This is a genomic window from Pseudomonas sp. PA-1-6B (genome assembly GCF_021609545.1).
Lineage (GTDB): Bacteria > Pseudomonadota > Gammaproteobacteria > Pseudomonadales > Pseudomonadaceae > Aquipseudomonas > Aquipseudomonas fluorescens_BV.
This window is the reverse complement of the sequence record NZ_WJZM01000008.1, coordinates 1-112,778: the sequence shown is the minus strand read 5'-3', so window position 1 is coordinate 112,778 and position 112,778 is coordinate 1. Positions and strand designations below refer to the sequence as shown.

Sequence of the window (112,778 nt, the reverse complement as noted above, 5' to 3'; positions counted from 1 at the left end):
CCCCGCCCGGACAGGACACCTGCGCCAGCACCTATGCCTTCCTGAACGCGGGCAACGATTTCGCCAAGACGCCCCTGGGCCAGATCGATCCGGAACGCGTATATGAAATCGACTATCTGCTTGCCGAAGCCAACCAGAACCTGGTGAGCCGTTGGGGCCATAGCATGTTGCGCCTGGTGATTTGCGCTCCAGGCCGCCCGCGTGGCCCGGATTGCCGACTGGACCTGGACCGGCATCTGGTGCTGTCTTACCGCGCCTTTGTCGGGGACGTACAGCTGTCGAGCTGGGATGGCCTGGTGGGCAAATACCCGTCGCGGCTGTTCGTACTGCCGCTGGCCCAGGTCATTGATGAGTACACCAAGACCGAACTGCGTGGCCTGGCGTCGGTGCCGCTGAAGCTCAGCCGCCAGGAAATCAACGACACCGTCGAACATGCGGCTCAGATGCACTGGAGCTATGACGGCAACTACTTCTTTATCTCCAACAACTGTGCGGTCGAAAGCCTGAAACTGTTGCGCAGCGGCAGCGCCAACCCGCAATTGACCGGCCTGGACAACATCACCCCCAACGGTTTGCTGGAAGTGCTCAGCGCCCGCGGCCTGGCCGATACCAGCGTATTGAATGACAAGCGCGAGGCACTGCGGCTGGGGTATCACTTCGACTCGTTCCGCGAGCGCTACCAGGCCATGTTCGATGTGCTGCGCAAGCAACTGCCGATCAAGCAGACCCAGGTCGAAGACTGGTTGTCCCTGGACGCGCAAGCGCGTCGCCAGTGGTTCAGCCAGGCCGACCTGCGCACCAGCGCAGCGCTGTTGCTGCTGGAGCAGGCCAGCTATCGCAAACAACTGATGCTCGCCCAGGATGAGGTCAAACAACGCTACCTCAATGCCCGCGAGCTGAAATACGGTGGCATGGAGAAAGCCAACAACACGCTGCAACAAATTCTCGCCAACAGCGGCTTCCTGAGTCGCCCGGCCGAGTTGCTGGACAGTGGGGGTTATGGCCTGCCACAGCCTTCGGAAGCCAAGCGCCTGGAATCAGAAAGCGCCGAACGCCAGAAGCAGTTGCAGTCGTTGACCGGCGAGCTGGATAAAGAGGTGAGGGCGCTGCTCGATCCATCCCGCGCCGCCGAGATTGCCGCGTGTGAAACCAACCTCAAACAGGTGGGTGAGCATTTGCGGGCCTTGCACAAAGCCGCTGGCGGCCTGGAACTACCCTGATATTCTGGCAGCGACCACTCTCCAAATGTGGGAGCTGGCTTGCCTGCGATGACGGTGTCACAGCCATAAGAGATGTTGGCTGATACACCGCCATCGCAGGCAAGCCAGCTCCCACATTTTGTTCTTCGTCAACCTGAAGAACGGGTGCCTGCCCTTCATCAGCTGTTTTCTCAGCGAAAGCTGGCTGAAAGCTTCCCCGTCTAGGATCGCCCTCACTGCCGGCAACAGACCGGCTGTTAACAACAACAATGGTGATTCCCGATGTCCGCTCGTACCCGCCTGTTTGCACCAACTCCACCCGTACGCCTCGTGCCTTTCGTTCTGCGCTGACCGCCACTCGGTCCGCCATTCCCTAGCCGCGCTACGCCTGGAGTATTCCTATGCTGACTTTCCTTGGCTTTGCCATGGTCATCACGTTCATGTTCCTGATCATGACCAAGCGCCTGTCCGCGCTGATCGCCTTGATCATCGTGCCGATCCTGTTCGCGCTGTTCGGCGGTTTCGCACCGAAGATCGGCCCGATGATGCTCGAAGGCATCACCAAGCTTGCGCCGACCGGCGTGATGCTGATGTTCGCCATCCTATATTTTGCCTTGATGATCGACTCCGGCCTGTTCGACCCGGCCGTGCGCAAGATCCTCAAGATGGTCAAGGGTGACCCGCTCAAGGTGTCGGTCGGCACCGCGGTACTGGCCCTGGTGGTCTCTCTGGACGGTGACGGTGCCACCACCTATATGATCTGCGTCGCGGCCATGCTGCCGCTGTACCAGCGCATCGGCATGAGCCCAAGAATCATGGCCGGCCTGATCATTCTCGCCGGTGGCGTCATGAACATGACCCCCTGGGGCGGCCCGACGGCGCGCGCCGCCAGTGCGCTGCATGTAGACCCGTCGGACATCTTCGTACCGATGATCCCAGCCATGGCCGCCGGTGTGGTGGCGATCCTGGTGATTGCCTACATGTACGGCAAGCGCGAACGTGCGCGCCTGGGTGAATTGCACCTGCAGGGCGACGAGATCGACCACAGCGAAATCAGCGTGTCGCAATTCCCCGACGCCCGCCGTCCGAAATTGATCTGGTTCAACGGCGCCCTGACCCTGGCGTTGATGTGCACCCTGATTGCCGGCCTGTTGCCGCTGCCGGTGCTGTTCATGGTGGCGTTCAGTATCGCCATGATCGTCAACTACCCATGCCTGCAGCAGCAAAAAGACCGCGTCGCGGCTCACGCCGGTAGCGTATTGGCGGTGGTGGGCTTGATCTTCGCCGCCGGTATCTTCACGGGCATCCTGTCGGGCACCGGCATGGTCGATGCCATGTCCAAGAGCCTGTTGGCGGTCATCCCAGAAGCGATGGGCCCTTACCTGGCGGTGATCACCGCGCTGGTAAGCATGCCGTTCACCTTCTTCATGTCCAACGACGCGTTCTACTACGGCGTACTGCCGGTACTGGCCGAAGCTGCCAGCCATTACGGCATCACCGCGGTGGAAATGGCGCGGGCGTCGATCGTCGGGCAACCCGTGCATTTGCTCAGCCCACTGGTACCCTCGACGTACTTGTTGGTTGCTCTGGCGGGTATCGAATTCGGCGATCACCAGCGCTTCACACTCAAGTGGGCAGTGTTGGTGTGCCTGTGCATAATGTTCGCCGCATTGCTGATGGGGATTTTTCCGCTGTTCAGCACTCTATAATCGTACCGACTCACTCACCGCGCGGCGCTACAGCTTGCGCGGTTAACACTTGCTCAAAGGAATACACATGGAATGGCTGACCAATCCGGAAATCTGGATTGCCTTCTTCACCCTGACGGCCCTTGAGATCGTCCTGGGCATCGATAACATCATCATGATTTCGATCCTGGTCAGCCGCATGCCCAAGCATATGCAGGCACGCACTCGGATCTTCGGCCTGGCGTTGGCCATGGTCACGCGCATCCTGTTGCTGCTGTCGATCACCTGGGTCATGCAACTGACTGCCGACCTGTTCGTGGTGTTTGGCCAGGGCATCTCGGGTCGTGACCTGATCCTGTTCTTCGGTGGCCTGTTCCTGCTGTGGAAAAGCTCCCAGGAGATGTACCACGCGCTGGAAGGTGAAGATGAAACCCACGACGAGCCCAAAGGCGCCGGTGGCAAGTTCATCTACACCATTATCCAGATCGCCATCATCGACATCGTGTTCTCCCTGGACTCGGTGATTACCGCCGTCGGCATGGTTTCCCACGTGCCGGTGATGGTTGCCGCCATCGTCGTTGCGGTATTGGTGATGATGCTGGCTGCCGGCACTATCAGCGAGTTCATCGACAAGCACCCGTCGCTGAAAATGCTGGCGCTGTCGTTCCTGCTGGTCGTGGGCACCGTGCTGATCGCCGAATCCTTCGACGTGCACGTACCAAAAGGCTACGTCTACTTCGCCATGGCGTTCTCGCTGGCAGTGGAAGCGGTGAACATCAAAATGCGTACCGCCATCGCGAAAAAGAAGAAGCAACAGGATCCAGTGAAACTGCGTAAAGATATTCCGGGTCAATAAACCTGACCCGCTGCTGAAATGGGGCGCTTGCGCCCCATTTTTTCGTCTGTCAAAAAGTTGATTTCATGACAGTTTTGTTTCAATCCCGAGTTTAGCTATGCGATGCTGGCGCAGAGCCCATTCGCCAACTACAGCTTAAGTACAAGACGTAGAACGGCACGCGGTAACTTTCCTTCGCTCCTATTGGAGCGCACCCACACGGGGGGCCGAGCATGCTGACCTTGCTCAATCTGCTTTCCGCCGTGACCCTGCTGATCTGGGGCACGCACATCGTCCGAACCGGCATCCTGCGGGTCTACGGTTCCAACTTGCGCCAAGTCATCGGGCAGAACATGTCCAAGCGCTGGCTGGCATTTGTCGCCGGTATCCTGGTGACGGCCATGGTGCAAAGTAGTAACGCCACCGCGATGCTAGTGACTTCGTTTGTCGGCCAAGGGCTGATGAGCCTCACGCCGGCCTTGGCCACCATGCTTGGCGCCGACGTCGGTACGGCCTTGATGGCGCGAGTGCTGACGTTCGATTTGTCCTGGCTGTCGCCGCTGCTGATCTTTCTCGGGGTGATTTTCTTCCTGTCGCGCAAACAGACGCGGGTAGGGCAGTTGGGCCGGGTGGGGATCGGCCTTGGGCTGATCATTCTCGCGCTGCAATTGATCGTTGAAGCCGCCGGGCCCATCACCCATGCCCAGGGCGTCAAGGTGATCTTCGCCTCGCTGACCGGCGATATCTTGCTCGACGCCCTGGTCGGGGCACTGTTCGCGATGATTTCCTACTCCAGCCTCGCCGCCGTGCTGCTCACGGCCACCCTGGCCGGTGCCGGCGTGATCGGCTTGCACGTGGCCATCGGCCTGGTGATCGGCGCCAACATCGGCAGCGGTGTACTGGCCTTTCTCAGCACCAGCATGCAAAACACTGCCGGTCGCCAAGTGGCCCTGGGCAGCCTGTTGTACAAATTGATCGGTCTGTTGCTGATCATCCCGGTGCTCGACCCGCTCGTAGGCTGGATGGACGGCCTGGACTACAGCGTCCAGGGCATGGTCATCACCTTCCACCTGCTCTACAACGTCAGCCGTTGCCTGATCCTGTTACCCACCATCGGTCCCATGGCACGCCTGTGCGAATGGCTGCTGCCGGAACGCCCCGAAACCAATGGCAAGGCCAAGCCACGCCATCTGGACCTGGCCTCATTGAATACCCCAAGCCTGGCCCTGGCGAACGCCGCCCGCGAAACCCTGCGCCTGGGTGACCTGATCGACAATATGCTCACTTCGATGCAGGAAGTGCTGCGCGGCAACCAAACCGCAATCACCCAGCAAATGCGTAGCCTCAGCGATGACGTCGAGGCGCTCAACAGCGCGATCAAACTCTACTTGGCGCAAATGCCCCGTGAAGACCTGAGTGAACAGGACAACCGCCGCTGGGCAGAGATCATCGAGCTGTCGATCAACTTGAAATTGGCCGGTGACCTGATCGAACGCATGCTGCGCAAGGTCCAGCAACAGAAGACCTCGCAGCGCCGGCAATTTTCCGAAGTGGGCCTGGAGGAACTCAGTGGCCTGCACAGCCAGTTGATCGCCAACCTGCGCCTGGGCTTGTCGGTGTTTCTAAGCGGCGACCCGGAAAGCGCCCGCCAATTACTGCGCGAAAAGCGCCGCTTCCGCGCCCAGGAACGCCGCCTGGCCCACGCCCATGTCAGCCGCCTGCAGCGCAAGATCGTGCAGAGCCTGGAAACCAGTTCCCTGCATCTGGAACTGATTGCCGACATGAAACGCTTGAACTCGTTGTTTTGCAGCAGTGCTTATGTAGTGTTGGAAACGTCCGACACTGGCGCGCTCTCCGCCGAAAGTATTGCCGACATCACCCATTCGCCCTGAACGTACGCCCGCGAGCGAAGTCAGTTAACAATGGACCTCATTCGCCAGGAAGCTTGTTATGCGCCGCCTGTTACTCGCCTGCCTGCTCTTGGGCTCGGTACACGCCTTTGCCTTTGACCGCCTGCAAGTCGAGGGCTACACCTTGCCCAATGGCTTGCAACTGCTGCTCAAACCGGGCACCGAGCGTGGGCATGTCGCTATTCGCCTGGTGGTTGGTGTGGGCCTGGACGATTTCAGTTGCGAAGAAAAAGAACTGCCGCACTTGTTCGAGCACTTGCTGTTCAGCGGTATCGACGGCGGCAGCGAAGGCGACCTCGAAGACCGCATGCAAGCCCTGGGCGGCGAGTGGAACGCCTACACCAGCAACGCCGACACCACCTTCGTGATCGAGGCGCCCGCGCAGAACCAACGCAAGGTGCTGGACCTGCTGCTGGCAATCCTCACGCGCACGCAACTGACCGACGCCCATATCAATGCCGCCAAGCAAGTGGTGGAGCGCGAAGACGGTGGCCATTATTCACACTTGCAACGCCTGCTGGATCGCCAGGACCTCGGTCACAGCGCCAGTAACCAATTGGCCGTCGAGCTGGGCCTCAAGTGCGCCGAACGCGCCGAGGTCAGCCACCTCACCCGCGACCAGTTGGAGAAGCTGCGCAAAGAATGGTACGCGCCGAACAACATGACCCTGATCGTCGTCGGCGATCTCGACAAACTGCTGCCCGCCTACCTGGAACGCACCTATGGTCAACTCGACCCAGTGGAGCCGAGCGAACATCGCCCCCTCCCGGAAATCCAGCACACCGCCGCCAGCCACCGCGACCTGATCCGCGGCTGGGTGGGCGATGGCGCCAAGCTGCACTGGCTGTTCCCAGAGCCTGTACTGGACGACCAGCATGATGAAACCTACAACCTGCTCAAGGACTACCTCGACTGGGCGCTTTACCGGCAACTGCGCCTCAAGCACGGTTTGTCCTACGGCCCGTGGGTGGAACGCGAAGTGCTCGGCGGCGTTGGGTTCCTCAGCCTGAATGCCGACCTTGAGCGAGAAAACCTCCCTGAAGCCGAGCAGGTCTTGCAAGACCTCAAGGCCCAGTTGCTCAAGGATGGCCTCGACCCAATAGTATTCACACGCCTGCAACAAGCCGCCATTGCCCGCCAAGCCTGGGCAGTGCAAGGCAACAGCGCACTGGCCGACTATTACTGGAGTGCGGCCGGCGACTACTCCAATGGACGTTTCAGCGACCCGGTCAAACGCATCAAGGCCGTGAGCCTGGCGCAAACCAACCAGGCCATGCGCGAAGCGTTCCAGCAGCCGGGCTACTGGCGCATCGAAAAACCGCTGTTGAGTTATGACGCCTTGACCTGGATCGGTGCGGGCGTACTGGGCCTGATCATCCTTGTTTTGATCGGCCTGAGGCTTTATCGCAAACCTGTTGAGTAATGAGGCGCAGAATATCGGGCCAAGGCGTTATTCTGTCTGAGATTTTTCCCACAACCAGTGAACCGCCCATGCCGAACTTGCCGCCCCTCATCCAGCGCGTTATAGAACTGATCAAGCGCTACCCAGGGGTGATTGCACTCGGCGGTTTCATCTCGGGGGTGGGCAGCTTCATCCTGGTAGACCGCCAGCAGGGCATGGCCAGCTGGATTGCGGTGATCATGCTGGTGAGCTGGTTGTGGCTGATGCTGGAGAACAGTTTTACGCAACTGTTCACCAAGGTCTTCAATCGCGAGATCCCTGAACCGCTGCTGCGCTACGCCACCCAGATGATCCACCAGGAAAGTCTGTTCTTCGTCCTGCCGTTCTTTTTCGTCACCACCGCCTGGAACAGCGGCCAATCGCTGTTCACTGGCCTGCTGGGTGCGGCGGCGCTGGTGTCGATCATCGACCCGCTGTATTACAAATGGCTGGCGCCCAAACGCTCGCTGTTCCTGGCCTTGCACACCCTGACCCTATTCGCCGCGTTGCTGACCGCGCTGCCGATCATCATGCACCTGACCACCGCCCAGAGTTACAAACTGGCGTTGGGTGTGGCCATGGTCTTGTCGATCCCGAGCCTGGCCGTCAGCCTGCCGCTGCGCAGCCTCAAGGGCTGGGCCATGCTGCTGGGGGTAACGGCCGCCATCGGCTGCGCCGGCTGGTTCCTGCGCAGTTGGGTACCGCCCGCCACCCTGTGGATGACCGAAGTCGCCATCAGCACCCAACTGCAAGACCGCACGCCGGGCGACGACCTCAAGCAAGTCACCGCCGCCCAATTGCGCAGTGGTGGGCTGTATGCGTACACCGCGATCAACGCGCCACGCGGGCTGGATGAGCGGATCTACCATGTATGGAAATTCAACGGCCAGGAAGTCGACCGCATTGCCCTTGACATCCATGGTGGGCGCAAGGAGGGCTATCGCGCCTGGACCCACAAGCAGAATTTCCCGGGTGACGCCGTGGGGCGCTGGCAAGTGCAGGTGCTCACCGAAGACGGCCAGGTCATCGGCGTTCTGCGCTTCAAGGTGATAGACACAGCACAAGCGGACAACCCAAAGTAAGCCGGATCGTGCTATTACGTAGCAATTGTGGATAGCCAAACAAGCTCGGAGCTTATGACCACTCGCACGACGGCCGGCGCGGCCCATCTTGATACGTCCAGCACCCCGCCTTCGCTACGGATTACCGGCGACTGGACGCTGGCCCACTACGCCCACCTGAAGAAGCTGTCGGCCACACTCGACGGCCAATACGACGCCGGCGCCCGCATTGACCTCAACGGCCTCGGTGCGCTGGATACCGCCGGCGCCTCGCTGCTGGTGGAGCTGCTGGGCCCTGCGCGCATCGAACATTCTGCCGAACAGACTGATTGCACCCTGGCAGCCGCCGACCGTGCCCTGCTCAAGACCGTCTACCGCTCCCTGAATGACTTTTGCGTACCGATCAAAGAGCCGGAAGAGGCCGCCGGTATTCAAGTGTTGGCTCGCATCGGCCGCGCAGTAGACACGGTCTGGCAAGACGCAATGAAGCTGTTGGGCTTTATCGGCCTGATCCTCGAAACCTTCGCCCGCGGTATTTGGCGGCCCAAGCGCTGGCGCCTGACGCCCATGGTCGCCCACATCGAACAGACGGGCCTGGATGCTGCGCCTATCGTCGCGCTGCTGACCTTTCTGGTAGGCGCCGTCGTGGCCTTCCTCGGCGCCACCGTGCTCAAGAGCTTCGGCGCGACGATCTTTACCGTGGACCTGGTGGCGTTCTCCTTCCTGCGTGAATTCGGCGTGTTGCTCACCGCAATCCTCATCGCCGGCCGTACCGCCAGTGCATTCACCGCGCAAATCGGCTCCATGAAAGCCAACGAAGAAATCGACGCCATCCGTACCCTGGGCCTGGACCCCATGGAGCTGTTGGTATTGCCGCGCGTGCTGGCGCTGCTGGTGGCGTTGCCGATGCTGACCTTCCTGGCGATGCTCTCGGGGATCGTCGGCGGTGGTGTGGTGTGTGCGGTGGCCCTGGATATTTCGCCGGCGATGTTTCTTTCGCTGCTGCAATCGGACATTGGCGTGCAGCACTTTCTGGTGGGCATGGTGAAGGCGCCGATCTTTGCCTTTTTGATCGCGGCCATTGGCTGCCTGGAAGGTTTCAAAGTCAGCGGCAGTGCCGAATCAGTCGGCGCGCATACCACGTCGAGCGTGGTGCAATCGATCTTTGTGGTGATTGTGCTGGATGCGGTCGCAGCGATGTTTTTCATGGAGATGGGCTGGTGAGTCGTCTACACCGTGCGCCCACCGAGGCGGTGATTGAAGTGCGTGGCTTGTGCAATCGCTTTGGCAGCCAAAGCGTGCATGAGAACCTCGACCTGGATTTGTACAAGGGCGAGATCCTGGCGGTGGTGGGGGGCTCTGGCAGCGGTAAATCCGTGTTGTTGCGCAGCATCGTTGGCCTGCGGCGCCCCAGCGAAGGCGAAGTGCGGGTGTTCGGCAAAAACCTGCCGAGCCTGCCTGAACATGAACGCTCACTGGTAGAACGCCGCTTTGGCGTACTGTTCCAGAAGGGCGCGCTGTTTTCCTCGCTGACGGTGACCGAGAACGTGGCCCTGCCATTGATCGAGCACGCCGGCCTCAGCCGCGCCGATGCCGAGCACTTGGCGGCGGTCAAGCTGGCCCTGGCAGGGTTGCCGCTGTCGGCGGCCGATAAATACCCGGCCTCGTTATCCGGCGGCATGATCAAACGCGCGGCCCTGGCCCGCGCACTGGCCTTGGACCCGGACATCCTGTTCCTGGACGAACCCACCGCCGGTCTCGACCCCATTGGCGCGGCGCAATTCGACCAACTGATCCTCACCCTGCGCGATGCGCTGGGCTTGAGTGTGTTCCTGGTCACCCACGACCTCGACACGCTGTACACCATCACCGACCGTGTGGCGGTGCTGGCGCAGAAGAAAGTGCTGGTGGCCGACGCCATCGATGTCGTTTCGGAAACGAACGACGCCTGGATTCACGAATATTTCCACGGCCCCCGGGGCCGCGCGGCATTGGATGCCGCTCAATCGCTCAACGAGGTATGACATGGAAACCCGAGCCCATCATGTGATGATCGGACTGTTCAGCGTAATTGTGGTGGTCGGCGCGATGCTGTTTGGTCTGTGGCTGGCCAAGTCCAGCGTCGATACCGCCTTCCAGGATTACGAAGTGATCTTCAACGAAGCGGTCAGCGGCCTGTCCCAGGGCAGTGCGGTGCAGTACAGCGGCATCAAGGTGGGCGATGTCATCAGCCTGCGTCTGGACCCCAAAGACCCACGCCGCGTCCTGGCGCGCATCCGCCTGGCCGGGCAAACGCCAATCAAGGAAGACACCCAGGCCAAACTGGCCCTGACCGGTATCACCGGCACCTCGATCATCCAGCTCAGTGGGGGCACCCCGCAGAGCCCGGAGCTCAAGGGCAAGGACGGCAACCTGCCGGAAATCATCGCGTCGCCATCGCCTATCGCACGCCTGCTCAATAACAGCAACGACCTGATGACCAGCGTCAACCTGCTGCTGCACAACGCCAACCACCTGTTCTCACGGGAAAACGTCGAACGCCTGAGCAACACCTTGGATAACCTGCAACAAACCACCGGCGCCATTGCCGAGCAACGCGGCGACATCAAGGTGGTGATGCAGCAATTGATGCAGGTGAGCAAACAGGCGGGCGCGGCGCTGGAGCAAACCACGGTGCTGATGCGCAGCGCCAATGGTTTGCTCAGTGAACAAGGCAAGCAAGCCTTCGGCAGCGCCGAGCAGGCGATGAAATCCCTGGAGCAAAGCACCGCTACCATCAATACCTTGCTGACCAATAACCAGGACTCGGTGAACAGCGGCATGCAGGGCCTTAACGAGCTGGCGCCAGCCGTGCGCGAGCTGCGTGAAACCCTCGGCTCGCTGCGCGCCATCTCTCGCCGCCTGGAAGCCAACCCCAGCGGTTACCTGCTGGGCAGTGACAAGAACAAGGAGTTCACGCCATGAAGCGTGCTTACCATATGATCGTCCCCATGGCCCTGGCACTGGTCAGCGCGTGCTCAATCCTGCCCAAGCCGGACCCATCGGACGTGTACCGCCTGGCGTCCGCCCAACCGGCCAGCCAAGGCACGCCGGTGAGTTGGTCGCTGCGCGTGACCAAGCCGCAGACCAGCGAGTTTCTCGATAGCCCGCGCATCGCCGTAGTGCCAAATGGCAACTTGATCAGCAACTACGCGAATTCACGCTGGAGCGACCCGGCGCCGGTGCTGCTGCGTAATCGCCTGCTGGATGGCTTCCAGCGCGACGGGCGCGTGACATTGTTGAGTACCGACGAGACCAACCTGCAAGCCGACTATGAACTGGGCGGGCAGTTGCAGGCGTTTCAGAGTGAGTATCGAGGCAAAGCGGTGGAGGTGGTGATTCGCCTCGACGCACGATTGGTGCGTGGGCGTGATCAAAGGATTATCGCCAGCCGCCGGTTTGAAGTGAGGCAGCCGGTGAGTGACGCCAAGGTGCCAGCGGTGGTGGCTGCTTTTGGCCAGGCTGGGGATCAGTTGAATACGCAGGTGGTGGATTGGGTAGTCAGTCAGGGCAATACCGCTCTGAAACCTTGAAGGCCTCATCGCAGGCAAGCCAGCTCCCACATTTTACTGTGTTCACACATCAAACTGTGGGAGCTGGCTTGAACTGCGATAACGATTGTGGCCTTAACCAAAAAACCAGTAGCACACCGAAATAGCCGCGACCACACCAGCAAACTCCGCGAACAACGCACATCCCACCGCATGCCGCGCCCGCTGGATGCCTACCGAGCCGAAGTACACAGCCAGCACATAAAACGTGGTTTCAGTACTGCCCTGTATCGTCGCCGCCACCAACGCCGCAAAGCTGTCCACTCCCTGGGTCTGCATGGTCTCGATCAGCATCGCCCGTGCCGCACTGCCGGAGAACGGCTTGACCATTGCGGTCGGCAGAGCGTCGACGAAGCGCGTATCCAGGCCAGTCCAGGCCACCACATGGCGAATCCCTTCCAGGCCGAACTCCAAGGCGCCCGAGGCACGCAACACGCCAACCGCACACAGCATCGCCACCAGATAGGGCAGTAGGTTCTTGGCCACGTCGAAGCCTTCCTTGGCACCTTCGACAAAGGCCTCGTACACCTTGACCTTGCGCAACGCACCGATCACCAGGAACAGCATGATCAGGCCAAACAGCGTGAGGTTGCCCAGGATCGACGACAAACCGGCCAGCGCTGTGGCAGACAGGGTCGCCAGCAGCGCCATGAAGCCACCCAGTATCAACGCGCCGGGGACCAGATAGGCCAGCACCACAGGGTCCCACAGCCGCAGACGCTGCATCACCGCCACCGACAGCAGGCCCACCAGGGTTGAGGCGCTGGTGGCCAGCAGGATCGGCAGGAACACCAGCGTCGGGTCCGCGGCGCCTTGCTGGGCGCGGTACATGAAAATGGTCACCGGCAACAGCGTCAGCGAGGACGCGTTGAGCACCAGGAACAGGATCTGAGCGTTGGTCGCCGTATTGGGGATGGGGTTGAGTTCTTGCAGCGCCTTCATGGCTTTCAGGCCGATGGGCGTGGCGGCATTATCCAGGCCCAGGCCGTTGGCGGCAAAGTTGAGGGTGATCAAACCGATCGCGGGGTGCCCCGCGGGCACTTCCGGCATCAGGCGGCGAAACAGCGGGCCGAGGGCCTTGGCCAGCCAATCGACGATCCCGGCTTTTTCGGCAATCCGCAGAAAGCCCAGCCATAACGTCAGGGTACCGAACAGCAGCACCATGACTTCCACCGACAATTTGGCCATGGCGAAAATGCTTTCGACCATCGCCGCGAAGATCCCGGCGTTACCGCCCACCAGCCATTGCGCCAGTGCTGACACCATTGCCACGACAAAGAAGCCAAGCCACAGGCCATTGAGCATCAGATAAGTCCCCCGAAAGATGGGGCGAATGATAACGGGGCTGGCAGAAACGACAAACCCCGGAATTTTCCGGGGTTTGTTTTCGATCAATCTGCAATCAGCTACGGGTGGCTTGTGCCGTAGGCAGGGCTTCCTTGCTGCGCCAGTGCGGCAGGGAATTCCAGTAGCGCTCGCCCTTGGCGTCGTCGTACATGCCTTCCCACCGGGAGATAACCAGTACGGCCAAGGCATTGCCGATCACGTTCAGGGCGGTACGCGCCATGTCCATCACACGGTCGACACCGGCGATAAACGCCAAGCCTTCCAGTGGGATGCCCACGCTGCCCAGAGTCGCCAACAACACCACGAAGGACACGCCCGGCACGCCGGCGATACCTTTGGAGGTCACCATCAGGGTCAGTACCAGCATCAGTTGCTGGCCGATCGACAGGTCGATGCCATACAACTGGGCAATGAAGATAGCCGCGATGCTCTGGTACAGAGTCGAACCGTCGAGGTTGAACGAATAGCCGGTCGGCACCACGAAGCTGCAGATCGCTTTCGGCGCGCCGTAGGCTTCCATCTTCTCGATCACACGCGGCAGCACGGTTTCGGAGCTGGCGGTGGAGTAAGCCAATACCAACTCATCTTTGAAGATGCGGATCAGCTTGAGGATCGAGAAGCCAAACAGGCGTGCGATCAAACCCAGGACCGCGAAGGCGAAGAACAGGATCGCGACGTAAACCAGGATCACCAGCTTGGCCAGCGGCAGCAGCGAGGCGAAGCCGAAGTTGGCGACCGTCACCGCGATCAGTGCAAATACACCGATAGGGGCGTACTTCATGATCATGTGGGTGACTTTGAACATGCTCTCGGACACGCCCTGGAACATGGTCACCAGCGGTTCGCGCAGTTCAGGCTTGAGGCTCGACAGACCCAGGCCGAACAACACCGAGAAGAAGATGATCGGCAGCATCTCGCCTCGGGCGACTGCGGCGAAGATGTTCGAGGGGATCAGGTTGAGGATGGTCTCGATGAACGCATGTTCATGCTGCACTTCGGCGGCAGTCGCCTGGTACTTGGAGATATCGACGGTACCCAGGGTACTCATGTCGATGCCAGCGCCTGGGTGGAACAGGTTGGCGAGCAACAGGCCCACCACGATGGCGATGGTGGTGACGATTTCGAAGTAGAGGATGGTTTTGACGCCGATACGACCGAGCTTTTTCGCGTCGCCTACACCGGCAATGCCGACGATCAGCGAAGAAATCACAATCGGGATCACGATCATCTTGATCAGGCGGATAAAGATATCGCCCGCCGGCTGCAACACATTGCTGATCCACCAGGCCTTTTCAGCACTGAAATGGTTGAGCACGGCACCGATTGCAATGCCCAGTACCAAACCGATGAGGATCTGCCAGGCGAGGCTTAGCTTTGCCTTCTTCATGTCATTACCCTTGCTTCAAGTGGACTTACGGCAAATGCGCCAGCTGCAACGCTCGAAAGCGAAAAAGTGTGTGCATCTGCCTCCATGGAAGGTCACCGCAGCGTGGCCGAAATGGCTTACTGGCAGGCGAAAAAAGGCGCAACTATTCCCATGCAAGGGAGCGACGTCTAATGCCGTAAACGCCTACCCTATGCCGAATCGGCATGGGTTTTTTTGAAAATATTTGTCCAAACGGTCAGTTCGTATCCGCCATTCGAGCGGGTGAATATGCCGTTAAGCAGCCAAATCAGGCTCGCGCAGAGATACTGGACGACTTCGATTGGCTGGCAGAAATGTCTGAGAAATCCATCACCTAGGACCGGAAAGATCCTATAGCGCGATTGAAAAATTCTCGATAGATGGTCACGCCGACATACCCAGTAATGGTTGGCCAGACGCAAAAAACAAAACTGCGGCTATAGGCGGCATGAAACGCGGGAATGAGAGTCGTAAGCCCGCCGCAAGTTCAGCAAGCTTGAGGTCTTGTGAACTTGCGTCGCAGCTTTTCGCCTGACCCGGCCCTTGCGCAGGTACTCCCTGTACCCGTAGGTCACGCCGATCCTGATCGATCAGAGCAACCCGGCCCCCTGGTCATGCATCACTCAAGGAGCGATGCAAACAGAAAGAAGCACAAGGGCTTCCTTCTATGGACGCCGGCTCCGTCAGACGGAACCTAGTACCAATTCGGATCTTTCTTGAGCTGTTCCATCAACAGCTTTTGCATACCCTCGTCCGGCTTACCGAGAAAACGGTAGTCGGCGTGCCGTGTCGGGGACTTGTCCGCTGGCAAACCCGCCGGGACCTCCACCAACATGGCGTAGGCATCTTCCTTGTCGAGGCTGAAGGCGACGATCAGGCGCTTGTTCAGGCAGGTGTCTGCGGTTTCGCAGAGCGGCCCGACCAAGTACTTGTCGCCATCTTCCTCAACGGCATTCATTTGCTCAGCCGTGCCCGACAGGTTCATCACCCATTCAGGCAGGCGTTCCTCTTTCTTCACCACGTCTTGCCAGGTTTCACGGTACTGCGGATCTGCGCTGAGCAATTCGTTAGCCCGGGATTGGCCGTCGTTGGCGGCCATGGCCAGGCCGCTGCCGCCCAACAGCAGGGCGGCAGCAAGGGTTTTAAAAGGCAGGGTGACCATATTCAACCTCGGCCTTTGCGACCAAAGAAGAACGAAGCGATAAACATCACCAGGAAGACCACAAACAGGATCTTGGCGATGCCGGTGGCGGTGCCAGCGATACCACCGAAGCCTAGGACTGCAGCCACAATGGCGATGATCAGAAATGTGATTGCCCAACTCAACATGGTGATTCTCCTTATGCTTCTATAGGGGTAACAGCGGTGATACCGTGCAGCCGCTCAACACGAGCGACGTTTTTGCCTAGAACACCCAACGGTCATGGGCCGGCAGTTCGTCCAGAGTGGAACCCTGGTCTACCAGGCTCAATTGCGGGGCAGTCACATCGACGCTGGCGCTGCCAATGGAACGGAAATGGGTCTGAGTCATGACGGGACGTTCAAATTGCGGGGCTGGCTGCGCACGCTCCTGCCAATGCTGCAACTGCTGGCCGGCAACCAACGTGACCATCAAGGCCAGGCTGGCGAACAGGCCCTGCTGCAAGCGCAGCGGCGATACACGCAATTGGCTGAGGCTTTGGCGAGTCATGCTGCATTACTCCCGCATTCTGATTATTCGTTCATGACGCTCTTGGGGGAGATATTGCAGAGTGCATGCCAGCTTTATTGCAAAATAAAACACAATAAAATCAAGCATTTAAACTTTCTCGATAGATTCGTCGCCTAGCATCCTGCACGATGCCTCCTTGCGGGCCGTGCGAAATGCACGATGGTCGGGGGTCGGAACCAGACACCCAGCGCATACATCGAAGGATCGAAGGGTGAAAGGAAGGGAAAATGCCCTCAGACGTCGTCTGTAGGAAGGCGCGCAGATAGCTGCACGAAGAAGCCTTTTATGAATCAGAATAAACCATGCAACTTGCCCGATTATTCCGGGACTAAACACCATCACATTTATAGTTAAGGAGTGCGGGACAGATGGATTCAGCCAAGGAACTTCAAGGCCGCATTCTTTTAGTGGATGACGAATCCGCGATCCTGCGCACCTTCCGCTATTGCCTGGAAGATGAGGGCTACACCGTCGCCACCGCGAACAGCGCCGCCCAGGCCGATGCCCTGATGCAGCGTCAGGTGTTCGACCTGTGCTTCCTCGACCTGCGCCTGGGCGAGGACAATGGCCTGGACGTGCTGGCCCAGATGCGCGTGCAGGCTCCGTGGATGCGCGTGGTGATTGTGACCGCCCATTCGGCCGTGGATACCGCCGTGGACGCCATCCAGGCTGGCGCCGCCGACTACCTGGTCAAGCCTTGCAGCCCCGACCAACTGCGCCTGGCTACGGCCAAACAGCTGGAAGTGCGTCAGCTCTCTGCGCGGCTGGAAGCGCTGGAAGGCGAGGTGCGCCAGCCCAAAGACGGCCTGGACTCCCATAGCCCGGCAATGATGGTGGTGCTGGAAACCGCGCGGCAGGTGGCCGGGACGGACGCCAATATCTTGATTCTCGGCGAGTCCGGCACCGGTAAAGGTGAGTTGGCCCGGGCGATACACGGCTGGAGCAAGCGCTCGAAGAAGTCCTGCGTGACCATCAACTGCCCGTCACTGACCGCCGAACTGATGGAAAGCGAACTGTTCGGCCATAGCCGCGGCGCATTCACCGGCGCCAGTGAGAGCACTCTGGGCCGAGTGAACCAGGCGGACGGCGGTACGCTGTTTCTCGACGAGATCGGCGATTTCCCCCTCACGTTGCAACCCAAGTTGCTGCGGTTTATCCAAGACAAAGAGTATGAGCGCGTGGGCGACCCGGTCACCCGCCGCGCTGACGTGCGCATCCTCGCAGCCACCAACCTGAACCTGGAAGACATGGTGCGCGATGGCCGTTTCCGTGAAGACTTGCTCTACCGTCTGAATGTCATCACCTTGCACTTGCCCCCGCTGCGCGAACGCAGTGAAGACATCCTGACCCTGGCTGACCGCTTCCTTGCCCGCTTCGTCAAGGAATACGCACGCCCGGCGCGCGGCTTCAGCGATAATGCCCGCGAAGCGCTACTGAACTACCGCTGGCCCGGCAATATTCGTGAACTGCGCAACGTAGTGGAGCGCGCCAGCATCATCTGCCCCCAGGAGAAGGTTGAGATCAGCCACCTGGGGATGGCTGAGCAACCGGCCAACAATGCACCGCGTATCGGGTCGGCTTTGAGCCTTGACGAGCTGGAGAAAGCCCATATCGGCGCCGTACTTGCGACCAGCGACACACTGGACCAAGCGGCCCGCACACTCGGCATCGATGCGTCGACGCTGTACCGCAAACGCAAGCAGTACAACCTTTGAACAGGACCTTATGAAGCTCGCGATGAAACTGCGCACCCGGTTATTCCTGAGCATCTCAGCCTTGATTACCGTGGCTTTGCTGGGGTTGGTCCTGGGCTTGGTCAGCGTCATGCAAATGGCCAAGACCCAGGAATCGCTGATCCGCAGTAATTTCATCACCCTGGACCTGGGGCTCAAATTGCGTCAGAGCCTGGGCGACCAGTTGATCATGATGCTGGAGAAGCGTCCCGACCCAGACGCCCTGCAAGCCTCCAAGCAGCATTATTTCGATCTGTTGGACCAGGGCATCGCCCATGAGCAGGTCGACGGCAAAAACCATGGTTTCAGCCAGGCACGCTCGGACTACCAGAATCTGCTCAAGGCGTTTGACCAATCCCAGCAGACATCACCGCCTGCGGGCAGCAAGGAAAAACTCACCGAGACCTTCAACATACTGCGCAACGGCTTGATCGCCGACCACAAGCGGGCCCTGGAAAATATCAGTACCAGTGAGCATAAATCCCGTGAGCGCGCCCTGTTGATAGCGGGCCTGCTCGGGCTGGTAGGGCTCGCGGTGCTGATCATCGGTTTCGTCACGGCCCATGGCATCGCCCGGCGTTTCGGTGGTCCCATCGAGGCCCTGGCCAAGGCCGCCGACAAAATCGGACAGGGCGACTTTGAAGTCACGCTGCCGATCTCCTCCGCAGCGGAAATGAACCTGCTGACCCGCCGTTTCGGCATCATGGCCGAAGCGTTGCGCCAACATCAGGCTACTAACATCGATGAGCTGCTGGCCGGCCAACAGCGCCTGCAAGCGGTGCTCGACAGTATCGATGACGGCCTGTTGATGATTGATCGCCAAGGCTGCCTGGAGCACCTCAACCCTGTAGCGCAGCGCCAATTGGGTTGGGATGAGGAGCGGCTGGGTCAAGGCCTTGGTGAAGCCATGGGTCGTGCGGAAATGGATGAACAGCTGCAACTGGTGCTGCGCGGCGGCAACCTGGAGCGGGCCCCGGACGATCTGGAGGTGGAAGTCGAGGGTGAGTTGCGCCTGCTGACCTACAGCCTGACCCCGGTCAGCCATACACAGGGGCACATTCTCGGGGCCGTGATGGTGCTGCATGATGTGACTGAACAGCGCGCCTTCGAACGGGTGCGCAGCGAGTTCGTGTTGCGCGCCTCCCATGAGCTGCGCACGCCGGTTACCGGCATGCACATGGCCTTCGGCTTGTTCCGTGAGCGGGCCAAGTTCCCACCGGACTCCCGCGAGGCGGACCTGCTGGATACGGTGAATGAAGAAATGCAGCGCCTGATGCAGTTGATCAACGACCTGCTCAACTTCTCGCGCTACCAGAACGGCCTGCAAAAACTCACCCTGGGCACGTGCGATGTCACCGACTTGCTGGAGCACGCACGGGCTCGGTTTGCTGAGCCTGCGAACGCCCAGCACATTGAGTTGCTGGTAGAAGCTCAACCTGAGTTGCCACGGCTGTATGCCGACCAAGTGCAACTGGAGCGGGTGCTCGACAACCTGCTGGGCAATGCCCTGCGCCACACCGCCGAAGGCGGGCAGATTCGTCTGCAGGCACGACGGCATGGCGAGCGGGTGATTATCAGCGTCGAGGATAACGGCGAAGGCATTGCCTACGGCCAGCAAGGGCGGATCTTCGAACCCTTTGTACAGGTGGGCCGCAAGAAAGGCGGTGCGGGCCTGGGGTTGGCACTGTGCAAGGAAATCGTGCAATTGCACGGCGGCCGCATGGGTGTGTACTCACGGCCAGGGCAGGGTACGCAGTTCTATATGGCATTGCCCCTGTAGGAGCGAGCTTGCTCGCTCCTACCTGTACACCATCAGCGGTGATTCAAGGCCCTCAGGATCGCGGCGCTTTCAGCATCTGGGGTGCCGTCAAACAATGACGGGCGAAAGCGCATCTGGAACGCAGCGATGACGTGCCTTGTGGCCACATCCAGCTCACCGGTCTGCGGCGTCTGATAGCCCAGGCGCGCCAGCTCTTCCTGGAACCAGGTAATGCTCGGCAACTGCGCGGCGTACTGCACCTGGAACCGGGCCACTGCCTGGGCATCCGGCCACACGGCCAGACCTTCTGCCGCCAAGCGCTTCCAGGGGAACAAAGGGCCTGGGTCCAGCTTGCGCAGTGGGGCAATGTCGCTGTGCCCGATGATGTTCTTGGGGTCGATGCCATTGCGCTTGCTGATGTCCTTGAGCAGCACGATCAGCGACTGCACCTGCGCTTCGGAATACGGGTACCACACACGCCCAGTCGGCGTATCACTGAACCCTGGGTTGACGATCTCGATGCCGATGGAGCTGGAGTTGAGCCAGGTGCGCCCCATCCACTCGCTTTGCCCGGCGTGCCAGGCGCGCTGGCTTTCATCTACCAGCTTGTAGATGGTGCCGGAGGCGTCGTCGCCGATCAGGTAATGGCTGCTGACCTGGCCATGGGTCAACAGCGCCAGGGAACGTTCAAGGTTGGTCGAGGTGTAATGCACCACAACGAACTGCACGCGGTTGTCGTGGTTAACCGAAGGATGGCTGGTGTTCAGGCGCGGGCCACTGGCGCAGCCGGCGAGCAGAAGAAACGCTAAAGCGATATACAAGGATTTCATGGCGAGAGGCATTACACTGAAAGACGATAATGCAACAGTGTAACGTAAGGTTCATGGCTAGGCGGTCAAATCACAAAATGGAACATCTTTTATGCCGCCTGCACCTGATTACGCCCCGCAGCCTTTGCCCTGTAGAGTGCCTCGTCGGCACGCTTGAGCGCCAGGTCACTGCGCTCGCCGGCCTGAAACTGCGCCACGCCCATGGACACCGTGATCGTTACCGGCTCGCCCTTGAAGTGGAACGGGCACGCTGCAATGGCCTCACGCAATACTTCACCTACGGCCAGGGCATCCGCCAAAGCTGAGTCGGGCATGAGCAGCACAAACTCTTCACCCCCAAAACGCGCGATGAAGTCCGTCGGCCGCAGGCGCTTGCTCAGCACATTGGCGATGATCTTCAAGACTTTGTCCCCTGCCAGGTGACCGTAGCCGTCGTTGATGCGCTTGAAGTGGTCCAGGTCGAGCATGGCCAGCGACAGGCTGTTACCCCGCTGATGCCAGGCGTTGACCTCGTAATCGAGGCGTTCGCTCCACGCCGCACGGTTGGGCAGCCCGGTGAGCGGATCGATCAAGGCCTTCTGGCGCTGCACCTCCAGGTGCTCGCGGTAGCCCTGGGCCTCCTGCTCCATATGGGCCACGCGTTCAGCCAGGCCTTTGAGGCGTGCGGCCACTTCCTGTTCGCGCAGGTCACGCTGTTGCTGGTGTTCATCCATGGTGCCGAGCAAGCCTTCAAGGTGGCTTTCGAGCACCTGCTTGAGGCTGTCCAGGTCGGCGGCGTCCTGCACGCTGCTTTGCAGGCCGTCGACCTGCTCGCGAATCTGTGTGTCCAGCTCCCGTGCGGCCAGGCTGCTGTCGGCGTGCCCCTCGCTGGCGACCTGCAGATGACCCTGGAATGCCTCGAGACGCTCGTTGAGCTGCTTGAGATAAGCCTCGAACTCATGCTGGCCACTGTCGGTGACCGCCAGCATCAGCACGGCCAGGTCATCCAGGATCGGCAGCAGTTCGTACCAATTCAAACCATGGGCGAGACGCTCACGCATCGCCTCGGCCTGGGGCTGGTGACGTTCGGGCAGGGAAAGATCTTCCAGCAGGCCGAGCAAAGTGCCTTCAATGTGCTTGGCCACCGAGCTGTAGGACGGTTCAGGAGAATCGGGCAGGGCGTAGGCGCCGTCCGGTTGCAGTTCGTCGGGCTCGGGGCTTTCCAGCACAGGGGGCAGCGACAGGCTGCCGATGGTGGTCTCATCCGGTGTTTCGACTGGAGCCGGCGGCGGTTCGATAAAGGCAGCGAGTGCGCTTTCGTGAGCAGGCTCCGCAACCGGTGGCGCCTGCACGTCGGGCTCCGGTAATTGCGCAGGCGCAATCGACAGCAGCTCTGGAGCGTCGAATACCGGCGTTTCGCTGGCGACCTCTTGCCCTTCGGCCGCTGCAACAGGCGCAGCCTTCAAGGCCACGGGTGTGGGTGACAGCGGTGCAAAGGCACGCAAGGCTTGGGTCAGCTCTTCCGATTGCGCAGGTTCTTCCGGTTCGGGTGCGGGTTTGGGCGCTGCAGGCTTTGGCGCTGCCAATTGCATTGCCGGCAGTGGCTCAGCGTCAACCGGGAGTGCTTCACTGGCGGCCTCCTTACTACCGAACAGGCGTTGCAACAGGCCCGGGCCTGGGCGTGCGGTATCGCCTTCAGGCTCCAGATTATTCAGCGCCTGCCCCTGCAGGCTGCTCAGCTCACTGAGTAGCAGGGGCATCTCCCGCGCTTGTGCCACGCGACCATCGAGTTGCTTGGCGAAGGTTTTCAGCGGGCGAGCCACCTCGCGGGGCAACGGCAGCTTTTGCAACTGGGTGACCAAGGCGGTGAGCGCGGTGCTGATCTGGTCGACACGGGTTTCGCGGCGCTGCTCCGAATCCAGCACGGCCTTTTCCAGGCGCGGCAGTAAAGCGGCGAGGGCAGCATCCATGTCGTCCGTGCGCACGACATCGCGCATTTCCTTCATGCATTGATCGACGGCGCGGTCGGTGCCTTCGGCGGCCAGCGTGCTGCGCACCAGCCCGCGGCGCAGCAAATCGAGGCGGGCAGCCCAGCGGCGTTCGAGTTTGTCTTGTTGCTCGATGCTCTGGAGGTATTTCTCTTTCCAGCGCTGGGCGTCGTCGCTCATGCAAGGGGTCCGCGAGGGCCTGGGCTCAACGCGGGTAATGCATCAGCCGTGAGCGAACCCGGCAGACGAATCTCTACCGCGACCGGCAGGTGATCGGAAATGGGCTGCGCTAGCACCTGCACACTTTCCAGTGTGAGGCTTGGGCTGAGCAGGATATGGTCAAGACAGCGCTGCGGGCGCCAGCTGGGAAACGTGGCTTCGACTTGCGGCGCCAATAACCCCAGGTCGCGCAGCGGAGAATTCTGCAGCAGGTCGTTGGCATGGGTGTTCATGTCACCCATGAGCACCTGATGCTTATAGTTGCCAATCAATTCACGCACGTAGGCCAGTTGCAGGTTGCGCGTACGCCCCCCGAGGGCCAGATGCATCATCACCACCACCAAGGCTTCCGGGCCTTCGCCAAAACGCACAAGGATCGCCCCGCGCCCTTTGGGGCCTGGCAGGGGGTGATCTTCAATTGCAGTGGGTTTGAGACGGCTGAGCACGCCGTTGCTGTGCTGTGCCAGGCGCCCTAGATTACGGTTGAGTTGCTGATACCAGTATGGAAAAGCCCCCAACTGAGCCAGGTGTTCCACCTGGTTGATATAGCCGGAGCGCAGGCTGCCGCCGTCGGCTTCCTGCAGGGCGACCAAGTCGAAGTCACTTAGCAGGTCGCCGATTTTCTGCAGGTTACCGGTACGCCCCTTGTGGGGCAGCAGATGCTGCCAGCCACGCGTGAGGTAGTGCCGATACTTCTCGGTACTGTTGCCCACCTGGATATTGAAGCTGAGCAGGCGCAAGCGGCTGTCTGCCGGCAGGCCCGTGGACTCCAGGTGATGCTCGTTGACCTGCGGTTCATGCAGGCCAACGACACGCTCGGTACCCCAGCGGCGCATGGCGAGCCCCTTACTTGGCAGCGCGTTCTTTGGCAATCAGTTGGTCAGCAACGTTCAGGGTCGCTTCAGGACCACCGGTGCTGCCCAGGTCGAAACGGTATTTGCCGTTGACGATCAGAGTTGGAACGCCTTGCACGCCGTACTTCTGCGCGAGTTCCTTGGCCTGTTTGATCTGGCCCTGGATAGCGAAGGAGTTAAAGGTCGCCAGGAACTTGTCCTTGTCGACACCTTGAGTAGCAACGAAGTCAGCCATTTCGTCCGGCTTGGTCAGGCGCTTGCCTTGTTTCTGGATCGCTTCAAAGACAGCGTTGTGGACCTTGTGCTCAACACCCATGGCTTCCAGGGTCAGGAACAGTTGGCCGTGGGCGTCCCATGGGCCACCGAACATGGCAGGAATGCGACGGAAGTTAACGTCCTTGGGCAGCTTTTCAGCCCATGGGTTGATAGTCGGCTCGAAGGCGTAGCAATGCGGGCAGCCGTACCAGAACAGCTCCACCACCTCGATCTTGCCGGGTACCGCAACCGGAACCGGGTTAGCCAGTTCAACATAGGTTTTACCGGCTTCAAGCGGCACATCGGCAGCTTGAGCGGTCATGCCGAAGAGGCTGGCAGTGACGAGAGCGGCGCTGAGGATCAGATTACGCATGCTTTACTCCTGGACAAATAAAGTCGCCTCACGCGACCTTTGTTGTGACAGGTCTACGCGGACATGAGTTCGTTAGTGTAACGGCAGCGGCCACAAAAAAGGGCGGCCTGAGCCACCCTTTTTATGCTTGCATCGCGGGATTAATCGAGCGTTAACGCCCAGCCCCGTCAATGCAGGCCCTGGATATAACTGGAGAGGGCTGCGATGTCTTCGTCGCTCAGCTTGCGAGCGATAGTGCGCATGGTCATGGCGTCCCCATCGTTGGCCCGGCCGGCTTCTTCTTTGCGGAAGTCGGTCAACTGTTTGGCGATGTAGGTGGCATGCTGGCCGCTCAGGTGCGGGAAGCCTGCGGCAGCGTTGCCTGCGCCATTGGGCGAGTGGCAACCGGTGCAGGCGGGCAAGCCTTTTTCCAGGTTACCGCCACGGAACAACTGCTCTCCGCGGGCGACCAATTTAGGATCGGCAGCTCCCACGCTACCCTTCTGGCTGGCAAAATATGCCGCAAGGTCCGCCAGGTCCTGATCGTTGAGATTGGTCAGCATGCCGGTCATTTCCAGCACCGTGCGCTTGCCGTCCTTGATGTCGTGCATCTGCTTGCTCAGGTAGCGTTCACCCTGGCCGGCCAGTTTGGGGAAGTTCGGCGCCGGGCTGTTACCATCCGGCCCGTGGCAGGCACCACACACGGCGGCCTTCGCTTGACCGGCAGTGGCATCACCTTTGACGGGGCCCTCTGCAGCGACGGCAGCGCCTGTGATGCCCAAGGTCAACAGCAGACTCACGATCAGTTTGTTCATCAGCTAATCCAACTACGGCTAAGGGTTTAAGAGTTATCTACCGGGTTTACTCACCATCAAATCAATGACGGCCTGGTAATCCTCAGTACTGCAGTCCATGCACAAACCACGCGGCGGCATTGCCTTGAAACCCTGGGTCACGCACTGCGTCAGCCTGACCATGCAAACTCGGTTGATCCTGTGTAGCCTGAGCGCCGTAAAGCGGAATCAGGGCAGCAGAAGCGAGCAACCGTCGGTCCATACATCGACCTATTCAGGGTTTGAGAGCGTTTTGCGTTCTAATGCGCAATAAAGGTCTTTCGCTCCCGTGAACCTCATCCTTCGCTGGGACAAAGCACACACAAAATCTGCGGCATTATATACTGGCGCTACTGAAACGGAAACGACACCGCTTGCCGCACCCTTTCTCGGCACCGCCCACATCGGAAATCTCATGCAACTCAAGAACCCCATCCTCGGCCTGTGCCAACAGTCCACCTTCATGCTCAGCGCCGCCAAAGTGGACCAATGCCCCGATGACGAGGGCTTTGAAGTCGCCTTTGCCGGCCGTTCCAACGCCGGTAAATCCAGCGCACTGAACACCCTGACTCACGCCAGCCTGGCGCGCACCTCGAAAACCCCGGGCCGCACGCAACTACTCAATTTCTTCAAGCTAGACGATGATCGGCGTCTGGTCGACCTGCCGGGCTACGGTTATGCAAAAGTACCTATCCCGCTGAAGCTGCATTGGCAGCGTCACCTTGAGGCTTACCTGGGCGGTCGCGAGAGTTTGAAGGGTTTGATTCTGATGATGGATATCCGTCATCCAATGACCGACTTCGACTTGCTGATGCTCGACTGGGCTGTCGCCAGCGGCATGCCGATGCACATTTTGCTGACTAAGGCCGACAAGCTCACCTACGGCGCAGCCAAGAACACGCTGCTCAAAGTGCAGTCCGAAATCCGTAAGGGCTGGGGCGATACCATCACGATTCAGCTGTTCTCTGCCCCCAAGCGCATGGGCCTGGAAGAAGCCTACACCGTACTGGCCGGCTGGATGGAATTGGCGGACAAGGGCGCAGAAATCGCCGAGTGACCTTTCTGCGGGCAAAAAAAACCCCGGACTTCTTTTGGGGAGGGGAAGTTCGGGGTTCAAGTTCCGGACCGCTAGGGCGGGGTCCAGAATTATCTGCCAACACTTAACACAACATAGGAGCATTGAAGGGCTTCACCACCCATTCAGTAACTCTGAGTGGCAGTTCACAGGTTAAGTTCCGACAGGCTCAAAAAACTATTGGAAATAACTGACGACGGTTTCCGATCTAAACCGCTTCGCCACCACTGACGGTGATGGCGAAGCCGCGGAATCAGTGCGCCTCGTCCCAGTTATCGCCCACGCCTACGTCCACCACCAACGGCACGTCCAACTGAGCCGCTGCGCTCATATGCTCGCGAATCTTCTCGCTGACCTGCGCGACCAGGTCTTCACGCACCTCCAGCACCAATTCGTCGTGCACTTGAAGGATGACCTTGGCATCCAGGCCCGACTCGGTCAGCCAGTTATCCACCTGCACCATGGCTTTCTTGATGATGTCCGCCGCCGTGCCCTGCATCGGCGCGTTGATCGCTGTGCGCTCGGCCGCCGCGCGCTCCTGGGGCTTGTTGGAGTTGATATCCGGCAAGTACAGGCGCCGCCCGAAGAAGGTTTCGACATACCCCTGATCCGCCGCCTGGGCGCGGGTGCGCTCCATATATTCGCGCACCCCTGGATAGCGAGCGAAGTACACATCGATGTAAGCCTTGGCGGTCTTGGTATCGACGCCGATGTCCTTACCCAGCTTCTGGGCGCCCATGCCGTAAATCAGGCCGAAGTTGATCGCCTTGGCGCTGCGGCGCTGGTTGGACGTGACCTCATTCAACTCGACCTTGAACACTTCGGCCGCCGTGGCCGTGTGCACGTCCAGGTCATTGCGGAAGGCGTTCATCAAGCCTTCGTCCTTGGACAAATGCGCCATGATCCGCAGCTCGATCTGCGAATAGTCCGCCGCCAGCAGCTTGTAGCCCTTGGGCGCGACAAACGCCTGGCGAATGCGCCGCCCCTCGGCGGTACGCACCGGAATGTTCTGCAGGTTCGGATCGCTGGAGGACAAGCGCCCGGTCGCCGCGACGGCCTGATGGTAAGAGGTATGAATACGCCCGGTACGCGGGTTGATCTGTTCCGGCAGGCGGTCGGTATAGGTACTTTTGAGCTTGCTCATGCTGCGGTACTGCATCAGTACCTTGGGCAACGGAAAATCATCTTCGGCCAGTTTGGCCAACACTTCCTCAGCGGTGGATGCCTGGCCCTTGCCGGTTTTTTTCAGCACCGGCATGCCGAGCTTCTCGTACAGGATCGCCCCGAGCTGCTTGGGCGAGCCCAGGTTGAATTCTTCACCGGCGATCTCGTACGCCTGGCGCTCCAGCTCGACCATCTTGTTACCCAGCTCGATGCTCTGGATGCCGAGCAGGTCCTTGTCCACCAGTGCGCCCTGGCGCTCGATGCGTGCCAGCACCGGCACCAGCGGGATCTCAATGTCCGTCAGCACACTGGCCAGGCTCGGGATTGCCGTCAGCTGCGCGTACAGGTGCTGGTGCAAGCGCAAGGTCACATCGGCATCTTCGGCCGCGTAAGGGCCGGCTTGCTCAAGGGCAATCTGGTCGAACGTGAGTTGCTTGGCACCTTTGCCGGCGATGTCCTGGAAACTGACCGTGTCGTGGTCCAGGTATTTCTTCGCCAGGCTGTCCATGTCATGCAGCGTCGCGGTGGAATTGAGCACGTAGGATTCGAGCATGGTGTCGAAGGCGATGCCGCGCACGGTAATGCCCTGTGCAGGGTCGCCGCCAATGGCGCAGTTGGCCAGGATGTTCATATCGAACTTGGCGTGCTGGCCCACCTTGAGTTTGGTCGGGTCTTCCAGCAGCGGTTTCAGGGCCAGCAGAACGGTGTCGCGGTCCAATTGATCCGGCGCGCCGATATAGGAATGGGTCAGCGGGATGTAGGCGGCTTCATGGGGCTGCACAGCAAACGAGACCCCGACCAATTGCGCCTGCTGGGCGTCGATGCCGGTGGTTTCGGTGTCGAAAGCAAACAACGGCGCATCGTGGAGTTTTTTCAGCCACACGTCGAAGGTAGCCTGGTCCAGAATAGTGGTGTAAACCGCCTCTACCGGTACTGATACAACAGCCTCGACCGGCATTTCGGCGGCAGGCGCAACCTCGCTCGCCGACTTGAGCTCGACACGCTTGGCATCGCGCTGGATTTCGTCGTACCAGCTCTTGAACTCAAGCAGCGTGTACAGCTCCAGCAGCTTTTCGCGATCCGGTTCGATCAGGTGCAAGTCATCCAGCCCGATATCCAGCGGCACATCGATCTTGATCGTCGCCAACTGATAGGACAGGAATGCCATCTCCTTGTGCTCCTCCAGCTTGGCCGGCAGGGTCTTGGCCCCACGGATAGGCAGGGTCGGCACAATATCCAGCTGCTCATAAAGCTCTTTGAGGCCGCCATTGACCCCTACCAGCAAGCCGGAGGCGGTCTTGGGGCCAATGCCCGGAACGCCGGGAATGTTGTCGGACGAATCCCCCATCAACGCCAGATAGTCGATGATCTGCTCCGGAGCGACGCCGAATTTCTCCTTAACGCCCTCGATGTCCATCGAGCTACCGGTCATGGTGTTGACCAAGGTAATGTGGCCGTCCACCAGCTGCGCCATGTCTTTGTCACCGGTCGAGATCACCACCGGGCGGCTGGCGGCCGCGCTGCTGCGGGCCAGGGTACCGATCACGTCATCGGCCTCGACGCCCTCGACGCACAGCAACGGGAAGCCAAGAGCGATCACGCTTTGATGCAGCGGCTCGATCTGCAGGCGCATGTCATCAGGCATGCTCGGGCGGTTGGCTTTGTATTCGGCGTACATCTCATCGCGAAAAGTCCCACCCTTGGCGTCGAAAACCACCGCAAATGGGCTGTCCGGGTACTGCTTGCGCAGGCTTTTGAGCATGTTCAACACGCCCTTGACCGCACCGGTGGGCAGGCCTTTGGAGGTGGTCAGCGGCGGCAGCGCGTGGAAGGCGCGATACAGATAAGAAGAACCGTCCACCAGGACGAGGGGCGCTTGGCTCATGAGCAGGATCAACCTTTTCGGCGGGTCAGGCGCTAGAATAGCCGGACCAATGAAAACAAAGGGACAAGGTTATCATGCGTACATTCAATCGCCTGCTGTTGACCGGTTTGATTGCACTCGCTCCGATGGCTGCCATGGCGGCAGACAGTGCCCCTGGAGGTGATCCGGAAGTTACCATTCGCACGGAAGGCGACAAAACCATCCAGGAATACCGCCAAAACGGCTTTCTGTACGCGATCAAGGTCACCCCGAAGGGCGCACCACCGTACTTTCTGGTACGTGCGGACGGCACCGACGCGAATTTCATCCGCTCTGACCAGCCGGATATGCTGATCCCGTCATGGAAGATCTTCGAATGGAAATGATTTCTTAATTTTAACCGGCGCTGCCCACCGTAGCGCCCGTAACGGCAGTTTTAACCATGTCTGTGTTCACCCCCCTGGCTCGGCCCGAGCTGGAAACCTTTCTCGCCCCTTATGGGCTCGGCCGCCTGCTTGATTTCCAGGGGATTGCCGCCGGCAGCGAAAACACCAATTTCTTTATCAGCCTGGAGCAGGGCGAGTTCGTCCTGACCCTGGTTGAGCGTGGCCCGGTGGCAGAAATGCCGTTCTTCATCGAACTGCTCGACGTGCTCCACGACGCCGACCTGCCTGTGCCGTACGCCCTGCGTACCACCGACGGCATCGCTTTGCGCGAACTCAAGGGCAAACCGGCCTTGCTGCAACCGCGCCTGGCGGGCAAGCACATCAAGGAGGCCAATGCACAGCATTGCACCCAGGTTGGCGAACTGCTCGGCCACCTGCACTTGGCCACCCAGGGCGAAAAGGTACTTGAACGCAAGACCGACCGCGGCCTGGATTGGATGCTCTGCGAGGGCGCGCAACTCATTTCGCACCTCAACGAGGCCCAGCAACGCCTGTTGCGCGATGCGCTGGCCGAGATCGACGCCCACAAGGCCGACATTCTCGGCCTGCCGCGGGCGAATGTGCACGCCGATCTGTTTCGCGATAACGCGATGTTTGAAGGCACGCACCTGACAGGCCTGATCGACTTCTACAACGCCTGTTCGGGGCCGATGCTCTACGACGTGGCCATCGCATTGAATGACTGGTGCTCGGATGCCGATGGCGTGATTGACGGTCACCGTGCCCGGGCGCTGCTGGGCGCTTACGCGGGGCTACGGGGGTTTACCGCGAAGGAAGCCGAGCTATGGCCGACCATGCTGCGCGTGGCGTGCGTACGGTTCTGGCTGTCCCGGCTGATCGCGGCCGAATCATTTGCAGGGCAGGATGTGTTGATTCATGACCCGGCTGAGTTCGAGCACCGCTTGGCGCAGCGTCAACAGGTCACGGTCCACCTGCCGTTCGCACTTTAAAAGACCGACTCGGCCAATGTGGGAGCTGGCTTGCCTGCAATAGCAGTATCGACTGACACTGCGCTATCGCGGGCAAGCCCACTCCCACAGGGGTTTTGTGTTACCTGTTAGAGCGACTCCAGGCAACCGGCCAGATCATTGCCGAGCTTTTCCAGCACCTGCTCATAACCCTGCGCGGTAGCCGGCGTATAGCCACCCAACGCATCCAATTCCGCCAACTTCACCGGCAACCCGGCCACCAGGGTTTCGGCCAACCTCGGTCGCAATGGCGGCTCGCTGAACACGCAAGTCTTGCCCACTTCCTGCAAACGCGCGCGCATCGCCGCTACGTGCTGCGCGCCCGGCTGCACTTCGGCGGCCACGCTGAACACGCCAGCATGCTTCAAACCGTACGCCTCTTCGAAGTAGTCAAAGGCTTCGTGAAACACGAAATAAGGTTTGCCATCAACGCCCGCCAAACGCTGCTTCAGGCGCGCATCCAGCGCGTTCAGGCGTTCTTCGAAGGCCTTCGCATTGCTCTGATAACGCTCGGCATTGGCTGGGTCGGCAGCGCTAAGATCGGCCGCCATCCGAATGGCGATCACACGTGCATTGACCGTGGACAGCCACAGGTGCGCATCCACACTGCCTGGGCGGTGATCGTGATCATGTTCGTCGGCTTCATCGGCATGAGAGTGGCTATCTTCGCCGAAAATGCGCAGTTTCATACCTGGCAGGTCCTGCACGGCCACCGTTGGCGCCGTACGGCCTTTGAGCACACGCGGCAAAAACGTTTCCATGTCCGGCCCGATCCAGTACAGCAGGTCCACCGACTGCACACGCCGTACGTCGGATGGGCGCAAAGCGAAGTTGTGCGGCGACGCCCCCGGCGGCAGCAATACCTCCGGAACAGCCACGCCGTCCTGCACGGCAGCGGCAATCAGTTGCAAGGGCTTGATGCTCGTCAGCACCTTGACCTCGGCCTGAGCGGCACCCGCAACGAACAAACTGGTGACAAATACGACAAAAACGGGAAAAAGTCGGGACACGATGACCACTCGATGGCGTAGGAACGGGTAACATAATAACGTCTCTATCAAATATCTGTCGCCGCTCATGCCTAAAACACCGCTTGCCAGCCGTCCCCACGACCACTCTCACTGCGTGCACACCGCATTGTCAGAGGCCGACACCCTGTGCGCAAAGAAAGGCTTGCGCCTGACCGCCTTGCGTCGCCGGGTGCTGGAGCTGGTGTGGCAGAGCCACAAGCCTTTGGGCGCGTACGACATTCTCGGCGTCCTCAGCGAGCAGGACGGCCGCCGCGCCGCGCCGCCCACCGTTTACCGTGCGTTGGATTTCCTGCTGGAAAACGGCCTGGTGCACCGTATCGCCTCGCTTAACGCCTTTGTCGGTTGCAACCACCCGGAGCACGCGCATCAGGGCCAGTTCCTGATCTGCCGCGAGTGCCACGCCGCCATTGAGCTTGAACAAAAAAGCATCAGCGACGCCATTATCAAAAGCTCTGCCGACGTCGGCTTCAAGGTCGAAGGGCAAACGGTCGAAGTGGTCGGCCTGTGCGCAGGCTGCCAGGGGGTTTGATGAGCAATGCGTTAATCCGCCTGGAGCAGGTCGGGGTCACGTTCGCCGGGCAAAACGTGCTGGAGAACATCGCACTGAGCGTGGAACCGGGGCAAATCGTCACCCTGATCGGCCCCAACGGCGCCGGCAAAACCACCTTGGTGCGCGCCGTGCTCGGGCTGCTCAAGCCCCACAGCGGCACGGTTTGGCGCAAGCCCAAGCTGCGCGTGGGCTATATGCCGCAAAAGCTGCATGTGGACCCGACATTGCCGCTCTCCGTATTGCGCTTCCTGCGCCTGGTGCCTGGCGTAGACCGCGCCCGCGCCCAGGCTGCGCTTAAGGAAGTCGGCGCCGAACACGTCATCGACAACCCGGTGCAAAGTATTTCCGGCGGCGAAATGCAGCGCGTGCTGCTGGCCCGCGCCTTGCTGCGCGAGCCCGAGCTGCTGGTACTCGATGAGCCCGTGCAAGGCGTCGATGTCGCCGGCCAGGCCGAGCTGTACAGCCTGATCACCCGCCTGCGCGACCGCCATGGTTGCGGCGTACTGATGGTCTCCCACGACTTGCACCTGGTCATGAGCACCACCGACCAAGTGGTCTGCCTCAACCGCCACGTGTGCTGCTCCGGCCACCCGGAACAGGTCAGTGGCGACCCGGCGTTCGTGGAACTGTTCGGCAAGAACGCCCAGAGCCTGGCGATCTACCATCACCACCATGACCACGCCCATGACCTGCATGGCGCCGTCGTCGATACCCCCCACGTTCATGGAGATAGCTGCAAGCATGGCTGATTTTCTGCTCTACGCCCTGCTGGCAGGCTTGGCTTTGGCACTGGTGGCGGGCCCATTGGGCTCGTTCGTGGTCTGGCGACGCATGGCCTATTTCGGCGACACCTTGTCCCATGCCGCCTTGCTGGGCGTGGCCATGGGCTTTCTGCTGGATGTAAGCCCGGCCATCGCCGTGACCGTCGGCTGCCTGCTGCTAGCCGTACTGCTGGTGACCCTGCAGCAACGCCAGCCACTGGCCTCCGACACCCTGCTGGGCATCCTCGCACCCAGCACCTTGTCCCTGGGCCTGGTGGTGCTGAGCTTCATGCATGAAGTGCGCATCGACCTGATGGCCTACCTGTTCGGTGACCTGCTGGCGATCAGCCCGACCGACCTGGCCTGGATCCTCGGCGGCAGCGCTGCGGTGCTGGTGTTGCTGGTGGCCCTGTGGCGCCCGTTGCTGGCGATCACCGTGCATGAAGAACTGGCCAAGGTAGAAGGCTTGCCCGTCGCAGGCCTGCGTATGGCCTTGATGTTGCTCATCGCCGTGGTGATTGCTGTCGCGATGAAGATTGTCGGCGTATTGTTGATCACGTCGCTGCTGATCATTCCAGCCGCCGCCGCCCAGCGCCACGCTCGCTCTCCGGAGCAGATGGCGATTGGCGCCAGCCTCCTGGGGATGCTTGCAGTGTGTGGTGGCCTGGCGCTGTCCTGGTTCAAGGACACACCGGCCGGGCCGTCGATTGTGGTTACGGCGGCCGCCCTGTTTCTGCTGAGTTTTGTCCTGCCCCGTCGAGGGGTGTAGACTTGCTCGCTTTTTGCGCAAATAGAGAGTCGCAGGAATGAAGCCGTTCACCTCCCGTTATCTGCTCCTTGCCGCATTTTCACTGCTGCTGGGCGCCTGCCAAAGTACGCCGCCCGCTGCCCCCCAGGCTCCGGATCCGCGGGCTGCGGCCATCGCGCAGCTGGAACAAAACCTGGCCAGCAGCGAATTGGCCACCGCCGAAGACCAACTGGCTGCACTACAGGCCCAATCGCCCAGCGACCCGGCACTAGAGGCCTACCAGCGTCAATTGGCCGAAGCCTACCTGCAGCGCAGCCAGATCGTGCTGCAAAAAGGCGACGTCAACGCGGCCGCCACGGCCCTGAGCCGTGCCCGCGCCCTGATGCCCAAGGCGCCTGCGCTGACCGGTGGCGTCAACAGCGCCATCAGCCATGCGCGCAAAGCCGAATTGGACCAGGCAGAAGCTGCGTTGAAAGCCGCTGAGGCCAAGCCTGCCGCCAAGGTCATCGACCCGGCAGCGCCAAGCACCACCGTGGCGCTGAACCTTGCGGATGTTGAAGACATGCGCCATCAGTTGGACGCCATCGCCACCGATGTGGTGAATTACCAGTGCGACGTCAGCATCCAGGTGCCACGCACCCAGGATTACCCGTGGCTGGCCACGTTACTGACCAAGCGGGTCAAGCGGATTGATTCGGGGTATGACCTGAAGATTCACCGGCAAATCCTGAAACATATTCCGGCGCAGGTTGTGCTGATTCCGCGCAAGGCGGATTAAAAGCATCGCAGGCAAGCCAGCTCCCACATTTGAGCGGTGTGGGAGCTGGCTTGCCTACGATGACGATCTAACAAACAACCGATAAGTTAAGCCGGAATCGCCTTGGATTTCGGCTCACGCTCCCACACTCGATGCTGGGCAATGGCCGCAAAGAAGGCCTTGAACGCCTTGGCATCCGCGCCCACGATCAACCCCGCATCCGCTTCCAGCTTCAGCAGGTCCAGCAACGGCTTCACATCGCTGGCTACCGCAATCGCCTTCAGGTGTTTGTAGGCTTCCAGTACGTAATGCAACGCCACGCCATCACCGCTCAGCGCCTTCACGGACTCTTTGCCACCCGGGATAAACACTGCGTCGAAGGCAATGGACGGCATGCCTTCCATCGAGGCGTCGACCGGCAGCGTCTTGCCCTGCGCGGTGGTCACCGGCGCCGAAGTAGGCCCCAGCAACTTGGCATGGGCACCTTCAGCTTCAAGCGCGGCTTTTAACGCGTCAATGGCCGCACCATCAACGCCGTTGGCTGCCAGAATCGCCACTTTGCGCGTTTTGATATCGCCCGATAGCAAATTCACCTGGCTCAAGGCTGGCGATTCTTTCAACGAGGTTTCACGGGCAGGCACGGTGCCCTTGGTCGGCGCCGGCAAGCCCAGGTTCTGCGCAACGCGCTTGGCCAGCTCCAGGTCGATATTGGCCAGGATCTCGTTGACCTGGCGCGCACGGATGAACTCGCGCTCCACCTTGCCCAGCTCAAAACTGTAGGCCGCGATAATGTGCTCTTTCTCGTGGTGGCTCATGCTGTTGTAGAACAGCGTCGCCTGGGAGAAATGGTCACCGAAGGATTCGCTGCGCTCACGCACTTTGTTGGCATCGACGCGCTCGTAGTAGGACTCAAAGCCACCATCGGTAGGACCAGCAGGGGTTTCTTTCGGCCAACCACCATCAATAGAGTTTGGCTCGTAGGACGCACGACCCTTATCAATCACGGTGCGATGCTGAGCGTCGCGCTGGCCGTTATGAAAAGGCACGACAGGCCGGTTGATTGGAATCTCATGAAAGTTCGGCCCGCCCAGTCGGCTGATCTGGGTATCGGTGTAGGAAAACAGACGGCCCTGCAGCAATGGGTCGTTGGTGAAGTCGATGCCCGGCACGATGTGGCCCGGGCAGAACGCAACCTGCTCGACTTCAGCGAAGAAGTTGTCCGGGTTACGGTTGAGCACCATTTTGCCCAGCGGCGTGATCGGCACCAGTTCTTCTGGAATGATCTTGGTCGGGTCGAGCAAGTCGAAATCAAACGTGTGCTCGTCTTCTTCGGCCACGATCTGTACGCCCAGCTCCCACTCGGGGTAATCGCCGCTTTCAATCGCTTCCCACAGGTCACGACGGTGGTAGTCCGTATCTTTACCGGCCAGCTTTTGCGCCTCATCCCATACCAGCGAGCAGGTGCCGACTTTTGGACGCCAGTGGAATTTCACGAAGCTGGACTTACCTTCGGTATTGATCAAACGGAAGGTGTGTACCCCAAAGCCCTGCATGGCGCGCAGGCTTTTTGGAATGGCGCGGTCGGACATGGCCCAGATCACCATGTGTGCGGATTCCGGTTGCAGCGAGACAAAGTCCCAGAACGTATCGTGGGCCGAACCGCCGGTAGGAATCTCGTTATGAGGCTCGGGCTTCACCGCGTGGACGAAGTCAGGAAATTTGATCGCATCCTGGATGAAGAACACCGGCATGTTGTTGCCCACCAGGTCGAAGTTGCCTTCGTCGGTGAAGAACTTCACGGCAAAACCGCGCACGTCACGCACGGTGTCGCCGGAACCACGCGGGCCCTGCACCGTGGAAAAACGTGCGAATACCGGAGTTTTATGCTCAGGCGTGCGTAGAAAACCGGCCTTGGTCAGTGCCGAATGGTCGCCGTAACTCTGGAAATAGCCATGGGCCCCCGTACCACGGGCATGCACGATGCGCTCGGGGATACGCTCATGGTCAAAGTGCGTGATCTTTTCACGCATGATGAAGTCTTCCAGCAGCGAAGGGCCGCGGGCGCCGACTTTCAGGCTGTTTTGGTTGTCGGAAATCTTCACGCCCTGGTTGGTGCGCAGGGCCTGGCCGGTTGCATCAGAACGGAATTCTTCCAACGCCTGCAGTTTGGCGTTGGTATTCCCTCGGTCCAGGGTATCAGTGCCCGCGAGTTCACTCTTCGGCGGGGTGGCTGGCTTCTTGGTACTCATCAGTCAAAACTCCTTAGTCAAAGTGGCCAGAGCGGTCCCCGGCTCGTTTGAGCGAAACCCCAGGCACGGCACCCGGGACATCGAATTGCTTATGTAGTGACTGATGGGGTTTTGGGCCGTTCCTTTTTTATGACCTTTGGTCTCGTTATTGCCAAATCGCTGGATGGATACGAAATAAATGCTAAGAAACACTAGATGGACAGGCTAAAATGCGCGCCCGGCTAACCGCTGATCCCTTTTCAATGCGCCCCACAAGGTTCGCTACGTGATCGAGTTTCAAAACGTCCATAAAACCTACCGCGTCGCCGGTAAGGATATCCCCGCCCTGCACCCCACCAGCCTGCGCGTCGAGAACGGCCAGGTGTTTGGCCTGATTGGCCACTCGGGTGCCGGTAAAAGCACCCTGTTGCGCCTGATCAACCGCCTGGAAGAGCCCAGTGGCGGCCAGATCAAGGTGGATGGCGAAGAAGTCACTGCGCTGGACGCCAACGGCCTGCGGCGCTTTCGCCAGCAGGTCGGGATGATCTTCCAGCACTTCAACTTGCTGGCGTCCAAAACCGTGGCCGACAACGTCGCGCTGCCGCTGACCCTGGCCGGTGAACTGTCGCGCAAGGAAATCGACCAGCGTGTGGCTGAGCTGCTCGCCCGCGTCGGCTTGTCGGACCACGCCAAGAAGTACCCGGCGCAGTTGTCCGGCGGCCAGAAACAGCGCGTCGGCATAGCCCGAGCCCTGGCGACCAAGCCAAAAATCCTGCTGTGCGACGAAGCCACTAGCGCCCTCGACCCGCAAACCACGGCATCGGTCCTGCAACTGCTGGCCGAGATCAACCGCGAGTTGAACCTGACCATCGTGTTGATCACCCATGAAATGGACGTGATCCGCCGCGTATGCGACCAGGTCGCCGTGATGGACGCCGGGGTGATCGTCGAGCAAGGCTCGGTGGCCGACGTGTTCCTGCACCCCAAGCACCCGACCACCAAACGCTTCGTACAAGAAGCCGAACAGGTGGACGAAGGCGAGCAGCGCGACGACTTTGCCCATGTGCCAGGCCGTATCGTGCGCCTGACGTTCCAAGGGGACGCGACCTACGCGCCACTGCTGGGTACCGTCGCACGGGAAACCGGGGTGGACTACAGCATCCTTGCCGGTCGTATCGACCGCATCAAAGACATCCCTTACGGGCAACTGACCCTCGCCGTCACCGGCGGTGACATGGAAGCTGCGTTTGCACGCTTCACCGCCGCCGACGTTCACATGGAGGTCCTGCGCTGATGGACGTGTTCCTGAGTTTCTTCGCCAATATCGACTGGTCTGAAATCTGGCTCGCCACCGGCGACACCATGACCATGCTGTTCGGCTCGCTGTTCTTCACCGTGCTACTGGGGCTGCCCCTGGGCGTGCTGTTGTTCCTGACCAGCCCGCGCCAGCTGTTCGAACAAAAAGGCCTGTATGCACTGTTGTCGTTGATCGTGAATATCTTGCGCTCGCTGCCGTTCATCATCCTGTTGATCGTGATGATTCCGTTCACGGTACTGATCACCGGCACGTCGCTGGGTGTTGCCGGTGCGATCCCACCACTGGTCGTCGGCGCTACGCCATTCTTTGCGCGCCTGGTGGAAACTGCCCTGCGCGAAGTGGACCGTGGCATCATCGAAGCCACCCAGGCCATGGGCGCCACCACCCGCCAGATCATCACCAATGCCCTATTGCCCGAGGCCCGCCCTGGCATCTTCGCGGCGATTACGGTGACGGCGATTACACTGGTTTCCTACACCGCGATGGCTGGTGTGGTCGGTGCTGGCGGCCTGGGCGACCTGGCAATCCGTTTTGGCTACCAGCGCTTCCAGACCGATGTGATGGTGGTCACTGTGGTGATGCTGTTGATTCTGGTGCAAATTCTGCAAACCGTCGGCGACCGGCTGGTGGTGCACTTTTCTCGTAAATAACGGCCATTGCCGGCACATAGCCGGCAGATGCCCGAACAAGGAGCTTGCTGGATGAAAAAACTACTGGTTGCTTTCGCCGCCGTGGCTGCGTTTTCCGCCCACGCCGAGACCATTACGGTCGCTGCTTCGCCGGTGCCTCACGCCGAAATCCTCGAATTCGTGAAGCCTGCCCTGGCCAAAGAAGGCGTGGATCTGAAGGTCAAAGTCTTCACCGACTACGTGCAGCCGAACGTACAGGTGGCTGAAAAGCGCCTGGATGCCAACTTCTTCCAGCACCAGCCGTACCTGGATGAATTCAACAAGGCCAAAGGCACTCATCTGGTGAGCGTCGGCGCTGTGCACCTGGAACCTCTGGGCGCTTACTCCAGCAAGTACAAAAAACTGGCCGACCTGCCTGACGGCGCCAACGTGGTGATCCCGAACGACGCCACCAACGGCGGCCGTGCGCTGTTGCTGCTGGCCAAGAACGGCCTGATCACCCTGAAGGACCCGACCAACATCCTGTCGACCATCAAGGACATCACCGGCAACGATAAAAACCTGAAATTCCGCGAACTGGAAGCCGCCACCCTGCCGCGCGTGCTGACCCAGGTCGACCTGGCGCTGATCAACACCAACTACGCCCTGGAAGCCAAGCTTGACCCATCCAAGGATGCCCTGGTGATCGAAGGCAGCGATTCGCCTTACGTGAACATCCTGGTAACCCGCGAAGACAACAAGGATGCGGACGCGGTGAAGAAGCTGGTTGCAGCCCTGCACACGCCTGAAGTGAAGAAATTCATCGAAGAGAAGTACAAAGGCGCGATCAAGCCGGCGTTCTGATTTCGACCTGATAGACCGATCTCCTGCTTAATGGAGATCAATAAATGTGGGAGCGGGCTTGCTCGCGAATGCGGTAGTTCAGTCAATATTTTCGGCGACTGACACCCAACTTTCGCGAGCAAGCCAGCTCCCACATTTGTCTCGCCTTGACTCTATTTGCGCTGTAGCAAACCCGGCAACTGCGCCACCAGTTTCTTGTTGTTCAACGGCGCGCGAATAAACCCACGCTGAGTACCATCCGGGCCGATCAGTGCCAGGTTACCGCTGTGGTCGACGGTGTAGTTCGGCTTGCTGGTATCCGCCGGAATGAAGGGAATGCTCACCGCATTCGAGACCTTCTGCACATCCTCCACGTTCGCGCCAGTCAGGCCTTGGAATTGTGGGTCGAAGTAACCCAGGTACTGCTTGAGCTGCGCCGGGGTATCGCGGTGCGGATCGACGCTGACCAGGATCACCTGCAACTTGTCCACAGCCTCTTTGGGCAGCTCACCCTTGATCTGGCGAAGCTGGGCGAGGGTGGTCGGGCAGATATCCGGGCAGAAGGTGTAACCGAAAAACAGCAGGCTCCACTTGCCCTTCAACTCATTGACCACCACCGGCTGGCCTTCCTGGTCGGTCATGGTCACCGCTGGCAACTGGCGGCTTTGCGGCAGCAGAATGATGCCGGCGTCGATCAGCACAGTAGGATCGCCCTGGCCTTTGCCCGAGAGCACTTTGTTGACGGTCAGGCCCATGATCAACGCCACCAGGGCCACAAGGATGAAGACGGTTTTTTGAGTTCGAGTCATAGGTTCAACAATAAGTAGTGGTCTACGAGCAGGGCGATAAACAGCAGCAGCAAGTACCAGATAGAGTACTTGAACGTGTTGATCGCCGCGTGCGGCTGGCTGCCACGGTACAACACCCAGGCCCATTGCAGAAAGCGCGCACCCAATACCAGCGCACAGCCCAGGTAGAGCAGCCCGCTCATGTGGATAACGTAGGGCATCAGGCTCACCGCCAGCAGGGCGAAGGTGTACAGCAGGATATGCACCTTGGTGTAGTGCTCGCCATGGGTGACCGGCAGCATCGGGATGTCGGCCTTGGCGTATTCCTCTTTGCGGTGAATGGCCAGGGCCCAGAAGTGTGGCGGGGTCCAGGCGAAGATGATCAGCACCAGCAGCAAGGGTTCGGCACTCACATGCCCAGTGACAGCCACCCAGCCCAGCAGCGGCGGCGCCGCACCGGCCAGACCGCCGATGACGATATTCTGCGGCGTCGCTCGCTTGAGAAAGCCGGTATAGATCACTGCATAACCCAGCAGCGAAGCCAAGGTCAGCCAGGCCGCCAGCGGGTTGGTGAACGCCAGCAGCAGGGCCAATCCTGCAATAGCCAGGAACAACGCAAACGCTAACGCCGCCATCGGCGAGACACGCCCCTCAGCCATCGGCCGCTTGTGAGTGCGCGCCATCACGGCATCAATCCGTCGATCGACCACATGGTTCACCGCCGCCGCGCCGCCGGCACACAGGGCAATGCCGAGGTTGCCGAACACCAGCACTGTCCAGGGCACCCCGGCGCGGGTGGCAAGGAACATGCCCACCAGCGAAGTAATCAGCATCAGTACCACTACTTTGGGCTTGGTCAGCTCTAAATAGTCACGCCAGATGGCCCGGTCGCGACGTGCGCTGATCACGGTCGCCATGGCAGCTCTCCTTTAAGGGTGATGAGGCCCGACACCTGTTTGCGCGGGATAAAACGCCAGCCGAACAGGCGCGGGTGACGCACCCGAACCAGGCTGGTGCGCGCGTGATAATTGACCAGCACCAGCGTCATCAACAACGCTGCCCCGCCGGCGTTGTGTGCGACCGCCACTGGCAGCGGCAGGCCGAACGCCACGTTGCTCACCCCCAGGCAGATCTGCGCAGCCAGGGCGATCAACAGCAGGCCGGCCAGGCGCGTCATCCCCACTGCTCGCAGTTGCCAGGCCAAACCGAGCAGCACCAGCGTGACCAGCACGGCGCCGATGCGATGCGTCAGGTGGATGGCAGTGCGCGCTTCGCTGTCGAGCTGGCCCCCCAGGTAATTGGGGCCGATGTGCTGGGTCAGGTGAAAACCATTGGCGAAGTCTGCCGTCGGCCACCATTGGCCATGGCAGGTGGGCAAATCGACACAGGCCACCGCCGCGTAGTTGGAGCTGACCCAGCCGCCCAGGGCGATCTGCCCGATCACCAGCACCAGCCCCGCCGTCGCCCAATATTGCAGGCGCTTGGGCACGACCAGCGCCGGTAGTACGCCGGACAGCCGCAGGGTCAGCAGAAACAGCAGGCTCAAGGTCGCAAAGCCGCCCAAAAGATGCCCTGTGACCACTTGCGGCCAGAGCTTCAAGGTCACGGTCCACATGCCAAACGCCGCTTGGGCGAACACCACCGCCAGCAGGAACAGCGGTAGCTTCACGGGCTGGCCCGGATCACGTCGATGACGCCACGAACGCGCCGCCAGCAGCGCGATCAACAGGCCCAGGCTGCCCGCGAAGTAGCGATGGGTCATCTCGGCCCAGCCTTTGTCGGCCTCCACCGGCGTGTCGGGAAAGTGCAACTCGGCATGGGCCAGTTGGGCTTCGCTTTGCGGCACGCTGATAAAGCCATAGCAGCCCGGCCAGTCCGGGCAGCCGAGGCCGGCGTGAGTCAGGCGGGTATAGGCGCCGAGCAGCACGACAAACAACGCCAGTAACGTGGCAAACAGCGCGAGGCGAAATCCAGGCTTGGCCATGAGAGTGCCCTTATCCGATGTTCGACAGTTTCAGCAGCAAGCGCAGGTCGTTGAGCAAGTCCTTGCCCTTGACCTTGGCGTCGTAGCGCAGCACCAGATTGCCGTGGGGGTCGACGATCCACAGTTGTGCCTCACCGGGCGCGGCAGCGTTCCTGGTAAAGGTCGACACATCCAGCGGGTAGCGCTGCAGCTGTGGATATTCGGCCTTGAGCTTGGCCTCGTATTCGCTGCTCAACGGTTGCGCGCCGGCCAGGGCATGGCTGGCACGGGATGCATCCCGGCCAAGGCTGATCTGCAACTGGCGCGCCAGGTACACCAGTTGCTGGCAATCAGCGGCACAGGCGGTGGGGGCGGTGACCAGCAGTTGCCAGCGCTGTTCATCGGCCTGCACGCCGATGTCGGCACGGGTCTGGCCGTTGCCGATCAGTTCGCCGTGATAGCTGCGGCTGTCCGGCACCCAGAACTGCAATTTGTACATGAAGGTGGCCAGCGCCATCGGGCCGATCACCATCATCAAGATCAAAATCAGCTGCCAGCGCCCCTTGCGCCGATCAGGCGTGTCAGGTGTGCTGGGTGGATTCATGGCCGCTCCCATGGGGCTTCTCCTTTTTGTTATGCCATCCGAGGTAGAGGTAAAGCGCCAGCAACGCCATGGCCATGGCGAACCATTGCACAGCGTAGGCCAGGTGTTTTTCCGGGCCCATGGCGACGACGGGCCAGGTGGTTTCGTAGGTGCCGGGGCCCGCTTCGGCACGCAATTCATAAGCAAAACCACTGCGCCCCAGTTCGCCCCACAGGGCGGCAGGGTGCAGCGCGGTAAGCAGGCGCGGCCATTGCGTGCTGGCCGGGTCGGCATGCAGTTGGAAGGTCTCGCCGGGGGCGACGTACACCCAGGCGTCGAGGTTCAGCGTCTGTTCAGGGGTAGTAAAGGCGGGCGCGATACGCCGGTCTGGCCAGGGCAGCCAGCCGCGATTGAGCAACAGCCACAGGCCGCTGGCCTGATCATGAAAGGGTTGCAGCAACTCGACACCGGCCTTGCCGTCACGCATGCGGTTATCCAGCAATACGCTGTGTTCACCATCCAGTTGCCCGCGAAGGTGAACACGACGGAAGGCTGGATCAGCCATGTCATTGAGTTGCGCACTGCTGACCGGCTCGGCGGCGCGGCGCTCGGCATAACGGTCTACCAACAGTTGCTTTTCGTGCCCGCGGGACAATTGCCAAAACCCCAGGCCCACCATCAATGGCAGCAACACCAGTACCACCAGCGTCGGCGCGATGCCCGGACGAAAGCGTTGCATGGCACTGGCTATACTCGATCTCATCGCCCCTCCCCAATTAGCCCGGAGCCAGACCATGCTCAAAGCCGCCATTGCCCTGATGCTGATCGCGACCGTCGTGAGCCTGTTCAGTGGCTTGTTCTTCCTGGTCAAGGACGAGGGCAACTCCAACCGCCTCGTCACCGCCTTGACCGTGCGTGTCACGCTGGCCGTGATCACCGTGGGCTTGATCGCCTGGGGTTTTTTCAGCGGCCAATTGGTCTCTCATGCGCCGTGGTAACCGGCGTCACAGCACATAGACAAAGAAAAACAGCCCGATCCACACCACGTCCACAAAGTGCCAATACCAACTGGCCGCCTCGAAACCGAACTGGTGCTCGGCATTGAAATGCCCGCGCAGGATGCGCATCAGCATCACAAACAGAATGATGGTGCCGATGGTCACGTGGGCGCCGTGAAAGCCCGTGAGCATGAAGAACGTCGCGCCGTACACGCCCGAACCCAGGGTGAGGCCCAACTCTTTGTAGGCGTGGATGTATTCCTCGGCCTGGAACCCAAGAAACGCCAGGCCCAGCAGCACGGTGATCGCCAACCAGAGTTTCAGCGCACCACGATGGCCTTTGCGCAGGGCATGGTGGGCAATGGTGATGGTCACGCTGGAACTCACCAGCAGGATGGTGTTGACCAATGGCAGGCCCCAGGGGCTGATGGTGCCTTTGGGCGCTGGGTAGAGCTTGGGGTCGGGGTTGTTCAGCAGGGGCCAGGCAAACTCGAAGTTCGGCCACAGCATATGGGCAATGCCCTTGGGCCCTTCGCCCGCCAACCAAGGCCCAGCCCAGACGCGCACGTAGAACAGCGCACCAAAAAAGGCGATGAAGAACATCACCTCCGAAAAGATGAACCAGGTCATGCCCCAGCGGAACGAGCGGTCCATCTGGGCGCTGTACAGCCCGGCGCGACTTTCCTTGATCACCGCGCCAAACCAGCCAAACAGCATGTAGGCCAGCAACAAACCGCCGACGAAAAAGACCCACGGCCCGTGGGATTCGGGGCGCGCGGCCTTCAAGTCGTTGAACCACACGGCCAGGCCATACACGGTGACCAGCAGGCCAATCGTGGCAATTATTGGCCATTTGCTTTGCGCTGGTACGTAGTACGTATCATGAGTCGACATGTATTCGCTCTCCTGATTGAGGGGGCAAACAGTAGCTAGCCCCCGGTCCTGACGGCCATGGGCGGCTGGCGCGCAGTGATATCGAACAGCGTGTACGCCAGGGTCAAATGCTTCACATCCTTGGGCATCGCGCGGTCGACGATGAAACGTACGGGCATCTCAATGCGCTCACCGGGCTGCAACACTTGCTGGGTGAAGCAAAAGCATTCGGTCTTGTGGAAGTACATCGCCGCTTCGGCCGGGGAAATACTGGGTATCGCCTGGGCGGTCATCGGCTTATCAGTGGGGTTGTAGGCCACGAACAGCATCTCGTTGACTGCTCCGGGGTTGACCACAATCTCATCGGCCTTGGAGTGAAATTCCCAGACCATGTCGATGGCGTTGGTGGACAGAAACTGCACCCGCACTTGGCGAGAGGGGTCAACCATTTGCTCACCCTCGTACTGCCCGGCGGTCTTGCCGTTGATGCCGAACGCCTTGCACATCACGTCGTAGATCGGCACTAGGGCGAAGCCGAAGGCGAACATTGCCAGCACCAGGATCAGCAGGCGGGTGACCAGGCGCTTGAGCGGTACGGAGTCAGCCATAGCGCCCACCTGGCTTTGGACTTTCTGTGGGAGCTGGCTTGCCTGCGATGAGGATCTCAACGCCGGTAGATTCAGCGCCTGACATACCGCCATCGCGGGCAAGCCCGCTCCCACAGGGGGAGTATAGGGAGGGCTTCATTTGACCTCCGGCGGCGTGGTGAAGGTGTGATACGGCGCCGGCGAGGGCACGCTCCATTCCAGGCCTTCGGCGCCATCCCACGGTTTGGCCGGCGCAGGCGGGCCGCCACGGATGCACTTGATGACAATGAACAGAAAGAAGATCTGCGTGGCGCCGAACATGAAGGCACCAATGGACGAGACCATATTGAAGTCAGCGAACTGCAGGTTGTAGTCCGGCACCCGGCGCGGCATACCGGCCAGCCCCACAAAGTGCATGGGGAAGAACGCCATGTTCATACCCACGAAAGACAACCAGAAGTGCAACTTGCCCAAGGTTTCGTCGTACATGTGGCCGGTCCATTTCGGCAGCCAGTAGTAAGCCGAAGCGAAGATCCCGAAGATCGCGCCGGGCACCAGTACGTAATGGAAATGCGCCACCACAAAGTAGGTGTCGTGGTACTGGAAGTCCGCCGGGGCAATCGCCAGCATCAGCCCGGAGAAGCCGCCGATGGTGAACAGGATCACAAAGGCCACCGCAAACAACATCGGCGTCTCGAACGTCAGTGAGCCTTGCCACATGGTGCTGACCCAGTTGAACACCTTCACCCCGGTGGGCACGGCGATCAGCAGGGTGGCGTACATGAAGAACAGCTCACCCACCAGCGGAATGCCCACCACAAACATGTGGTGCGCCCACACGATGAACGACAGGAACGCGATGCTCGCGGTGGCGTAGACCATCGAGGTGTAACCGAACAGCGGCTTGCGCGAGAAGGTCGGGATGATCGAGCTGACCGCGCCAAAGGCCGGCAGGATCATGATGTACACCTCGGGATGCCCGAAGAACCAGAACACATGCTGGAACAGCACGGGATCGCCACCACCGGCCGCACTGAAGAAGCTGGTGCCGAAGTGGATATCCATCAGCATCATGGTCACGCAGCCCGCCAGTACCGGCATCACCGCGATCAGCAGGAATGCGGTGATCAGCCAGGTCCATACGAACAGCGGCATTTTCATCAGGGTCATGCCCGGCGCACGCAGGTTGAGGATGGTGGCGACCACGTTGATCGCGCCCATGATCGAACTGATGCCCATCAGGTGGATGGCAAAGATAAAGAACGTCACGCTTTCCGGCGCATAGGTGGTGGAGAGCGGGGCGTAGAAGGTCCAGCCGAAATTCGGCCCGCCGCCGGGCGTGAACAAGGTGGACACCAGCAGCAGGAACGCCGCCGGCAGCAGCCAGAAGCTGAAATTGTTCATGCGCGGCAGGGCCATGTCCGGCGCGCCGATCATCAGCGGGATCATCCAGTTGGCCAACCCGACAAAGGCAGGCATCACTGCGCCGAATACCATGATCAACCCGTGCATGGTGGTCATCTGGTTGAAGAACGCCGGCTGCACGATCTGCAGGCCCGGCTGAAACAACTCGGCGCGGATCACCATGGCGAACGAGCCGCCGAGCAGGAACATGGTGAAGGCGAACCACAGGTACATGGTGCCGATGTCTTTGTGGTTGGTGGTCAGCACCCAGCGCATCAGGCCCTTGGCGGGGCCGTGGGCGTGGTCGGCATGACCATGGTCGATCACAGTGCTCATGGCCGTTCTCCTGCAAGCGAGTGAGCGGGACGATTCAGGGCATTGGCAATGAAAGTCGTCATTTGCTTTCCGCCTGTTTCAGAGCCAGCACGTCTTTGGGCGTGACCATGTCGCCTTTGTTATTGCCCCAGGCGTTACGCTCATAGGTCACCACAGCGGCGATATCCACTTCCGAGAGCTGCTTGCCGAAAGCTGCCATCGCGGTGCCGGGCTTGCCGTGATACACGATGCTCAGATGGTCTTTGGCCGGCCCCGTGGCGATTTTCGAACCCTTGAGCGCCGGGAACATCGGTGGCAAGCCTTGGCCCTCAGCCTGGTGACAGGCCACGCAAGTGGTGTGATAGACCTTGTCGCCACGGGCCACCAGTTCGTCCAGCGTCCACTCCTTGGAGGTCAACTCCTTGAGCTTGGCGGCCTCCTCCTTGCGCTCGCCCAGCCAGGTGTCGTAGTCGGCCTTGGACTTGACCTCCACCACGATGGGCATGAAGCCATGGTCCTTGCCACACAGTTCAGCGCACTGACCACGGTAGATGCCGGGCTTCTCGACGCGGGTCCAGGCCTCGTTGACGAAGCCAGGGATAGCATCGCGCTTGACCGCAAAGGCCGGCACCCACCAGGAGTGGATCACATCGGCGGCGGTAACGAGAAAGCGCACCTTGGCGCCCACCGGCAATACCAGCGGCTGGTCGACTTCCAACAGGTAGTGCTCGCCCTTGGTGGCCTGGTTATGGATCTGCTCGGCGGGTGTGGCCAGGTTGCTGAAGAACTCCACATCCTGGCCCAGGTATTTGTAGTGCCACTTCCACTGATAGCCGGTGACCTGGATATCGATATCCGACTCACTGCTGTCGTAGATGTTGATCAGGGTCTTGGTGGCCGGAATGGCCATGGCCACCAGGATCAGCAAGGGCACCACGGTCCAGAGGATTTCCACGGTGGTACTTTCGTGGAACTTCGCCGCTACCTGGCCCGTGGACCGGCGGTGCAGGATCATCGACCAGAACATCGCGCCAAACACGACGATGCCGATTACCACACAGATCCAGAAAATGGTCATGTGCAGGTCAAACACAGCGTGGCTGACTTCAGTAGCCCCTGGCGCCATATTCGTAGTCCAGGCGGCGTGCGCCTGGCCGAATACCGACCACAACAGGAGGCCCATCCAAACGTGTGGATGTCGCGTCATTGCGGGTTCCCCTTTATGTTTCTTGTTATCCCGCCGGTTTGCACCTGCGGCGAAGGGAGCGGCTTCCATACTGCTTACAACCGCCAAGCCTTGCCTGCGTCATGCAGTTGGGCGTCATCAGCTAATTGCGTACAAAATCGAGTATAGACAGCCGTAGCAACCCCGCAATGTGTGGGGGCAAATGAATAGAAACAGACAGACGGAGCCCGTAAAATGGGCGGCGGAATCGTTTATCCGACGAACGATGGCATTTCGATATAACCCCTGCCTATAACCATGAAATAATTATGACAAATGCGTCTTAGGCGCTCGTATAAACGAACTACCTTATCTTCTCCCTTTTCCTACGCCTGCTTCACTGGAGCCTTCATGAACACCGCCGCATTGCGCGAGCAGATTTCCCGTGCCCATCAACACGAAGCCAGCACCGGCCAGCTTGCCATTCAGCTGGAACAACAATTGCCGCACCTGCACTCGGCCATTTCCCTGGCTGACGAGGATCGCAATATCGTCATGACGCGCTTTGTGACCGCCTACATCGACCTGGTTCCTGACTTGCTCGACGCCGCCAATGACGTGGCCCGTGAGGCCGGGATTGAAAGCCAGATCAAACCGGTACTGAAAATCGCTGAACATTTTTTCCTGCAGCCGCCAGCGATTCTGGCCGGCCACGACGGCCTTGATGGCCTGCTGGATGAGGCCTACCTGGCGCATCGCCTGGTCGAAGAAGTGAACGATCTGTATATCAAGCATTTTGGCCAGCCGCTGATTCCAGCGGATACCACCGTGGCCAACGTGATCGCCCACCAACTGATCGGTGAAGACTTCGCCAACCAATTGGATGAAGCCGTGCACCTGGCGGTGGATGAGATGCTTAACGAGGAAAGCTTTGCGCTGGAGTCGGTCGAGGCCTATCGCGAACAGCTCAAGAGCCCGCAGACCGAAGCGTCCTGGAAGCGCTGGCCGTGCCTGTCGCGCCAGCTTGGGGTTGAGCTGTCGCTGGATCAACCTGCGTAAATCGTCCGGCTTACAAAGATCAACTGTGGGAGCCGGGCTTGCCCGCGATTGGCGGAGTATCAGCCAACAGTTTAGTTGACTGAATCACCGCCAATCGCGGGCAAGCCCGGCTCCCACAGTTTTTTGAGGGGGTCAGGCAGGCGCTGAGCCGATCCCCACTGTCGTTCTCACCCGACCTTCCAGCCGACGCTTCAAACCGCGAGCCTCGATCACCAACGTCGAGCCCTTGGCCGCATTGGCCCGGCCCCATTCTTCCAGCAACTCCAGGCAAGAGTGGTCAATGTAACTCAAGTTGCTCAACGGCACATGCAGGGTGGTCCCCGCAGGTACCGCCGACAACACCTGAGTCAACGCCGGCACCTTCAGAAAGGTCGCCGCCCCCGTCAAACGCAGCTCCATCTCACCTTCCTGAGGCAGGTCGATAAGGCTGACTTTCAGGCGCGACGCCTTGAAAGCCAGCTTCACCAATGTAAGCCCAAACCCTACCAGCACACCGGTCAGCAAATCGGTGAAGATGATTGCCAGCGCGGTGGCCGCATAGGTGAACATCGGCATCCGCCCATAGCGGCCCAGCGCCTTGAACGCCTTGACGTCTACCAGCTTGATGCCGGTGTACACCAGCACACCCGCCAGGCTCGCGACCGGAATGCTCTGCAGCACGCTCGACAGCAAGAGCACGAAACCCAGCAGCCACAGGCCATGGAACATCGCCGACAGACGCGTGGTTGCCCCGGCCTGGACGTTAGCCGAGCTGCGCACGATCACGCCGGTCATGGGCAATGCTCCCACCAGGCCGCAGAGCATGTTGCCCACCCCTTGGGCCGACAATTCCTTGTCGAAATCGGAACGTTGACCACTGTGCATGCGGTCCACCGCCGCGGCAGACAGCAGGGTTTCGGCACTGGCAATAAACGCCACGGCGAATGCCGCGATCAGCAACTGTGGATCTGCCAGGTTCAGCAAGTCGCTGGGGCGCAGCCAGTCGATAGCGTCCGCCAGGTTTTCCGGGACTTCCACGCGCTTGACCTGCAACGCCAGCACCAGGCTGGCAACAGTCGCCAGGCCCACGCCAAGCAACGCGCCAGGCACAAACCGCAGTTGTTGCGGGCGGAATTTGTCCCACAGGTACATCACCAACATCGTCGACAAACCGAGTACGCCAGCCTGCCAGCCGAGCCCGCCGCCGAAGGTAGGAATTGCTGCAGCCAGCGCTGCCGGGAAGCCGGCCAGGTTATCCAGCCCTGAAGGCTTGGGCGCGCCGTCGAGCATCACATGAACCTGCGACAGCACGATCAACACGCCAATCCCGGCCAACATGCCGTAGACCACCGCCGGCGCGGTGACGCGAAACCAGCAGCCCAGGCGCAAACGCCCGGCCACCAATTGCAGGAAGCCGGCCAATAACAGGATCGGCCCCAGCATCAGCATGCCGTGCTGGCGCACCAGCTCGAACACCAGCACCGCCAGACCCGCCGCCGGGCCGCTGACCTGCAGCGGCGAGCCGGCCAACCAGCCCACCACCAGGCCGCCGATGATGCCAGTGATCAGGCCCTTGGCCGGCGGCATGCCGGACGCGATTGCAATACCCATGCACAGTGGCAAGGCGACCAGAAAAACAACCACCGAGGCGAGCAGCTCCCGTGGCAATACAGCTTTCAATTGAGCAGCACGCATGATGACTCTCCCGAGGCATTCGCCGGGCGCGGTAAAGCCTGGCTGCATCCATGGCAGCCACCGCATTACCCGGCAGGGAAGTGTTTTAGAAGCGCGCTTTAGGCGTCGCTGAAGGGATCGGCTCGGTGCCGTTCAGCGGTCGGAACGCCGCTTTGTCCGCATCGTAGGCCCGAATTTCGCTGGTCTCGATGTTGTAGATCCAACCATGGATAAACAAATGACCATTGGCCATGCGCGAAGCCACGGAAGGGTGGGTACGCAAATGTTGCAGTTGGGCGATGACGTTTTCTTCGGTCAGCACCGCCATGCTCTCGCCTTCGTTGGCGCAGTCGCAGTTGTCATGGACCATGGTCTTGGCGACCTCGGCGTGACGCAACCAGGCCTTGACCGTTGGCATCTTTTCCAGACTGTCGGGGTTGAGCACGGCACGCATGGCGCCGCAGTCCGAATGCCCGCACACGATGATGTGCTGTACGCCAAGGGCGAGCACAGCGTATTCGATAGCCGTGGAAACACCGCCGTTCATCTGGCCGTAGGGCGGCACCACGTTACCGACGTTACGGGTCACGAACAGGTCGCCTGGGGAGCTCTGGGTGATCAGCTCGGGCACGATGCGCGAGTCGGCGCAGGTGATGAACATCGCCCGTGGGCTCTGGGCGGTGGCGAGTTTCTTGAAGAGTTCTTCCTGCTGGGGGAAGACGTCGTGATGGAAATGCAAAAAGCCGTCAACGATATGCTGCAGCGCTGCATCGGCGGATTCCGCCACCTGAGGGGCTGAAGCCGACGCAGCCAACGGCTGTTTATCCTTGTCACTCATGATTCATCCTCTTGATCAATGCAGGGGAGGGTTCAGGTCAGTTCGACGCCATGGCGGTGAAATAGTTGTAAAACAAGCACCGGCCAGGCCGCCGACTCATCAGTCACTCGCTGAACAAGGTAACCGTCGAAACTTAACTCAAACTGAATGAACCGCTCTAGAACGCGGGTTTCAGTGATGTCAAAACGCGACTATTCCTACAGCAAAGGTGCACATCTCTCCCTCAGTCTACAACAAAGCCATCTGCCTGCCCGGTGGGCAAAACGCCGTGCAATCAAGGTTGAACCCTTCCCGCCGATTCAGCCCCAGACGCTTGATCGCCTTGCTGAAACGCTGCGCCAGCAAATCGGCAAACGGCCCTTCACCGCGCATACGCACGCCAAACCGGCTGTCATACACCTCACCCCCGCGTACTTGACGCACCAGGCTCATCACATGGGCGGCTCGCTGGGGGTAATGGGCCGCCAGCCACTCCTCGAACAACGGCGCCACCTCCAACGGCAGGCGCAGCATCATATACGCCGCGCTTTGTGCGCCGGCCGCGTGAGCTTCGGTAAGCAGGCTCTCCAGCTCGCTGTCGTTGATCATCGGGATCATTGGCGAACAAAGCACGCCCACCGGGATACCTGCGTCGCGCATTACCCGAATCGCCCGCAGCCGTGCCTTGGGGGCCGCCGTGCGCGGTTCCAGGATGCGCTTGAGCTCGTCGTCCAGGCTGGTGAGGCTGATCATCACCGCCACCAGCCGCTGGCGGGCCAACTCGGTCAGCAGGTCGAGGTCGCGCAGGATCAGCGAGCCCTTGGTGATGATCGTCACTGGGTGGCGGTAGCGCAGCAGTACTTCAAGGGTTTGCCGGGTGATCCGGTATTCGCGCTCGATTGGCTGGTACGGATCGGTATTGGAGCCCAGGTTGATCGGCGCACACACGTAGCCCGGCTTCGACAGCTGCTGTTCCAGCACATCGGCCGCATTGCTCTTGGCAATCAATCTGGTTTCAAAGTCCAGCCCGGGCGACATGTCCCAATAGGCATGGCTGGGCCGCGCATAGCAGTAGATGCAACCATGTTCACAACCACGATACGGGTTGATGGACCGATCAAACGGCAAGTCCGGCGAGTTGTTGCGCGTGATGATGGTCTTGGCCGTTTCGATACGCACTTCGGTGCCTTGGGTCGGCGGCACTTCCTGGTACCAACCGTCGTCCTCGGCCACGCTGACGGTGGGTGCAAAGCGATTATGCAGATTGGTGGCCGTACCCCGGCCACGGGGCGGCAGCGCAGTAGACATGAAAACGCCTCGATACTGTTTTTATATACAGTATCGAGGCGCGAGGTTTCTGACCAGTGCCGTTGGGCGGCCAGCGAACTTATCAGTGCTTTTGCGTCACCTGCCCCAGGTCATCGCCCGAGGTGGTGTGCAGATCGTTTTTGCGCAGGTCCGCCACATCGCTCGCCTTGACCGGCGCGCCCTGGTTGCCCCAGCTGCCACGGATAAAACTGACCACATCCGCCACTTCCTGGTCCGACAGACGCCAGGCGAACGCCGGCATGGTGAAGGTTGACGGCGCCGCATGGGTGGCCGGCAAGGTGCCGCCGTTCAACACAATGTTGATCAACGACGTGGCATCTGCCGTCTGCAACACCGGGTTGCCCGCCAGCGCCGGGAATACCCGCGTATAGCCATGGCCGTCGGTACGGTGGCAGGCCGCGCAGTTGTCGATATACACCGAGGCGCCCGGCTTGCTGTCATCACCTTTCCAGAGCGCTTCGGCTACCTGCTTGTCGTACTGGTGCGGCTGGTCCTTGGGATCGACCGCCGGCAGGCTCTTGAGGTATCGCGCGATAGCGGTCAGGTCATCTTCCGACATGTACTGCATGCTATGGACGACCACATCGCTCATACCGCCGAACACCGCACTGCGGTCACTGCGGCCGGTCTTGAGAAACTGCACCAACTGCTCCTCGCTCCAGCTGCCGAGGCCGTCCTTGTGGTCGCCGCGCAGGCTTTTCGCAATCCAGCCTTCCAACGGCGCACTGCCAGAGAGGAAAGCGCTGCCGTCCGTGGCACTCAGGGCTTTTTCCTGCATGGTCAGGGCACGCGGCGTATGGCAGGCGCCGCAATGTCCGAGACCTTCCACCAGGTAGGCACCGCGATCAATCACCGGGTCGGCAGCGGCTTGCGGCTGATGCGCCTCGACTGCCGGGGCAAACATCCAGCGCCAGGCCGCCAACGGCCAACGCATGCTCAGGGGCCAGGGAATATCGCTGTCCTTGTTTTCCTGGGCAACCGGTTCGACCCCCTTCATGAAGTACGCATACAGCGCTTGCATATCGCTGTCGCTGACACGTGCGTAAGACGGGTAGGGCATCGCCGGGTAAAGCGTACTACCGTTCTTGGCGACGCCATGGCGCACGGCCTTGTCGAAATCCTCGAAGCTGTAGTCGCCCAGACCGGTCTTGTCCGGGGTGATGTTGGTGGAGTAGATCACGCCAATGGGCGTTTCCATCGGCAGGCCGCCAGCGAAGGGCTTTCCACCCTTGGCGGTATGGCAGGCGACACAGTCGCCGGCGCGCGCCAGGTATTCACCCTGCTTGATCAGATCGGTTTCGGCGGCGCTGATCGAGCAGCTGCTGAACAGCGCCAGGGAGGCGATAACGAATGCTTTCATGGTCATCGCTCCTTATGCCTGAACCAGTGGGCCGGGGTTTTTGAGGTACTGCTCGCGAATCGCTCGTGCCGACCAATAGGTCAACGCTGCCACCAGGCCGGTCGGGTTGTAGCCCAAGCCTTGTGGGAAAGCGGAAGCACCGGGGACAAAGACGTTGTGCACATCCCAGCTCTGCAAGTAACGGTTCAACGCACTGGTTTTCGGGTCGGTGCCCATGATCGCGCCGCCGTTGAGGTGGGTGGTCTGGTAGGAGGCGGTATTGAAATGCTCACCCACCTTTTTACCCAGCACGGCGATGGCCTTGGGGTTCATGGCCTGGGCCACTTTGCCCATTTTTTCCATCATGAAGCGGTTCATCTTGATGTCGTTTTCTTGCCAGTCGAAGGTCATGCGCAGCAGTGGCAGGCCGTAGGCATCGCGGTAAACCGGGTCCAGATCCAGGTAGTTGCTCCGGTAGGATTGATGGGCACCGTGAGAATCCATTGAGACCTGATGGGTGTAGTAATCGGCGGTGGCGCGCTTCCAGGCGCTGCCCCAGGCTGGCGTACCCGGCGGGTTGGACGTACCGGCAATCGGCCGGCTGCCCGCCTGGTTGACCCACATCGGCGAACCACCCACGAAGCCGTGGGGGCCATGGTCAAAGTTGTCGGCGTTGAAGTCGTCGATGGCCACGCCATTGCCGCCCGCGCCGATAAAGTTGTTGGTGTGGGTGTCCTTGTCGAAGAACGCCTTGATGGTGCCCATGTTCTGGTAGGCGAAGTTGCGGCCTACCACACCCTCGTTGGTAATCGGGTCGTAGGGTTTGCCGATGCCGGACAGCAGCATCAGGCGCACGTTATGGAACTGGAAGGCGCCAAGAATCACCAGGTCAGCCGGTTGTTCACACTCGCGGCCCTGGGCGTCGATGTAGGTCACGCCGGTGGCTTTCTTCTTGGTGCTGTCGAGGTTGACCTTGAGCACGTGGGAATTGGGCCGCAGCTCGAAGTTGGGCACCTGCCGCAAGGCCGGCAGGATATTCACGTTCGGCGAAGCCTTGGAGTACATGTAGCACACGTAGCCACTGCAAAACCCGCAGAAGTTGCACGGGCCCATCTGCGCACCGTAGGGGTTGGTATACGGCCCCGACGTATTGGCCGAAGGCAGGTTGTAAGGTTTGTAACCTACGTCGGTCGCCGCTTTCTGAAACAGCTGGGCGGAGACAGTATTTTTCTGCGCCTCCAGCGGGAACGGGTTGGAGCGATCCGGCGCGTAGGGGTTACCGCCACGGCCTTCACCGACCAGTTGGCCCTTGACCGTCCAGGCTTGACCGGAGGTGCCAAAGACTTTTTCCGCATAGTCGAAAAACGGCTCCAGCTCTTCATAGCTGACGCCGAAGTCCTGGATGGTCATGTCCTTGGGAATGAAGTTCTTCCCGTAGCGCTCTTCGTAATGGCTGCGCATGCGCAGTTCGATGGGATCAACGCGAAAATGCACGCCCGACCAGTGCAGCCCCGCACCACCAACGCCATTACCCGGCAAGAACGCGCCCAACTGACGATTGGGCAGGGCGACGTCATTCACGCTGTGGCGAATGGTCACCGTTTCTTTGGAGATGTCCTGGAACAGCTTCTTACGCACGCTGTAGGTCAATTCATCGATGACCTGGGGATAGTTGCCGTCTGGGTAAGTGTCCTGCATCGGGCCGCGCTCCAGCGCTACCACGTTGAGGCCCGCTTCTGTCAGCTCTTTGGCCATGATCGCGCCCGTCCAGCCGAAGCCCACAATCACTGCATCCACTTTCTTCATGATGGTCGCCACGTTTACGCCCTCTCGCCGCGAATGGAAACAGCCGGGAAGGGGTATTGCTCGTTGCGTTCCACCCAATCCATGAAATCGGCGCGGGCGCCGGGAAAGCCGATCATGGTCCAGCCGACCATGCCTTTATTACCGCCGTGGATAGGGTCGCAGAAGAAACCTTCCTTGGTATTTTGCAGCAAAAGGTTAAAGAACATCTTGGGCGGCACGGCGTCGAAGTGCGCCGCCACTTCGCTGCCGCCCGCCTCAAGACGTCGCAGCATATCGTCTCGGGTAGCGCTGTCTTGCGCAGCAAAAGCCTTACCGTTGAACGCTTTCGACCACGCATCCGTAGCAGCAATGCCGAGGCGATAGATCTCCTTGGGTACCAATTTACTTTGCCAGCCCATCTCCGGCGCCGCATCGGCGTTGAACGGGCCTTGCATGAACCACAGGGCGCCACTGGCGTAAGGGGTGCTCATCTGGCGGTCGATGTATTCCGGCGCGCCAGCCTCCAAGGCACCGGGGCCCTGGGCGTCAGCGGGAATCAAGCGCTCGACGGCGGCGTTGATAAACGCCCATTCCTCGGCCGTGAAATAGCTTGGCTCGTAGGCTTTGTCGCTGACCGCGGGTTTGGCCGGCTCGGCCTGGGCCGGTTCCGGCGTGGCCATTAACATCGAACCGCCGAGGCCGGTGCTGGCAACCGTGACCACCGGGATCAAGGTCAAGGATTTGCGTAAAAAGTCACGCCGGGGGTTGTCTTGATCTTGATCAGACATGGGTACACCTCATCATGTGGTCACGGGTTTGGCAGCCGCTTCTGGAGAGTGGCTTGTCTTTTTGAGCTGGCGCATTGGATCCAACCGATGCAAAGGATAGCTTGCAGCGGCAATCAACAGTTACAAATGATAGCAGGCTAATCATTCCCAGAAACAATTCTGCTGGGATATGAGACAAAACGCGGCCAAAAAAAGTGGGAGCGGGCTTGCTCCCGAAGGCGGTGGTCAGGCAATCACTCCATGACTGACATACCGCCTTCGCGAGCAAGCCCGCTCCCACATTTTTAGATTGCTTACGAGCGCTAGACTTTCTTGAGCTTGGGGTTCGGGAAGAACTGCACCGCTTGCACCTTAGGATCGGCCGGCGCTTTCAACGCGGAAGTATTGACCCTAGTGCCCAATTCCTTGGGCACCGACAGGCCTTGATCATTCAGCGTATCGGTATACCCGCAGGCCACGCATTCGCGGTGCGGCACGCTGTCTTCGGTCCACATCTTCAACTTGTCCGGCTCGCTGCACGCCGGGCAGACCGCCCCGGCGATAAATTGCTTTTTGGTAATCACAGGCCCTTCACTCATGCTGCCGCGTCCTCACTCAAACCGCTGTGGCGCAAGAGTGCGTCAATCGACGGCGCGCGTCCGCGGAAATCGACGAACAGCACCATCGGCGCCTGGGAGCCGCCACGGGCCAGGATGGCTTCACGGAAGGCACGCCCGGTCTGGGCGTTGAGCACGCCGTCTTCCTCAAACTTGGAGAACGCGTCCGCCGACAACACTTCCGCCCATTTGTAGCTGTAGTAACCCGCCGCATAACCGCCGGCGAAGATGTGAGCGAAGCTGTTGGGGAAGCGGTTGTAGGCCGGTGGGCGCATGACCGAGACTTCATCGCGCACGCCTTCAAGTACCTGGGCCACGCTGCGACCATCGCCATGGGTGGCGTGTAGTTCAAAGTCGAACAGCGAGAACTCCAACTGACGCACCATCATCAGGCCGGACTGGAAATTTTTCGCCGCGAGCATTTTCTCCAGCAGGTCCTGGGGCAGTGGCTCGCCGGTTTCGTAGTGGCCGGAGATCAGCGCCAGGCCTTCAGGCTCCCAGCACCAGTTCTCCATGAATTGGCTCGGCAGTTCCACCGCGTCCCACGCCACACCGTTGATACCGGATACGCCGGCGTGCTCCACGCGGGTGAGCAGGTGATGCAGGCCGTGGCCGAATTCGTGGAACAGGGTGGTGACTTCATCGTGGGTCAGCAGGGCAGGCTTGCCACTGTCGGCCGGGGTGAAGTTGCACACCAGGTTGGCAACGGGGCTTTGCAGCACGCCATCAAGGGTACGGCGGCGGTCACGGGCACCGTCCATCCAGGCACCGCCACGCTTGTTGGCGCGGGCATACAGGTCGAAGAAGAAGCGTCCGACGTGCTCGCCGTTCTCCTTGATCTCGAACAAGCGCACATCCGGGTGCCAGGTGTCGAAGCCTTTAAGCTCAGCGATCTCGATGCCGTACAGGCGCTGCACAATGGCAAACAGGCCGCCCAGCACTTTGTCGATGGGGAAGTAGGCGCGCAGCGCTTCCTGGGACACGCTGTAGCGCTGCTCACGCAGTTTTTCGCCGTAGAAACCGCTGTCCCAGCTCTGCAGATCGGCGCAGCCTTGCTCGGCGGCGTAGGCCTTGAGTTGCTGCAGGTCCTGGGCGGCGAACGGCTTGCTGCGCTTGGCCAGGTCGCGCAGGAAGCTCAGCACCTGGTCGCTGGATTCGGCCATCTTGGTGGCCAGGCTCAGCTCGGAGAACGATGCATAACCCAACAATTGGGCCAGTTCCTGACGCAGGTCGAGGATCTGTTCCATCACCGGGCCGTTATCGTTCTGACCGGCATTCGGGCCTTGGTCCGATGCACGGGTGCAGTAGGCGGCGTACACCTCTTCACGCAGGGCGCGGTCCTGGGCGTAGGTCATGACGGCGTAGTAGCTAGGGAATTCCAGGGTGATCAGCCAGCCGTCGAGGCCCTTGGCCTGGGCGGCGGCAGCCATTTGCGCCTTGGCCGAGTCGGTCAGGCCGGCAAGGGTGGCTTCATCGGTGACGTGCTTGGTCCAGGCCTGGGTGGCGTCCAGCAGCTGGTTGGAGAACTTGCTGCCCAGCTCGGACAGCTTGCTCTGCACTTCGGCGTAGCGTTTTTGCTGCTCCGGCGGCAAGTCGATACCCGACAGGCGGAAGTCACGCAGGGAGTGTTCCAGAATGGTTTTTTGCGCCACATCGAAACCGGCAGCTTCCGGGCTGTTGGCCAGGGCTTCGAAGGCCTGGAACAGCTCACGGTTCTGGCCCATTTCGGTGGAGTAGGCGCTCAATGCCGGCAGGCACGCCTCGTAGGCTTCGCGCAGTTCGGCGCTGTTGCACACGGCATTGAGGTGGCTGACCGGGCTCCAGGCTGCGCCAAGGCGATCATTGAGTTCATCCATGGCCAGGACCAGGCCTGCCCACGTCGGATTTTTACCCTGGCTTTGCAGGATCTCTGCGATTGCCACGCGGTTGTCGGCGAGGATCTGTTCGATGGCCGGCTGCACGTGCTCGGCACGGATCGCCGAGAACGGCGGCAGGTCGTAGGACTGCAAAAGCGGGTTGTTCGCGCTCACGGTGGGCACCTTGGCTGAAGAAACATGTAGAACAAAGATGGGGCCATCTTAATTACAATCAACACCCACCGCAGCTATCAGCAGAAGAGAGAGAGGCTATCGTGACCCTTCGCACCTATCAGAACCACACGCCAACCCTCGGCGCCGGGGCGTTTGTCGATATTTCGGCGGTGGTGATCGGCGATGTCGAAATCGGCACTGACAGCTCGGTTTGGCCGCTGACCGTGATTCGCGGCGACATGCACCGCATCCGCATCGGTGCGCGCACCAGCGTGCAAGACGGCTGCGTGCTGCACATTACCCATGCCGGGCCGTTCAATCCTGAGGGTTTCCCGTTGCTGATCGGCGACGATGTGACCATCGCCCACAAAGTCATGCTGCATGGCTGCACCGTGGGTAGCCGCGTCCTGATCGGCATGGGCAGTATCGTGATGGATGGCGCCGTGGTCGAAGACGACGTGATCATCGGCGCCGGCAGCCTGGTGCCGCCAGGCAAGAAACTCGACAGTGGTTTTTTATATGTGGGCAGCCCGGTCAAACAGGTTCGCGCATTGACTGACAAAGAACGCGCCTTTTTCACCTACAGCGCTGCGAACTACGTGAAGCTCAAAGATCTGCACCTGGCTGAAGGATTCGATCAATGACCCTGCATCACCCCACCGTCCTGTTCGACCTGGACGGCACCCTCACCGACCCACGCGAGGGCATTACCCGTTCGATCCAGTACGCCCTGGCCAAACTGGGCATTGATGAGCCCGACCTGACCAAACTCGAACACTTCATCGGCCCGCCCTTGCTGCAGGCGTTCATGCAGTTTTACGCCTTCGACGAGGCCAAGGCATGGGAGGCGGTGAATTTCTACCGTGAGCGCTTCAAGGTCACCGGCCTGTACGAAAACCGCGTGTTCGACGGCGTCATGCCGTTATTGGAAGAGCTGAACAGCCAAGGGCGTCAGCTGTACGTAGCCACCTCCAAACCGTGGGAATTTGCCCGCGAGATTGCGCGGCATTTTGACTTTGCCAAGTACTTCAAGGTGATCTACGGCAGCGAACTGGACGGCACGCGTACCAACAAGGTCGAGTTGATCGCGCATTTGATACGTGAGGAACGGCTGGACCCGGCCACCACCTTGATGATTGGTGATCGCAAGCATGACCTGATCGGGGCACGCAGTAATGGGCTGGATTCGGCCGCCGTGGGGTATGGGTTTGGTAGTTTTGAAGAGCTGAGTGCCGAGGCACCGACCTGGCATTTCGAGACGTTGGACCAGATGCATCAGGCGTTTTTGCAGCGTCCTTGAGACCGCTTTCGCAGGCAAGCCAGCTCCCACGGTTGACCGCATGCTCATGTTGAAAATCGGTCAACTGTGGGAGCTGGCTTGCCTGCGAAAAGGCCCTAACGACCAACCGTCTCCAACTGCCTCAACGCCGCTTTACGCTGCTCCACCGGCAGCCCACCCAACCGCTCCACCGCCGCATAAAACCTCACCCAATCCCCACCTTCCCGCGCAAACAACGCCGCAAACGCCGGCACCCATTGGTCATACAACCCAAACGGTAACAGGCGGGCATTGTTCATGGGCTGGTTGATCCAGGCGTCATAACGCTTGTCACCACCCCATTGGCTATCGCGCAGGTGCCGGTATTCGCTGCGCAACTGCTCGAATTGCGCCGCTTTGGCCCGGCGCATCGCGTCCGCTGCCAACGGCTGCGCGTACAACGCCTCCAGGCGTCTACGGGTATCGAGAATCAGCCGGATAAATTGATCGCGTTGCTTCAACGCCGCATCGCCGACAGGCGCCAGGCCCCGCGCCGCACGCCATTGGCGCGTGCCTTCCTGCTCGACAAAACTGGCATAGGACTCGTTGAACTCGGTGTCGTCCTTCACGTAGAAGCGCTGGTGGGCCAGCTCATGGAAGATCAGCGTGGCGAGGCGCTCATCGCCCCAACTCATCATCGAACTCATGATCGGGTCGTTGAACCAGCCCAGGGTGGAGTAGGCCTCCACGCCACCGATCGACACATCCATGCCCTGCTGCCGCAACAGTGCCGCCTCGCCCCGGGCCGCACCTTGGGTGTAGTAGCCGCGATAGGCGACGCAACCGGCGATGGGAAAGCAATGGTTCTGGGGCGACAGAGAAAATTCTTGCGTAGCGAAGACATTCCAGACCACATAGGGTCGGCCAATATCGGCATAGAGTCGGTAACTTTGGTTGTCAGGCAGATGCAGGTGTTCACTGGCAAAGGTTCGAGCTTTCTGCGATTGAGCCAGATGCTCGCGCAGCAGTGGCGGGCGAGCAGGGTCGGCGATGACCTCGGCTACCGGCTCCCGGGCCCGCAACAGGTGCCACTGGCCACTCGCCAACTGGCTGTAATAACTGACACTGGAACAGCCGCTGAGCAGCAAAACCATCAGTCCTGGAAGAAAACGCCTGATCATGCACTGACTGCTCCTGGATGATGGGTTCGCCAGACTATCGCGCTTGCAGGGGATTTTTCCACGGCGTGGCGTGTTTATACTCAAGCCTCTTCTCGTGTTGAGTACTTGCCATGCGCCCGCTCTTGCTTCCCGTCGCCGCTGTATTCCTCAGCGCTTGCGCCTCGACCCCCATCCCCCCCGTGGACCCGCAGCAGGCCTGGGTCGATTTCAGCACGCCGACACCGGGTTCCAAGTTGGTAATGGCTCAGCGCCTGGACGGGAAAAACCTCGACGACGGGCGCTTTTTTCAAATGCCTCCCGGCCCTCACGAGCTGATGGTGCGCTTTGATTTTGAAGTGCCCGCCGGCGGCGGCCTGGGTGGCCTCAGCCAGATGATGTATCGCACCTGCTTCATGACGCTGCAGTACGACCACTTTCAGGCCGGCCAGCGCTATGTGCTGGAAGGGCGCTCACTGGCGTTCACGCCCAACATCCGGCTGTACGACTCAACCCGCCAGCTATTGGCCGAAGAGCGCAGCGTGAACTGCATCTGAGTCAGTCGTTGTTTTTCTGGTAGATGATTGCCTTGGTACCGTTTTCACAGCTGCCGACGACCATAGCTATATCGTGCTTGTCGGCTTCTTCCTTGCTGACGATCTCGAGAGTGTAAGACGGCACGGCATTAGCCTGAATCTTCACTTCGATTTCTTTCCTGAGCTCTTCACAATCTTTTGGCGCGGCCACGGCCGAAGTGGCCAATACACCGCAGATGATTGCCAAGGCAAAACGTTTCATGTGTGGAGCTCCCTGAATGCGCTGCGCACGAGTGTGCGCCTAGGCTGCATGGGCTATTCGACCACATTTTGCAAACACGAGTTCTGATTTAACGCAGAACTAAACATGTGGGAGCGGGCTCGCTCGCCAATACGAAGTGTCAGCCACTGAAGATATCGGCTGATCCACCGCATTCGCGAGCAGGCCCGCTCCCACATGGATTACCGCTGTATCAGTTGACCAGCGTGGCATCCAAGGTGATGGTCGCATTCAGCACCTTGGACACCGGGCACCCTTCCTTGGCCTTTTTGCTCAGTTCATCGAACTGCGCCTGGCTCGCGCCTGGGATTTTGGCTTTCAGGATCAGATGCACTGCTGTAATCGCAAAGCCGCCCTCGACCTGGTCCAGAGTCACTTCGGCCTGGGTGTCGATGCTGTCAGCCTTGAGCCCGGCGTCGCCGAGGATCATGGAAAACGCCATGGAGAAACAGCCGGCGTGAGCCGCGCCGATCAATTCTTCAGGGTTGGTGCCCTTGCCGCCCTCGAAGCGGGCCTTGAAGCCGTAGGGCGCTTCGCGCAGTACGCCGGTTTCCGTGGAAATGGAACCCAGGCCAGTCTTCAGGTCGCCTTCCCAATGCGCGGATGCCTTTTTAACGATACTCATAGCTTTCTCCTCGAACGGTGGTTTTGCGTCGGTAAGGGTTCTGAGGATAGACGTCAAAACAAAGTTCATTCGTAAGAGAAACCTAGCAATCCAGTAGGAAATTTCAGAGCTACCTATTGAATCTCGGGTATATGCCCTCATTGCATAGAGCATGCACATGAAGCGGCAGGTTTTGGTTCGTCTAGAAAGCCTGCGCCCCCATTGGAGAAGCAGGCTGATGAAATCGCTGTCCGACGTAAAATTCTCGACCCTCGACCTGGTGCCCGTACGCGCCAACGGCAGCCCGGCGCAGTCGCTGCGCAATTCCCTGGACCTGGCTCAGCATGTGGAGAAGTTCGGCTACCACCGTTTCTGGGTAGCTGAGCACCACAATATGGACGGCATCGCCAGTTCGGCCACCTCGGTACTGCTCGGTTACCTGGCAGGCGGCACCTCGACTATTCGAGTGGGGTCTGGCGGGGTGATGTTGCCAAACCACGCGCCACTGGTGATCGCCGAGCAGTTCGGCACCCTGGAAAGCCTCTACCCCGGTCGTATTGACTTGGGCCTGGGGCGCGCGCCCGGTTCCGACCAGATGACTGCCCGCGCCCTGCGCCGTGAACGCTCCGGCAGTGCCGATGACTTCCCCGAAGATGTGGCCGAGCTGATGGCCTACTTGGGCCCGCGTACGCCCGACCAACGGGTTATCGCGGTACCGGGCACCGGCACCAATGTGCCGGTGTGGCTGCTGGGTTCAAGCCTGTTCAGCGCGCAATTGGCCGGTGAGCGTGGCTTGCCTTACGCCTTCGCCTCCCATTTCGCACCGCGCTTGATGCATGAGGCGATTCGCGTGTATCGCAATCACTTCAAGCCTTCGGCGGTGCTGGACAAGCCCTACGTGATGCTCGGCATTCCGCTGGTGGCGGCCGACACCGATGAGCAGGCCGATTACCTGGCCACCTCGGTGTACCAGCGTATTCTCGCGTTGATGCGCGGCCAGAGCCTGGTGCAGCGCCCTCCAGTGAAAACCATGGACGGCCTGTGGTTGCCCCATGAAAAAGATGCGGTCGGTAGCTTCCTCGGCTTGGCCATGGTGGGCAGCCCGGCGAAGATTCGCGGCAAGTTGGAGGTGTTGATCGAGCAGACCGGTGCCGATGAGCTGATTTTTACCAGTGACCTGTATGAGCACGCCGACCGGATTCATTCCTACGAGCTGCTTGCACAAGTGATGAAGGGCTGAATGGTAAAACGATAGACCTGTGGCGAGGGAGCTTGCTCCCGCTGGAGTGCGCAGCGCTCCCATTTTTTTTGGGCCGCTACGCAGCACAGCGGGAGTAAGCTCCCTCGCCACAGGTGCGTCGCTTATACAGCACGGGGTTAGCCGCGCTTGTAGGCAATTTCCTTGGTGTCACCTTCGCAGGTGCCAACTACTTTCTGGTCACTTGGCGTAGCACCTTTGTCCACCACTTCCAGCGAATACCCCGAAGCGCCGTTGGCGTCGATTTTCGCTGCGATTTCGCTTTTCAGCTCTTCACAAGGCTTGCCCGCCGCCATAGCGGTACCCGCAATGCTCAACAACCCTACCGCTAACAGAAACTTCTTCATCCGTTACTTTCCTTGCGCTGATCAAAAAGAGCGTGCCGACGCTCATCGCGTCGGCACCCGTTGTTTGTAGCGCAGGTTATGGCAATCGGCCAGCGGGCAAAGTTCAACTCTGCCGATCAACTACTGGCAATGCGGAATCCCACTTTGAGCGTGACCTGGAAGTGCGCAGCCTTGCCATCTTTGATGTGACCACGGGTTTCGGTCACCTCAAACCACTCCAGATGCTTGATGCTTTTGTTGGCTTCAGCCAGGGCATTGTTGATCGCGTCTTCGATGCTGGTGGTGGAAGAGCCTACCAGTTCGACTTTCTTGTACGTGTGATGATCACTCATGGCGTTTCTCCTTTAGGTCGTCAATCAAGACTAGCAGCGAATGTGCGTACTGCTTCAGGCGACCGTTGGGAGGCGAAAGTTCAGAATTACTGCACTTTCTGAAACCGGCGCAGTCGGTATCTACACACGCCACTCAATCACTTCAGGAGACGTCCACATGGCCAACACTTCTTTACGCAAAGCGTCGCTGGAAAGCATGGAAGCCGAGATTTCGAGCCTGCTCAAATCGCTGGAGAGCCTCAAGGACGACGCGTCCGATGAGTCGCGCAAAACGCTGAAGGCCTTGAAAAGCAACGCCGAGAACGCCCTCAAGCACTCTCGCCACCTGATCAGCGACGCCTACGAAGAAAGCAAAGTCAAAATCCGCGAAACCAGCGCTGCCACCCGTGACTACGCACAAGAGCACCCCTGGACGACCGCCGGTGTCGCCGTTGGCGCGCTGGGCCTGCTGGCGGCTTATCTGCTGTGCAAACGCGGTGACTGATCGACCGGTTACATCGGTTGACGCAACAGCTCAGCCTTGAGCCATCGTGCCAACTGCCCGGCGCGCCCGTCTGCGGCGCGCTTGGGTAGCCACAACGCCAGGTGCGCCGGGGTTTCACTGAACCCCCACGGCGCCACCAGGCGACCCGCTCGCAGGTCCTCTGCCACCAGCGGTTCTGGCGCAATTGCCACTCCCAAGCCGGCAACCGCCGCTTCCAGCAGATAATACAAATGCTCAAACCCCTGGCCGAGTTTCAGCGCGCCGGGCTCTAGGCCGTGTTGCCGTGCCCAACTGGGCCAGGCTTGCGGCCTTGAGGTGGTGTGAAGTAAGGGTTGCTCCAGCAGATCCGACGCTGGGGCCTGACGCAGGTGTTCAAAACCGGCGAAGCGGGGGCTCAAGACCGGGCCGATGCGCTCGCTGGCCAGCTCATACACCTGCATATCCGCCGGCCACGGCGGCTCAGCGAATACCAGCAAGGCATCCAGCCCCGGGCGGCGCGGGTCCAGATCGCCTTCGCCTGCCGACAGGTGCAAGCGTAAATCCGGCAAGTCGGCATTCAACCGCCCCAGTCGAGGGATAAACCAACGCGCCAGCAAGCTGCCTGAACAACCAAGAACGAAGGGCGCGTCAGCGCCGCGTTGGGTGAGTTCGGCGCACACGTCGCGCAACCGCTCGAAAGCCTCGCTGCTGGCATCTCGTAGCCTGACGCCGGCATCTGTGAGTTTAAGGCCGCGCCCATCCTTGATGAACAGGCTCACGCCCAAGTGCTCCTCCAGCACTTTCAACTGGCGGCTGACCGCGCCATGGGTCACGTGCAATAGCTCCGCAGCCTGGCTGACGCTGTTAAGGCGAGCGGTGGCTTCAAAAGCGCGCAGGGCATTGAGGGGAGGGAGGTCGCGGCTCATCTGTGAGTTTTCCTGACAGGTTGCGGCGATCTTATCGGTTTTCAGGCCAGAGCGTCACGAGTAGAGTGACCGTCATTGCCTTTAAACACATTTTTCCTGGAGCGTCCCATGACTCAGTCCCAGACCGATCTACGCAACGGCCCTGACGCCAACGGCCTGTTTGGTGCGTTCGGCGGCCGCTACGTCGCTGAAACCCTGATGCCGTTGATTCTCGACCTGGCCCGTGAATACGAAGCGGCGAAGGTAGATCCGGCGTTTAACGAAGAATTGGCCTACTTTCAGCGCGATTATGTCGGGCGCCCAAGCCCGCTGTATTTTGCCGAACGCCTGACCGAGTTCTGCGGCGGCGCCAAGATCTACCTCAAGCGCGAAGAGCTCAACCACACCGGCGCGCACAAGATCAACAACTGCATCGGCCAGATCCTGCTGGCCCGGCGCATGGGCAAGAAACGCATCATCGCCGAAACCGGCGCCGGCATGCACGGCGTGGCCACCGCAACCGTGGCGGCGCGCTTTGGCCTGCAATGCGTGATCTACATGGGCACCACCGACATCGAGCGCCAGCAGGCCAACGTGTTCCGCATGAAGCTGCTGGGCGCCGAGGTCATCCCCGTGGTCGCCGGCACCGGCACCCTCAAAGACGCCATGAACGAAGCCCTGCGCGACTGGGTAACCAATGTCGACAGCACCTTCTACCTGATCGGTACCGTGGCCGGGCCACACCCATACCCGGCGATGGTGCGCGACTTCCAGGCCGTGATCGGCAAGGAGACCCGCACCCAGTTGCAAGCCCAGGAAGGCCGCCTGCCGGACAGCCTGGTGGCGTGCATCGGCGGCGGTTCCAACGCCATGGGCCTGTTCCACCCATTCCTGGATGACACCAGCGTCGAGATCATCGGTGTTGAAGCCGCAGGCCATGGCATCGAAACCGGCAAGCACGCTGCCAGCCTCAACGGCGGCGTACCGGGCGTGCTGCACGGCAACCGCACCTTCCTGCTGCAGGACGACGACGGCCAGATCATCGACGCCCACTCGATTTCCGCAGGCCTGGACTACCCCGGCATCGGCCCGGAACACGCCTGGTTGCATGACATCGGCCGCGTCCAGTACACCTCGGTAACGGACGATGAAGCCCTGGAAGCCTTCCACAAATGCTGCCGCCTGGAAGGGATCATTCCGGCACTGGAAAGCGCCCACGCCCTGGCTGAAGTATTCAAGCGCGCGCCAAACTTGCCCAAGGATCACCTGATGGTGGTCAACCTCTCGGGCCGTGGCGACAAAGACATGCAGACCGTGATGCACCATATGGAACAGTCCAAGCAGGAGAAACACTGATGAGCCGCCTGCAAACCCGCTTTGCGCAACTTAAAGAACAAAATCGCGCCGCCCTGGTGACCTTCGTCACCGCTGGCGACCCCGGCTATGACACCTCGCTGGCGATCCTCAAGGGCTTGCCGGCCGCCGGCGCCGACGTGATCGAGCTGGGCATGCCCTTCACCGACCCGATGGCCGATGGCCCGGCCATCCAGCTGGCCAATATCCGCGCGCTGGCCGCCAAGCAGAACCTGTTGAAAACCCTGCAGATGGTTCGCGAGTTCCGCCAGGACAACAACGACACGCCGCTGGTGTTGATGGGCTATTTCAACCCGATCCACAAATACGGCGTGTCGCAGTTCATTGCCGATGCCAAGGCAGCTGGCGTCGACGGCCTGATCGTGGTGGACATGCCCCCCGAGCACAACGGCGAGCTGTGCGACCCGGCCCAGGCCGCAGGCATCGATTTTATCCGCCTGACCACGCCGACCACCGATGACGTGCGCCTGCCTACTGTGCTCAATGGCAGCTCCGGGTTTGTGTATTACGTGTCGGTCGCCGGTGTCACCGGAGCGGGTGCCGCCACCCTGGAGCACGTCGAAGAAGCCGTGACCCGCCTGCGCCGCCATACCGACCTGCCTATCAGCATCGGCTTTGGTATCCGCACACCGGACCAGGCAGCGGCCATCGCACGCCTGGCGGACGGGGTGGTAGTGGGTTCGGCGCTGATCGATCACATCGCCACGGCCAAGAACGACCAGCAAGCCATTGATGGCGTGCTGACCCTGTGCGCGGCGCTGTCGGAAGGTGTGCGCAACGCACGCAAGTAAGCTATACGTCGCAACCGCCACAGCTTATACGCTAGGCTTCAAAGGAGGTGGGCATGTCGCCCACCTCCTTTTTTAACGCACTTCGTGCCCTTTGCCGTCTAACCACCTTCGCAAGCCCCGCAGTCCTTGCCCCTCGGTCGTTAAGTTAGCCGCATCAGAAGTCATTCTTGGCTCTCAGGAGTACATCATGGCATTTGATCTCATCACCGTTTCAGACCGTCGCCACTCAACCCTGCAAAAGGGTTTCAATCTGCGCTGGCCCTTGGGCAATGTGCAGGGCCAGTCTTCGCCCAATGGCGCCAACCTGATTTACCTTTGCCGCAGCCCGCAAGACATCATGGACGCCGCCGCCCAGGCATTGGCCCTGCCCAATGGGCGCATCACCGTACGCAGCGGCGGTCATTGCTACGAAGGGTTTGTCGCCAACAAGATGCCCGACAGTCCGGATGAGGTGCTGTCGATCCTGGATATCAGCGCGCTGAACCGAGTGGTCTACGATGCCAGCGGCCAGATCGGTTCCGAGCTGAGCCGCACGCAGCCTTTTCGCTACCGCTTTCGCCTGGAGGCCGGCGGCCAGAACTGGGACGCCTATGGCGCGTTGTACAAGCTGGCCAACAAAACCTTGCCCGGCGGCTCATGCTATAGCGTGGGCCTGGGCGGACACATTTGCGGTGGCGGCTATGGGCTGCTGTCGCGCAAGTATGGACTGGTGTGTGACTGGCTCAGCGGGGTCGACATCCTGGTGCCTGACAGCCAAGGCAAAGGGCTCGAACCGCGCCATGTCAGCAGGGACAGCACCCAACAGGACGAATTGGACCTGTTCGCCGCGTGCTGCGGTGCGGGGGGTGGTCAATTTGGCATTATCACCAGCTATTACTTCAAGGACCTGCCACCGGCCCCCAAAGAAGTACTGTGGCTGGTGTTGGAATGGGATTGGTCAGTACTGACCCAGGATGCACTAAACAATCTGCTGGTGGCTTACCAGCTATGGTTCGCCAGTCATCAGAGCAACCCGGACACCTGGGGCCTGGCGACCAAACTGGAAATGCGCCACGAGCACACAGGCAATATCACCTTGGGCATCCATTATGTGGACAAGGAGGGTGAGCTCAACGACCGTGCGCCCTTCGATGATTTTGTCGACAAGATGCTCACGGCCATCGGCTTACCTGCCACCGAGTCGCTGGTGCCGTTTCATGTGGTCCATTTGCCGCCTGGCACAGCCGGCGGGCGCCCCATCGACTCAGTCTCATCCGCCCAGGCTGCGGCGCGGCGCCTGGACTGGCTGGTGTGCCAGCAAACATTGAATGGTTCGGGAGACAATCAGCGTGGGCGCTATAAATCGGCCTATCAGAAAGGTGAGTTCAGCCCCCAAGTGCTACAGGCCATCTGGACTACCCTGACCTGGCCGGACCCTGACAACCACCTGACACAAAGCCTGATCCAGATTCAGTCCTTCGGCGGCCAGATCAACGCCGCCAGCGCGCCCGTGCGCAAGGAGTCGTCGGCCGCCCAGCGTTCGTCCTTCCTCAAGTGGCAACCCCAGTGTTACTGGCACGACGACAGCGCGGCCGCGGATCAAGCCCATGCCGACTGGATCCGAGGGCTGTACGTCAATGCGTTTGCCGATGCGCAAGGCGTACCGCTCAACAATGCGTTCGAAGGCTGCTACATCAATTACCCCGACCTCGACATGACTTACACAGGCGGTAATCCGGCCAACGGCAAAAACCCCCAGTGGTACAAAATCTTCTTTCCCGATCTAATGATCGAAAGCCGCTTGCGCCGTACCAAGCAGCGCTGGGACCCGCACAATATATTTCGCAACGAGATGTCGGTGCCGTAGAACGAAAAAAGGGCGACCCGAAGGTCGCCCTCTTTACAGTTCTATCCGCTCGACTTTGCCGACCAGCAATATGTAGGAAAGCGCGCCGAGCAGCGCCAGGACCGCAATGTAGGTAATGGCCGGCGCAAATGACGAGCCACTGGCCAGAAAGCCAATCACGATAGGCGTGGCAATTGCCGCCAGGTTGCCGATGAAGTTGAACACCCCGCCGGTCAGCCCCAGCAGACGGGCAGGCGCCAGGGTCGACACCAGCGACCAGGTGATCGACGCCAGGCCATTGCCGAAAAACGCCACCGCCAGAAACGCGATAACCCACCCCGTCGAGTCCACATAGTTGGCCCCGATGATCGCCGTGGAAATCAGCAGCCCGCTGATGATCGGCAACTTGCGCGCAAAGCCTACCGACGCCCCACGGCGAATCAGCCAATCGGAAAACACCCCCGAACACAGCACGCCCACAAACGCGGCCAGGAACGGCAAGGAGGCCAGCAAGCCAGACTGGATAAAGTCCATGCCGCGATATTTCACCAGGTACGTCGGGAACCAGGTCAGGAAGAACCACAGCGTGGAGTTCAGGCAAAACTGGCCCAGGTAGATGCCCCACAGCTTGCGTTTGCTCAGCACGATGCCGAGGTCGGTCCAGCTGAAGGGTGCCTTGACGGTTTTAGCCTGCATGTCCACCAGACCGCCACCGTCGCGGATCAGTTGGATTTCGGCTTCGTTGGCGCCTTTGAAATCTTTGGGCTCGCGGTACACCGCGTACCAGATCGCGGCCCACAGGATGCCGACGCCACCGGTCACCACAAACACCATGTGCCAGCCGTACTGGTGCTGCAGCCACGCCAGCACCGGGGTGAGGAAGGCCAGGCCGACGAATTGCCCGGAGGTATAGACGCCGATAGCCGTGGCGCGCTCGCGCTCGGGAAACCAGGTGGTGACCACACGGCTGTTGATGGGATAGGCCGGCGCCTCCAACGCGCCCACGGCCATGCGCAGCACGAACAGCGCGATAAAGCTGGCGGCGAAACCGAGCATCACGGTGGCAATCGACCACAGCAGCAGGGCGGCCGTGTAGAGAATGCGCGGCGGCACCCGGTCTACCAGCCAGCCACCCGGGATTTGCATGGCGGCGTAGGTCCAACCGAAGGCAGAGAAAATCAGCCCGACTTGCACCGGGTCGATCCCCAGCTCGCTGGTCAGCGCGGGCGCGGCAATCGACAGGTTGCTACGGTCGAGGTAGTTGATGACCACGGTGATGAACAGCAGCACCATGATGAAAAAGCGCTTTCTGCTAGGCGTGACTAAGGGAGCCTGCCCGGTGAGGGATTCAGGGTGCATGGGGGTGCCTCTTTTTATATTTGTTGAGGAAGGAACGCGCTCAATGTGGGAGCTGGCTTGCCTGCGATGGCGGCATAAATGGCACCACTGCAGTGACTGGCCCACCGCCATCGCAGGCAAGCCAGCTCCCACATTTTTTAGCGCGTTTCAATCAGGTGGAAATCACCACTCGGCAAAACTGCCATCGGCATGGCGCCAGATCGGGTTGCGCCAGCGATGGCCGATGGCCGCGCGCTCAACCACATACTCCTCGTTGATCTCAATGCCCAGACCTGGGCCGTTGGGGATTTTTACAAAGCCCTGGTCATAGTCGAACACGCCCGGATCTCGCACGTAGTCGAGCAAATCGTTGCTTTCATTGTAGTGAATGCCCAGGCTCTGCTCCTGGATAAACGCGTTGTAGCAAACCGCATCCAGTTGCAGGCATGCCGCCAAGGCAATCGGGCCCAGCGGGCAGTGCAGGGCCAAGGCCACGTCGTAGGCTTCGGCCATGTTGGCGATCTTGCGGGTTTCGGTGATACCACCCGCGTGGGAGGCGTCCGGCTGGATGATGTCGACGTAGCCTTCGCTGAGCACCCGCTTGAAATCCCAGCGCGAGAACAGGCGCTCGCCCAGGGCGATCGGCGTACTGGTCAGCGGTGCCAGTTCTTTCAGCGCTTCGTAGTTTTCGCTGAGCACCGGCTCTTCAATGAACATCAGTTTGTACGGGTCGAGCTCTTTCATCAGCACCTTGGCCATCGGCTTGTGCACGCGGCCATGGAAGTCGACGCCGATACCCACGTTAGGGCCGACCGCATCGCGCACGGCAGCGACGTTGGCCAGGGCCAGGTCGACTTTTTCGAAGCTGTCGACAAACTGCAATTCTTCGGTGCCATTCATCTTCACGGCTGTGAAGCCACGGGCCACCGCCTCTTTGGCGGCACGGGCAGTGTCGGCGGGGCGGTCACCGCCGATCCATGAGTACACGCGGATCTTGTCACGCACCTGGCCGCCCAGCAGATCGCTGACCGATACACCGAGGGCCTTGCCCTTGATGTCCCACAACGCCTGGTCGATGCCGGCGAGGGCGCTCATGTGCACCGCGCCGCCTCGGTAGAAGCCACCGCGATAGAGCACGGTCCAGATATCTTCGATATTGCGAGGGTCTTTGCCGATCAGGTAGTCGGACAGTTCTTCGACGGCGGCGGCCACCGTGTGAGCGCGGCCCTCGACCACAGGCTCACCCCAGCCGGTCACACCCTGGTCGGTTTCGACCTTGAGGAAGCACCAGCGCGGCGGAACGATAAAGGTCGTCAGTTTGGTGATTTTCATCTCTTGTCTCTCTTATAGATGCAGCGCCTGTGGGCGCGGAATATGCTCTCAGCTCAGGGCTTTCCAGGCGGCGACATAAGCCTGGGCACGGCTCGCAACCTGATCCACTGTCATGCCCGGCTTGAACAGTCCGGAACCCAATCCGAAGCCCTTGGCGCCGACGTCGGTAAACACCTGCATGTTGTCCGGGGTAATGCCGCCCACCGGCAGCAGCAACGTGCCCGCCGGCAATACCGCCAGCCATGCCTTGATCACTGAAGGGCCCATCTGCTCGGCCGGGAACAGCTTCAACACATCGGCGCCTTCGGCCAGTGCGGCAAAGGCTTCGGTAGGCGTGGCTACCCCAGGCGACAAGTACAGGCCCGCCGCTTTGGCGGCACGCAGCACCTTGGCATCGCTGTGGGGCATGACGATCACCTGGCCTCCGGCCGCCTTGACCTGTTCGACCTGCTCAGGCGTCAACACCGTGCCGGCACCGATCAGGCAATCGGCGGGCAAGCTGTCGCGCAGGGTACGGATACTGGTGTAGGGGTCTGGCGAGTTGAGCGGCACTTCGATCACGCGAAAACCCGCGTCGTACAGCACCTGGCCGACCGCCTGGGCTTCGTCGGGGCGTAGGCCGCGCAGGATGGCGATCAAACCGTTTTGTGCGAGTGCTTGCTTGAGCATGTCAGGCCTCCAGTACAGGTCGAATGAGCCCGGCGGCTTGCGCCAGTTGCCACAGGCCACGCTCGGTGGCTTCTTGCGCCAGGCTGACGTGGGCAAATCCGCAAAGGGCGAGGGCGCGTTGATAGCGGGCGCAAAGTGCAGCAGCGCCGACCAGGATGATCGGCTGATGTTTGGCCGAGTCTGGCAAGCCGGCGAGCTCATGTCCGATGAGCAGGCCAGATAGGTAATCGGGTTGCTGGTCGGGCGCCAGCTGCGCCGTGAGCCCAAGGGTACGGGCACTGAACAGAGTCGAAAGCACGCCACGCTGGCCATCGTTGGACAGTGCCACGCGCACGCCTTGATCAAACGCCTCGGCCTGGAACTGCTCGCTCGCTTGTTGGGTACGCCCCAGGATGCTGTGCTTGCTCAACACCGCAAACACTTCGCCAGTCATGAAGGTATCGAAATGGGTAATGCGGCCTTCCACCACCTCGACCCACTTGGAATGGCTGCCGGGCAGGCCGATCAACACCTGGGGCCCAAGCCCTTGCAGTACGCCGAGCACTTGGGTTTCTTCGCCACGCATGACATTGGGCAGACCCACTTGCTCGATCACCCCCGGCACGATATGCACCTGCACCCCACGCAGGCTGCGTATGCCATGCAATGCCTGGCCGAGACTGGCGACATCCACGGGCGTGCTGCGATAGGCCGCCTCGCTCCAACCCTGTGCGCTGCCGACCATGCCGCAAGCGATCACCGGTAGCCCGGGCTGGGCATCAAGCCAATCGCCACAGGCGCTATCGAACGCCAGCTCAAAGCCGTCAGTGCATAGCACACCGGCTATTTCCCGGGGCTCTGTGGGCAAATGCATGATGCCCCAGGCTTGCGAGCGCTGTTCCAGCACAACGCCCGCGGGGCCGAGTTTGTAAGCACGAAGGGAGCTGGTCCCCCAATCGAGCGCGATCAATTGCGCCTGCATCGCTTCACCTGAAATGAGTGGGTGCTGAAAAAAGCAGATGGGCGAATATAAACCTAGGGGGCGCAATATCTCAATATATAAATATCAATCCCATATAATGAGACAAGACAAGATAAATCCTACAACTATTCTTGTTTTTACTTAGGGAAAGACACGGATTTATCGGGTAAGAAAGGTTAAAAAATCGACAAGTCCAGCTCGCGCATCGCGCCCATCCAGATGGCGTAATCGGTGTGGTCCTTGAGGTCGTCACCGGTTTCAGGGTGCAGGAACACCACCAGACCATTGCGATGCAGCGCCAGCCACGGCAACACCACGCCGATATATTCCGGCTCGAACGCCAGCTGGCAACTCCAATCCGGGTGCGGGCCCACGGGCCGCTCGTGCACGCGGCCCATGCGCAGCGGGAACAACTTGGCGGCCTCTTCACAGAGCGTGCGCGCTTGCTCGATCGTGCTGGCGTCGAAGTAGATATGGGCGTGGTAGCCCTTGATACGTTGCATGACTGACTCCGGTTCCACTGTGCGCCGATCCTAGACCGCAATCGACGGCAGAGCCAGCCCGGTCAAAGACTGCGCGCTGCTGGCCTGCTCCGCCACCAACCACTCGACAAAGCGGTCCACCAACTGCCCGCGGCGTTTGCGCTGGGGCTGCACCACGTAATAGCCCAAGCGCGACGTCACTGTGGGGCTGATCGGCCGGCACAGCCAATTCTGCTCCAGCAGGTTATCCACCAGGTGGCGCCAGCCGATGGCGACGCCCTGGCCGGCAATCGCCGCCTGGATCAGCAAGGTGTAGTTGTCAAAGCGCAATTGCCCAGGGGTCGGCGCAGCCGTGATACCCAATTCACGGAACACACCGTTCCAGTCGAACCACTGGCTGTTGTTTTCCTGGCGCAGGTGCAGCAACGGGCAGTCTTGCAAGGTCTGCACCGTCAGGGGCGCGACCTGCTCCTTGAGCCACTGTGGGCTGCACACCGGGAACACTTCCTCATTGAACAACCACAGGCTCTCGCCCTGCTTGAAACGGCCATCGCCGAACAGCACCGCCACATCAATATCGCTGCGCAGGGTGGCCGGGTTGCGCTCACTGGTGACCAGGCTGACATCCACCTGCGGGTTGGCCTGGTGAAAGCGATGCAGCCTTGGCATCAGCCAATAGGCGGCGAAGGCAAAGTCGGTGGCGACTTGCAGCACTTCATGCTGACTTTGTTGAGTGATGGCGCCGAGCCCCTGGTTGATGTTCTGCAGGCCGCCTTGCACATGCTCGAACAGCAGGGCACCGGCGTCGGTCAGTTCGATGCCGCGGTAAATGCGATCAAACAGGCGGATCGCCAGTTGCTCTTCAAGGCGTTTGATTTGCTGGCTGACCGCCGGTTGGGTGGTACCCAGCTCCATCGCGGCCGCGGTGAAACTGCGATGGCGTGCCGCCGCCTCAAAGGCGCGCAGCAAATCGAGAGAAAGGTCACCAAGCGCCTCATACATAAGCTCAACTTATCCTAGTCATTGCTGCGCATGGGCTTTACCCCATAATTCATGGACTGCATGCTCATTGGCATAAACACTGCCTATGGAATGCCGAGAAACCATGAAGCGCAAGAACATTCTTTTCATCATGGCCGATCAGATGGCCGCGCCGATGCTGCCGTTCTACGGGCCTTCCCCGATCAAGCTGCCCAACCTCAGCCGCCTGGCGGCACAAGGCGTGGTGTTCGACGCCGCCTATTGCAACAGCCCGCTGTGCGCACCGTCGCGCTTCACCTTGGTCAGCGGCCAGTTGCCGAGCAAGATCGGCGCCTACGACAACGCCGCCGATTTCCCCGCCGATGTGCCGACCTATGCCCACTACTTGCGCCGCCTGGGCTACCGCACCGCACTGTCGGGCAAGATGCACTTCTGCGGCCCCGACCAGTTACACGGCTATGAGGAGCGCCTGACCAGCGACATCTACCCCGCCGACTATGGCTGGGCAGTGAACTGGGATGAGCCAGACGTACGCCCTACCTGGTATCACAACATGTCCTCGGTGCTGCAAGCCGGCCCGTGCGTGCGCACCAACCAGCTGGATTTCGACGAAGAGGTGGTGTTCAAGGCCCAGCAATATCTGTTCGACCATATCCGTGAGGAAGGTGACCAGCCGTTTTGCCTGACGGTGTCGATGACCCATCCCCACGACCCTTACACCATTCCCAAGCCGTTCTGGGACTTGTACGCAGACACCGACATCCCAATGCCCGCGACGCCGCCCCAGGCCGACCTCGACCCGCATTCCCAGCGGCTGCTCAAGGTTTATGACTTGTGGGACAAACCGCTGCCTGTGGATAAGATCCGCGACGCCCGCCGCGCCTACTTCGGTGCGTGCAGCTACATCGACAGCAACGTCGGCAAGCTGCTGCAGACCCTGGAAGACACCGGCCTGGCCGACGACACCCTGATCATTTTCTCTGGCGACCACGGCGACATGCTTGGCGAGCGCGGCCTCTGGTACAAAATGCACTGGTTTGAAATGGCCGCCCGCGTGCCGCTGCTGATCAGTGCGCCGGGGCAGTTCGCCGCTGGCCGCGTCACCCAGGCCGTGTCGACCGCCGACTTGTTGCCCACCCTGGTGGAATTGGCCGGCGGGGAACTGGACCCGCACTTGCCGCTGGACGGCCGCTCACTGGTCCCGCACTTGCAGGGGCAGGGCGGGCATGACGAAGTGTTTGGCGAATACATGGCCGAAGGCACCGTCAGCCCATTGATGATGATTCGCCGGGGCGCCTACAAATTCATCTACAGCGAGGACGATCCTTGCCTATTGTTCGATGTTAACAACGACCCGAGCGAGCAGGAAAACCTCAGCCAGTCAGCTGAACATCGGCCATTGTTCGAGGCGTTCTTGCGTGAAGCGCGGGCTAAATGGGATATCCCGGCGATCCATCAACAGGTGCTCGCCAGCCAACGCCGTCGCCGCCTGGTGTTTGAAGCGCTGACCCATGGCAAGCTCAAGAGCTGGGATCACCAGCCACTGGTAGACGCCAGTCAGCAGTACATGCGCAACCATATCGACCTTGATGACCTGGAGCGCAAAGCACGTTTTCCACAACCCTGCCAAAACCAATAAGTAGACAGAGGGAAGGCCATGCAAAAGTTGACCGTGGTACTGAGTTTGGTGATGCTCAGCAGCGCCCAGGTGTACGCAGACACGCGCTGCGAAACGGTAAAGATGGCCGACCCAGGCTGGAGCGATATTGCCGCCACCAACGCTATCACCAGTTTCTTGCTGACGGGCATGGGCTATCAACCCAAGGTCGACACCCTGGCGGTGCCGATCATCTTCGGCGGGCTCAAGGACGGCCAGGTGGATGTCTTCCTTGGCAACTGGATGCCGGCGCAGCAAGGCTTCTACGACAAGTTCGTGGCCAACGGCGATGTGGTGCAACTGGCGAAGAACCTGGAGGGCACCGAGTTCACCCTCGCCGTGCCGGACTATGTGTGGGACGCCGGGGTGCATGACTTCGCCGACCTGAACACATTTGCCGACAAGTTCGACAAGAAGATCTACGGCATCGGCTCCGGCGCGCCGGCCAATATCTCGTTGCAGGAAATCATCAAAAAGAATGATTTCAACCTGGGGCAGTGGAAGCTGATCGAGTCCAGCGAACAGGCGATGCTCGCAGAGGTCTCGCGAGCGGTGAAGAAACAGCGTTTCATCACCTTTCTCGGCTGGACCCCGCACCCGATGAACGTGCAACTGAAAATGCGCTACCTCAAGGGCGGCGAGCAGTACTTTGGTGCCACCGGCAGCGTCTATACCTTGACCCGCAAGGGTTACGCACAAGCGTGCCCCAATATCGGAAAACTGCTGACCAACCTGAGTTTTACCCAGGCCATGGAGAACAGCATCATGGCTGACGTGGCCAACAACAAGGTCAGCAATGCGCAGGCGGCAAAGGCGTGGATCAAGGCCAACCCGGCAGTGCTGGACCAATGGCTGAAGGACGTGAAAACCCTGGATGGCCAGGAGGCGTTGCCGGCGGTAAAAGCCAAACTCTGATGCTTGCCGGCGACCCTGTGGGAGCTGGCTTGCCTGCGATAGCATAACCCCGGTATGCCTGTCACACCGAGGCGCCAGCATCGCAGGCAAGCCAGCTCCCACACGTACCCATGCATTGATACTCTTGCCAAAACCCTTTACCCGAGCCTGCGATGCCCCGGCCCAACCGCCATACACTTTTGCCCTTCCTGCGCTGGCTGCCGCGCCAAACCCGCGCCAGCGTCGGCCGGGATGCCATCGTCGGCCTCAGCGGCGCGGTGCTTGCGCTGCCGCAGTCGATTGCCTACGCACTGATCGCCGGTCTCCCACCCGAATACGGGCTCTACGCCGCCATCATCCCGGTATTGATCGCTTGCCTGTGGGGCTCGTCCTGGCACCTGATCTGCGGGCCCACGGCCGCCATCTCCATCGTGCTTTACGCCAGCATCAGCCCATTGGCCGTGCCAGGTTCACAGGACTACATCACCCTCATCCTGTTACTGACATTCCTCGCCGGGGTGTTCCAGTGGTTGCTCGGCCTGCTGCGCTTCGGCGCGTTGGTGAACTTTGTCTCCCATTCGGTGGTGCTGGGATTCACCCTGGGCGCCGCCGTAGTGATCGCCTTGGGGCAACTGCCCAACCTGCTCGGCTTGGATTTACCGAGCCAGGCCACGGCCATCAATGGCCTGCTGGCGCTGATCGACCATCGTGGCGAGTGGGACCACGCGTCCCTGGCCCTGGGGCTGGGTACGTTGCTGGCAGGTATGCTGCTCAAGTACCTGGTGCCACGCTGGCCGACATTGTTGATCGCATTGGTGTTGGGCAGCGTGGCGGCATGGCTGTGGCCGGCGATGTTCGGGCATGTGGCACGGGTCAGTTCGTTTATTGGCAAACTACCGCCGTTCAGCCCGTTGCCAATGGATCTGGATCTGGTGCTGCGCCTGCTGCCCAGTGCCGTGGCGGTGGGGATGTTGGGGTTGGTGACCAGCCTGTCGATTGCCCGTTCGCTGTCCGTCCGCTCGCAACAACTGCTCGACGCCAACCAGGAAGTACGCGCCCAGGGTTTATCCAACATCGTGGGCGGATTTTTTTCCGGCTACTTGTCAGCCGGATCGTTCACCCGCTCGGGTCTCAGTTATGAGGCGGGTGCCTGTTCGCCATTGGCGGGGGTGTTTTCGGCCCTGTGGGTGGCGCTATTCGCGTTATTTGGCGCAGCGTTGATTGCGCATATTCCGATCCCGAGCATGGCGGCGAGCATCCTGCTGATCTGCTGGGGCCTGGTGGACCACCGCGGCATTCGTGCGCTGTTCCGGGTCAGCCGCGCCGAATTTGTGGTGATGAGCCTGACCTGTGTCGCCACCTTGTTGTTGGAGCTGCAAACGGCGATCTATGCCGGGGTACTGGCGTCGCTGTTTTTCTACCTCAAGCGCACCTCGCAGCCACGGGTGCAACACTGGCGCGACGGTGAAGCGGATGTGTTGCGGGTGGGCGGCTCGATCTTTTTTGGCGCCAGTCATTACCTGCAAGTGCGCCTGCAACGTCTGCAGGGTGAGCGGGTGGTGATCGAGGCGCAGCAGATCAACTTTATCGACTATTCCGGGGTGGAGATGCTGCACCAGGAGGCGCGGCGGTTGGCGGGGTTGGGCCGTAGCTTGACGTTGCGTGGGGCCAGGCCGCAGGTGGTTGAGGAGTTAATGAAGCTGGAGGGGCCGGATAACTGCCCCCTCCATTTCGAAGACTAAACCCGATCAACTGTGGGAGCTGGCCAATTGCAGGCGCAGTTCGGCCAGTACGGGCGCCGAATCCGGACGCACACCGCGCCACAGCAAGAAGGCTTCCGCCGCTTGTTCCACCAGCATGCCCAAGCCATCCATCGCCACCGCCGCGCCTTGCTCGCTCGCCCAGCGGCAGAATGCAGTGGGTTCCTTGGCGTACATCATGTCGTAGCAGAAGGTCTTGCCCGGCTCGATCAGGCTGCCGGCAATCGGCGGTACATCGCCTGACAGGCTGGCCGACGTGGCATTGATGATCACGTCCACCGGCTCACGCAACCAGTCGTAACCACTGGCAGACACCGGGCCCAGGTCATCGAACAGCTCAGCCAGTCGCTCGGCCTTTTCCACGGTGCGGTTGGCGATGATCAACGACGAGGGTTGCTGCGCCAGCAATGGCTCCAGCGCACCGCGCACCGCGCCACCGGCGCCCAATAACAGGATGCGTTTGCCTTGCAGGCTCAGCCCGGCATTGACCGTCAAGTCGCGCACCAGGCCCGCGCCGTCGGTGTTGTCGCCCAACAACGTGCCGTCAGCCAATTTGCTCAAGGTGTTCACGGCGCCGGCGCGCTGCGCCCGTTCGGTCAGGGTATTGGCCAAGCGATAGGCCTCTTCCTTGAACGGCACGGTCACGTTGGCGCCACGGCCGTGTTGGAAGAACTCACGGGCACAGGCGGTGAAGTCCTCCAACGGCGCGAGCATCGTGCTGTAGTCCAGTTGTTCGCCGGTCTGGGCAGCGAACAGACAGTGAATCAGCGGCGATTTGCTATGGCCGATGGGGTTGCCGAACACCACATAACGGTCCATCACACCGCCGCCTTGGGCGCGGCAACGCCGAGCCAGTCACGGTCTTGCAGGAAGTAGTCGGTGAGGCGCGCCTCTTCGCTGCCGGCTTCGGCCTTCCAGTCGTAGCTCCAGCGTACCTGAGGTGGCAGCGACATCAGGATCGACTCCGTACGCCCGCCCGATTGCAGGCCGAACAGGGTGCCACGGTCATAGACCAGGTTGAACTCAACGTAGCGGCCCCGGCGGAACTCCTGGAACTGGCGTTGTTGCTCGGTGTACGCCATGGCCTTGCGACGCTGCACAATTGGCAGGTAGGCATCGATGTAGGCATCGCCGATGGCGCGGATGAAGGCGAAGCAGGTGTCAAAGCCCCACTCGTTCAAGTCATCGAAGAACAGGCCACCGATGCCACGGGGCTCGTTGCGGTGCTTGATGTGGAAGTAGGTGTCACACCAGGCCTTGTAGCGTGAGTACACGTCCGGGCCAAACGGTGCACAGGCCTGCTCGGCCACGCGGTGCCAGTGAATACAGTCTTCTTCATTGCCGTAATACGGGGTGAGATCGAAGCCACCACCGAACCACCACACCGGTTCTTCGCCTTCTTTTTCAGCGATGAAAAACCGCACATTGGCGTGGGAAGTCGGTACATGCGGATTATGCGGATGGATCACCAGCGACACACCCAGGGCCTCAAACCCACGGCCCGCCAGTTCAGGGCGATGGGCACTGGCAGACGGTGGCAAACCGCTGCCGAACACGTGGGAAAAGTTGACACCGCCTTTTTCGATAACCGAACCGTTTTCCATCACTCGGGTACGACCGCCACCGCCGGCTGGCCGGGTCCAGGCGTCTTCGATAAAGCGAGTGTCCGTCTCGAAGGTTTCCAGGGCGCTGCAAATGCGGTCTTGCAGGTCAAGCAGGTAGGCTTTAACGGCCTCGGTGCGGGTAGTCATGGCATCACCTTGAATCGGGCAAAGCTACGCGAGGCCCATGGGGCGTCGGCGGCAAATGGGCGCACAGGATACCACTGCGCCTACATGCCACTGCACTTAGGTGCGCCGCAGTTGACGAAGATCAAGCTTAGGAGTCCGATAGGGGGCTACGCAGATTCGAACCCAAGGAGAAGTGCAGATGGCCAAACGTATCCAGTTCAGCGCCCATGGCGGCCCCGAAGTACTTGAGTATGTGGATTACACGCCAGCGGAGCCAGGCCCACAGCAGGTTCGGGTGCGCAACGAGGCCATCGGCCTGAACTTCATCGACACCTATTTCCGCAGTGGTCTCTACGCGCCACCCGCCCTGCCATCGGGCCTGGGTGCGGAAGGCGCTGGCGTGGTGGACGCGGTGGGCAGTGAAGTCAGCCAATTCAAAGTTGGCGACCGCGTGGCCTACGGCAGCGGCCCGCTGGGTGCCTACAGCGAGCTGCATGTGTTGCCTGCCGCCAACCTGGTGCACCTGCCGGATGAGATCAGCTTCGAACAGGCCGCCGGTGCCATGCTCAAAGGCCTGACCGTGCAATACCTGTTGCGCCAGACCTATGAGCTCAAAGGCGGTGAAACCATTTTGTTCCACGCCGCTGCGGGTGGCGTGGGTTCCCTGGCCTGCCAATGGGCCAAGTCCCTGGGGGTGAAGTTGATCGGCACGGTCAGTTCCCCGGAAAAAGCCGCCCTGGCCAAATCACTCGGCGCCTGGGAAACCATCGACTACAGCAAGGAAGATGTCGCACAACGCGTACTGGAATTGACTGACGGCAAGAAGTGCCCGGTGGTGTACGACGGCGTCGGCAAGGACACCTGGCTGACCTCACTGGATAGTGTGGCGCCGCGGGGTTTGGTGGTGAGCTTCGGCAACGCATCGGGTGCGGTGGATGGGGTGAACCTGGGGATTCTGTCGGCGAAGGGTTCGCTGTACGTAACCCGGCCAACGTTGGCGACCTACGCCAACAATGCTGCAAACTTGCAGGCGATGGCGGACGATCTGTTTTCGATGATCAAGAGCGGCAAGGTGCGCATTGATATCAACCAGCGCTACCCGCTGGCGGAGGCGGCCAAAGCGCAGACGGAGTTGTCGGGGCGGCGCACGACTGGCTCAACCATCCTGCTGCCTTAAGGGCCTCATCGCAGGCAAGCCAGCTCCCACATTGATGAGTGTTCGCGGTTAATGTGGGAGCTGGCTTGCCTGCGATGAATGCACTGCGGTCTCAGGAGGGGCGCACCACATCACCCGTCACCAGGTCCCGAATCAGGCTCGGGTTCTTGCGCCCACCCAAGGCGCCGCCCAACACCAGGTCCACTTGCCCGCGAAAATACTGCTCCACGCGAATCCGCGTGCGGGCTGCCGGGCGGCCCTGTGGGTTGGCCGAGGTGGAAATCAACGGGCCGACCTCGGCGCACAAATCTCTCACCAACGGATGATCACTGACCCGCAGCGCTACGGTGTCATGCACACCCGTGACCCATTCGGGCAGCAAGTCTTGATGGGGCACCAGCCACGTATTCGGCCCTGGCCAGGTGCTGGCCATGCGTTCGATCCATGTGTCCGGGAAATCTTCAAACAGAAAGTCGAACTGACGAATATTGTCCGCCACCAGGATCAGGCCTTTGTCGACCGAGCGGTTCTTGATCGCCAGCAGCCGATCCACTGCTTCTTCGTTCCACGGGTCGCAGCCCAGGCCCCAGACCGCTTCGGTCGGATAGGCGATCACCGCGCCTGCGCGAATTTCCCGTGCGGCTTCCAGCACACGCCACCTGTTGACCATTGTTTACTCTCCGGACTAAAGCTCTGGGCAGTTTACCGATCTTCGTTACAAAACCTAGCGCCAAAAACGTCCACTACAAAAGCGGACACCGCGCCAGCCAGCGCCCGCTTTCGCAAATCACCTGGCCCTCCAACTCCAGCTCCGTCAGGGTGGCCAGCACTTGGGACAACGGCCGGCCGCTGGCAATCGCCAAGGCTTCGCTGCTATGCGGTGCCGCGTGCAGCAGCGCCACCAGCGGATGGGTCACGGGCACCGGCGCAGCAGGGGGCAACCGCTGCCAACCGCGCAGGCCTTCAAGAATGTGCTCGATGGTTTCCACCAGCACCGCGCCATCACGGATCAGTTGATGACAGCCCTTGGCGGCGGGGTGGTGGATAGAACCCGGAATCGCGTACACCTCACGCCCTTGCTCCGCCGCCAGGCGTGCGGTGATCAGCGAGCCGCTGGACATACTGGCCTCCACCACCAGCACGCCTAACGACAACCCGCTGATAATCCGGTTGCGCCGTGGGAAATTACCGGCCTGGGGCGCGGTATCCAGCGGAAACTCGGAAACCACGGCGCTGCCTTGGGCGATCATCGCCGCAGCAAGCTTGCGATGGCGCTGTGGATAAAAATTTTCCAGGCCAGTGCCAAGCACGCCGATGGTATGGCCGCCCACGTCCAATGCCGCCTGGTGCGCTGCGCCGTCAATGCCCACCGCCAGCCCACTGGTGATGACAAAACCGGCGCTCGCCAGGCTGCGGGAAAAGGCCGCTGCCGTGTCCATGCCTGGGCGAGAGGCACGCCGGCTTCCGACCATGGCCAACTGTGGTTTTTCCAGAATACCGGGGTCGCCCGCCACGAATAACAACGGCGGCGCATCGTCGATCTGCGCGAGCAACGCCGGGTACTCTGGTTGGTCCCACATCAGCAAATGCTGGGCCGGGCGCGCCAGCCAGGCTAACGCCTCACTGGCACCGTCACGGACTTTGGGGCTACGTCGGGCCTCGGCACTGATGGCGGGCAAACCGAGGGAACGCCAGGCGCTGGCGGGAGCACTCAGGGCCTTGGAAGCGCAGCCAAAGGCTTCGATCAATACGTGAAAACGCTTGGGCCCCAGTTCTGGCAGCCTGTGCAAGCGTAGCCGGGCTTCCAGCTCTGCCGGGGAAATATCGCTACTGTTTATCGGATTCATATGATCATCCTTGACCGGAACAAGCTGTGGATAACTCTGTTGGTAACTTATTTAGCCGGCTATTTATTGCGCTTGATCAGCCGTCTCGAAACGGTCTTGCACGGCTAGCGACCGTGAAGCGCTGAGCACCAGGGCATAGCTGAGCTTTTCATAGGTGCGAAACACCAGAAGGGTGCCGGCTCGCTCATCCGGGAGTGGTGTGGGCGTGCCGGTGAGGGCGTCTCGCACGGTGGTACCAGCCTTGATTACCGTCAGCAGTTGGCCCTCCACCAGGCCATCGCGGCGGCCCTTGTTCAGGGTCACAGCGTCGAGCACGCCAATCTGCGTGACGCCCTTGGGGATGTCGATGATGTGCCCTGTAATCAAGGGTGCAGGTTTGCACGGCTCCAGGTTCGCCAAAGCAACGGGAGGCTCGGCGCGCAACAAGCGGTCGCCTGGGCGGATTTCCTGGGTCACCCGTTGCACTGCGAGGGTGCTGAGGCTGTCGGCAAGCACAAAGCGCGCAGTGCCGATGTCGTCGGCATTGATGCCGAGTAACTCCTGGGTAACGGGGTCGGTGTAGGCCTTGCCTCGCCGAAAGATCCCGTAGCTCGGCTGGGCCGGGTCCAGACGCCCGCGCGCATGCACACGCTCGTCGTTGGCACCCAGCACGCGCCCGCCTTGCGCCGCAATAATGTAAGGCGCGTTATCCAGGTCCTCGGGCGAGTCAAAAATACGGTTGTGCAGTAAAAAGTGCTGGATGGCCTGTTGCGCTGCCTGATCCAGGCGCTCAGTGGGTTGCGCAATCAAAGCCGTAGCGAACGGGGCCCACAGCAGCAAGACGAGTAGCGATTTCCTCATGGGGTGAATCTCCTTTATTATGTGCGTTCGCGTGAAATGCCATGGCCTTCGCGGCTTCCGAGCGTTTCACACCGGCCGTATGGGTCCATCCCACCGCCGATTTGTCTCTTCCTCACATGTGCAGCAATTACGCTTATGGCTATTTTGAACATCCTCGAATTTCCCGACTCGCGCCTGCGCACGATCGCCAAGCCGGTGGTCGTAGTGGACGACAAGGTTCGTCAGTTGGTCGATGACATGTTTGAAACAATGTATGAAGCCCCGGGCATCGGCCTCGCCGCTACCCAGGTCAACGTGCATCTGCGCGTCGTGGTCATGGACCTGTCGGAAGATCGCAGCGAACCTCGGGTGTACATCAACCCTGAGTTCGAACCGCTGACCGAAGAGATGGGCGAATACCAGGAAGGCTGCCTGTCGGTGCCGGAGTTCTACGAAAATGTGGAACGCCCGCTACGCGTGAAGATCAAGGCGCTGGACCGTGACGGCAAGCCGTTTGAGCTGATTGCCGAAGGTTTGTTGGCGGTGTGCATCCAACATGAATGCGACCACCTCAACGGCAAGCTGTTTGTCGATTATCTGTCCACGCTCAAGCGTGACCGCATCAAGAAGAAGCTGGAAAAAAAGCATCGCCAGCAAGCTTGATGCCCTTCTTCCAAAGGCTTGCTGCGGCAAGCCTTTTTCTTTTGTGACTGTTTTTAACCGAGAACTCCCATGACCGAGCCATTGCGCATTGTTTTTGCCGGCACCCCTGAATTCGCCGCCGAACACCTCAAGGCGCTGCTTGCCAGCCCTTATGACATCGTCGCGGTGTACACCCAGCCGGATCGCCCGGCCGGTCGCGGGCAAAAACTGATGCCGAGCCCGGTCAAGCAATTGGCGCTGGAGCACAACATTCCCGTGCTGCAACCGCCGACGCTGCGTAACGCCGAGGCCCAGGCAGAACTGGCCGCGCTGAAGCCGGACCTGCTGGTGGTGGTGGCTTACGGTTTGATCCTACCTCAGGCTGTGCTGGATATTCCGCGCCTGGGTTGCATCAACAGTCATGCTTCGCTGCTGCCACGCTGGCGCGGTGCGGCGCCGATTCAGCGCGCCGTTGAAGCGGGGGATCAAGAGAGCGGCGTGACCGTGATGCGCATGGAGGCTGGCCTGGATACCGGCCCGATGCTGCTCAAAGTCACCACGCCGATCTCCGCCCAAGACACTGGCGGCAGCCTGCACGACCGCCTGGCTGAGCTGGGGCCGCCCGCCGTGATCCAGGCCATCGCCGGCCTGGCTGCCGGCACCCTGCAAGGCGAAATCCAAGACGACAGCCTGGCCACCTACGCCCACAAGCTGAACAAGGACGAAGCGCGCATTGACTGGAGCCGCCCAGCCGTGGAGCTGGAGCGCCTGGTACGTGCCTTCAACCCATGGCCGATCTGCCACAGCACCCTGAACGGCGAAGCCTTGAAAGTGTTGGCCGCGACCCTGGCCGATGGCGCAGGCGCTCCCGGCGAGATCATCGGCGCCAGCAAAGACGGCCTGTTGGTGGCTTGCGGTGAACAGGCGCTGTGCCTGACGCGCCTGCAATTGCCCGGCGGCAAGGCGCTGAACTTCAGCGATTTGTTCAACAGTCGTCGTGAGAAATTCGCCCTGGGTACCACGCTTGGAGTGGTCACTCAATGAACCCACGTCTGGCCGCCGCCAAGGCTCTCGCCGCCGTGCTCAACGGCAAGGCTTCGCTGAACAGTTCTCTGCCGACGCAGTTGGATAAGGTTGAAGACCGCGACCGCGGGTTTACGCAGGACCTGGCCTTTGGCACCGCCCGTTGGCAGCCACGGTTGTCTGCGTTGGCCGCCAAGCTGCTGCAAAAACCGTTCAAAGCGGCGGACGCGGATGTCGAGGCGCTGTTGCTGGTGGGTCTCTACCAGTTGCTCTACACCCGCGTGCCGGCCCACGCCGCTATCGGTGAAACCGTCGGTTGCGCCGACAAGCTGAAAAAGCCCTGGGCCAAGGCCCTGCTCAATGCCGTGCTGCGCCGCGCCCAGCGTGAAAGCGAAGCGCTGTTGGCCGAGCTGGAACATGATCCGGTGGTGCGCACCGCCCACCCGCGCTGGCTGCAAAAATCCCTGAAGGCCTTTTGGCCCGAGCAATGGGAGGCTATCTGCGCGGCCAACAACGCGCACCCGCCGATGATCCTGCGGGTCAACCGTCGCCACCACAGCCGGGATGCATACTTGCAATTACTTGCCGACGCGGCCATCAACGCCACCCCGTGCGTTTACAGCACGGACGGTATCGTGCTGGAAGCCGCCGCCGATGTACGCAGCCTGCCGGGCTTTGCCGAAGGCTGGATCAGCGTGCAGGACGAGGCCGCACAGTTGGCTGCCGACCTGCTCGATTTGGCCCCCGGCCAGCGCGTACTCGACGCCTGCTGCGCGCCAGGCGGTAAGACGTGTCACATCCTTGAGGTTGAAAAAGACCTGGCCGGGGTGGTGGCTGTGGACCTTGAGGCCAAGCGCCTGGTGCGCGTGCGGGAAAACCTTGCCCGCCTGGGCCTCAGCGCCGACCTGATCGCCGCCGACGGCCGCGACACCGCCACCTGGTGGGACGGCAAGCCATTCCAGCGCATCCTGCTGGACGCTCCCTGCTCGGCCACCGGCGTGATCCGACGTCATCCGGACATCAAGCTGACCCGCCAGCCCGACGACATCGCCGCCCTGGCGGTGTTGCAAGGCGAACTGCTCGACGCGCTGTGGCCGACTCTGGAAGTCGGCGGCATCCTGCTTTACGCCACCTGCTCCACCTTGCCCACCGAAAATACCGAGGTCATCCAAGCCTTCCTCGCCCGCACCAGCGGCGCGCGTGAACTGGACCTCGCTACCACCGCGGGCATCAAGCAGCCCCACGGTCGCCAACTGCTCGCGCAGGAAGGCGGGCATGATGGCTTCTACTACGCCAAACTGATCAAGATTGCCGCCGCGCGCGGCTGAATGGTTTTAAGGGAGTGACCGGATGAAAATCATCATCCTTGGAGCAGGGCAGGTCGGTGGCACGCTGGCCGAACATTTGGCCGGTGAAGCCAACGACATCACCGTGGTCGACACCGATGCCGAGCGCCTGCGCAACCTGGGCGACCGCCTGGACATCCGCACGGTACAAGGCCGGGCGTCGTTTCCGACGGTGCTGCGCCAGGCCGGTGCCGACGATGCCGACATGCTGGTGGCTGTGACCAACAGCGACGAGACCAACATGGTCGCCTGCCAGGTCGCCCACACCCTGTTCCACACCCCGACCAAGATCGCTCGGGTGCGCGAAGCGGCCTACCTGACCCGCGCCGGTCTGTTCGATAACGACGCCATCCCGGTTGACGTACTGATCAGCCCGGAACAGGTGGTGACCCACTACATCAAGCGCCTGATCGAAATTCCAGGTGCGCTACAGGTTATCGACTTCGCCGAAGGCAAAGCGCAACTGGTGGCAGTGAAGGCCTATTACGGCGGGCCGCTGGTGGGCCAGCAACTGCGCCAGCTGCGTGAGCACATGCCAAACGTGGAAACCCGCGTCGCCGCGATTTTCCGCCGTGACCGGCCGATCCTGCCCCAGGGCGATACGGTGATCGAGGCTGACGACGAAGTGTTTTTCATCGCCGCCAAGGCGAACATTCGTGCGGTCATGAGCGAAATGCGCAGGCTCGACGAGAGCTACAAACGCATCGTCATCGCCGGCGGTGGGCAGATTGGCGAGCGTTTGGCCGAAGCCATCGAAAGCCGCTATCAGGTGAAGATCATCGAGATGAGCCCGACGCGGTGCCGGCATTTGTCCGATACCCTCGACAGCACTGTCGTACTGCAAGGCAGTGCCTCGGACCGTGATCTCCTGATGGAAGAGAACATCGCCGACGCGGATATCTTCCTGGCCCTGACCAACGATGACGAAGCCAATATCATGTCGTCCTTGCTCGCCAAGCGGCTGGGGGCGAAGAAGGTGATGACCATCATCAACAACCCGGCCTATGTGGACCTGATCCAGGGCGGCGATATCGACATTGCCATCAGCCCGCAGTTGGCGACCATCGGTACCTTGCTCGCCCACGTGCGCCGTGGCGACATTGTCAGCGTGCACTCGTTGCGCCGTGGCGCAGCGGAAGCCATCGAGGCGATTGCCCACGGTGACTCCAAGTCCAGCAAAGTGATTGGCAAGGCGATCCGCGATATCGGCCTGCCGCCCGGTACCACCATTGGCGCGATCATTCGCGATGAAGAAGTCATCATCGCCCACGACGACACGGTGATCGCCACCGGAGACCACGTGATTTTGTTCCTTGTGGATAAAAAACATATCCGCGATGTGGAGAAGCTGTTCCACGTGGGGTTGAGCTTTTTCTGATTAAAAAATTGAGTGAGCCTGCCGCCGCCATCGCGGGCAAGCCCGCTCCCACATGTGATCGCGTTCCAAGTGTGGGAGCGGGCTTGCCCGCGATGACGATATCGAAACCGCTATGTAGCTAAAGGATGCACAGCCATGCTCGAATCCCTGGAAAAAATGCTCGCCAAGGGCGTGGACAATTCACTGCTGCGCTTTGGCCTGGGCAAGGGTTATCTGGACCTGAAGGACAACGCAAAGGCGGCCGAGCATTTGCAGCGATGCGTCGAGTTCGATCCGAAGTACTCGGCGGCGTGGAAGTTGTTGGGCAAGGCGCGGCTGGGATTGGAAGATCGCGCGGCAGCACGCCTGGCATGGGAGAAGGGCATCGAAGCCGCCCAGGCCCATGGCGACAAACAGGCCGAAAAAGAAATGACGGTGTTCCTGAAGAAACTTGATCGCCAAACCTGAGGTGATCACCTGTGGGAGCTGGCTTGCCTGCGATGCAGACACCTCGGTATATCAGGCACTCCGAGGTGATGCTATCGCAGGCAAGCCAGCTCCCACATTTGATCTCCATTGGGCTGGAGGTCAGCGGTGAGTCAATACCACCGCGCCTCACCCGGCGGGCGTTTCTTGAAGCGCTTCATGCTCCACATGTACTGGCTTGGGTAAGCACCTACATAGCGCTCAACTACCTTGCTCATCGCCGCACAGGACGTCGCGGTGTCGGTGCTGTACATGTCCTCCGGCGCCGCTTCCAGGATCACCTTGTAGCCCGAGCCGTCCGGCAGGCGCAGGGCGTGCAGGAATACGCCAACGGCCTTGTGGCCCGCGAGCATGTTCGGCACGAACTTACTGGTGAGCGCCTGGGTGGCAAAAAACGGTACGAAGATCCCGGCGGACTCAGCCGGCTCCGGGTCGGCAGGAATGCCCACCTGGCCGCCTTTGCGCACTTCCTTGATCACACTGAGAATGCCTTCCTTGGTGGAAGCCGCCACGCGGTTGCCCAACTGCACGCGCTGCTTGCGCAACAACTCGTCCACGGCCTTGAGCTTGGGCGGGCGATAGAAAATGATCGGTTTGCACTGGCTGCAGTAGAAGTGGTTCAACACTTCCCAATTGCCTAGATGGCTGGTGATGCCCACCACGCCTTTGCCAGAAGCCAGGGCCTCGTGCAGCACTTCCAGGCCCTCGACTTCGCGGACCAGGTCGATGGAGCGCTGCGCCGGCCAGATCCACGCACAGGCGCTTTCAGTGAGGGACTTGCCGATATCCATCAGGCTGCGGCCCACCAGGCGCTCGCGCTCTGCCGGGTCCATGTCCGGGAAGCATTTGGAGAGGTTTATCCGCACTGTATCGCGGGAACGGTTGGGGGTTTTCCACATGATCCAGCCGATCCCTGTGCCGACGGCTTGTACAGCGCGCCAGGGCAGCAGGGCAAACAACCGAAGAGCGCCTACCAGCAAGGCGCCTTTAAACTTTTCCACAGTTCACTCCTGATCGTGTGTGGTGCGCAAAGCCGGCATTCTAACCGGCGTTGACCAAGTCCGCGTAACGGTCGCAGTCCTGAGTGTGGTCCATGACCATGCCCGAGGCCTGCATGAACGCGTAGCAGATGGTCGGCCCGACGAAGGTGAAGCCGGCCTTTTTCAAGGCTTTGCTCATGGCTTCGGCTTCGGGCGTGATCGCCGGGACGTCGCTGCGATCCTTGAAGTGATTGACCTTGGGTTTGCCGCCGACAAACGACCACAGCAACCCCACCGGGTCTTCCAGCGCCAGCCAGGCTGCGGCGTTGCGCCGGGTAGCGTTGAGCTTCAAGCGATTGCGCACGATGCCCGGGTCCTGCATCAGCACCTCGATTTCTTCATCGCTCAATTGCGCCAGACGCTGCGCGTCAAAGCCGAACAACACCTTTCGATAATGCTCGCGTTTGCGTAAAACGGTGATCCAGGACAGGCCTGCCTGGAACCCTTCGAGCAAAAGCAACTCGAACAAACCCTGCGCATCGCGCAGCGGCGTTCCCCACTCTTGATCGTGATATGCCATGTACAGCGGATCTTCAGAACACCAAAAGCAGCGTGGCATAAGGCTCCAGGGAGTGGTGGCGGGGCCGAATCGGGTATACTCCCGCTCTTTAAATCGCAGCCCAAGTAACAGGTGAATTTCGTGAGCCAGCCTACGCCAGCCGTGCGTACCTTCCAAGACTTGATCCTCGCCCTCCAGCAATACTGGGCCGAGCAAGGTTGTGTGGTACTTCAGCCCTACGATATGGAAGTAGGCGCCGGCACTTTCCACACCGCTACATTCCTGCGGGCCATTGGCCCGGAAACCTGGAACGCCGCTTATGTGCAGCCCAGTCGCCGCCCGACTGACGGCCGCTACGGCGAAAACCCGAACCGTCTGCAGCACTACTACCAGTTCCAGGTGGTATTGAAGCCCAACCCGGACAACTTCCAGGAGCTGTACCTGGGCTCGCTCAAGCATGTGGGCCTGGACCCACTGGTGCACGACATTCGTTTCGTCGAAGACAACTGGGAATCGCCAACACTGGGCGCCTGGGGCCTGGGCTGGGAAGTCTGGCTCAATGGCATGGAAGTGACGCAGTTCACCTACTTCCAGCAAGCCGGCGGCATCGAGTGCTACCCGGTCACCGGCGAAATCACCTATGGCCTTGAGCGGCTGGCCATGTACCTGCAAGGCGTGGACTCGGTCTACGACCTGGTGTGGGCTGACGGCCCGTTCGGCAAGGTGACCTACGGCGATGTGTTCCATCAGAACGAGGTGGAGCAGTCCACCTACAACTTCGAACACGCCAACGTCGACAAGCTGTTCGAACTGTTCGACTTCTATGAAAGCGAAGCCAAGCGCCTGATCGAACTCGACCAGCCGCTGCCGTTGCCAAGCTATGAAATGGTGTTGAAGGCGTCCCATACCTTCAACCTGCTGGATGCCCGCCGTGCCATCTCGGTTACTGCGCGCCAGCAATACATCCTGCGTGTGCGCACCCTGGCGCGTTCCGTCGCCCAAGCCTACCTGCTGGCTCGCGCCAAGCTGGGCTTCCCGATGGCAACCCCGGATTTGCGTGATGAAGTGTTGGCTAAGCTGGAGGCTGCACAATGAGTGCTCAAGATTTCCTGGTTGAACTGGGCACCGAAGAGCTGCCACCCAAGGCCCTCAATACCCTGGCCGATGCATTCCTGGCCGGTATCGAAAAAGGCCTGCAGACCGCAGGCCTGAAGTTTCAAGCCAAGAAGGTCTATGCCGCGCCGCGCCGCCTGGCGGTACTGTTGACCGCGCTGGAAACCCAGCAGCCGGACCGCAGCATCAACCTGGACGGCCCACCGCGCCAGGCGGCTTTCGACGCCGAAGGCAACCCGACCCAAGCCGCCCTTGGCTTTGCCAAGAAGTGTGGCGTGGAGTTGAGCGAGATCGACCAGAGCGGCCCGAAACTGCGTTTCAGCCAGGTCATCACCGGCAAGCCGACCGCCAGCCTGTTGCCGACCATTGTTGAAGACTCCCTGAACGACCTGCCTATTCCCAAGCGCATGCGCTGGGGTGCGCGCAAGGAAGAGTTCGTGCGTCCGACCCAATGGCTGGTGATGCTGCTCGGTGACCAGGTCATCGATTGCACCATCCTCGCCCAGAAGGCCGGTCGTGAGTCCCGTGGTCACCGCTTCCATCATCCAGAAAGCGTGCGTATCACTTCGCCGGCCAACTACCTCAACGACCTGCGCGCTGCTTATGTGCTGGCCGACGCCAGTGAGCGTCGGGAGCTGATCAGCAAGCGCACCGAAGAATTGGCCCGCCTGCAGGAAGGCACCGCCATCGTGCCGCCAAGCCTGCTGGACGAAGTGACCGCCCTGGTGGAATGGCCGGTGCCGCTGGTGTGCTCGTTCGAAGAGCGTTTCCTCGATGTGCCGCAAGAAGCCTTGATCACCACCATGCAGGACAACCAGAAATACTTCTGCCTGCTGGATGTGGACGGTAAGTTGTTGCCGCGTTTTATCACCGTGGCCAACATCGAAAGCAAAGACCCGCAGCAGATCATCGCCGGTAACGAAAAAGTCGTGCGCCCGCGCCTGACCGACGCCGAGTTCTTCTTCAAGCAAGACAAGAAGCAGAAGCTGGAAGATTTCAACCTGCGCCTGCAAAACGTGGTGTTCCAGGAAAAACTCGGCAGCGTCTACGACAAGGCCGTGCGTGTGTCCAAGCTGGCGGCCTACATTGCCCCACGTATTGGCGGTGATGCCGCATGGGCTGCGCGTGCCGGCTTGCTGTCCAAGTGCGATCTGGCCACCGAAATGGTCGGCGAGTTCCCTGAGATGCAAGGTGTTGCCGGTTACTACTACGCCCTCAACGACGGCGAGCCGGACGATGTCGCCCTGGCCCTGAACGAGCAGTACATGCCACGCGGTGCCGGTGCAGAACTGCCGACCACCCTGACGGGTGCGGCTGTGGCGATTGCCGACAAGCTCGATACGCTGGTGGGTATCTTCGGTATCGGCATGCTGCCCACCGGCAGCAAAGACCCGTATGCCCTGCGCCGTGCGGCATTGGGCGTGCTGCGTATCCTGATCGACAAGAAGCTGGACCTCGACCTGACCCAGGCCGTGGTATTCGCCGTCGGCCAGTTCGGCACCAAGGTCAAGCAAGCCGGCCTGGCCGAGCAAGTGCTGGAGTTCGTGTTCGACCGCCTGCGTGCGCGTTACGAAGACGAAGGCGTGGACGTTTCCGTCTACCTGTCGGTACGTGCCCTGCAACCGGGTTCGGCACTGGACTTCGACCAGCGTGTACAAGCCGTGCAAGCGTTCCGCAAGCTGCCGGAAGCCGATGCCCTGGCCGCCGTGAACAAGCGCGTGTCGAACCTGCTGAGCAAGGCCGATAACCTCGGCAGTGCCGAAGTCGACCCTGGCCTGTTTGCCGACGCCAAGGAGTTCTCGCTGAACTCGGCCATCGCCAAGGCAGAGAACGCCGTGAAGCCGCTGATCGCCGAGCGTGACTACGCGCAAGCGTTGGCGCGCCTGGCGTCTCTGCGTGAACCGGTAGACGCGTTCTTCGAAGCGGTGATGATCAATGCCGACGATGCCAGCGTGCGCAAAAACCGCTACGCGATGCTCGCGCGCCTGCGTGGTTTGTTCATCAATATCGCCGACATCTCCGTACTGGGCTGATCATGTTGAAACTGCTGATTCTCGATCGGGACGGGGTGATCAACTACGACTCCGACGCTTACATCAAGTCGGTGGAGGAGTGGATCCCGCTGCCCGGTTCGATCGAGGCCATCGCGCAGTTGAGCAAAGCCGGCTGGACGGTGGCCATCGCCACCAACCAGTCCGGCATCGCCCGCGGTTACTACGACATCGCGACCCTGGAGGCCATGCATACGCGTTTGCGCACGTTAGTGGCCGAGCAGGGCGGCGAGGTGGGGCTGGTGGTTTATTGCCCCCACGGGCCGGATGAGGGCTGCGATTGCCGCAAGCCCAAGCCTGGCATGTTGAAAATTATTGCAGAACATTACAAGGTGCCCTTGGCTGGGATATGGTTCGTCGGGGACAGCCTCGGTGACCTGGAGGCTGCCAAAGCCGTCGACTCTCAGCCAGTTTTGGTTAAAACCGGAAAAGGCGAAAAGACCCAGGCTAAAAACCTGCCGGTAGGCACCTTGATTTTTGACGATCTGGCGGCCGTTGCCGCAGAACTTATCAACAACTAGCCGCCCTCGACTTCCTGACCAAGGATTGTTCGGGAGTGCGCTTTTAACAGGCGGGCCGTGTCCCGCAACGGTAAATGCCGCCATGTCGATCTTGCAGGCCATCAGAACCTTTTTCTTTTACCTGCTGCTGGGCACCAGTTCGTTTCTCTGGTGCACCCTGAGCTTTTTTATTGCACCGTTCCTGCCCTTCAAGGCGCGCTATCGCTTTATCAACGTCTACTGGTGCCGCTGCGCGCTGTGGCTGAGCAAGGTGTTCCTGAATATTCGTTTCGAGGTCAAGGGCGCTGAAAACGTCCCTGATCAGCCGTGCGTGATTCTCTCCAACCACCAGAGCACTTGGGAGACGTTCTTCCTCTCGGCGTATTTCTCGCCGTTGAGCCAGGTGCTCAAGCGCGAGTTGCTGTATGTGCCATTCTTCGGCTGGGCCATGGCGATGTTGCGTCCGATCGCCATCGACCGGGACAACCCCAAGGCTGCGCTCAAGCATGTCGCCAAGAAGGGCGATGAGTTGCTCAAGGACGGTGTCTGGGTGCTGATCTTCCCTGAGGGCACGCGGGTCCCCTACGGCACAGTGGGCAAGTTCTCACGCGGTGGTACCGCCCTGGCGGTCAACGCCAACCTGCCTGTGCTGCCGATTGCGCATAACGCTGGCAAGTTCTGGCCCAAGACTGGCTGGGCTAAACGCCCAGGCACTATCACCGTAGTGATCGGCGAACCGATGTACGCAGAAGGCGAAGGACCACGTGCCATCGCCACCCTGAACGACCGCGCTGCGGCGTGGAATGAGGCGCAGCAACGGGCCATGGGCTCCCTGCCTCCGGAACCGGTGGTGGTGGAGACGCCGGCCGTTTGAGCATCTGTGGATAACCTGTGTACGCTTTGTTGGCGAATTGGCTTTTTTGCTTCATAACAAGCTGATTTACTTACATATTTCTGAAGCTCATAAAATTCAGAAAAACGTGCATAAGTTTTTTCTTCATAAAAAAACCGGTCCTTGTGACCGGTTTTTTATGCACAGCAGAAAAGCCGCTTTTTCAGTCCTCCAATAGCGGCAGCAACAGGATAAACGTCGAGCCCTTGCCTAGCTCACTTTCGCACACGATGCGCCCTCCGTGCCGTTCTACTACCGCTTTGACCATGGTCAGGCCCAACCCAAGACCTTCACTGCCCTGGGCCGAATCGAAACGTCGGTATTGGTTGAACAACTCCGGTAGATCCTTCGGCGCAATCCCCGGTCCCTGATCACTTATCCCGCATTCCAACCAGCCTTGCGCACTGCCATGCCTCAACGTGACGGTGGTGCCGGACGGGGAGTATTTGATCGCGTTCTCCAGCACATTGAACAACGCCCGGGTGAGCAGCGATTGGTCGGCATAGACCATGGCCTCATCCGCCTCATCCAGGTCGTGGACCAAATGGATGCCCTTCAACTGCGCAATCACCGCCACTTGATCAAAGGCGTCCATCACCAGCATGGCAAACAGGGTGGGCTGGAACTGGTAACCGTCCGCTTCAGCCTTGGCCAATTGCACAAAGGATTCGGTCAGGCTCAAGGCTCGCCGTACCTGCTGTTCGATCTGAGTAAACACCGGGGACTCCCCGTTGTGCACGTCCAGCAGGGCGAGGATCGCTGAATGCGGTGCACGCAGGTCGTGGGAAAGGAAACGCAGCATGGTCTCGCGGTGCTGCTGGGCTTCACGCTCCTTGCTAAGGTCCGTCAGGCTCAACAACCAGCCGAGGGCGAAATCCCCTTCGGCAGGCAGCAAAGGGGCCAGTTCCATGCGCAAACTGCGTTGGTGGATATCGCGAAACTCGACCAGTTCCAACGCCGACAGGGTAGGGCGTACGCCATTGTGCAGCGGGGGATAACCCAGATCGGCGAGCTGTTCGACGAGGTTTTCGCCGACCAGGTCATTGCCGAATACTTCACGGGCCACGCGGTTGGCCAACAGGATACTGCCCTGGGGATCGGTGATCAGGGTCGCTACCGGCAGGCACTCCAAGCCATCAGCCATAAAGCGCCGCGTATCGCGGGTACGGCTGACGGCTTGTTCAAGGGCAAAGATCCGCCCTTGCAGCACATCGCCCTTACTGGCGGGCGCACGACGACGTTCCGGAAGCACCTTGGGCTCGTTATCCAGGCGTGCCAGTTCCCAGCCAAAGTAGGCGAGGATTACGCTCAGACGTCGCCAATTCCAGATCAGGTAACTCAGCAACAAACCGATCAGGCACGCTGCGGGGCTCCACCAGTGGCCCAGGCGCAATAAGGCCCATGAGCCCAGCAAAGCCACGGCCATGCCTGCCAAGGTCATCCACAAGGCGTAGCGTGGGCGCACAAGCAGAAGGCCCAACAGCAGGGCCACCAGGGACGTTGCCAGCAACGCCGCCAGCCAGCCGGGCAAATCGACGATGCTGCGGCCCTGCAATAAACCATTCAGTACGTCCGCCTGGATCTCAACCCCCGCTGTGGTACCTACGGTGGAAGAGAGCGGCGTCACGAAACGATCGGCCATGCCATAGGCTGAGGCGCCGATCAGAACCAGCCGACCACGCAGCCACTCTGGAGGTACCTCGCCGCGCAATACGCTGACGTAGGACACACTGGGAAAATGGCCTGGTTCCGAAGTGAACGGCACACGGATTTCATGTTCCTGGTGCCAGTGACCTCCAGTAGGCTCTTGCGGCAGGCCCGGCATCGTCTCGGCTTGCTCGCTCATGGCGAATGCCAGCCACGCCAACTGAGGAAGCGTGCTACCCGGCGGGCCTTCGCGTAGGTACACGCTACGTACCACACCGTCGTTATCCGCTTCGACATTAATGTGCCCGATGCCCTTGGCGCATTTGAGCAGTGGCGACAACGGCGCTACGGAGACCTTGGGGCTGACACTGCTGTCCCCGGCGATGGGCAGCAGCACATTGCCGGCTTTGCATACGGCATCGGCCAGTCGTTGATCGTCACTACTGTTGCCGGGCTCACTAAAGATCACATCAAACAAAATGCCCGCTGGCTGTGCGGCGTTCAGGCGTTCAATCAGTTCGGCATGCACGTTGCGCGGCCAGGGCCACGGGCCGAGTGCTTCCAGGCTGGGCGTATCAATGGTCACCAGAACGATGCGTGGGTCTACCGGTAACGGCGTGAGGCGGCGCAGGCTGTCATAGAGCGGATTGTTGAGTGCCAGGCCCGCGCTCAAGGATAAGTAGGCGGTGAAGGGCAGGAGCACCAAACCGATCAACAGCCATTCACGAACCAGCCCATGAAACAAAAGCTGGGCCTGGGTAGGTTGGCGTTTTTCGGCTTTGCGCCAAAGGTTCACAGGGCTACCGCCAAGTGGGTGCCAAGAAGTTGATGGTCATTGAGTAAAGGTGTCATAAGCCCAGGATCCCTCTCCATGGGGTTGCGATGAAGTGCATACGGTGTTCTGAAACCAGTGAAGCTTATTTGGGTCTCATTGGAGGACTTCCCGCGACCTCGCAATGAACGATACCGTACATTGAAGCAGGCATAACGCACAGGCGAGGCGATCGGCACCGACCCTTTTCCTGACCGACAGGAGCCGGTATCTTTCTTTGAGGATCGTAGTGGTGGAGTGTACGGCGCTTTCAGCGTATCGAGAGATCCGAGCAACGTAGAATCCGTCCATAATTATTCAGATTCAGAGGCAGGCACTTGTACAGCATGTGCCTCCCATTCAAGCTCTCGTATTTTTGTAGGAAGGACCCCACCCATGCGTGTCGCAATACTGGATGACGAACCCGCGGAATTGCGACGGGTGGAACAGACACTGCGACAGATTCCCGGCCCGGCTGAACAGCCTTGGTCCCTGCATTTCTTTGAGCGCGGTGAAGATCTGCTGCGCCAGTTACGTCGGGAAACCTTTGACCTGCTGATTCTTGACTGGCAACTGCCGGACATTTCCGGGATCGCGTTATTGCGCTGGACTCGCGAGCACATGGAATCGCCCCCTGCCGTGATCATGCTCACCAGTCGCGATGCCGAGAGTGACATCGTAACGGCGTTGAATAGCGGGGCAGATGATTATGTCAGCAAGCCGTTTCGGCCCAACGAACTCAAAGCCCGAGTCAGCGCCGTCCTGCGGCGCCACGGATTGCAGAAGTCGGCTACCCAGGAAGTGCAAAGCTTTAACGATCTGACGTTCGACGATGCCGAACTGACTGTCACCCGAGCGGGCAAACCCATCAACCTGACAGAACGGGAATACCGTTTGGCAAGCTGTCTATTTGCCAACCTGGCCCGACCGTTGTCTCGCGAGTACCTGTATGAACGGTTCTGGAGCCACGAAGAAATGGTGTCGTCGCGGCCGTTGGACACGCATATCTACCGCCTGCGTAACAAGCTAGGGCTGACAGCTGATCGCGGTTGGCAGCTGTTGACGATCTATGGGTACGGGTATCGGTTGGAGAGTGTGACACCCGCCCCGCAAAGCTAAATATGCCGATGTTCCACGTGGAGCATTTGAAAATTCCGGGCTGCGAACCAATAAAAAAGGCCAACGCTAAGCGTTGGCCTTTTGTTTTTAGCTGATGTGCCTGATCAAAAGTCCAGGTTAGACACCGCCAAGGCATTGCTCTCAATGAAGTCACGACGAGGCTCGACCGCATCACCCATCAGGGTGTTGAAGATCTGGTCTGCGCCAATGGCGTCTTCGATGGTCACGCGCAGCATGCGACGCTGAGCAGGGTCCATGGTGGTTTCCCACAGCTGATCAGGGTTCATCTCGCCCAGACCTTTATAGCGCTGGATGGTATGACGCTTGGTGCTTTCCGCCATCAACCAGTCCAAGGCTTCCTTGAACTCCTTGACCTGCTTCTTGCGTTCACCACGCTGAATGTAAGCACCGTCGTCCAGCAGGGTGCTCAGTTGAGCGCCGAGGGTGACTACAGTTTTGTAGTCGTTGCTGCCGAAGAAGTCGCGGTTGAAGGTGACGTAGTTGGACAGGCCGTGGGAGATCAGTTCGACCTCTGGCAGCCATACGTTACGTTCACGGTCTTCACGCAGGCTGGCTTTGTATACCAGGCCAGACTTCTCCACCGTACGCAGGCGCACTTCGTACTGGGCCAGCCAATCTTGCATGGCGGCGTGATCGCCCAACTGCTCCAGGCTCACGGCTGGCAGGTAGATGAAGTGCTCGGTCAGCTCCTGAGGGTACAGGCGCGACAAACGCTTGAGCGTCTTCATGACCATACGGAAGTCGTTGACCAGTCGCTCCAGCGACTCACCCGAGATGCCCGGCGCTTCGTCATTCAGGTGCAGGCTCGCATCTTCAAGGGCCGATTGCGTCATGTACTCTTCCATGGCGTCGTCGTCTTTGATGTATTGCTCTTGCTTGCCCTTTTTCACTTTGTACAACGGCGGCTGGGCGATGTAGATATAGCCACGCTCAATCAGCTCCGGCAACTGACGGAAGAAGAAGGTCAGCAGCAGGGTACGGATGTGTGAACCGTCGACGTCAGCATCGGTCATGATGATGATGTTGTGGTAACGCAGCTTGTCGATGTTGTACTCATCGCGGCCAATACCGCAACCCAATGCGGTGATCAAGGTGCCGACTTCCTGGGAGGAAATCATCTTGTCGAAGCGGGCCTTCTCAACGTTGAGGATCTTGCCCTTCAACGGCAGGATGGCCTGGGTGCGACGGTTACGACCCTGCTTGGCGGAACCGCCAGCAGAGTCACCTTCCACCAGATACAGTTCGGAGAGGGCAGGGTCTTTCTCTTGGCAGTCAGCCAGTTTGCCTGGCAGGCCGGCGATATCCAGCGCACCTTTACGGCGGGTCATCTCACGGGCCTTACGTGCGGCTTCACGGGCGCGGGCAGCATCGATCATCTTGCCGACGACCAGCTTGGCTTCGTTCGGGTTTTCCAACAGGAAGTCGGAGAAGTACTTACCCATTTCCTGTTCAACCGCGGTCTTCACTTCTGAAGACACCAGCTTGTCTTTGGTCTGGGAGCTGAACTTCGGATCCGGTACCTTGACCGAGATAATCGCCGTCAGGCCTTCACGGGCATCGTCACCGGTGGTGGCGACTTTATGTTTCTTCGCCAAGCCTTCCGCTTCGATGTAGGTGTTCAGGTTACGCGTCAGCGCGGAACGGAAACCCACCAGGTGAGTACCGCCATCGCGTTGTGGAATGTTGTTGGTGAAGCACAACAGGTTCTCGTTGAAGCTGTCGTTCCACTGCAGGGCGATTTCCACGCCGATGCCGTCTTCACGCTGGATGTTGAAGTGGAACACCTGGTTGACCGCGGTCTTGTTGGTGTTCAGGTATTCAACGAACGCACGCAGGCCACCCTCGTACTTGAACAGCTCTTCCTTGCCGCTGCGCTCATCCTTGAGGACGATGCCGACACCGGAGTTAAGGAAAGACAGTTCACGAATCCGCTTGGCCAGGATGTCCCAGCTGAAGTGGATGTTCTTGAAGGTTTCTTCCGATGGCTTGAAGTGGATCTGGGTACCGGTGGTTTCACTGTCACCGACGATTTTCATCGGTTCCTGTGGTACGCCGTGGACGTAGGTCTGCTCCCAAATCTTGCCGCTACGGCGGACAGTGAGGATCAGTTCTTCGGACAGGGCGTTCACTACCGACACACCTACACCGTGCAGACCGCCGGATACTTTATAGGAGTTGTCGTCGAACTTACCGCCAGCGTGGAGCACGGTCATGATGACCTCTGCCGCCGAAACGCCTTCTTCTTTGTGCACGTCTACCGGGATGCCACGACCGTTGTCACGCACGGTGATGGATTCATCCGGGTGGATGATAATGCTGATGTCGTCGCAGTGACCGGCCAGAGCTTCGTCGATGGAGTTATCGACCACCTCGAACACCATGTGGTGCAGACCGCTACCATCATCGGTGTCGCCAATGTACATACCGGGACGTTTGCGTACGGCATCCAAACCTTTCAGCACTTTAATGCTGGTCGAGTCGTACGTGTTTTCTTCGCTCATGCCTTCACTCCCGATGGTCGTGGGTCTGGGTGATACGGCCTTGTTCCACGTGGAACAAAGCGACTGGCGTTTCCGTCTGCCAGCCTTCCCTCAATAATTCGTGGTCTACACAGGTGATAAACACCTGGCAGCGTAAGTCTTCCAACAAGCGGCATAGCGAGCGGCGATGCTGCTCGTCGAGTTCCGACGGCAAGTCATCCACCAAATAAATACATTGACCGCGTCGAGCCTGGCTAACCAAATGGCCTTGCGCGATACGCAACGCACAGACCACCAACTTCTGCTGGCCGCGGGACAATATATCCGCAGCATTGTGTGCACCTAATCTAAGGCGCAAATCAGCGCGCTGGGGGCCGGCCTGGGTGTGTCCGATTTGCTGATCCCGTTGCAAGGACGTTGCGAGCACCGCATTCAGCTCACGTTCTTTGTCCCAACCCCGGTAATAACTCAGCGTCAGCCCCTCAAGGTCCAATAACTCGCTCAAGGTCTGCTCAAAGACTGGTTTCAAGGCTTTGATATAGGCGCGGCGGTATTCATCTATTTCGTCGCTGGCCAGGCACAGTTCACGGTCCCAGGCTGCTTGCGAAGCGGCGTCAAGTGTACCATGCCGCAGCCATGAGTTCCGCTGCCGCAGGGCCTTCTGCAGGCGCTGCCAAGTGGCCATGAAGCGTGGTTCCACGTGGAACACGCCCCAGTCGAGAAACTGCCGACGGATTTTCGGGGCCCCCTCCAACAATCGAAAGCTGTCGGGGTTGATCAGTTGCAACGGCAGGATCTCTGCCAGTTGCGCTGCGCTGCGCGCATTTTGCCCGTCGATTCGGATCTGAAATTCGCCACCGCGATCACGCGATATCCCCAGGCTGCTATGACCGCCCTCAGCCAGTTCCACTTGGCCAAATACGGTACAGGCCAATTGTTCATACTGAATCACGGGCAACAAACGGGCACTGCGGAAGGAACGCGCAAGCCCCAGCAGGTGGATGGCTTCCAGCACGCTGGTTTTACCACTGCCGTTGGCGCCATGGAGGATGTTGATGCGGGGGGAAGGGGAGAAGGTCACCGGGTGCAGATTGCGCACCGCGGTGACCGAGACGCGACTAAGGGACATCTAGCTTCTGCTGAGCATGATTACAGGCGCATCGGCATGACAACGTAAGCCGAGTCGTCGTTGTCAGATTCTTGCACCAAGGCGCTGCTGTTGGAGTCCGACAGGATCAGACGAACCTGTTCGGTGGTCATGACACCCAGCACGTCCAACAGGTAGCTCACGTTAAAGCCGATTTCCAGCGATGCGCCGTTGTAGTCGACACCCACTTCTTCTTCCGCCTCTTCCTGTTCCGGGTTGTTGGCCTGGATTTTCAGTTGGCCGTTGGCCAGCTGCAGGCGAATACCACGGTACTTTTCGTTGGACAGAATCGCAGTACGGCTGAAGGCTTCACGCAGGGCCTGACGATCACCGACGACCAGCTTGTCGCCACCTTTAGGCAACACACGCTCGTAGTCCGGGAACTTGCCGTCGACCAGCTTGGAGGTGAAGGTGAACTCGCCGGTGGTGGCACGAATGTGGTGCTGGCCCAACACGATACTGACGTTGCCGTCCGGCTCGGTGAGCAAACGCGCCAGTTCAAGGATACCTTTGCGTGGAACAATCACCTGGTGACGATCTGGCTGACCGATATCGGCACGCATCGAGCACATTGCCAGACGGTGACCGTCGGTGGCCACGGCGCGGATGATGCCTTCCGATACTTCCAGCAGCATACCGTTGAGGTAGTAACGCACGTCCTGCTGAGCCATAGCGAAGCTGGTGCGCTCGATCAAACGACGCAGCTTGCTTTGCTCCAGGCTGCACGTCAGCGAGCCCGGCCCTTCTTCTACGGTTGGAAAGTCATTGGCCGGCAAGGTCGACAGGGTGAAACGGCTACGGCCTGCCTTGACCACCAACTTCTGCTCATCCACCTTGATGTCGATCAGCGCATCGTTGGGCAGGCTTTTGCAGATATCCATCAGCTTGCGCGCCGGCACGGTGATCTCGCCCGGTTCGGCGGGCTCTTCGAGCTGGACGCGACCCACCAGTTCGACTTCCAGGTCGGTACCGGTCAAGGACAACTGCTGCCCCTCGACCACCAGTAATACGTTGGAAAGCACCGGCAAGGTCTGTCGGCGCTCGACGACGCCTGCGACCAGTTGCAGGGGTTTCAACAGGGCTTCGCGTTGAATGGTGAAATGCATGGTCTAGTCCCTTGCCTTAATAAGCTGCGCTGGTGTCATCACGTAGTCAGTGTACGCAGCAGGTTCTTGTAGTCCTCGCGAATATCCGCGTCGGATTCCTTAAGTTCATTGATCTTGCGGCATGCATGCAAGACCGTGGTGTGGTCGCGTCCGCCAAACACATCACCGATTTCCGGCAGGCTGTGGTTGGTCAACTCTTTGGAGAGGGCCATGGCAACCTGGCGTGGACGTGCGACCGAGCGCGAACGGCGCTTGGACAGCAGGTCGGAAATCTTGATCTTGTAGTACTCGGCCACGGTGCGCTGGATGTTATCCACACTCACCAGCTTGTCCTGCAAGGCCAACAAGTCTTTCAAGGACTCGCGAATCAGCTCGATGGTGATATCGCGGCCCATGAAGTGCGAGTGGGCGATGACCCGCTTGAGCGCGCCTTCCAGCTCACGCACGTTAGAACGGATGCGTTGGGCGATGAAGAACGCAGCATCGTGCGGTAGATCGACTTTAGCCTGGTCGGCTTTCTTCATCAGGATCGCAACGCGGGTTTCCAGCTCGGGTGGCTCGACTGCAACCGTCAGGCCCCAGCCGAAACGCGACTTCAGACGTTCTTCCAGGCCTTCGATTTCCTTCGGGTAACGGTCACTGGTCAAGATGACCTGCTGGCCACCTTCGAGCAGGGCGTTGAAGGTGTGGAAGAACTCCTCTTGGGAACGTTCCTTGCGAGCGAAGAACTGAATGTCATCGATCAACAAGGCATCAACGGAGCGGTAGAAACGTTTGAACTCGTTGATTGCGTTGAGCTGCAAAGCCTTGACCATGTCGGCCACGAAGCGCTCCGAATGCAGGTAAACCACCTTGGCATTCGGGTTCTTCTTTAATAGGTGGTTACCGACGGCGTGCATCAAGTGCGTCTTACCCAAGCCTACGCCGCCATAAAGGAAGAGCGGGTTGTAACCATGCTTGGGGTTATCGGCGACCTGCCAAGCGGCCGCTCGGGCCAGCTGGTTGGACTTGCCTTCGACAAAGTTCTCGAAGGTAAACGTGCGGTTCAGGTAACTGGTGTGCTTGAGCGCGCCTTCTACCTGCACAGTACGTTGCTCGGAGCGCACAGGTGCCTGTTGGGAGCTGGCACCGGCCATCGGGTCGAAGCTGTCGCGGGACGGCTCCTCATTCTCTGGCACATTTTTGCGCGAGGACGGCTTGGACGGCGCAGCTGTCGGTGCAGGTGCTGCGGCGACAGGCGCCACTGCGGCCTGGGCTTGCGACGCGGCGGCGGCCAATGGCGCATTCGGCGCGGCGCGGGGAGCCGAGCTGCGCTTGCTGCCTATTAATAAGGAGAGAGCAGGCGCCAGACCGTTGCCATGTTCGTCGAGCAATTCGAGAACGCGGCCCAGGTACTTCTCGTTGACCCAGTCGAGGACAAAACGATTGGGCGCATAGACACGCAACTCGTCGCCTTCGGCTTCGACCTGTAGCGGACGGATCCAGGTGTTGAATTGCTGGGCAGGCAGCTCATCGCGCAAAAGCTCCACGCACTGCTGCCAAAGTTCCACTGACACGGATATCCCCTAAGTTGAAAGCCGGTGAGGCAAAAACAGCCGCCATTGTAGCGGCCAGCCGTCCACTTATCCACATGTAGGTTGCTCACAGGCCACCCAAAATCAATGCCTTAACCGCTAAAAAGGCGACCAGTGGTCTGTGCATAAGCTCTGTGGATAAACCCACCTGAGCTCGTTGCACAAGTGGGGTCAAAAGTCTGTGGGTAACTGGCCTGTGGATAACTACCCGTTCCACACACAGCTTATCCGATAGCGCAGCACAGGCAGAGCACCGCTTCTCCCCCGTGTTGTCATTCTCTGTACAACACGTGGAACAAGGGCTCAAAGCAGTTATCCACAGACGATCGTGTCCCTAGCTTTTATAAGCTTTACAGAAAAGCTTTAAATAACTTCCTTCTTTATTTTTATATCTATCGCATGCCGGATGGAAGCCAAACGGGGAGAAGGGCGTCAGGACCCCCTCGACATCTAATTAAAGGAAAAGCTGGTTGGAAATTGACCTAGAGGCTTGCTTTCTCTAGAATCGCCGGTCTCTTAAAACGGGGGCCATTCCGGCCCGTTGTGGACGAACCAGGTAACAACGCCATGAAACGTACTTTCCAACCAAGCACCATCAAACGCGCCCGTACTCACGGCTTCCGTGCTCGCATGGCTACCAAGAACGGCCGTGCTGTCCTGTCGCGTCGCCGCGCCAAAGGTCGTGCGCGTCTGGCAGTTTGATAATCCGGTACTGGTGGTGAGTCAGGACTTCAGTCGGGAAAAGCGTCTGCTAACCCCCCGGCATTTCAAGGCAGTCTTTGACTCCCCCACCGGCAAGGTTCCGGGGAAAAATCTCCTGCTCCTTGCGCGTAACAACGATCTTGATCACCCCCGTCTCGGGTTGGTGATCGGCAAGAAGAGCGTAAAGCTCTCCGTTGAGCGCAATCGCCTCAAGCGTCTGATGCGCGAATCGTTTCGCCTCCACCAGGACACTCTGGTTGGTTGGGATATTGTTATCGTCGCGCGCAAAGGCTTGGGTGATGTAGAAAACCCCGAATTGATTCAGCATTTCGGCAAGCTCTGGAAACGTTTGGCGCGTACCCACAAGCCAGCACCAGCAGTCAGCACCGAAACTGTAGGGGTAGACAGCCTTGATGCGTAAACTGGCAATCGTTCCGATCCAGTTTTATCGCTATGCCATTAGTCCTCTGATGGCCAGTCACTGTCGTTTCTACCCCAGTTGTTCCTGCTACGCGTTAGAGGCCATAGAAAATCATGGTCTTCTGCGCGGTGGCTGGCTGACCTTTCGTCGTTTAGGTCGCTGTCATCCGTGGAATCCCGGTGGTTATGACCCGGTTCCACCTATCCCTACCTCCCGTTCTTCTTCGATGGCCGAGTAATCATGGATATTAAACGCACAATCCTGATCGTCGCCCTGGCAATCGTGTCCTATGTCATGGTCCTTAAATGGAACCAGGACTACGGTCAGGCTGCCCTGCCGACTCAGAATGTTGCTACCAATCAGGCTGCGCCGGCTATTCCGGACACCCCGCTGGGTAACAATGCGTCCGCGAGTGCCGATGTACCCAGCGCGAATGGCGAGACAAGTGCCCCGTTAGAAACGCCAGTGGTCACCAACAAAGACCTCATCCACGTGAAAACGGATGTGCTCGAGTTGGCTATCGACCCACAGGGTGGTGATATCGCACAGCTGAAGCTGCCGCTGTATCCACGTCGCCAAGACCATCCGGATGTGCCGTTCCAACTGTTTGATAACGGCGGTGAACGTACTTATCTGGCACAAAGCGGCCTGACTGGTACCAATGGTCCGGATGCACGTGCTACCGGTCGTCCGGTTTATTCGACCGAACAAAAGACTTATCAACTGGCAGACGGCCAGAACCAGTTGAACGTCGACCTGAAATTCAGCCTCGACGGTGTCAACTACATCAAGCGTTTCAGCTTTACCCGCGGTTTGTACGATTTGAAGGTCACTTACCTGATCGACAACACCAGCGACAAAGCCTGGAGCGGCAACCTGTTTGCCCAGCTCAAGCGTGACGCCAGCTCCGATCCGTCTTCCAGCACCGCCACCGGCACCGCTACTTACCTGGGCGCCGCCCTGTGGACAAGTAACGAGCCGTACAAAAAAGTGTCGATGAAAGATATCGACAAGGGCACGCTGAAAGAAACCGTCCAAGGTGGCTGGGTAGCGTGGCTGCAGCACTATTTCGTGACCGCCTGGATTCCGAACAAGGGTGACGCGAACCTGGTTCAAACCCGCAAGGACAGCCAGGGCAACTACATCATTGGCTTCACTGGCCCGGCGTTGACCGTCGCTCCAGGTGCCAAGGCTGAAACCAGCGCTACCCTGTACGCCGGCCCTAAAAGCCAGGCGGTACTGAAAGAGTTGTCCCCAGGCCTGGAATTGACTGTGGACTACGGCTTCCTGTGGTTCATTGCCCAGCCGATCTTCTGGCTGTTGCAACATATCCACAGCATCGTGGGTAACTGGGGCTGGTCGATCATCTTCCTGACCATGCTGATCAAAGGGCTTTTCTTCCCTCTGTCGGCAGCCAGCTACAAGTCGATGGCGCGTATGCGTGCCGTGGCCCCGAAACTGGCCGCGTTGAAAGAACAACATGGTGATGACCGGCAGAAAATGTCGCAAGCCATGATGGAGCTGTACAAGAAAGAGAAGATCAACCCGTTGGGTGGATGCTTGCCGATTCTGGTGCAGATGCCGGTGTTCCTCTCGTTGTACTGGGTACTCCTGGAAAGCGTGGAAATGCGTCAGGCGCCGTTCATGCTGTGGATAACGGACCTGTCTATCAAAGACCCATTCTTTATCCTGCCGATCATCATGGGCGCGACGATGTTTATCCAGCAGCGTCTGAACCCAACCCCGCCGGATCCGATGCAGGCCAAGGTAATGAAAATGATGCCAATCATCTTCACCTTCTTCTTCCTGTGGTTCCCTGCTGGCTTGGTACTGTACTGGGTGGTCAACAACGTGTTGTCGATCTCTCAACAGTGGTACATCACACGTAAAATCGAAGCGGCTACCAAAAAAGCCGAGGCGTAATTTACTCTGTGGATAACCACTCAAGACGCCCCCTAGTGGGGCGTTTTGCTTTCCGTCACTTTTGTTCTGGAAACCTGCTGATGAGCGCTCCTCGTGAAACCATCGCTGCTGTCGCTACCGCTCAAGGTCGGGGCGGCGTCGGCATCGTTCGAATTTCCGGGCCATTGGCGGGCGTGGCAGCCAAGGCTATCAGCGGCCGGGAGCTGAAACCCCGTTATGCCCATTACGGCCAGTTCCTGGATGCCGACCACAGCGTATTGGACGAGGGGCTGGCCATCTATTTTCCAGGGCCAAACTCGTTCACCGGTGAGGATGTCCTTGAACTACAAGGGCACGGTGGTCCTGTGGTGTTGGACATGCTGCTGCAGCGCTGCTTGCAATTGGGTTGCCGCCTGGCCAGACCAGGGGAATTCAGCGAACGCGCATTCTTGAACGATAAGCTCGACCTGGCCCAGGCCGAAGCCATCGCCGATTTGATCGAAGCCAGTTCTGCACAGGCTGCACGTAACGCATTGCGTTCATTGCAGGGGGCTTTTTCCCTGCGTGTGCATAACTTGACCGAGCAACTGATCAGCCTGCGCATCTACGTCGAAGCCGCGATTGATTTTCCGGAAGAAGAAATAGACTTCCTGGCGGATGGCCATGTATTGGCGATGCTGGATAAAGTCCGCGATGAGTTATCCACAGTGCTGCGCGAAGCCGGGCAGGGCGCCTTGCTGCGCGATGGTATGACGGTGGTGATTGCCGGCCGGCCCAATGCCGGCAAATCCAGCCTGCTCAATGCTCTGGCAGGGCGCGAGGCGGCCATCGTCACCGAGATCGCCGGCACTACCCGGGATATCTTGCGTGAACATATCCACATCGACGGTATGCCGCTGCACGTGGTCGACACCGCTGGTCTACGCGATACCGACGACCAGGTGGAAAAGATCGGCGTGGAACGTGCGCTCAAGGCGATCAGCGAAGCCGATCGTGTGTTGCTGGTGGTGGATGCCACTGCACCTGAAGCTGTGGATCCTTTTGCCTTGTGGCCGGAATTTCTTGAACAACGGCCAGACCCGGCCAAAGTCACCTTGATCCGTAACAAGGCCGACCTTACGGGTGAAGCCATCGCCCTGGAAACCAGTGAAGATGGCCACGTCACTATCAGCTTGAGCGCGAAATCGGCCGGCGAGGGTCTGGAATTGCTGCGAGAGCACCTTAAAGCCTGCATGGGCTACGAACAGACCTCGGAAAGCAGCTTCAGTGCGCGGCGCAGGCACCTGGAAGCGCTGCGTCATGCCAGCGCGGCCCTGGAGCACGGGCGGGCCCAGCTGACCTTGGCGGGGGCTGGGGAGCTGCTGGCTGAAGATTTGCGTCAGGCGCAGCAGCTGCTGGGTGAAATCACCGGCGCTTTCAGCTCGGATGATTTGCTGGGGCGGATTTTCTCCAGCTTTTGCATTGGCAAATAGCCGAGTTATCCACATCGTCTACCAGTTGTAAGACACCGTACCGAGCAAGGTACGGCTGTCGCCCACCGACGTGCGGTAATCAGCCCATACGTTGCCCAGCGACGTATGTTGCTGGACGTTCCACCCCACTGCCGCCGAGCACCAGCATCCACTTGAGGACCTGGCGCCGCTGTTGCGTGGTGGATAACGCGCGGCGTGTGAGGTCAGGGGACAGGGCACCAAGGCTGCGCTGCAACTGCTCCATCTGGTTCCAAGCCGCCTGGTGGGATGGGTCACGATTAAGCCACTGCTGCCAGGCTTGATGTTGTGCGGGCGTCGGTGGTTGCGACTGAAATTGCACATACCAACTGGCAGCGGCCTCGAACGTCTTGCGGTCGGGGCTGACCATTACCGGTTGGCCATGATCAGGGAGCATTCGGTGAGGGCGCGGATCATGTGTTTCTTCACCGTGGTCAGCGATACCTGCAGTTGATCGGCGATCTGTTGATAAGTCAGCCCTTCAATCTGTGCGAGCACGAAAATTCGCCGTGCCCGCTCACCCAGGCCAGACAGCGCTTTATCCACAGCCACCAGGGTTTCGATGATGATTGCCTTGTCTTCTTCACTGATAGCTGTGGTTTCGGGACGCTCTGCCAGGGTTTGCCTGTAGGCCTGCTCGATGGCGTTCCGGCGATACCGGTCAATCACCAGGCCCCTCGCGATGGTGGCCAGATAGTCCCGTGGTTCGAGGATCTGCGCCGCATGTCGTCCACCGAGCATGCGCACGAACGTATCGTGGGCCACATCGGCTGCATCGCTGGCGTTATGCAATTTTCCCTTGAGCCATCCGCGCAATCACGAATGGTGCTGTTCATAGATGTGCTGGACCGCTGCGGTATGTGAGGAGGAAGGCATAGGCGCGACAAGGTAGGTTAATGATAATCGCTATTATTAACTGGCCCAGTGTTTTCCCACAATAGATCTGTTTTTGTCCCACCCGGGATTAATTCCCAGCTTTGCCGTGGACGAAATCGGCCGTTTCTGTGGATTAAGCCCTGTGAATAACCGCGGTTGTGCCCAGTTGATAACAGGGCCTGAAACCTAAGTAAAAACCCATCTGTGGATAACCAGTCGTTTAATCCACAGGCTTAAAGCACTTATCCAAGGGCCTCATCGGCAGATGACCACAACGTTTTGAATCGCTGTACACATTGAAAATAAAGGCCTGCAGAGATCTATCCACAGAAATGTTGCTCAGTATAAATAAACA

106 protein-coding genes and 2 pseudogenes (1 of these 108 running past the window's edge) are annotated in these 112,778 nt (G+C 60.1%); 51 read left to right on the top strand and 57 right to left on the bottom strand.

What is annotated here, in order from left to right; genetic code table 11:
• The 10 genes from GIV35_RS06840 to GIV35_RS06795 form a co-directional block, all read left to right on the top strand.
• Positions 1-1,220 carry the 3' portion of a DUF7844 domain-containing protein gene (locus GIV35_RS06840; RefSeq protein WP_223024622.1) on the top strand. 742 nt of this gene lie to the left of the window's left edge, so only the last 1,220 of its 1,962 coding nucleotides appear in the window; the start codon falls outside the window, past its left edge; the stop codon is at positions 1,218-1,220.
• A gap of 380 nt (positions 1,221-1,600) precedes the next feature.
• Entirely contained in the window at positions 1,601-2,908 is a 1,308-nt protein-coding gene (locus GIV35_RS06835; protein WP_003187405.1) for a CitMHS family transporter, read from the top strand.
• A gap of 67 nt (positions 2,909-2,975) precedes the next feature.
• Complete coding sequence (locus tag GIV35_RS06830; RefSeq protein ID WP_014716354.1) at positions 2,976-3,743, top strand: TerC family protein; 768 nt, start codon at positions 2,976-2,978, stop codon at positions 3,741-3,743.
• Positions 3,744-3,955: 212 nt separating this feature from the next.
• Positions 3,956-5,614 (top strand): Na/Pi cotransporter family protein, encoded by a 1,659-nt coding sequence (locus GIV35_RS06825; protein WP_223024623.1) that lies wholly within the window; start codon positions 3,956-3,958, stop codon positions 5,612-5,614.
• Positions 5,615-5,672: 58 nt separating this feature from the next.
• A complete protein-coding gene (locus tag GIV35_RS06820; RefSeq protein WP_105225310.1) occupies positions 5,673-7,055 on the top strand; it encodes a M16 family metallopeptidase in 1,383 nt (460 codons plus the stop codon).
• Positions 7,056-7,123: 68 nt separating this feature from the next.
• On the top strand, positions 7,124-8,155 hold the full coding sequence (locus GIV35_RS06815) for a DUF5924 family protein (protein ID WP_003187399.1): 1,032 nt from the start codon (positions 7,124-7,126) through the stop codon (positions 8,153-8,155).
• A 54-nt stretch (positions 8,156-8,209) separates the two neighbouring features.
• Entirely contained in the window at positions 8,210-9,358 is a 1,149-nt protein-coding gene (locus GIV35_RS06810; RefSeq protein WP_034129245.1) for an ABC transporter permease, read from the top strand.
• On the top strand, positions 9,355-10,158 hold the full coding sequence (locus tag GIV35_RS06805) for an ABC transporter ATP-binding protein (RefSeq protein ID WP_003187395.1): 804 nt from the start codon (positions 9,355-9,357) through the stop codon (positions 10,156-10,158). Before GIV35_RS06810 ends, GIV35_RS06805 begins: the two co-directional genes overlap by 4 nt.
• A gap of 1 nt (position 10,159) precedes the next feature.
• Entirely contained in the window at positions 10,160-11,098 is a 939-nt protein-coding gene (locus GIV35_RS06800; RefSeq protein ID WP_003187394.1) for an MlaD family protein, read from the top strand.
• Complete coding sequence (locus GIV35_RS06795; RefSeq protein ID WP_105225309.1) at positions 11,095-11,706, top strand: ABC-type transport auxiliary lipoprotein family protein; 612 nt, start codon at positions 11,095-11,097, stop codon at positions 11,704-11,706. The genes GIV35_RS06800 and GIV35_RS06795 overlap by 4 nt, the downstream gene beginning before the upstream one ends.
• A 93-nt stretch (positions 11,707-11,799) precedes the next feature.
• Here the strand turns inward: GIV35_RS06795 and GIV35_RS06790 are convergent, their stop codons facing one another.
• From GIV35_RS06790 to GIV35_RS06770, 5 genes are all read right to left on the bottom strand, one after another.
• Positions 11,800-13,029, bottom strand: a complete 1,230-nt coding sequence (locus GIV35_RS06790; protein ID WP_198715729.1) for a nucleoside recognition domain-containing protein — start codon at positions 13,027-13,029, stop codon at positions 11,800-11,802.
• Between the two features lie 97 nt (positions 13,030-13,126).
• Complete coding sequence (gltP, locus tag GIV35_RS06785; protein WP_003187390.1) at positions 13,127-14,458, bottom strand: glutamate/aspartate:proton symporter GltP; 1,332 nt, start codon at positions 14,456-14,458, stop codon at positions 13,127-13,129.
• Positions 14,459-15,170: 712 nt separating this feature from the next.
• Positions 15,171-15,638 carry an inhibitor of vertebrate lysozyme family protein gene (locus GIV35_RS06780; RefSeq protein ID WP_105225307.1) on the bottom strand — a complete coding sequence of 156 codons (468 nt, stop codon included), beginning with the start codon at positions 15,636-15,638 and terminating at the stop codon, positions 15,171-15,173.
• A 2-nt stretch (positions 15,639-15,640) separates the two neighbouring features.
• Complete coding sequence (locus tag GIV35_RS06775; protein WP_003187386.1) at positions 15,641-15,805, bottom strand: DUF1328 domain-containing protein; 165 nt, start codon at positions 15,803-15,805, stop codon at positions 15,641-15,643.
• Positions 15,806-15,881: 76 nt separating this feature from the next.
• Complete coding sequence (locus tag GIV35_RS06770; protein ID WP_213153905.1) at positions 15,882-16,166, bottom strand: hypothetical protein; 285 nt, start codon at positions 16,164-16,166, stop codon at positions 15,882-15,884.
• Positions 16,167-16,555: 389 nt separating this feature from the next.
• On the opposite strand from GIV35_RS06770, the gene algB reads away from it, so the two are divergent.
• Together algB and GIV35_RS06760 are read left to right on the top strand one after the other, a co-directional pair.
• Positions 16,556-17,902 carry a sigma-54-dependent response regulator transcription factor AlgB gene (gene algB, locus GIV35_RS06765; RefSeq protein ID WP_034129241.1) on the top strand — a complete coding sequence of 449 codons (1,347 nt, stop codon included), beginning with the start codon at positions 16,556-16,558 and terminating at the stop codon, positions 17,900-17,902.
• Positions 17,903-17,912: 10 nt separating this feature from the next.
• Positions 17,913-19,700 (top strand): ATP-binding protein, encoded by a 1,788-nt coding sequence (locus tag GIV35_RS06760; protein WP_054897229.1) that lies wholly within the window; start codon positions 17,913-17,915, stop codon positions 19,698-19,700.
• 32 nt (positions 19,701-19,732) lie between these two features.
• Here GIV35_RS06760 and GIV35_RS06755 read toward each other — a convergent pair whose 3' ends face one another.
• The 6 genes and pseudogenes from GIV35_RS06755 to GIV35_RS06730 form a co-directional block, all read right to left on the bottom strand.
• Complete coding sequence (locus tag GIV35_RS06755; protein ID WP_034129239.1) at positions 19,733-20,509, bottom strand: N-acetylmuramoyl-L-alanine amidase; 777 nt, start codon at positions 20,507-20,509, stop codon at positions 19,733-19,735.
• Between the two features lie 89 nt (positions 20,510-20,598).
• Positions 20,599-22,656: a GGDEF domain-containing protein gene (locus GIV35_RS06750; protein ID WP_236264634.1), complete on the bottom strand. Its 2,058-nt coding sequence runs from the start codon at positions 22,654-22,656 to the stop codon at positions 20,599-20,601.
• Complete coding sequence (locus GIV35_RS06745; protein WP_003187377.1) at positions 22,653-23,531, bottom strand: endonuclease/exonuclease/phosphatase family protein; 879 nt, start codon at positions 23,529-23,531, stop codon at positions 22,653-22,655. Before GIV35_RS06745 ends, GIV35_RS06750 begins: the two co-directional genes overlap by 4 nt.
• A 10-nt stretch (positions 23,532-23,541) precedes the next feature.
• Positions 23,542-24,177 carry a thiol:disulfide interchange protein DsbA gene (dsbA, locus tag GIV35_RS06740; protein WP_003187375.1) on the bottom strand — a complete coding sequence of 212 codons (636 nt, stop codon included), beginning with the start codon at positions 24,175-24,177 and terminating at the stop codon, positions 23,542-23,544.
• A 167-nt stretch (positions 24,178-24,344) separates the two neighbouring features.
• The gene (locus GIV35_RS06735) at positions 24,345-24,971 is read right to left on the bottom strand and encodes a c-type cytochrome (RefSeq protein WP_198715734.1); all 627 of its coding nucleotides are present in this window, start codon (positions 24,969-24,971) and stop codon (positions 24,345-24,347) included.
• 33 nt (positions 24,972-25,004) lie between these two features.
• A pseudogene (locus GIV35_RS06730) lies at positions 25,005-25,212 on the bottom strand (cytochrome).
• 192 nt (positions 25,213-25,404) lie between these two features.
• On the opposite strand from GIV35_RS06730, the gene yihA reads away from it, so the two are divergent.
• On the top strand, positions 25,405-26,046 hold the full coding sequence (gene yihA / locus GIV35_RS06725) for a ribosome biogenesis GTP-binding protein YihA/YsxC (RefSeq protein ID WP_003187369.1): 642 nt from the start codon (positions 25,405-25,407) through the stop codon (positions 26,044-26,046).
• Between the two features lie 271 nt (positions 26,047-26,317).
• Here yihA and polA read toward each other — a convergent pair whose 3' ends face one another.
• Positions 26,318-29,113, bottom strand: coding sequence for a DNA polymerase I (gene polA, locus GIV35_RS06720; protein WP_236264114.1), 2,796 nt, complete (start codon positions 29,111-29,113; stop codon positions 26,318-26,320).
• Between the two features lie 74 nt (positions 29,114-29,187).
• Between polA and GIV35_RS06715 the strand changes: the two genes are divergently transcribed.
• The gene (locus GIV35_RS06715) at positions 29,188-29,478 is read left to right on the top strand and encodes a DUF2782 domain-containing protein (protein ID WP_016978788.1); all 291 of its coding nucleotides are present in this window, start codon (positions 29,188-29,190) and stop codon (positions 29,476-29,478) included.
• A 56-nt stretch (positions 29,479-29,534) separates the two neighbouring features.
• Complete coding sequence (locus GIV35_RS06710) at positions 29,535-30,488, top strand: homoserine kinase (protein WP_105225299.1); 954 nt, start codon at positions 29,535-29,537, stop codon at positions 30,486-30,488.
• A 107-nt stretch (positions 30,489-30,595) separates the two neighbouring features.
• On the opposite strand, the gene GIV35_RS06705 is transcribed toward GIV35_RS06710, so the two are convergent.
• Positions 30,596-31,525 carry a zinc ABC transporter substrate-binding protein gene (locus GIV35_RS06705; protein WP_105225298.1) on the bottom strand — a complete coding sequence of 310 codons (930 nt, stop codon included), beginning with the start codon at positions 31,523-31,525 and terminating at the stop codon, positions 30,596-30,598.
• Between the two features lie 58 nt (positions 31,526-31,583).
• Between GIV35_RS06705 and zur the strand changes: the two genes are divergently transcribed.
• From zur to GIV35_RS06685, 4 genes are read left to right on the top strand one after another with little or no spacing between them, the layout of a single operon-like run.
• Positions 31,584-32,066 carry a zinc uptake transcriptional repressor Zur gene (gene zur / locus GIV35_RS06700; RefSeq protein WP_014716336.1) on the top strand — a complete coding sequence of 161 codons (483 nt, stop codon included), beginning with the start codon at positions 31,584-31,586 and terminating at the stop codon, positions 32,064-32,066.
• On the top strand, positions 32,066-32,836 hold the full coding sequence (gene znuC / locus GIV35_RS06695; protein ID WP_003187361.1) for a zinc ABC transporter ATP-binding protein ZnuC: 771 nt from the start codon (positions 32,066-32,068) through the stop codon (positions 32,834-32,836). Before zur ends, znuC begins: the two co-directional genes overlap by 1 nt.
• Positions 32,829-33,617, top strand: a complete 789-nt coding sequence (gene znuB, locus GIV35_RS06690) for a zinc ABC transporter permease subunit ZnuB (protein ID WP_034129232.1) — start codon at positions 32,829-32,831, stop codon at positions 33,615-33,617. The genes znuC and znuB overlap by 8 nt, the downstream gene beginning before the upstream one ends.
• A 37-nt stretch (positions 33,618-33,654) precedes the next feature.
• The gene (locus tag GIV35_RS06685; RefSeq protein ID WP_105225297.1) at positions 33,655-34,374 is read left to right on the top strand and encodes a PA5502 family lipoprotein; all 720 of its coding nucleotides are present in this window, start codon (positions 33,655-33,657) and stop codon (positions 34,372-34,374) included.
• Between the two features lie 86 nt (positions 34,375-34,460).
• On the opposite strand, the gene katE is transcribed toward GIV35_RS06685, so the two are convergent.
• On the bottom strand, positions 34,461-36,602 hold the full coding sequence (gene katE, locus GIV35_RS06680) for a catalase HPII (protein WP_198715737.1): 2,142 nt from the start codon (positions 36,600-36,602) through the stop codon (positions 34,461-34,463).
• 265 nt (positions 36,603-36,867) lie between these two features.
• On the opposite strand from katE, the gene GIV35_RS06675 reads away from it, so the two are divergent.
• Genes GIV35_RS06675 through GIV35_RS06665 form a run of 3 tightly spaced genes read left to right on the top strand, consistent with a single transcriptional unit; the run spans position 36,868 to position 39,371 of the window.
• On the top strand, positions 36,868-37,875 hold the full coding sequence (locus GIV35_RS06675; RefSeq protein ID WP_034129230.1) for a methionine ABC transporter ATP-binding protein: 1,008 nt from the start codon (positions 36,868-36,870) through the stop codon (positions 37,873-37,875).
• Entirely contained in the window at positions 37,875-38,549 is a 675-nt protein-coding gene (locus GIV35_RS06670; protein WP_003187354.1) for a methionine ABC transporter permease, read from the top strand. The genes GIV35_RS06675 and GIV35_RS06670 overlap by 1 nt, the downstream gene beginning before the upstream one ends.
• 51 nt (positions 38,550-38,600) lie before the next feature.
• Positions 38,601-39,371: a MetQ/NlpA family ABC transporter substrate-binding protein gene (locus tag GIV35_RS06665; RefSeq protein WP_003187353.1), complete on the top strand. Its 771-nt coding sequence runs from the start codon at positions 38,601-38,603 to the stop codon at positions 39,369-39,371.
• Positions 39,372-39,523: 152 nt separating this feature from the next.
• Here GIV35_RS06665 and GIV35_RS06660 read toward each other — a convergent pair whose 3' ends face one another.
• The 5 genes from GIV35_RS06660 to GIV35_RS06640 are packed head-to-tail and all read right to left on the bottom strand — an operon-like array spanning position 39,524 to position 43,447.
• Complete coding sequence (locus GIV35_RS06660) at positions 39,524-40,159, bottom strand: SCO family protein (RefSeq protein WP_213153194.1); 636 nt, start codon at positions 40,157-40,159, stop codon at positions 39,524-39,526.
• Positions 40,156-41,055, bottom strand: coding sequence for a heme o synthase (gene cyoE, locus GIV35_RS06655; protein WP_223022966.1), 900 nt, complete (start codon positions 41,053-41,055; stop codon positions 40,156-40,158). Before cyoE ends, GIV35_RS06660 begins: the two co-directional genes overlap by 4 nt.
• Positions 41,043-42,122, bottom strand: coding sequence for a COX15/CtaA family protein (locus tag GIV35_RS06650; protein ID WP_202690880.1), 1,080 nt, complete (start codon positions 42,120-42,122; stop codon positions 41,043-41,045). The genes cyoE and GIV35_RS06650 overlap by 13 nt, the downstream gene beginning before the upstream one ends.
• Positions 42,123-42,132: 10 nt before the next feature.
• The gene (locus tag GIV35_RS06645; protein WP_202690879.1) at positions 42,133-42,717 is read right to left on the bottom strand and encodes a hypothetical protein; all 585 of its coding nucleotides are present in this window, start codon (positions 42,715-42,717) and stop codon (positions 42,133-42,135) included.
• A complete protein-coding gene (locus tag GIV35_RS06640) occupies positions 42,683-43,447 on the bottom strand; it encodes an SURF1 family protein (RefSeq protein WP_105225291.1) in 765 nt (254 codons plus the stop codon). The genes GIV35_RS06645 and GIV35_RS06640 overlap by 35 nt, the downstream gene beginning before the upstream one ends.
• A gap of 31 nt (positions 43,448-43,478) precedes the next feature.
• Between GIV35_RS06640 and GIV35_RS06635 the strand changes: the two genes are divergently transcribed.
• Entirely contained in the window at positions 43,479-43,682 is a 204-nt protein-coding gene (locus tag GIV35_RS06635; protein WP_003187345.1) for a twin transmembrane helix small protein, read from the top strand.
• A gap of 6 nt (positions 43,683-43,688) precedes the next feature.
• On the opposite strand, the gene GIV35_RS06630 is transcribed toward GIV35_RS06635, so the two are convergent.
• From GIV35_RS06630 to coxB, 4 genes are all read right to left on the bottom strand, one after another.
• Entirely contained in the window at positions 43,689-44,576 is an 888-nt protein-coding gene (locus GIV35_RS06630; RefSeq protein ID WP_105225290.1) for a cytochrome c oxidase subunit 3, read from the bottom strand.
• A 35-nt stretch (positions 44,577-44,611) separates the two neighbouring features.
• Entirely contained in the window at positions 44,612-45,163 is a 552-nt protein-coding gene (locus GIV35_RS06625; protein WP_236264113.1) for a cytochrome c oxidase assembly protein, read from the bottom strand.
• 135 nt (positions 45,164-45,298) lie between these two features.
• A complete protein-coding gene (ctaD, locus tag GIV35_RS06620) occupies positions 45,299-46,882 on the bottom strand; it encodes a cytochrome c oxidase subunit I (RefSeq protein WP_003187339.1) in 1,584 nt (527 codons plus the stop codon).
• A 58-nt stretch (positions 46,883-46,940) separates the two neighbouring features.
• The gene (gene coxB / locus GIV35_RS06615) at positions 46,941-48,068 is read right to left on the bottom strand and encodes a cytochrome c oxidase subunit II (protein WP_032894328.1); all 1,128 of its coding nucleotides are present in this window, start codon (positions 48,066-48,068) and stop codon (positions 46,941-46,943) included.
• A 369-nt stretch (positions 48,069-48,437) separates the two neighbouring features.
• Between coxB and GIV35_RS06610 the strand changes: the two genes are divergently transcribed.
• The gene (locus GIV35_RS06610; protein WP_105225289.1) at positions 48,438-49,085 is read left to right on the top strand and encodes a hypothetical protein; all 648 of its coding nucleotides are present in this window, start codon (positions 48,438-48,440) and stop codon (positions 49,083-49,085) included.
• 132 nt (positions 49,086-49,217) lie between these two features.
• Here the strand turns inward: GIV35_RS06610 and GIV35_RS06605 are convergent, their stop codons facing one another.
• The 8 genes from GIV35_RS06605 to prlC form a co-directional block, all read right to left on the bottom strand.
• Positions 49,218-50,759, bottom strand: a complete 1,542-nt coding sequence (locus GIV35_RS06605; protein ID WP_105225288.1) for a SulP family inorganic anion transporter — start codon at positions 50,757-50,759, stop codon at positions 49,218-49,220.
• 85 nt (positions 50,760-50,844) lie between these two features.
• Positions 50,845-51,576, bottom strand: a complete 732-nt coding sequence (locus GIV35_RS06600) for a carbonic anhydrase (RefSeq protein WP_003187331.1) — start codon at positions 51,574-51,576, stop codon at positions 50,845-50,847.
• A 228-nt stretch (positions 51,577-51,804) separates the two neighbouring features.
• On the bottom strand, positions 51,805-52,863 hold the full coding sequence (locus GIV35_RS06595; protein ID WP_105225287.1) for a PA0069 family radical SAM protein: 1,059 nt from the start codon (positions 52,861-52,863) through the stop codon (positions 51,805-51,807).
• Positions 52,864-52,945: 82 nt separating this feature from the next.
• Positions 52,946-54,244: a cytochrome c gene (locus GIV35_RS06590; protein ID WP_105225286.1), complete on the bottom strand. Its 1,299-nt coding sequence runs from the start codon at positions 54,242-54,244 to the stop codon at positions 52,946-52,948.
• Positions 54,245-54,256: 12 nt separating this feature from the next.
• Complete coding sequence (locus tag GIV35_RS06585; protein WP_032894333.1) at positions 54,257-56,041, bottom strand: GMC family oxidoreductase; 1,785 nt, start codon at positions 56,039-56,041, stop codon at positions 54,257-54,259.
• A 2-nt stretch (positions 56,042-56,043) separates the two neighbouring features.
• Positions 56,044-56,796 carry a gluconate 2-dehydrogenase subunit 3 family protein gene (locus GIV35_RS06580; RefSeq protein ID WP_213153191.1) on the bottom strand — a complete coding sequence of 251 codons (753 nt, stop codon included), beginning with the start codon at positions 56,794-56,796 and terminating at the stop codon, positions 56,044-56,046.
• Positions 56,797-57,098: 302 nt separating this feature from the next.
• On the bottom strand, positions 57,099-57,374 hold the full coding sequence (locus tag GIV35_RS06575; RefSeq protein ID WP_105225283.1) for a YheV family putative zinc ribbon protein: 276 nt from the start codon (positions 57,372-57,374) through the stop codon (positions 57,099-57,101).
• Positions 57,371-59,422 carry an oligopeptidase A gene (gene prlC / locus GIV35_RS06570; RefSeq protein ID WP_054897247.1) on the bottom strand — a complete coding sequence of 684 codons (2,052 nt, stop codon included), beginning with the start codon at positions 59,420-59,422 and terminating at the stop codon, positions 57,371-57,373. The genes GIV35_RS06575 and prlC overlap by 4 nt, the downstream gene beginning before the upstream one ends.
• Before the next feature lie 101 nt (positions 59,423-59,523).
• On the opposite strand from prlC, the gene GIV35_RS06565 reads away from it, so the two are divergent.
• Together GIV35_RS06565 and GIV35_RS06560 are read left to right on the top strand one after the other, a co-directional pair.
• Positions 59,524-60,066 carry a gamma carbonic anhydrase family protein gene (locus GIV35_RS06565; protein WP_044270245.1) on the top strand — a complete coding sequence of 181 codons (543 nt, stop codon included), beginning with the start codon at positions 59,524-59,526 and terminating at the stop codon, positions 60,064-60,066.
• A complete protein-coding gene (locus GIV35_RS06560) occupies positions 60,063-60,722 on the top strand; it encodes an HAD family hydrolase (protein ID WP_236264111.1) in 660 nt (219 codons plus the stop codon). The genes GIV35_RS06565 and GIV35_RS06560 overlap by 4 nt, the downstream gene beginning before the upstream one ends.
• Positions 60,723-60,817: 95 nt before the next feature.
• Here GIV35_RS06560 and GIV35_RS06555 read toward each other — a convergent pair whose 3' ends face one another.
• Entirely contained in the window at positions 60,818-61,861 is a 1,044-nt protein-coding gene (locus tag GIV35_RS06555; RefSeq protein WP_236264109.1) for an aminopeptidase, read from the bottom strand.
• 110 nt (positions 61,862-61,971) lie between these two features.
• Here GIV35_RS06555 and GIV35_RS06550 point away from each other — a divergent pair, with 110 nt between their 5' ends.
• Positions 61,972-62,394, top strand: a complete 423-nt coding sequence (locus GIV35_RS06550; RefSeq protein WP_054920967.1) for a PA0061/PA0062 family lipoprotein — start codon at positions 61,972-61,974, stop codon at positions 62,392-62,394.
• 1 nt (position 62,395) lies between these two features.
• On the opposite strand, the gene GIV35_RS06545 is transcribed toward GIV35_RS06550, so the two are convergent.
• Positions 62,396-62,635, bottom strand: a complete 240-nt coding sequence (locus GIV35_RS06545) for a DUF1161 domain-containing protein (protein ID WP_047712795.1) — start codon at positions 62,633-62,635, stop codon at positions 62,396-62,398.
• A 211-nt stretch (positions 62,636-62,846) separates the two neighbouring features.
• Entirely contained in the window at positions 62,847-63,278 is a 432-nt protein-coding gene (locus tag GIV35_RS06540; RefSeq protein WP_003187311.1) for an OsmC family protein, read from the bottom strand.
• A gap of 217 nt (positions 63,279-63,495) precedes the next feature.
• Between GIV35_RS06540 and GIV35_RS06535 the strand changes: the two genes are divergently transcribed.
• On the top strand, positions 63,496-64,497 hold the full coding sequence (locus tag GIV35_RS06535; protein WP_034129211.1) for an LLM class flavin-dependent oxidoreductase: 1,002 nt from the start codon (positions 63,496-63,498) through the stop codon (positions 64,495-64,497).
• Between the two features lie 137 nt (positions 64,498-64,634).
• Here the strand turns inward: GIV35_RS06535 and GIV35_RS06530 are convergent, their stop codons facing one another.
• Entirely contained in the window at positions 64,635-64,862 is a 228-nt protein-coding gene (locus GIV35_RS06530) for a DUF1161 domain-containing protein (protein ID WP_105225279.1), read from the bottom strand.
• Between the two features lie 116 nt (positions 64,863-64,978).
• Positions 64,979-65,194, bottom strand: coding sequence for a dodecin (locus GIV35_RS06525; RefSeq protein WP_005783406.1), 216 nt, complete (start codon positions 65,192-65,194; stop codon positions 64,979-64,981).
• A gap of 157 nt (positions 65,195-65,351) precedes the next feature.
• Between GIV35_RS06525 and GIV35_RS06520 the strand changes: the two genes are divergently transcribed.
• Entirely contained in the window at positions 65,352-65,678 is a 327-nt protein-coding gene (locus GIV35_RS06520; RefSeq protein WP_003187304.1) for a DUF883 family protein, read from the top strand.
• Positions 65,679-65,686: 8 nt separating this feature from the next.
• Here the strand turns inward: GIV35_RS06520 and GIV35_RS06515 are convergent, their stop codons facing one another.
• Positions 65,687-66,583, bottom strand: a complete 897-nt coding sequence (locus GIV35_RS06515) for a LysR family transcriptional regulator (RefSeq protein WP_236264107.1) — start codon at positions 66,581-66,583, stop codon at positions 65,687-65,689.
• Positions 66,584-66,691: 108 nt separating this feature from the next.
• Between GIV35_RS06515 and trpB the strand changes: the two genes are divergently transcribed.
• From trpB to GIV35_RS06500, 3 genes are all read left to right on the top strand, one after another.
• Positions 66,692-67,918 (top strand): tryptophan synthase subunit beta, encoded by a 1,227-nt coding sequence (trpB, locus tag GIV35_RS06510; protein ID WP_014716306.1) that lies wholly within the window; start codon positions 66,692-66,694, stop codon positions 67,916-67,918.
• The gene (trpA, locus tag GIV35_RS06505; RefSeq protein ID WP_014716305.1) at positions 67,918-68,727 is read left to right on the top strand and encodes a tryptophan synthase subunit alpha; all 810 of its coding nucleotides are present in this window, start codon (positions 67,918-67,920) and stop codon (positions 68,725-68,727) included. Before trpB ends, trpA begins: the two co-directional genes overlap by 1 nt.
• Positions 68,728-68,914: 187 nt before the next feature.
• Complete coding sequence (locus GIV35_RS06500; protein WP_236264106.1) at positions 68,915-70,573, top strand: FAD-dependent oxidoreductase; 1,659 nt, start codon at positions 68,915-68,917, stop codon at positions 70,571-70,573.
• 33 nt (positions 70,574-70,606) lie between these two features.
• On the opposite strand, the gene GIV35_RS06495 is transcribed toward GIV35_RS06500, so the two are convergent.
• The 6 genes from GIV35_RS06495 to GIV35_RS06470 all read right to left on the bottom strand — a co-directional run bounded on the left by GIV35_RS06495 (position 70,607) and on the right by GIV35_RS06470 (position 76,336).
• Complete coding sequence (locus GIV35_RS06495; RefSeq protein ID WP_165861682.1) at positions 70,607-71,911, bottom strand: MFS transporter; 1,305 nt, start codon at positions 71,909-71,911, stop codon at positions 70,607-70,609.
• Positions 71,912-72,073: 162 nt separating this feature from the next.
• Positions 72,074-73,222 carry a galactonate dehydratase gene (dgoD, locus tag GIV35_RS06490; RefSeq protein WP_003187297.1) on the bottom strand — a complete coding sequence of 383 codons (1,149 nt, stop codon included), beginning with the start codon at positions 73,220-73,222 and terminating at the stop codon, positions 72,074-72,076.
• Positions 73,223-73,270: 48 nt separating this feature from the next.
• On the bottom strand, positions 73,271-73,891 hold the full coding sequence (locus GIV35_RS06485; RefSeq protein WP_223022958.1) for a 2-dehydro-3-deoxy-6-phosphogalactonate aldolase: 621 nt from the start codon (positions 73,889-73,891) through the stop codon (positions 73,271-73,273).
• A gap of 1 nt (position 73,892) precedes the next feature.
• Complete coding sequence (locus GIV35_RS06480; protein ID WP_034129204.1) at positions 73,893-74,852, bottom strand: 2-dehydro-3-deoxygalactonokinase; 960 nt, start codon at positions 74,850-74,852, stop codon at positions 73,893-73,895.
• A gap of 176 nt (positions 74,853-75,028) precedes the next feature.
• Positions 75,029-75,355, bottom strand: coding sequence for a DOPA 4,5-dioxygenase family protein (locus tag GIV35_RS06475; protein WP_200647470.1), 327 nt, complete (start codon positions 75,353-75,355; stop codon positions 75,029-75,031).
• Positions 75,356-75,385: 30 nt separating this feature from the next.
• Entirely contained in the window at positions 75,386-76,336 is a 951-nt protein-coding gene (locus GIV35_RS06470) for a choline sulfate utilization transcriptional regulator (RefSeq protein WP_105225273.1), read from the bottom strand.
• 103 nt (positions 76,337-76,439) lie between these two features.
• Here GIV35_RS06470 and betC point away from each other — a divergent pair, with 103 nt between their 5' ends.
• From betC to GIV35_RS06455, 3 genes are all read left to right on the top strand, one after another.
• A complete protein-coding gene (gene betC / locus GIV35_RS06465) occupies positions 76,440-77,954 on the top strand; it encodes a choline-sulfatase (RefSeq protein ID WP_105225272.1) in 1,515 nt (504 codons plus the stop codon).
• A gap of 18 nt (positions 77,955-77,972) precedes the next feature.
• Positions 77,973-78,887 (top strand): choline ABC transporter substrate-binding protein, encoded by a 915-nt coding sequence (gene choX / locus GIV35_RS06460; protein ID WP_236264105.1) that lies wholly within the window; start codon positions 77,973-77,975, stop codon positions 78,885-78,887.
• Positions 78,888-79,039: 152 nt separating this feature from the next.
• Positions 79,040-80,608 carry a SulP family inorganic anion transporter gene (locus GIV35_RS06455; protein WP_213153183.1) on the top strand — a complete coding sequence of 523 codons (1,569 nt, stop codon included), beginning with the start codon at positions 79,040-79,042 and terminating at the stop codon, positions 80,606-80,608.
• A gap of 6 nt (positions 80,609-80,614) precedes the next feature.
• Here GIV35_RS06455 and aroE read toward each other — a convergent pair whose 3' ends face one another.
• On the bottom strand, positions 80,615-81,445 hold the full coding sequence (gene aroE, locus GIV35_RS06450; RefSeq protein ID WP_213153182.1) for a shikimate dehydrogenase: 831 nt from the start codon (positions 81,443-81,445) through the stop codon (positions 80,615-80,617).
• Positions 81,445-82,377: an oxygen-dependent coproporphyrinogen oxidase gene (gene hemF, locus GIV35_RS06445; RefSeq protein ID WP_014716294.1), complete on the bottom strand. Its 933-nt coding sequence runs from the start codon at positions 82,375-82,377 to the stop codon at positions 81,445-81,447. The genes aroE and hemF overlap by 1 nt, the downstream gene beginning before the upstream one ends.
• A gap of 178 nt (positions 82,378-82,555) precedes the next feature.
• Here hemF and GIV35_RS06440 point away from each other — a divergent pair, with 178 nt between their 5' ends.
• The gene (locus tag GIV35_RS06440; RefSeq protein ID WP_105225267.1) at positions 82,556-83,533 is read left to right on the top strand and encodes a quinone oxidoreductase family protein; all 978 of its coding nucleotides are present in this window, start codon (positions 82,556-82,558) and stop codon (positions 83,531-83,533) included.
• 91 nt (positions 83,534-83,624) lie between these two features.
• On the opposite strand, the gene GIV35_RS06435 is transcribed toward GIV35_RS06440, so the two are convergent.
• The 3 genes from GIV35_RS06435 to GIV35_RS06425 all read right to left on the bottom strand — a co-directional run bounded on the left by GIV35_RS06435 (position 83,625) and on the right by GIV35_RS06425 (position 86,199).
• Positions 83,625-84,182: an L-threonylcarbamoyladenylate synthase gene (locus tag GIV35_RS06435; RefSeq protein ID WP_014716292.1), complete on the bottom strand. Its 558-nt coding sequence runs from the start codon at positions 84,180-84,182 to the stop codon at positions 83,625-83,627.
• A gap of 73 nt (positions 84,183-84,255) precedes the next feature.
• Entirely contained in the window at positions 84,256-85,359 is a 1,104-nt protein-coding gene (dprA, locus tag GIV35_RS06430; RefSeq protein ID WP_020301424.1) for a DNA-processing protein DprA, read from the bottom strand.
• 63 nt (positions 85,360-85,422) lie between these two features.
• A complete protein-coding gene (locus GIV35_RS06425; RefSeq protein WP_213153180.1) occupies positions 85,423-86,199 on the bottom strand; it encodes a peptidoglycan-binding protein in 777 nt (258 codons plus the stop codon).
• Between the two features lie 135 nt (positions 86,200-86,334).
• Here GIV35_RS06425 and def point away from each other — a divergent pair, with 135 nt between their 5' ends.
• From def to GIV35_RS06400, 5 genes are all read left to right on the top strand, one after another.
• On the top strand, positions 86,335-86,841 hold the full coding sequence (gene def / locus GIV35_RS06420) for a peptide deformylase (protein WP_105225263.1): 507 nt from the start codon (positions 86,335-86,337) through the stop codon (positions 86,839-86,841).
• Positions 86,842-86,910: 69 nt separating this feature from the next.
• Positions 86,911-87,864: a methionyl-tRNA formyltransferase gene (fmt, locus tag GIV35_RS06415; RefSeq protein ID WP_105225262.1), complete on the top strand. Its 954-nt coding sequence runs from the start codon at positions 86,911-86,913 to the stop codon at positions 87,862-87,864.
• Complete coding sequence (gene rsmB / locus GIV35_RS06410) at positions 87,861-89,171, top strand: 16S rRNA (cytosine(967)-C(5))-methyltransferase RsmB (RefSeq protein WP_105225261.1); 1,311 nt, start codon at positions 87,861-87,863, stop codon at positions 89,169-89,171. The genes fmt and rsmB overlap by 4 nt, the downstream gene beginning before the upstream one ends.
• Before the next feature lie 22 nt (positions 89,172-89,193).
• On the top strand, positions 89,194-90,567 hold the full coding sequence (gene trkA, locus GIV35_RS06405; RefSeq protein ID WP_014716287.1) for a Trk system potassium transporter TrkA: 1,374 nt from the start codon (positions 89,194-89,196) through the stop codon (positions 90,565-90,567).
• Positions 90,568-90,702: 135 nt separating this feature from the next.
• On the top strand, positions 90,703-91,014 hold the full coding sequence (locus GIV35_RS06400) for a tetratricopeptide repeat protein (RefSeq protein ID WP_105225260.1): 312 nt from the start codon (positions 90,703-90,705) through the stop codon (positions 91,012-91,014).
• Between the two features lie 131 nt (positions 91,015-91,145).
• Here the strand turns inward: GIV35_RS06400 and GIV35_RS06395 are convergent, their stop codons facing one another.
• Both GIV35_RS06395 and GIV35_RS06390 read right to left on the bottom strand, forming a co-directional pair.
• On the bottom strand, positions 91,146-92,033 hold the full coding sequence (locus tag GIV35_RS06395; RefSeq protein ID WP_014716285.1) for a lysophospholipid acyltransferase: 888 nt from the start codon (positions 92,031-92,033) through the stop codon (positions 91,146-91,148).
• Between the two features lie 40 nt (positions 92,034-92,073).
• On the bottom strand, positions 92,074-92,631 hold the full coding sequence (locus GIV35_RS06390; RefSeq protein ID WP_003187266.1) for a DNA-3-methyladenine glycosylase I: 558 nt from the start codon (positions 92,629-92,631) through the stop codon (positions 92,074-92,076).
• 81 nt (positions 92,632-92,712) lie between these two features.
• Here GIV35_RS06390 and glyQ point away from each other — a divergent pair, with 81 nt between their 5' ends.
• The 4 genes from glyQ to GIV35_RS06370 all read left to right on the top strand — a co-directional run bounded on the left by glyQ (position 92,713) and on the right by GIV35_RS06370 (position 97,109).
• Positions 92,713-93,666, top strand: coding sequence for a glycine--tRNA ligase subunit alpha (gene glyQ, locus GIV35_RS06385; protein WP_003187265.1), 954 nt, complete (start codon positions 92,713-92,715; stop codon positions 93,664-93,666).
• Entirely contained in the window at positions 93,663-95,717 is a 2,055-nt protein-coding gene (gene glyS, locus GIV35_RS06380; protein WP_236264104.1) for a glycine--tRNA ligase subunit beta, read from the top strand. The genes glyQ and glyS overlap by 4 nt, the downstream gene beginning before the upstream one ends.
• Positions 95,717-96,256 (top strand): D-glycero-beta-D-manno-heptose 1,7-bisphosphate 7-phosphatase, encoded by a 540-nt coding sequence (gene gmhB / locus GIV35_RS06375; RefSeq protein WP_236264118.1) that lies wholly within the window; start codon positions 95,717-95,719, stop codon positions 96,254-96,256. Before glyS ends, gmhB begins: the two co-directional genes overlap by 1 nt.
• Before the next feature lie 82 nt (positions 96,257-96,338).
• Complete coding sequence (locus GIV35_RS06370; RefSeq protein WP_223022952.1) at positions 96,339-97,109, top strand: lysophospholipid acyltransferase family protein; 771 nt, start codon at positions 96,339-96,341, stop codon at positions 97,107-97,109.
• Positions 97,110-97,290: 181 nt separating this feature from the next.
• On the opposite strand, the gene GIV35_RS06365 is transcribed toward GIV35_RS06370, so the two are convergent.
• Positions 97,291-99,570, bottom strand: a complete 2,280-nt coding sequence (locus GIV35_RS06365; protein ID WP_236264103.1) for a CHASE2 domain-containing protein — start codon at positions 99,568-99,570, stop codon at positions 97,291-97,293.
• Between the two features lie 411 nt (positions 99,571-99,981).
• Between GIV35_RS06365 and GIV35_RS06360 the strand changes: the two genes are divergently transcribed.
• Positions 99,982-100,704 carry a response regulator transcription factor gene (locus tag GIV35_RS06360; RefSeq protein ID WP_213153178.1) on the top strand — a complete coding sequence of 241 codons (723 nt, stop codon included), beginning with the start codon at positions 99,982-99,984 and terminating at the stop codon, positions 100,702-100,704.
• A gap of 104 nt (positions 100,705-100,808) precedes the next feature.
• Here the strand turns inward: GIV35_RS06360 and gyrB are convergent, their stop codons facing one another.
• From gyrB to dnaA, 4 genes are read right to left on the bottom strand one after another with little or no spacing between them, the layout of a single operon-like run.
• Positions 100,809-103,226 (bottom strand): DNA topoisomerase (ATP-hydrolyzing) subunit B, encoded by a 2,418-nt coding sequence (gene gyrB / locus GIV35_RS06355; RefSeq protein ID WP_003187253.1) that lies wholly within the window; start codon positions 103,224-103,226, stop codon positions 100,809-100,811.
• Between the two features lie 4 nt (positions 103,227-103,230).
• Entirely contained in the window at positions 103,231-104,334 is a 1,104-nt protein-coding gene (gene recF, locus GIV35_RS06350; protein ID WP_020302573.1) for a DNA replication/repair protein RecF, read from the bottom strand.
• A gap of 20 nt (positions 104,335-104,354) precedes the next feature.
• Positions 104,355-105,458 carry a DNA polymerase III subunit beta gene (gene dnaN / locus GIV35_RS06345; protein WP_003187250.1) on the bottom strand — a complete coding sequence of 368 codons (1,104 nt, stop codon included), beginning with the start codon at positions 105,456-105,458 and terminating at the stop codon, positions 104,355-104,357.
• Positions 105,459-105,496: 38 nt separating this feature from the next.
• Positions 105,497-107,014 (bottom strand): chromosomal replication initiator protein DnaA, encoded by a 1,518-nt coding sequence (gene dnaA, locus GIV35_RS06340; protein WP_223022950.1) that lies wholly within the window; start codon positions 107,012-107,014, stop codon positions 105,497-105,499.
• Between the two features lie 585 nt (positions 107,015-107,599).
• Between dnaA and rpmH the strand changes: the two genes are divergently transcribed.
• The 5 genes from rpmH (at position 107,600) to mnmE (ending at position 111,529) form a co-directional block, all read left to right on the top strand.
• Entirely contained in the window at positions 107,600-107,734 is a 135-nt protein-coding gene (gene rpmH / locus GIV35_RS06335) for a 50S ribosomal protein L34 (protein ID WP_003213577.1), read from the top strand.
• A gap of 13 nt (positions 107,735-107,747) precedes the next feature.
• Entirely contained in the window at positions 107,748-108,155 is a 408-nt protein-coding gene (gene rnpA, locus GIV35_RS06330; protein ID WP_020302575.1) for a ribonuclease P protein component, read from the top strand.
• A complete protein-coding gene (yidD, locus tag GIV35_RS06325) occupies positions 108,148-108,393 on the top strand; it encodes a membrane protein insertion efficiency factor YidD (protein WP_019816912.1) in 246 nt (81 codons plus the stop codon). Before rnpA ends, yidD begins: the two co-directional genes overlap by 8 nt.
• A 2-nt stretch (positions 108,394-108,395) precedes the next feature.
• The gene (gene yidC / locus GIV35_RS06320) at positions 108,396-110,078 is read left to right on the top strand and encodes a membrane protein insertase YidC (RefSeq protein ID WP_054898311.1); all 1,683 of its coding nucleotides are present in this window, start codon (positions 108,396-108,398) and stop codon (positions 110,076-110,078) included.
• 80 nt (positions 110,079-110,158) lie between these two features.
• Positions 110,159-111,529, top strand: coding sequence for a tRNA uridine-5-carboxymethylaminomethyl(34) synthesis GTPase MnmE (gene mnmE, locus GIV35_RS06315; RefSeq protein WP_014720595.1), 1,371 nt, complete (start codon positions 110,159-110,161; stop codon positions 111,527-111,529).
• 45 nt (positions 111,530-111,574) lie between these two features.
• On the opposite strand, the pseudogene GIV35_RS06310 reads toward mnmE, so the two are convergent.
• Together GIV35_RS06310 and GIV35_RS06305 are read right to left on the bottom strand one after the other, a co-directional pair.
• Positions 111,575-111,917 (bottom strand): annotated as a pseudogene (locus GIV35_RS06310) (DUF4880 domain-containing protein); the annotation flags it as partial.
• Positions 111,917-112,363 (bottom strand): sigma-70 family RNA polymerase sigma factor, encoded by a 447-nt coding sequence (locus GIV35_RS06305; protein WP_234452137.1) that lies wholly within the window; start codon positions 112,361-112,363, stop codon positions 111,917-111,919. The pseudogene GIV35_RS06310 and the gene GIV35_RS06305, both read right to left, overlap by 1 nt.
• Between the last annotated feature and the right edge of the window lie 415 nt (positions 112,364-112,778).

What these genes read in the sequence shown, in the direction of transcription:
- GIV35_RS06640 (WP_105225291.1), bottom strand. Translation starts at nt 43,447, where the DNA reads ATGAGATCGAGTATAGCCAGTGCCATGCAACGCTTTCGTCCGGGCATC.
- GIV35_RS06540 (WP_003187311.1), bottom strand. Translation starts at nt 63,278, where the DNA reads ATGAGTATCGTTAAAAAGGCATCCGCGCATTGGGAAGGCGACCTGAAG.
- GIV35_RS06685 (WP_105225297.1), top strand. Translation starts at nt 33,655, where the DNA reads ATGAAGCCGTTCACCTCCCGTTATCTGCTCCTTGCCGCATTTTCACTG.
- GIV35_RS06390 (WP_003187266.1), bottom strand. Translation starts at nt 92,631, where the DNA reads ATGCCACGCTGCTTTTGGTGTTCTGAAGATCCGCTGTACATGGCATAT.
- GIV35_RS06535 (WP_034129211.1), top strand. Translation starts at nt 63,496, where the DNA reads ATGAAATCGCTGTCCGACGTAAAATTCTCGACCCTCGACCTGGTGCCC.
- GIV35_RS06520 (WP_003187304.1), top strand. Translation starts at nt 65,352, where the DNA reads ATGGCCAACACTTCTTTACGCAAAGCGTCGCTGGAAAGCATGGAAGCC.
- rpmH (WP_003213577.1), top strand. Translation starts at nt 107,600, where the DNA reads ATGAAACGTACTTTCCAACCAAGCACCATCAAACGCGCCCGTACTCAC.
- GIV35_RS06480 (WP_034129204.1), bottom strand. Translation starts at nt 74,852, where the DNA reads ATGCAGGCGCAATTGATCGCGCTCGATTGGGGGACCAGCTCCCTTCGT.
- gyrB (WP_003187253.1), bottom strand. Translation starts at nt 103,226, where the DNA reads ATGAGCGAAGAAAACACGTACGACTCGACCAGCATTAAAGTGCTGAAA.
- GIV35_RS06500 (WP_236264106.1), top strand. Translation starts at nt 68,915, where the DNA reads ATGGCATTTGATCTCATCACCGTTTCAGACCGTCGCCACTCAACCCTG.
- katE (WP_198715737.1), bottom strand. Translation starts at nt 36,602, where the DNA reads ATGAGTACCAAGAAGCCAGCCACCCCGCCGAAGAGTGAACTCGCGGGC.
- GIV35_RS06600 (WP_003187331.1), bottom strand. Translation starts at nt 51,576, where the DNA reads ATGAGTGACAAGGATAAACAGCCGTTGGCTGCGTCGGCTTCAGCCCCT.
- GIV35_RS06780 (WP_105225307.1), bottom strand. Translation starts at nt 15,638, where the DNA reads ATGGTCACCCTGCCTTTTAAAACCCTTGCTGCCGCCCTGCTGTTGGGC.
- GIV35_RS06820 (WP_105225310.1), top strand. Translation starts at nt 5,673, where the DNA reads ATGCGCCGCCTGTTACTCGCCTGCCTGCTCTTGGGCTCGGTACACGCC.
- dgoD (WP_003187297.1), bottom strand. Translation starts at nt 73,222, where the DNA reads ATGAAAATCACCAAACTGACGACCTTTATCGTTCCGCCGCGCTGGTGC.
- GIV35_RS06660 (WP_213153194.1), bottom strand. Translation starts at nt 40,159, where the DNA reads ATGACTCGAACTCAAAAAACCGTCTTCATCCTTGTGGCCCTGGTGGCG.
- GIV35_RS06810 (WP_034129245.1), top strand. Translation starts at nt 8,210, where the DNA reads ATGACCACTCGCACGACGGCCGGCGCGGCCCATCTTGATACGTCCAGC.
- GIV35_RS06610 (WP_105225289.1), top strand. Translation starts at nt 48,438, where the DNA reads ATGAACACCGCCGCATTGCGCGAGCAGATTTCCCGTGCCCATCAACAC.
- GIV35_RS06645 (WP_202690879.1), bottom strand. Translation starts at nt 42,717, where the DNA reads ATGGGAGCGGCCATGAATCCACCCAGCACACCTGACACGCCTGATCGG.
- GIV35_RS06575 (WP_105225283.1), bottom strand. Translation starts at nt 57,374, where the DNA reads ATGAGTGAAGGGCCTGTGATTACCAAAAAGCAATTTATCGCCGGGGCG.
- dprA (WP_020301424.1), bottom strand. Translation starts at nt 85,359, where the DNA reads ATGAATCCGATAAACAGTAGCGATATTTCCCCGGCAGAGCTGGAAGCC.
- gltP (WP_003187390.1), bottom strand. Translation starts at nt 14,458, where the DNA reads ATGAAGAAGGCAAAGCTAAGCCTCGCCTGGCAGATCCTCATCGGTTTG.
- mnmE (WP_014720595.1), top strand. Translation starts at nt 110,159, where the DNA reads ATGAGCGCTCCTCGTGAAACCATCGCTGCTGTCGCTACCGCTCAAGGT.
- GIV35_RS06470 (WP_105225273.1), bottom strand. Translation starts at nt 76,336, where the DNA reads ATGTATGAGGCGCTTGGTGACCTTTCTCTCGATTTGCTGCGCGCCTTT.
- zur (WP_014716336.1), top strand. Translation starts at nt 31,584, where the DNA reads ATGCCTAAAACACCGCTTGCCAGCCGTCCCCACGACCACTCTCACTGC.
- GIV35_RS06665 (WP_003187353.1), top strand. Translation starts at nt 38,601, where the DNA reads ATGAAAAAACTACTGGTTGCTTTCGCCGCCGTGGCTGCGTTTTCCGCC.
- GIV35_RS06605 (WP_105225288.1), bottom strand. Translation starts at nt 50,759, where the DNA reads ATGCGTGCTGCTCAATTGAAAGCTGTATTGCCACGGGAGCTGCTCGCC.
- coxB (WP_032894328.1), bottom strand. Translation starts at nt 48,068, where the DNA reads ATGACGCGACATCCACACGTTTGGATGGGCCTCCTGTTGTGGTCGGTA.
- GIV35_RS06515 (WP_236264107.1), bottom strand. Translation starts at nt 66,583, where the DNA reads ATGAGCCGCGACCTCCCTCCCCTCAATGCCCTGCGCGCTTTTGAAGCC.
- GIV35_RS06795 (WP_105225309.1), top strand. Translation starts at nt 11,095, where the DNA reads ATGAAGCGTGCTTACCATATGATCGTCCCCATGGCCCTGGCACTGGTC.
- recF (WP_020302573.1), bottom strand. Translation starts at nt 104,334, where the DNA reads ATGTCCCTTAGTCGCGTCTCGGTCACCGCGGTGCGCAATCTGCACCCG.
- GIV35_RS06815 (WP_003187399.1), top strand. Translation starts at nt 7,124, where the DNA reads ATGCCGAACTTGCCGCCCCTCATCCAGCGCGTTATAGAACTGATCAAG.
- GIV35_RS06800 (WP_003187394.1), top strand. Translation starts at nt 10,160, where the DNA reads ATGGAAACCCGAGCCCATCATGTGATGATCGGACTGTTCAGCGTAATT.
- polA (WP_236264114.1), bottom strand. Translation starts at nt 29,113, where the DNA reads ATGAGCCAAGCGCCCCTCGTCCTGGTGGACGGTTCTTCTTATCTGTAT.
- GIV35_RS06545 (WP_047712795.1), bottom strand. Translation starts at nt 62,635, where the DNA reads ATGAAACGTTTTGCCTTGGCAATCATCTGCGGTGTATTGGCCACTTCG.
- GIV35_RS06485 (WP_223022958.1), bottom strand. Translation starts at nt 73,891, where the DNA reads ATGCTCAAGCAAGCACTCGCACAAAACGGTTTGATCGCCATCCTGCGC.
- GIV35_RS06435 (WP_014716292.1), bottom strand. Translation starts at nt 84,182, where the DNA reads ATGGTCAACAGGTGGCGTGTGCTGGAAGCCGCACGGGAAATTCGCGCA.
- glyS (WP_236264104.1), top strand. Translation starts at nt 93,663, where the DNA reads ATGAGTGCTCAAGATTTCCTGGTTGAACTGGGCACCGAAGAGCTGCCA.
- yihA (WP_003187369.1), top strand. Translation starts at nt 25,405, where the DNA reads ATGCAACTCAAGAACCCCATCCTCGGCCTGTGCCAACAGTCCACCTTC.
- GIV35_RS06360 (WP_213153178.1), top strand. Translation starts at nt 99,982, where the DNA reads ATGCGTGTCGCAATACTGGATGACGAACCCGCGGAATTGCGACGGGTG.
- znuB (WP_034129232.1), top strand. Translation starts at nt 32,829, where the DNA reads ATGGCTGATTTTCTGCTCTACGCCCTGCTGGCAGGCTTGGCTTTGGCA.
- GIV35_RS06550 (WP_054920967.1), top strand. Translation starts at nt 61,972, where the DNA reads ATGCGCCCGCTCTTGCTTCCCGTCGCCGCTGTATTCCTCAGCGCTTGC.
- betC (WP_105225272.1), top strand. Translation starts at nt 76,440, where the DNA reads ATGAAGCGCAAGAACATTCTTTTCATCATGGCCGATCAGATGGCCGCG.
- aroE (WP_213153182.1), bottom strand. Translation starts at nt 81,445, where the DNA reads ATGGACCGTTATGTGGTGTTCGGCAACCCCATCGGCCATAGCAAATCG.
- GIV35_RS06625 (WP_236264113.1), bottom strand. Translation starts at nt 45,163, where the DNA reads ATGGCTGACTCCGTACCGCTCAAGCGCCTGGTCACCCGCCTGCTGATC.
- GIV35_RS06790 (WP_198715729.1), bottom strand. Translation starts at nt 13,029, where the DNA reads ATGCTCAATGGCCTGTGGCTTGGCTTCTTTGTCGTGGCAATGGTGTCA.
- yidD (WP_019816912.1), top strand. Translation starts at nt 108,148, where the DNA reads ATGCGTAAACTGGCAATCGTTCCGATCCAGTTTTATCGCTATGCCATT.
- GIV35_RS06755 (WP_034129239.1), bottom strand. Translation starts at nt 20,509, where the DNA reads ATGAAATCCTTGTATATCGCTTTAGCGTTTCTTCTGCTCGCCGGCTGC.
- GIV35_RS06735 (WP_198715734.1), bottom strand. Translation starts at nt 24,971, where the DNA reads ATGAACAAACTGATCGTGAGTCTGCTGTTGACCTTGGGCATCACAGGC.
- cyoE (WP_223022966.1), bottom strand. Translation starts at nt 41,055, where the DNA reads ATGGCGACCGTGATCAGCGCACGTCGCGACCGGGCCATCTGGCGTGAC.
- trpB (WP_014716306.1), top strand. Translation starts at nt 66,692, where the DNA reads ATGACTCAGTCCCAGACCGATCTACGCAACGGCCCTGACGCCAACGGC.
- GIV35_RS06670 (WP_003187354.1), top strand. Translation starts at nt 37,875, where the DNA reads ATGGACGTGTTCCTGAGTTTCTTCGCCAATATCGACTGGTCTGAAATC.
- fmt (WP_105225262.1), top strand. Translation starts at nt 86,911, where the DNA reads ATGACCGAGCCATTGCGCATTGTTTTTGCCGGCACCCCTGAATTCGCC.
- dsbA (WP_003187375.1), bottom strand. Translation starts at nt 24,177, where the DNA reads ATGCGTAATCTGATCCTCAGCGCCGCTCTCGTCACTGCCAGCCTCTTC.
- GIV35_RS06715 (WP_016978788.1), top strand. Translation starts at nt 29,188, where the DNA reads ATGCGTACATTCAATCGCCTGCTGTTGACCGGTTTGATTGCACTCGCT.
- GIV35_RS06525 (WP_005783406.1), bottom strand. Translation starts at nt 65,194, where the DNA reads ATGAGTGATCATCACACGTACAAGAAAGTCGAACTGGTAGGCTCTTCC.
- GIV35_RS06595 (WP_105225287.1), bottom strand. Translation starts at nt 52,863, where the DNA reads ATGTCTACTGCGCTGCCGCCCCGTGGCCGGGGTACGGCCACCAATCTG.
- GIV35_RS06425 (WP_213153180.1), bottom strand. Translation starts at nt 86,199, where the DNA reads ATGAGGAAATCGCTACTCGTCTTGCTGCTGTGGGCCCCGTTCGCTACG.
- GIV35_RS06750 (WP_236264634.1), bottom strand. Translation starts at nt 22,656, where the DNA reads ATGAGCGACGACGCCCAGCGCTGGAAAGAGAAATACCTCCAGAGCATC.
- GIV35_RS06455 (WP_213153183.1), top strand. Translation starts at nt 79,040, where the DNA reads ATGCCCCGGCCCAACCGCCATACACTTTTGCCCTTCCTGCGCTGGCTG.
- GIV35_RS06590 (WP_105225286.1), bottom strand. Translation starts at nt 54,244, where the DNA reads ATGAAAGCATTCGTTATCGCCTCCCTGGCGCTGTTCAGCAGCTGCTCG.
- GIV35_RS06775 (WP_003187386.1), bottom strand. Translation starts at nt 15,805, where the DNA reads ATGTTGAGTTGGGCAATCACATTTCTGATCATCGCCATTGTGGCTGCA.
- rsmB (WP_105225261.1), top strand. Translation starts at nt 87,861, where the DNA reads ATGAACCCACGTCTGGCCGCCGCCAAGGCTCTCGCCGCCGTGCTCAAC.
- GIV35_RS06650 (WP_202690880.1), bottom strand. Translation starts at nt 42,122, where the DNA reads ATGGCCAAGCCTGGATTTCGCCTCGCGCTGTTTGCCACGTTACTGGCG.
- def (WP_105225263.1), top strand. Translation starts at nt 86,335, where the DNA reads ATGGCTATTTTGAACATCCTCGAATTTCCCGACTCGCGCCTGCGCACG.
- GIV35_RS06710 (WP_105225299.1), top strand. Translation starts at nt 29,535, where the DNA reads ATGTCTGTGTTCACCCCCCTGGCTCGGCCCGAGCTGGAAACCTTTCTC.
- GIV35_RS06630 (WP_105225290.1), bottom strand. Translation starts at nt 44,576, where the DNA reads ATGTCGACTCATGATACGTACTACGTACCAGCGCAAAGCAAATGGCCA.
- GIV35_RS06635 (WP_003187345.1), top strand. Translation starts at nt 43,479, where the DNA reads ATGCTCAAAGCCGCCATTGCCCTGATGCTGATCGCGACCGTCGTGAGC.
- trpA (WP_014716305.1), top strand. Translation starts at nt 67,918, where the DNA reads ATGAGCCGCCTGCAAACCCGCTTTGCGCAACTTAAAGAACAAAATCGC.
- GIV35_RS06400 (WP_105225260.1), top strand. Translation starts at nt 90,703, where the DNA reads ATGCTCGAATCCCTGGAAAAAATGCTCGCCAAGGGCGTGGACAATTCA.
- GIV35_RS06830 (WP_014716354.1), top strand. Translation starts at nt 2,976, where the DNA reads ATGGAATGGCTGACCAATCCGGAAATCTGGATTGCCTTCTTCACCCTG.
- algB (WP_034129241.1), top strand. Translation starts at nt 16,556, where the DNA reads ATGGATTCAGCCAAGGAACTTCAAGGCCGCATTCTTTTAGTGGATGAC.
- choX (WP_236264105.1), top strand. Translation starts at nt 77,973, where the DNA reads ATGCAAAAGTTGACCGTGGTACTGAGTTTGGTGATGCTCAGCAGCGCC.
- znuC (WP_003187361.1), top strand. Translation starts at nt 32,066, where the DNA reads ATGAGCAATGCGTTAATCCGCCTGGAGCAGGTCGGGGTCACGTTCGCC.
- dnaN (WP_003187250.1), bottom strand. Translation starts at nt 105,458, where the DNA reads ATGCATTTCACCATTCAACGCGAAGCCCTGTTGAAACCCCTGCAACTG.
- GIV35_RS06495 (WP_165861682.1), bottom strand. Translation starts at nt 71,911, where the DNA reads ATGCACCCTGAATCCCTCACCGGGCAGGCTCCCTTAGTCACGCCTAGC.
- GIV35_RS06370 (WP_223022952.1), top strand. Translation starts at nt 96,339, where the DNA reads ATGTCGATCTTGCAGGCCATCAGAACCTTTTTCTTTTACCTGCTGCTG.
- GIV35_RS06745 (WP_003187377.1), bottom strand. Translation starts at nt 23,531, where the DNA reads ATGCGCCGCTGGGGTACCGAGCGTGTCGTTGGCCTGCATGAACCGCAG.
- yidC (WP_054898311.1), top strand. Translation starts at nt 108,396, where the DNA reads ATGGATATTAAACGCACAATCCTGATCGTCGCCCTGGCAATCGTGTCC.
- trkA (WP_014716287.1), top strand. Translation starts at nt 89,194, where the DNA reads ATGAAAATCATCATCCTTGGAGCAGGGCAGGTCGGTGGCACGCTGGCC.
- GIV35_RS06440 (WP_105225267.1), top strand. Translation starts at nt 82,556, where the DNA reads ATGGCCAAACGTATCCAGTTCAGCGCCCATGGCGGCCCCGAAGTACTT.
- GIV35_RS06560 (WP_236264111.1), top strand. Translation starts at nt 60,063, where the DNA reads ATGACCCTGCATCACCCCACCGTCCTGTTCGACCTGGACGGCACCCTC.
- hemF (WP_014716294.1), bottom strand. Translation starts at nt 82,377, where the DNA reads ATGACTACCCGCACCGAGGCCGTTAAAGCCTACCTGCTTGACCTGCAA.
- GIV35_RS06555 (WP_236264109.1), bottom strand. Translation starts at nt 61,861, where the DNA reads ATGATCAGGCGTTTTCTTCCAGGACTGATGGTTTTGCTGCTCAGCGGC.
- GIV35_RS06835 (WP_003187405.1), top strand. Translation starts at nt 1,601, where the DNA reads ATGCTGACTTTCCTTGGCTTTGCCATGGTCATCACGTTCATGTTCCTG.
- ctaD (WP_003187339.1), bottom strand. Translation starts at nt 46,882, where the DNA reads ATGAGCACTGTGATCGACCATGGTCATGCCGACCACGCCCACGGCCCC.
- GIV35_RS06580 (WP_213153191.1), bottom strand. Translation starts at nt 56,796, where the DNA reads ATGTCTGATCAAGATCAAGACAACCCCCGGCGTGACTTTTTACGCAAA.
- GIV35_RS06475 (WP_200647470.1), bottom strand. Translation starts at nt 75,355, where the DNA reads ATGCAACGTATCAAGGGCTACCACGCCCATATCTACTTCGACGCCAGC.
- GIV35_RS06760 (WP_054897229.1), top strand. Translation starts at nt 17,913, where the DNA reads ATGAAGCTCGCGATGAAACTGCGCACCCGGTTATTCCTGAGCATCTCA.
- GIV35_RS06825 (WP_223024623.1), top strand. Translation starts at nt 3,956, where the DNA reads ATGCTGACCTTGCTCAATCTGCTTTCCGCCGTGACCCTGCTGATCTGG.
- GIV35_RS06770 (WP_213153905.1), bottom strand. Translation starts at nt 16,166, where the DNA reads ATGACTCGCCAAAGCCTCAGCCAATTGCGTGTATCGCCGCTGCGCTTG.
- GIV35_RS06530 (WP_105225279.1), bottom strand. Translation starts at nt 64,862, where the DNA reads ATGAAGAAGTTTCTGTTAGCGGTAGGGTTGTTGAGCATTGCGGGTACC.